General features: G+C 70.1%; 102 protein-coding genes and 2 pseudogenes. 33 read left to right on the plus strand and 71 right to left on the minus strand.

Annotated features, from left to right (window positions below; all coding sequences use genetic code 11):
* Together JWR33_RS09160 and treZ are read left to right on the plus strand one after the other, a co-directional pair.
* Nucleotides 1–548: pseudogene (locus tag JWR33_RS09160) on the plus strand (malto-oligosyltrehalose synthase); the annotation flags it as partial.
* The gene (treZ, locus tag JWR33_RS09165; protein WP_297411288.1) at nt 545–2,305 is read left to right on the plus strand and encodes a malto-oligosyltrehalose trehalohydrolase; all 1,761 of its coding nucleotides are present in this window, start codon (nt 545–547) and stop codon (nt 2,303–2,305) included. The pseudogene JWR33_RS09160 and the gene treZ, both read left to right, overlap by 4 nt.
* Before the next feature lie 360 nt (nt 2,306–2,665).
* On the opposite strand, the gene JWR33_RS09170 is transcribed toward treZ, so the two are convergent.
* The 5 genes from JWR33_RS09170 to JWR33_RS09190 form a co-directional block, all read right to left on the minus strand.
* On the minus strand, nt 2,666–3,922 hold the full coding sequence (locus JWR33_RS09170; protein WP_297411290.1) for a DNA polymerase IV: 1,257 nt from the start codon (nt 3,920–3,922) through the stop codon (nt 2,666–2,668).
* A 73-nt stretch (nt 3,923–3,995) separates the two neighbouring features.
* A complete protein-coding gene (locus JWR33_RS09175) occupies nt 3,996–4,214 on the minus strand; it encodes a hypothetical protein (protein WP_297411292.1) in 219 nt (72 codons plus the stop codon).
* 132 nt (nt 4,215–4,346) lie between these two features.
* Nucleotides 4,347–5,369 (minus strand): FAD-dependent monooxygenase, encoded by a 1,023-nt coding sequence (locus tag JWR33_RS09180; protein WP_297411294.1) that lies wholly within the window; start codon nt 5,367–5,369, stop codon nt 4,347–4,349.
* On the minus strand, nt 5,369–5,914 hold the full coding sequence (locus JWR33_RS09185) for an isoprenylcysteine carboxylmethyltransferase family protein (protein WP_297411296.1): 546 nt from the start codon (nt 5,912–5,914) through the stop codon (nt 5,369–5,371). The genes JWR33_RS09180 and JWR33_RS09185 overlap by 1 nt, the downstream gene beginning before the upstream one ends.
* Nucleotides 5,911–7,002, minus strand: a complete 1,092-nt coding sequence (locus JWR33_RS09190; protein WP_297411298.1) for a 3-oxoacyl-[acyl-carrier-protein] synthase III C-terminal domain-containing protein — start codon at nt 7,000–7,002, stop codon at nt 5,911–5,913. The genes JWR33_RS09185 and JWR33_RS09190 overlap by 4 nt, the downstream gene beginning before the upstream one ends.
* Nucleotides 7,003–7,087: 85 nt before the next feature.
* Between JWR33_RS09190 and JWR33_RS09195 the strand changes: the two genes are divergently transcribed.
* Nucleotides 7,088–7,747, plus strand: coding sequence for an SDR family oxidoreductase (locus JWR33_RS09195; RefSeq protein ID WP_297411300.1), 660 nt, complete (start codon nt 7,088–7,090; stop codon nt 7,745–7,747).
* 80 nt (nt 7,748–7,827) lie between these two features.
* On the plus strand, nt 7,828–8,844 hold the full coding sequence (locus tag JWR33_RS09200; RefSeq protein WP_297411301.1) for a magnesium and cobalt transport protein CorA: 1,017 nt from the start codon (nt 7,828–7,830) through the stop codon (nt 8,842–8,844).
* Here JWR33_RS09200 and JWR33_RS09205 read toward each other — a convergent pair.
* Complete coding sequence (locus JWR33_RS09205) at nt 8,822–9,724, minus strand: oxygenase MpaB family protein (RefSeq protein ID WP_297411303.1); 903 nt, start codon at nt 9,722–9,724, stop codon at nt 8,822–8,824. The two genes, JWR33_RS09200 and JWR33_RS09205, sit on opposite strands and share 23 nt — an antisense overlap.
* A gap of 130 nt (nt 9,725–9,854) precedes the next feature.
* Nucleotides 9,855–10,565, minus strand: a complete 711-nt coding sequence (locus tag JWR33_RS09210) for a hypothetical protein (RefSeq protein WP_297411305.1) — start codon at nt 10,563–10,565, stop codon at nt 9,855–9,857.
* Nucleotides 10,566–10,653: 88 nt separating this feature from the next.
* Between JWR33_RS09210 and JWR33_RS09215 the strand changes: the two genes are divergently transcribed.
* The gene (locus tag JWR33_RS09215) at nt 10,654–11,877 is read left to right on the plus strand and encodes an acyltransferase (RefSeq protein ID WP_297411306.1); all 1,224 of its coding nucleotides are present in this window, start codon (nt 10,654–10,656) and stop codon (nt 11,875–11,877) included.
* On the opposite strand, the gene JWR33_RS09220 is transcribed toward JWR33_RS09215, so the two are convergent.
* Complete coding sequence (locus JWR33_RS09220) at nt 11,837–12,337, minus strand: methylated-DNA--[protein]-cysteine S-methyltransferase (RefSeq protein WP_297411308.1); 501 nt, start codon at nt 12,335–12,337, stop codon at nt 11,837–11,839. The genes JWR33_RS09215 and JWR33_RS09220 overlap by 41 nt on opposite strands.
* Nucleotides 12,334–13,788: an AlkA N-terminal domain-containing protein gene (locus JWR33_RS09225; protein WP_297411310.1), complete on the minus strand. Its 1,455-nt coding sequence runs from the start codon at nt 13,786–13,788 to the stop codon at nt 12,334–12,336. Before JWR33_RS09225 ends, JWR33_RS09220 begins: the two co-directional genes overlap by 4 nt.
* 157 nt (nt 13,789–13,945) lie before the next feature.
* Between JWR33_RS09225 and JWR33_RS09230 the strand changes: the two genes are divergently transcribed.
* Nucleotides 13,946–14,917, plus strand: coding sequence for an LLM class F420-dependent oxidoreductase (locus JWR33_RS09230; protein WP_297411312.1), 972 nt, complete (start codon nt 13,946–13,948; stop codon nt 14,915–14,917).
* On the opposite strand, the gene JWR33_RS09235 is transcribed toward JWR33_RS09230, so the two are convergent.
* Nucleotides 14,911–15,627, minus strand: a complete 717-nt coding sequence (locus JWR33_RS09235; RefSeq protein ID WP_297411314.1) for an HAD family hydrolase — start codon at nt 15,625–15,627, stop codon at nt 14,911–14,913. The two genes, JWR33_RS09230 and JWR33_RS09235, sit on opposite strands and share 7 nt — an antisense overlap.
* A gap of 69 nt (nt 15,628–15,696) precedes the next feature.
* Between JWR33_RS09235 and JWR33_RS09240 the strand changes: the two genes are divergently transcribed.
* A complete protein-coding gene (locus JWR33_RS09240; protein WP_297411315.1) occupies nt 15,697–16,221 on the plus strand; it encodes a metallophosphoesterase in 525 nt (174 codons plus the stop codon).
* Between the two features lie 10 nt (nt 16,222–16,231).
* Nucleotides 16,232–16,522 carry a hypothetical protein gene (locus tag JWR33_RS09245; protein WP_297411317.1) on the plus strand — a complete coding sequence of 97 codons (291 nt, stop codon included), beginning with the start codon at nt 16,232–16,234 and terminating at the stop codon, nt 16,520–16,522.
* Between the two features lie 29 nt (nt 16,523–16,551).
* Here the strand turns inward: JWR33_RS09245 and JWR33_RS09250 are convergent, their stop codons facing one another.
* The gene (locus tag JWR33_RS09250) at nt 16,552–17,349 is read right to left on the minus strand and encodes an SDR family oxidoreductase (RefSeq protein WP_297411319.1); all 798 of its coding nucleotides are present in this window, start codon (nt 17,347–17,349) and stop codon (nt 16,552–16,554) included.
* Nucleotides 17,350–17,444: 95 nt separating this feature from the next.
* Nucleotides 17,445–18,287, minus strand: coding sequence for a DUF3097 domain-containing protein (locus tag JWR33_RS09255; protein ID WP_297411321.1), 843 nt, complete (start codon nt 18,285–18,287; stop codon nt 17,445–17,447).
* Between the two features lie 137 nt (nt 18,288–18,424).
* Here JWR33_RS09255 and JWR33_RS09260 point away from each other — a divergent pair, with 137 nt between their 5' ends.
* On the plus strand, nt 18,425–18,682 hold the full coding sequence (locus tag JWR33_RS09260; RefSeq protein WP_297411323.1) for a hypothetical protein: 258 nt from the start codon (nt 18,425–18,427) through the stop codon (nt 18,680–18,682).
* Here JWR33_RS09260 and JWR33_RS09265 read toward each other — a convergent pair.
* A complete protein-coding gene (locus JWR33_RS09265) occupies nt 18,679–20,193 on the minus strand; it encodes a methyltransferase (protein WP_297411324.1) in 1,515 nt (504 codons plus the stop codon). The genes JWR33_RS09260 and JWR33_RS09265 overlap by 4 nt on opposite strands.
* 161 nt (nt 20,194–20,354) lie before the next feature.
* On the opposite strand from JWR33_RS09265, the gene JWR33_RS09270 reads away from it, so the two are divergent.
* A complete protein-coding gene (locus JWR33_RS09270) occupies nt 20,355–20,846 on the plus strand; it encodes an FBP domain-containing protein (protein ID WP_297411326.1) in 492 nt (163 codons plus the stop codon).
* Nucleotides 20,847–20,851: 5 nt separating this feature from the next.
* Here JWR33_RS09270 and JWR33_RS09275 read toward each other — a convergent pair whose 3' ends face one another.
* From JWR33_RS09275 to JWR33_RS09285, 3 genes are read right to left on the minus strand one after another with little or no spacing between them, the layout of a single operon-like run.
* The gene (locus tag JWR33_RS09275) at nt 20,852–21,301 is read right to left on the minus strand and encodes an SRPBCC family protein (RefSeq protein WP_297411328.1); all 450 of its coding nucleotides are present in this window, start codon (nt 21,299–21,301) and stop codon (nt 20,852–20,854) included.
* A gap of 2 nt (nt 21,302–21,303) precedes the next feature.
* On the minus strand, nt 21,304–22,761 hold the full coding sequence (locus JWR33_RS09280; protein ID WP_297411330.1) for an NAD(P)/FAD-dependent oxidoreductase: 1,458 nt from the start codon (nt 22,759–22,761) through the stop codon (nt 21,304–21,306).
* Between the two features lie 51 nt (nt 22,762–22,812).
* Nucleotides 22,813–23,196 (minus strand): VOC family protein, encoded by a 384-nt coding sequence (locus JWR33_RS09285; RefSeq protein WP_297411332.1) that lies wholly within the window; start codon nt 23,194–23,196, stop codon nt 22,813–22,815.
* Nucleotides 23,197–23,301: 105 nt separating this feature from the next.
* Here JWR33_RS09285 and JWR33_RS09290 point away from each other — a divergent pair, with 105 nt between their 5' ends.
* Nucleotides 23,302–23,928 carry a TetR/AcrR family transcriptional regulator gene (locus JWR33_RS09290; protein WP_297411334.1) on the plus strand — a complete coding sequence of 209 codons (627 nt, stop codon included), beginning with the start codon at nt 23,302–23,304 and terminating at the stop codon, nt 23,926–23,928.
* A 3-nt stretch (nt 23,929–23,931) separates the two neighbouring features.
* Here JWR33_RS09290 and JWR33_RS09295 read toward each other — a convergent pair whose 3' ends face one another.
* From JWR33_RS09295 to JWR33_RS09350, 12 genes are all read right to left on the minus strand, one after another.
* On the minus strand, nt 23,932–25,317 hold the full coding sequence (locus tag JWR33_RS09295) for an MFS transporter (RefSeq protein ID WP_297411336.1): 1,386 nt from the start codon (nt 25,315–25,317) through the stop codon (nt 23,932–23,934).
* Nucleotides 25,318–25,389: 72 nt separating this feature from the next.
* Nucleotides 25,390–25,896 (minus strand): MarR family winged helix-turn-helix transcriptional regulator, encoded by a 507-nt coding sequence (locus JWR33_RS09300; protein WP_297411338.1) that lies wholly within the window; start codon nt 25,894–25,896, stop codon nt 25,390–25,392.
* A complete protein-coding gene (locus tag JWR33_RS09305) occupies nt 25,893–27,575 on the minus strand; it encodes an MDR family MFS transporter (protein ID WP_297411472.1) in 1,683 nt (560 codons plus the stop codon). The genes JWR33_RS09300 and JWR33_RS09305 overlap by 4 nt, the downstream gene beginning before the upstream one ends.
* A gap of 100 nt (nt 27,576–27,675) precedes the next feature.
* The gene (locus tag JWR33_RS09310) at nt 27,676–28,137 is read right to left on the minus strand and encodes a nucleoside deaminase (RefSeq protein WP_297411340.1); all 462 of its coding nucleotides are present in this window, start codon (nt 28,135–28,137) and stop codon (nt 27,676–27,678) included.
* Nucleotides 28,134–29,570: a cytosine permease gene (locus JWR33_RS09315; protein ID WP_297411342.1), complete on the minus strand. Its 1,437-nt coding sequence runs from the start codon at nt 29,568–29,570 to the stop codon at nt 28,134–28,136. Before JWR33_RS09315 ends, JWR33_RS09310 begins: the two co-directional genes overlap by 4 nt.
* Nucleotides 29,571–29,691: 121 nt before the next feature.
* Nucleotides 29,692–31,197 carry an Asp-tRNA(Asn)/Glu-tRNA(Gln) amidotransferase subunit GatB gene (gene gatB, locus JWR33_RS09320; RefSeq protein WP_297411344.1) on the minus strand — a complete coding sequence of 502 codons (1,506 nt, stop codon included), beginning with the start codon at nt 31,195–31,197 and terminating at the stop codon, nt 29,692–29,694.
* Nucleotides 31,197–32,783, minus strand: coding sequence for an Asp-tRNA(Asn)/Glu-tRNA(Gln) amidotransferase subunit GatA (gene gatA / locus JWR33_RS09325; RefSeq protein WP_297411346.1), 1,587 nt, complete (start codon nt 32,781–32,783; stop codon nt 31,197–31,199). Before gatA ends, gatB begins: the two co-directional genes overlap by 1 nt.
* Nucleotides 32,780–33,088, minus strand: coding sequence for an Asp-tRNA(Asn)/Glu-tRNA(Gln) amidotransferase subunit GatC (gatC, locus tag JWR33_RS09330; RefSeq protein ID WP_297411348.1), 309 nt, complete (start codon nt 33,086–33,088; stop codon nt 32,780–32,782). The genes gatA and gatC overlap by 4 nt, the downstream gene beginning before the upstream one ends.
* A 62-nt stretch (nt 33,089–33,150) precedes the next feature.
* Nucleotides 33,151–34,479, minus strand: a complete 1,329-nt coding sequence (locus JWR33_RS09335) for an alpha/beta hydrolase (RefSeq protein ID WP_297411350.1) — start codon at nt 34,477–34,479, stop codon at nt 33,151–33,153.
* A gap of 401 nt (nt 34,480–34,880) precedes the next feature.
* Nucleotides 34,881–37,103 (minus strand): NAD-dependent DNA ligase LigA, encoded by a 2,223-nt coding sequence (gene ligA, locus JWR33_RS09340; RefSeq protein ID WP_297411352.1) that lies wholly within the window; start codon nt 37,101–37,103, stop codon nt 34,881–34,883.
* A 4-nt stretch (nt 37,104–37,107) separates the two neighbouring features.
* Nucleotides 37,108–38,214: a tRNA 2-thiouridine(34) synthase MnmA gene (gene mnmA / locus JWR33_RS09345; protein ID WP_297411353.1), complete on the minus strand. Its 1,107-nt coding sequence runs from the start codon at nt 38,212–38,214 to the stop codon at nt 37,108–37,110.
* Nucleotides 38,215–38,246: 32 nt separating this feature from the next.
* Nucleotides 38,247–39,437, minus strand: a complete 1,191-nt coding sequence (locus JWR33_RS09350; protein WP_297411355.1) for a cysteine desulfurase family protein — start codon at nt 39,435–39,437, stop codon at nt 38,247–38,249.
* Nucleotides 39,438–39,455: 18 nt separating this feature from the next.
* Here JWR33_RS09350 and glgX point away from each other — a divergent pair, with 18 nt between their 5' ends.
* A complete protein-coding gene (gene glgX / locus JWR33_RS09355) occupies nt 39,456–41,522 on the plus strand; it encodes a glycogen debranching protein GlgX (protein ID WP_297411357.1) in 2,067 nt (688 codons plus the stop codon).
* Nucleotides 41,523–41,605: 83 nt separating this feature from the next.
* Here glgX and glgP read toward each other — a convergent pair whose 3' ends face one another.
* Nucleotides 41,606–44,197 carry an alpha-glucan family phosphorylase gene (glgP, locus tag JWR33_RS09360; protein WP_297411359.1) on the minus strand — a complete coding sequence of 864 codons (2,592 nt, stop codon included), beginning with the start codon at nt 44,195–44,197 and terminating at the stop codon, nt 41,606–41,608.
* 361 nt (nt 44,198–44,558) lie between these two features.
* Here glgP and JWR33_RS09365 point away from each other — a divergent pair, with 361 nt between their 5' ends.
* The 3 genes from JWR33_RS09365 (at nt 44,559) to JWR33_RS09375 (ending at nt 50,814) form a co-directional block, all read left to right on the plus strand.
* The gene (locus tag JWR33_RS09365; protein ID WP_297411474.1) at nt 44,559–46,556 is read left to right on the plus strand and encodes an alpha-1,4-glucan--maltose-1-phosphate maltosyltransferase; all 1,998 of its coding nucleotides are present in this window, start codon (nt 44,559–44,561) and stop codon (nt 46,554–46,556) included.
* A gap of 46 nt (nt 46,557–46,602) precedes the next feature.
* Complete coding sequence (gene glgB / locus JWR33_RS09370; protein WP_297411361.1) at nt 46,603–48,912, plus strand: 1,4-alpha-glucan branching protein GlgB; 2,310 nt, start codon at nt 46,603–46,605, stop codon at nt 48,910–48,912.
* 411 nt (nt 48,913–49,323) lie between these two features.
* The gene (locus tag JWR33_RS09375; RefSeq protein WP_297411363.1) at nt 49,324–50,814 is read left to right on the plus strand and encodes a sugar transferase; all 1,491 of its coding nucleotides are present in this window, start codon (nt 49,324–49,326) and stop codon (nt 50,812–50,814) included.
* Between the two features lie 157 nt (nt 50,815–50,971).
* On the opposite strand, the gene JWR33_RS09380 is transcribed toward JWR33_RS09375, so the two are convergent.
* The gene (locus tag JWR33_RS09380; protein WP_297411364.1) at nt 50,972–51,928 is read right to left on the minus strand and encodes a tetratricopeptide repeat protein; all 957 of its coding nucleotides are present in this window, start codon (nt 51,926–51,928) and stop codon (nt 50,972–50,974) included.
* 3 nt (nt 51,929–51,931) lie between these two features.
* A complete protein-coding gene (locus tag JWR33_RS09385; protein ID WP_297411367.1) occupies nt 51,932–53,731 on the minus strand; it encodes a hypothetical protein in 1,800 nt (599 codons plus the stop codon).
* Between the two features lie 328 nt (nt 53,732–54,059).
* On the opposite strand from JWR33_RS09385, the gene JWR33_RS09390 reads away from it, so the two are divergent.
* Both JWR33_RS09390 and JWR33_RS09395 read left to right on the plus strand, forming a co-directional pair.
* Nucleotides 54,060–55,550 carry a DivIVA domain-containing protein gene (locus JWR33_RS09390; protein WP_297411369.1) on the plus strand — a complete coding sequence of 497 codons (1,491 nt, stop codon included), beginning with the start codon at nt 54,060–54,062 and terminating at the stop codon, nt 55,548–55,550.
* Between the two features lie 22 nt (nt 55,551–55,572).
* On the plus strand, nt 55,573–56,622 hold the full coding sequence (locus JWR33_RS09395; protein WP_297411371.1) for an AI-2E family transporter: 1,050 nt from the start codon (nt 55,573–55,575) through the stop codon (nt 56,620–56,622).
* A gap of 15 nt (nt 56,623–56,637) precedes the next feature.
* On the opposite strand, the gene JWR33_RS09400 is transcribed toward JWR33_RS09395, so the two are convergent.
* From JWR33_RS09400 to JWR33_RS09455, 12 genes are all read right to left on the minus strand, one after another.
* A complete protein-coding gene (locus tag JWR33_RS09400) occupies nt 56,638–57,351 on the minus strand; it encodes an alpha/beta fold hydrolase (protein WP_297411373.1) in 714 nt (237 codons plus the stop codon).
* A complete protein-coding gene (locus tag JWR33_RS09405; RefSeq protein WP_297411375.1) occupies nt 57,348–57,641 on the minus strand; it encodes a hypothetical protein in 294 nt (97 codons plus the stop codon). The genes JWR33_RS09400 and JWR33_RS09405 overlap by 4 nt, the downstream gene beginning before the upstream one ends.
* A gap of 49 nt (nt 57,642–57,690) precedes the next feature.
* A complete protein-coding gene (locus tag JWR33_RS09410; protein WP_297411377.1) occupies nt 57,691–58,299 on the minus strand; it encodes a lytic transglycosylase domain-containing protein in 609 nt (202 codons plus the stop codon).
* A 160-nt stretch (nt 58,300–58,459) separates the two neighbouring features.
* On the minus strand, nt 58,460–59,011 hold the full coding sequence (locus tag JWR33_RS09415; RefSeq protein WP_297411379.1) for a DivIVA domain-containing protein: 552 nt from the start codon (nt 59,009–59,011) through the stop codon (nt 58,460–58,462).
* A gap of 42 nt (nt 59,012–59,053) precedes the next feature.
* A complete protein-coding gene (locus JWR33_RS09420) occupies nt 59,054–60,010 on the minus strand; it encodes a phosphatidate cytidylyltransferase (RefSeq protein WP_297411381.1) in 957 nt (318 codons plus the stop codon).
* A 21-nt stretch (nt 60,011–60,031) separates the two neighbouring features.
* Nucleotides 60,032–60,586 carry a ribosome recycling factor gene (frr, locus tag JWR33_RS09425; RefSeq protein WP_297411383.1) on the minus strand — a complete coding sequence of 185 codons (555 nt, stop codon included), beginning with the start codon at nt 60,584–60,586 and terminating at the stop codon, nt 60,032–60,034.
* 74 nt (nt 60,587–60,660) lie between these two features.
* On the minus strand, nt 60,661–61,392 hold the full coding sequence (pyrH, locus tag JWR33_RS09430; protein WP_297411385.1) for a UMP kinase: 732 nt from the start codon (nt 61,390–61,392) through the stop codon (nt 60,661–60,663).
* A 140-nt stretch (nt 61,393–61,532) separates the two neighbouring features.
* Complete coding sequence (locus JWR33_RS09435; RefSeq protein ID WP_297411387.1) at nt 61,533–61,988, minus strand: nuclear transport factor 2 family protein; 456 nt, start codon at nt 61,986–61,988, stop codon at nt 61,533–61,535.
* A gap of 20 nt (nt 61,989–62,008) precedes the next feature.
* On the minus strand, nt 62,009–62,731 hold the full coding sequence (locus JWR33_RS09440; RefSeq protein WP_297411389.1) for an SDR family oxidoreductase: 723 nt from the start codon (nt 62,729–62,731) through the stop codon (nt 62,009–62,011).
* Nucleotides 62,728–63,594 (minus strand): ABC transporter permease, encoded by an 867-nt coding sequence (locus JWR33_RS09445; protein ID WP_297411391.1) that lies wholly within the window; start codon nt 63,592–63,594, stop codon nt 62,728–62,730. Before JWR33_RS09445 ends, JWR33_RS09440 begins: the two co-directional genes overlap by 4 nt.
* Nucleotides 63,591–64,553 carry an ABC transporter permease gene (locus tag JWR33_RS09450; protein ID WP_297411393.1) on the minus strand — a complete coding sequence of 321 codons (963 nt, stop codon included), beginning with the start codon at nt 64,551–64,553 and terminating at the stop codon, nt 63,591–63,593. Before JWR33_RS09450 ends, JWR33_RS09445 begins: the two co-directional genes overlap by 4 nt.
* A complete protein-coding gene (locus JWR33_RS09455) occupies nt 64,550–66,151 on the minus strand; it encodes an ABC transporter substrate-binding protein (protein WP_297411395.1) in 1,602 nt (533 codons plus the stop codon). The genes JWR33_RS09450 and JWR33_RS09455 overlap by 4 nt, the downstream gene beginning before the upstream one ends.
* Nucleotides 66,152–66,350: 199 nt before the next feature.
* Between JWR33_RS09455 and JWR33_RS09460 the strand changes: the two genes are divergently transcribed.
* From JWR33_RS09460 to JWR33_RS09470, 3 genes are read left to right on the plus strand one after another with little or no spacing between them, the layout of a single operon-like run.
* Nucleotides 66,351–67,367 (plus strand): ABC transporter ATP-binding protein, encoded by a 1,017-nt coding sequence (locus tag JWR33_RS09460; protein ID WP_297411397.1) that lies wholly within the window; start codon nt 66,351–66,353, stop codon nt 67,365–67,367.
* Entirely contained in the window at nt 67,364–68,113 is a 750-nt protein-coding gene (locus JWR33_RS09465) for an ATP-binding cassette domain-containing protein (protein WP_297411398.1), read from the plus strand. Before JWR33_RS09460 ends, JWR33_RS09465 begins: the two co-directional genes overlap by 4 nt.
* On the plus strand, nt 68,113–68,847 hold the full coding sequence (locus tag JWR33_RS09470; RefSeq protein WP_297411401.1) for an SDR family oxidoreductase: 735 nt from the start codon (nt 68,113–68,115) through the stop codon (nt 68,845–68,847). The genes JWR33_RS09465 and JWR33_RS09470 overlap by 1 nt, the downstream gene beginning before the upstream one ends.
* 122 nt (nt 68,848–68,969) lie before the next feature.
* Here the strand turns inward: JWR33_RS09470 and tsf are convergent, their stop codons facing one another.
* The 3 genes from tsf to JWR33_RS09485 all read right to left on the minus strand — a co-directional run bounded on the left by tsf (nt 68,970) and on the right by JWR33_RS09485 (nt 72,735).
* A complete protein-coding gene (gene tsf, locus JWR33_RS09475; protein ID WP_297411403.1) occupies nt 68,970–69,797 on the minus strand; it encodes a translation elongation factor Ts in 828 nt (275 codons plus the stop codon).
* A 93-nt stretch (nt 69,798–69,890) separates the two neighbouring features.
* Nucleotides 69,891–71,021: a 30S ribosomal protein S2 gene (gene rpsB / locus JWR33_RS09480; RefSeq protein ID WP_297411405.1), complete on the minus strand. Its 1,131-nt coding sequence runs from the start codon at nt 71,019–71,021 to the stop codon at nt 69,891–69,893.
* 259 nt (nt 71,022–71,280) lie between these two features.
* A complete protein-coding gene (locus tag JWR33_RS09485; protein WP_297411406.1) occupies nt 71,281–72,735 on the minus strand; it encodes a sugar porter family MFS transporter in 1,455 nt (484 codons plus the stop codon).
* Between the two features lie 164 nt (nt 72,736–72,899).
* Here JWR33_RS09485 and JWR33_RS09490 point away from each other — a divergent pair, with 164 nt between their 5' ends.
* Nucleotides 72,900–73,505 (plus strand): M23 family metallopeptidase, encoded by a 606-nt coding sequence (locus tag JWR33_RS09490; RefSeq protein ID WP_297411408.1) that lies wholly within the window; start codon nt 72,900–72,902, stop codon nt 73,503–73,505.
* On the opposite strand, the gene JWR33_RS09495 is transcribed toward JWR33_RS09490, so the two are convergent.
* Entirely contained in the window at nt 73,490–74,392 is a 903-nt protein-coding gene (locus JWR33_RS09495; protein ID WP_297411410.1) for a tyrosine recombinase XerC, read from the minus strand. The genes JWR33_RS09490 and JWR33_RS09495 overlap by 16 nt on opposite strands.
* 49 nt (nt 74,393–74,441) lie before the next feature.
* Entirely contained in the window at nt 74,442–75,272 is an 831-nt protein-coding gene (locus JWR33_RS09500; protein ID WP_297411412.1) for a phosphodiesterase, read from the minus strand.
* A gap of 43 nt (nt 75,273–75,315) precedes the next feature.
* On the opposite strand from JWR33_RS09500, the gene JWR33_RS09505 reads away from it, so the two are divergent.
* Complete coding sequence (locus tag JWR33_RS09505; RefSeq protein WP_297411414.1) at nt 75,316–75,864, plus strand: MOSC domain-containing protein; 549 nt, start codon at nt 75,316–75,318, stop codon at nt 75,862–75,864.
* A gap of 33 nt (nt 75,865–75,897) precedes the next feature.
* Here JWR33_RS09505 and JWR33_RS09510 read toward each other — a convergent pair whose 3' ends face one another.
* Nucleotides 75,898–76,206 carry a metal-sensitive transcriptional regulator gene (locus tag JWR33_RS09510; RefSeq protein WP_297411416.1) on the minus strand — a complete coding sequence of 103 codons (309 nt, stop codon included), beginning with the start codon at nt 76,204–76,206 and terminating at the stop codon, nt 75,898–75,900.
* Between the two features lie 757 nt (nt 76,207–76,963).
* On the opposite strand from JWR33_RS09510, the gene JWR33_RS09515 reads away from it, so the two are divergent.
* Nucleotides 76,964–77,140: a hypothetical protein gene (locus tag JWR33_RS09515; RefSeq protein WP_297411478.1), complete on the plus strand. Its 177-nt coding sequence runs from the start codon at nt 76,964–76,966 to the stop codon at nt 77,138–77,140.
* Nucleotides 77,080–79,083: pseudogene (locus JWR33_RS09520) on the plus strand (heavy metal translocating P-type ATPase); the annotation flags it as partial. The gene JWR33_RS09515 and the pseudogene JWR33_RS09520, both read left to right, overlap by 61 nt.
* A 289-nt stretch (nt 79,084–79,372) precedes the next feature.
* Here JWR33_RS09520 and JWR33_RS09525 read toward each other — a convergent pair.
* From JWR33_RS09525 to JWR33_RS09540, 4 genes are all read right to left on the minus strand, one after another.
* Nucleotides 79,373–80,563: a Gfo/Idh/MocA family oxidoreductase gene (locus JWR33_RS09525; protein ID WP_297411418.1), complete on the minus strand. Its 1,191-nt coding sequence runs from the start codon at nt 80,561–80,563 to the stop codon at nt 79,373–79,375.
* 244 nt (nt 80,564–80,807) lie between these two features.
* Entirely contained in the window at nt 80,808–82,544 is a 1,737-nt protein-coding gene (locus JWR33_RS09530; protein ID WP_297411420.1) for a GMC family oxidoreductase, read from the minus strand.
* Nucleotides 82,541–83,089, minus strand: coding sequence for a gluconate 2-dehydrogenase subunit 3 family protein (locus tag JWR33_RS09535; protein WP_297411422.1), 549 nt, complete (start codon nt 83,087–83,089; stop codon nt 82,541–82,543). The genes JWR33_RS09530 and JWR33_RS09535 overlap by 4 nt, the downstream gene beginning before the upstream one ends.
* 2 nt (nt 83,090–83,091) lie before the next feature.
* Entirely contained in the window at nt 83,092–83,958 is an 867-nt protein-coding gene (locus JWR33_RS09540; protein ID WP_297411424.1) for a sugar phosphate isomerase/epimerase family protein, read from the minus strand.
* A 459-nt stretch (nt 83,959–84,417) separates the two neighbouring features.
* Between JWR33_RS09540 and JWR33_RS09545 the strand changes: the two genes are divergently transcribed.
* Nucleotides 84,418–85,722 (plus strand): ROK family transcriptional regulator, encoded by a 1,305-nt coding sequence (locus JWR33_RS09545; protein ID WP_297411426.1) that lies wholly within the window; start codon nt 84,418–84,420, stop codon nt 85,720–85,722.
* 120 nt (nt 85,723–85,842) lie between these two features.
* On the opposite strand, the gene JWR33_RS09550 is transcribed toward JWR33_RS09545, so the two are convergent.
* The 7 genes from JWR33_RS09550 to mftR all read right to left on the minus strand — a co-directional run bounded on the left by JWR33_RS09550 (nt 85,843) and on the right by mftR (nt 94,309).
* On the minus strand, nt 85,843–86,742 hold the full coding sequence (locus JWR33_RS09550; RefSeq protein ID WP_297411428.1) for a mycofactocin-coupled SDR family oxidoreductase: 900 nt from the start codon (nt 86,740–86,742) through the stop codon (nt 85,843–85,845).
* Nucleotides 86,743–86,755: 13 nt separating this feature from the next.
* Nucleotides 86,756–87,877 carry an aldo/keto reductase gene (locus JWR33_RS09555; protein WP_297411430.1) on the minus strand — a complete coding sequence of 374 codons (1,122 nt, stop codon included), beginning with the start codon at nt 87,875–87,877 and terminating at the stop codon, nt 86,756–86,758.
* A 36-nt stretch (nt 87,878–87,913) separates the two neighbouring features.
* Nucleotides 87,914–89,110, minus strand: coding sequence for a hypothetical protein (locus JWR33_RS09560; RefSeq protein WP_297411432.1), 1,197 nt, complete (start codon nt 89,108–89,110; stop codon nt 87,914–87,916).
* Nucleotides 89,098–90,687, minus strand: a complete 1,590-nt coding sequence (locus JWR33_RS09565; protein ID WP_297411434.1) for a sugar ABC transporter ATP-binding protein — start codon at nt 90,685–90,687, stop codon at nt 89,098–89,100. The genes JWR33_RS09560 and JWR33_RS09565 overlap by 13 nt, the downstream gene beginning before the upstream one ends.
* A 37-nt stretch (nt 90,688–90,724) precedes the next feature.
* Nucleotides 90,725–91,789 (minus strand): substrate-binding domain-containing protein, encoded by a 1,065-nt coding sequence (locus JWR33_RS09570; RefSeq protein WP_297411436.1) that lies wholly within the window; start codon nt 91,787–91,789, stop codon nt 90,725–90,727.
* Between the two features lie 400 nt (nt 91,790–92,189).
* Entirely contained in the window at nt 92,190–93,782 is a 1,593-nt protein-coding gene (gene mftG / locus JWR33_RS09575) for a mycofactocin system GMC family oxidoreductase MftG (RefSeq protein WP_297411438.1), read from the minus strand.
* The gene (mftR, locus tag JWR33_RS09580; RefSeq protein WP_297411440.1) at nt 93,689–94,309 is read right to left on the minus strand and encodes a mycofactocin system transcriptional regulator; all 621 of its coding nucleotides are present in this window, start codon (nt 94,307–94,309) and stop codon (nt 93,689–93,691) included. The genes mftG and mftR overlap by 94 nt, the downstream gene beginning before the upstream one ends.
* Nucleotides 94,310–94,391: 82 nt before the next feature.
* On the opposite strand from mftR, the gene mftA reads away from it, so the two are divergent.
* From mftA to JWR33_RS09615, 7 genes are read left to right on the plus strand one after another with little or no spacing between them, the layout of a single operon-like run.
* Nucleotides 94,392–94,502 (plus strand): mycofactocin precursor MftA, encoded by a 111-nt coding sequence (mftA, locus tag JWR33_RS09585; protein WP_297411442.1) that lies wholly within the window; start codon nt 94,392–94,394, stop codon nt 94,500–94,502.
* Nucleotides 94,503–94,505: 3 nt separating this feature from the next.
* A complete protein-coding gene (gene mftB, locus JWR33_RS09590; protein ID WP_297411444.1) occupies nt 94,506–94,772 on the plus strand; it encodes a mycofactocin biosynthesis chaperone MftB in 267 nt (88 codons plus the stop codon).
* Nucleotides 94,769–96,058, plus strand: coding sequence for a mycofactocin radical SAM maturase (gene mftC, locus JWR33_RS09595; protein WP_297411446.1), 1,290 nt, complete (start codon nt 94,769–94,771; stop codon nt 96,056–96,058). Before mftB ends, mftC begins: the two co-directional genes overlap by 4 nt.
* 13 nt (nt 96,059–96,071) lie before the next feature.
* Nucleotides 96,072–97,265, plus strand: a complete 1,194-nt coding sequence (mftD, locus tag JWR33_RS09600; RefSeq protein WP_297411449.1) for a pre-mycofactocin synthase MftD — start codon at nt 96,072–96,074, stop codon at nt 97,263–97,265.
* A gap of 4 nt (nt 97,266–97,269) precedes the next feature.
* A complete protein-coding gene (gene mftE / locus JWR33_RS09605) occupies nt 97,270–97,953 on the plus strand; it encodes a mycofactocin biosynthesis peptidyl-dipeptidase MftE (protein WP_297411451.1) in 684 nt (227 codons plus the stop codon).
* Between the two features lie 14 nt (nt 97,954–97,967).
* Nucleotides 97,968–99,380: a mycofactocin biosynthesis glycosyltransferase MftF gene (gene mftF, locus JWR33_RS09610; protein ID WP_297411453.1), complete on the plus strand. Its 1,413-nt coding sequence runs from the start codon at nt 97,968–97,970 to the stop codon at nt 99,378–99,380.
* 59 nt (nt 99,381–99,439) lie between these two features.
* Nucleotides 99,440–99,532, plus strand: a complete 93-nt coding sequence (locus tag JWR33_RS09615) for a copper-transporting ATPase (protein WP_297411480.1) — start codon at nt 99,440–99,442, stop codon at nt 99,530–99,532.
* A gap of 6 nt (nt 99,533–99,538) precedes the next feature.
* Here the strand turns inward: JWR33_RS09615 and JWR33_RS09620 are convergent, their stop codons facing one another.
* From JWR33_RS09620 to JWR33_RS09665, 10 genes are all read right to left on the minus strand, one after another.
* Nucleotides 99,539–99,913 carry a hypothetical protein gene (locus JWR33_RS09620; protein WP_297411454.1) on the minus strand — a complete coding sequence of 125 codons (375 nt, stop codon included), beginning with the start codon at nt 99,911–99,913 and terminating at the stop codon, nt 99,539–99,541.
* Between the two features lie 56 nt (nt 99,914–99,969).
* Nucleotides 99,970–101,172 (minus strand): DNA-processing protein DprA, encoded by a 1,203-nt coding sequence (gene dprA, locus JWR33_RS09625; protein WP_297411456.1) that lies wholly within the window; start codon nt 101,170–101,172, stop codon nt 99,970–99,972.
* On the minus strand, nt 101,169–102,695 hold the full coding sequence (locus JWR33_RS09630) for a YifB family Mg chelatase-like AAA ATPase (RefSeq protein WP_297411457.1): 1,527 nt from the start codon (nt 102,693–102,695) through the stop codon (nt 101,169–101,171). Before JWR33_RS09630 ends, dprA begins: the two co-directional genes overlap by 4 nt.
* On the minus strand, nt 102,695–103,051 hold the full coding sequence (locus JWR33_RS09635; RefSeq protein ID WP_297411459.1) for a YraN family protein: 357 nt from the start codon (nt 103,049–103,051) through the stop codon (nt 102,695–102,697). Before JWR33_RS09635 ends, JWR33_RS09630 begins: the two co-directional genes overlap by 1 nt.
* 135 nt (nt 103,052–103,186) lie before the next feature.
* Complete coding sequence (locus JWR33_RS09640) at nt 103,187–103,513, minus strand: hypothetical protein (RefSeq protein WP_297411460.1); 327 nt, start codon at nt 103,511–103,513, stop codon at nt 103,187–103,189.
* Nucleotides 103,514–103,583: 70 nt separating this feature from the next.
* Nucleotides 103,584–103,907 carry a DUF2469 domain-containing protein gene (locus tag JWR33_RS09645; protein WP_297411462.1) on the minus strand — a complete coding sequence of 108 codons (324 nt, stop codon included), beginning with the start codon at nt 103,905–103,907 and terminating at the stop codon, nt 103,584–103,586.
* Nucleotides 103,908–103,938: 31 nt separating this feature from the next.
* Entirely contained in the window at nt 103,939–104,751 is an 813-nt protein-coding gene (locus tag JWR33_RS09650; RefSeq protein ID WP_297411464.1) for a ribonuclease HII, read from the minus strand.
* Complete coding sequence (gene lepB / locus JWR33_RS09655; protein ID WP_297411476.1) at nt 104,744–105,415, minus strand: signal peptidase I; 672 nt, start codon at nt 105,413–105,415, stop codon at nt 104,744–104,746. Before lepB ends, JWR33_RS09650 begins: the two co-directional genes overlap by 8 nt.
* A gap of 198 nt (nt 105,416–105,613) precedes the next feature.
* Nucleotides 105,614–105,964, minus strand: a complete 351-nt coding sequence (rplS, locus tag JWR33_RS09660; RefSeq protein WP_297411465.1) for a 50S ribosomal protein L19 — start codon at nt 105,962–105,964, stop codon at nt 105,614–105,616.
* A gap of 233 nt (nt 105,965–106,197) precedes the next feature.
* Nucleotides 106,198–106,692 carry a hypothetical protein gene (locus JWR33_RS09665; protein WP_297411466.1) on the minus strand — a complete coding sequence of 165 codons (495 nt, stop codon included), beginning with the start codon at nt 106,690–106,692 and terminating at the stop codon, nt 106,198–106,200.
* A 133-nt stretch (nt 106,693–106,825) separates the two neighbouring features.
* Between JWR33_RS09665 and map the strand changes: the two genes are divergently transcribed.
* A complete protein-coding gene (gene map / locus JWR33_RS09670) occupies nt 106,826–107,596 on the plus strand; it encodes a type I methionyl aminopeptidase (RefSeq protein ID WP_297411468.1) in 771 nt (256 codons plus the stop codon).
* A gap of 1 nt (nt 107,597) precedes the next feature.
* Here map and trmD read toward each other — a convergent pair whose 3' ends face one another.
* Entirely contained in the window at nt 107,598–108,305 is a 708-nt protein-coding gene (gene trmD, locus JWR33_RS09675) for a tRNA (guanosine(37)-N1)-methyltransferase TrmD (protein ID WP_297411470.1), read from the minus strand.
* Nucleotides 108,306–108,464: the final 159 nt, after the last annotated feature.

Below are 108,464 nucleotides of genomic sequence, written 5' to 3' on the forward strand. Positions count from 1 at the left end.
TCGTGGACTTCCTGGCACCGGCCTGGCGCCGGACCCTGCTGGCGCAGAAGCTGGTGCAGCTCACGATGCCCGGCGTCGCCGACACCTACCAGGGGACCGAGCTGGTCGACCTCTCGCTCGTCGACCCCGACAACCGGCGGCCGGTGGACTTCGGCCTCCGCCGGCGTCTGCTCGCCGACATCGATGCGGGCGCGAAGCCCCCCGTCGACGAGTCGGGAGCCGCCAAGCTTCTGGTGACCGCGACCGCGCTGCGCCTGCGCCGCGACCGCCCGGACCTGTTCACCGGCTACACCCCCCTGTCCGCGAGCGGCACCGCCGCGGATCATCTCGTCGCCTTCGATCGCGGCGGGGCGATCTCCCTCGCCACCCGGCTGCCCGTCGGACTCGCCGGCGCGGGCGGATGGGGCGACACCGCCCTCGACATCGGCTCCGCGCCGGTCGTCGACGTGCTGAGCGGCCGCCGCCATCCGGGCGGCGTGCTGCAGGTCCGGGACGTGCTCACCGACTACCCGGTGGCACTGCTCGTCGAAGAAGGAGGAAAGCCGTGAGCCCCAGCCCCTACGACGTGTGGGCGCCCCGCGCGAGGTCCGTGACGCTGCTCCTCGACGGGGAGAGGCACCCGATGACCGCCGCCGACGGCGGCTGGCACACCGTGGACATCCCGGCCGACGGCCAGGACCACGACTACGGCTACCTGCTCGGCGACGGCGACGCCCCGCGTCCCGACCCTCGCTCCCGGCGGCAGCCGGAGGGCGTGCACGGGCTGAGCCGCACCTTCGACCCCGGCGCCTACGCATGGGGCGACGCGGCGTGGACGGGCCGCCAGCTTCCCGGCGGCGTCGTCTACGAACTGCACATCGGCACCTTTACCCCCGAGGGCACCCTCGACTCGGCGATCGAGCGGCTCGACCACCTCGTCGGGCTCGGGATCGACCTGGTGGAGGTCCTGCCGGTCAACGGCTTCAACGGCACACACAACTGGGGCTACGACGGCGTGCTCTGGTACGCGGTCCAGGAGAGCTATGGCGGCCCGGCCGCCTACCAGCGCTTCGTGGACGCCTGCCACCAGCGCGGCCTCGGCGTGATCCAGGACGTCGTCTACAACCACCTCGGACCGAGCGGCAACTACCTGCCCGAGTTCGGCCCGTACCTGCAGGACCGGAGCGCCAACACCTGGGGATCCTCCGTCAACCTCGACGGGGAGGACTCCGACGAGGTCCGCGACTACATCATCTCCAACGCTCTGATGTGGCTCGACGACTACCACGTCGACGGGCTCCGCCTGGATGCGGTGCACGCCCTGGTCGATCACCGGGCTGTGCACATCCTCGAGCAGCTCGCCGAGGAGGTCGACGCCCTGTCGGCGCACCTGGGACGTCCGCTGACCCTCATCGCCGAGTCGGACATGAACGACCCCAAGATGATCCGGCCGCGCGAGGCGCTCGGCTACGGCATCACGGCTCAGTGGAGCGACGACTTCCATCACGCCCTGCACGTCAACCTCACCGGGGAGACCGCCGGCTACTACGAGGACTTCGACTCGGTCCGCGCCCTCGCGACGGTGCTCGAGGAGGGGTTCTTCCACGCGGGCACCCTCTCCACCTTCCGCGGGCGGGTGCACGGCCGGCCTCTCGACGTGGAGCGCACGCCGACCTGGCGGCTCGTGGTGTTCGCGCAGGACCACGACCAGATCGGCAATCGGGCGACGGGCGACCGGCTCACAGCGACCCTCGACGAGCGCGGCCTCGCGCTGGCCGCCGTCCTCACCCTCACGTCCCCCTTCACGCCCATGCTCTTCATGGGCGAGGAGTGGGGAGCGAGCACGCCGTGGCAGTTCTTCACGTCGCACCCCGAGCCGGAGCTCGGCGAGGCGACCGCGAAGGGCCGCGTCGAGGAGTTCGCGAAGATGGGCTGGGACCCCGCCGTGGTGCCCGATCCACAGGATCCGGAGACCTTCACGCGCTCCAAGCTCGATTGGTCGGAGCCGTACCCCGCGTCGGGCGAGGACGGGACGCACACCCGCATCCTCGACCTCTACCGCCGGCTGATCGCCCTGCGTCGCGAGGTGCCGGAGCTCACCGACCCGCGCTTCCGCGAGACGTTCGTGGACTACGACGAGGACGACCGCTGGCTCGTGATGGCCCGCGGCTCGGTGACCGTCGCGGTGAACTTCGCCGACACGGCGGTGGAGCTCGGCATCGAGGGCGAGCCTCTGCTCGTCACCGACCCCGGCGTGGCCATCGTTCCGGACGGCGCGGTGCTGCTGCCGCCGCGCTCGGCCGTCATCCTCGCCGCGACCGAGTAGCGGCGCTGCCTCGGCGCGACGAAGCAGCGCGGGCCATCCGCCGAATGCGCCTCGAAACGCCGAGCGCGCCCGGTATCCACGGTGCCCTCGGCGTCTGGGGGCGCATTCGGCGAGGCGGGCCCGGTCGAACTGAGAGCCCTGCGTCTTCTTCTCGACCCCCCTGCCCGAGGTCTCCCCCTGCGAGGTGTTCGAGGTGACCTTGTCGCCGACTGCCGAAGCCATCCCTCGGGCATAGAAGGTGAGCCGCTCGGTGCGTCGAGCGCCCCCTGTAACGCCGACGGCGCCCCAGGTCCACGGCGCGCTCGGCGTTTGAGGGCGCGCTCGGCGTTCGGGCGCGCGGTGCGCGGCCGGGCGGGGCGGTCAGGCGTCCGGGCGGATGGTGTGGCCCGGGAGGTCGCGGGTCTGCTTGCCGAGCAGGGTCGCCGGGCGGATGGCGCCCCTGCCGAAGCGCTCGACGGCGGCGTCCATCACCTGCTCCGCCTCGCGCCAGCCGTCATCCTCGCTCCACAGCGAGAGGCTGTCGCCTCCGGCCGGGGCGAGCTGCTCGGCACGCACGCCGATCAGGCGGATGCGGCGGCCGACCAGGTCCTGCTCCTCGAGCAGCTCCACCGCCTGCTCGTAGATGCGGCGGGCCACCGAGGTCGGCTCGGACAGGGTGCGGGACCGGGTGATGGTCGTGAAGTCGGCGAAGCGCAGCTTGAGGGCGATCGTCCGCGACACGTGGCCAGCCGCGCGGAGCCGCACGGCCACCCGCTCCGACTGGTCGAGCAGCTCGCGGCGCAGCAGCACGGGATCGCTCACGTCGGTGGCGAAGGTGTTCTCGTGACCCACGCTCTTCTCCACCGACTCCGGATCCACCGAGCGAGGATCGCGGCCCCAGGCGAGGTCGTACAGGCGTCCGCCGGCAGCCACGCCCACCCACTTCTGCAGCACGTCGCGGGGCGTGGCCGCCAGGTCGCCGACCGTTCGCATGCCCCGCTTGCCGAGCGACTCCGCGGTGGCCTTGCCGACGCCCCAGAGCGCCCCGACCGGCAGCGGATGCAGGAAGCCGAGCGTGTCCTCGGCAGGGATGATCAGCAGCCCGTCGGGCTTGGACCGAGTGGAGGCGAGCTTGGCCACGAACTTGGTGGACGCTGCGCCCACCGAGCAGGTGAGGCCGGTCTCCGCCAGCACGCGCTCGCGCAGGCCGCGCGCGATGATGCCGGGCGAGCCGAGCAGCCGGCGGGCACCGGCGACGTCGAGGAAGGCCTCGTCGATGCTCAGCGGCTCCACAAGCGGGGTGACGTCGCGGAAGATCGACATCACCCGGCGCGAGTAGTGCGCGTACTTCGCGCCGTGCGGCGGGATGATCACCGCTGCGGGGCACAGCCGCTTGGCCTGGGAGACCGGCATCGCGGACCGCACGCCGAACGCGCGCGCTTCATAGGTGGCGCTGGTGACGACGGAGCGTCCCGACTCCCCCGCGATGATCACCGGCTTGCCGCGCAGCTCGGGCCGGTCGAGCAGCTCGACGCTGGCGAAGAACGCGTCCATGTCGACGTGCAGGATCGTCGCGCTCGAGCTGTCGACGGATTCGGCGGAGACCTGCCGGTCGCCCTGTCCGCCCTTGACGCTCACAGGTCCATTGTCGTTCCCGCGGCCGGCGTCGGTCCGCGGCGCACAGGTCGACTCGACCCGGGTCCCGGAAGGCTCAGGCGGCGCCGGAGAGCGCGAGCACGCGGATGTCGACGATCTGAGGCATGGACCAGGCCAGCAGCATGCCCGACTCGTCCTCGATGGCCCAGGAGCCGCAGCGGCAGGAGACCACGCGGGCGCCGTCCCCGAAATCCAGGGACACGTCATCGACGGTGACCTCGGCGACCTCGTCTCCGGCCACGGAGCAGCTGTGTCCGATGTGCGGATCGATCATGATGGTCCCCCTTCGCTCTTCGTCCATGCTCCCCCGGCTCCTCCAACCGGGAGGATGCCACGCCGACAGGATGCAGGAGGCCTCCGACACTGGGGCCTCTCGGCGACCGGAATCGGGCGCGGCGGCGACCGTTCAGCGGGCGAGGCGCTCGATCAGGCTCCCGTAGAGGCCCGGCACGGCGACCGCGGTCGGCACGATCGCGCGGCGCAGCGGCGACGATGCCGCAGCGACCAGCGCCCCCGTGAGTGCGCGAAAGTCCCGCGTGCGGGCGGACCACTCGCGCTCGTAGGCGGCGGGATCACCGGCGATCACCGCGGCCACCGCCGCGTCGGCCTGGGCGAAGCCCACCCGCATCCCCTCGCCCGTGAGGGCGTCGACGTAGCCGGACGCGTCGCCGACGAGCAGCACCCGGCCGACCGAGCGGGCCCGGCTCGACTGCCGAAGCGGGCCCGCGCCGCGCACCGGGCCGTCCGGCTGGGCACCGATGAGGCGGGCCTCGAGCTCGGGGATCTGGGCGAGAGCCGCGTCGAACCCGGTGTGCCGGGGCCCGAGGACGGCGACACCCACCAGGCCGGGCCCGACCGGCGTCACATACAACTCCACGCTGCGACCCCAGTGCACCTCCACCAGATCGGTCCACGGCTCGAGCCGGAAGTGCCGACGCAGTCCGAAGCGCCGACCGGGGCGCCGGGAGCCGTCGAGTCCGACGGTCCGGCGCACCGGGGAGTGCAGCCCGTCACAGGCCAGGAGCCAGGAGGCGCGCACCTCCGCCGCCTCGACCGCGCCGCTCGTCTGCAGGACGGTCGTCGCCTTGCGGGTCACGGTGACCACGCCCAGCTCGGCCGCTCGGGCGGCCAGCGCCGCGTGCAGGGTGGTGCGGCGCACCCCGAGCCCCGCCCCGTGCCGGAGGCGGTGCTCGACGCTGCGGCGGCCGTCGGTGTAGCGGAAGCCGCGGATGGCCCTGCCCTCCGGATGCACGCCCAAGGCGGCGAGGGCGGCGACCGCGCCCGGCATCAGCCCCTCGCCGCACGCCTTGTCGATGGGACCGGTGCGCGGCTCCGCGACGACGACATCCAGGCCCGCCAGCCGCGCCTGGATGGCCGCAACCAGCCCGACGGGCCCGCCCCCGACGACGAGGAGATCCGCCTCCTGCATCAGGCCGCCCGGCCTGCCGCCCCTCGCAGGGCGCGCTCCTCGACGGGGATCCGGAAGGCGAGCAGCAGGACCGCGTTGAGCACGGTGAAGGCGAGCGCGGTGATCCATGCCGTGTGCACGAGCGGAAGCGCGATCCCCTCCGCGACGACGACCACGTAGTTGGGGTGGCGGAGGAAGCGGTAGGGGCCGCGGCTCACGAGCGAGAGCCCGGGCACCACGATGACGCGGGTGTTCCACTGCGGGCCGAGGGTGCTGATGCACCAGTAGCGCAGCACCTGGGCGGCGAGCGCGACCGCGAGCGCCGGCCAGCCGAGCAGCGGCAGGAACGGACGATGGGCCACGACGACCTCGAGGAGGCAGGCGAGCAGCAGCCCGGTGTGCAGCATCACCATCCACGGGAAGTGCCGCCGGCCGTACTCGACGCCGCCGCGGGCGAACGCCCAGCGCGCGTTGCGGGTGGAGACCACGAGCTCGAAGATCCGCTCGCCGCCGGTGGCGAGGAGAAGGGCGCCGAACCAGGCCACGCCGATCCCGTAGTCGGTCATGCCGCGGCCGGTGCGGCGGCCTCCGGCCAGCGCAGGAGCACCAGTTCGGCGCACACCCCGGGGCCGAGGGCGAACAGCAGCGCCGCGTCACCGGGATCGTGGCGCACCGAGGAGAGCGAGTCGGCCAGCACGTGCAGCACCGACGCGGACGAGAGGTTGCCCACGGCGGCCATCGACTGCCAGCTCAGTGCCAGGGCGTCGGCCGGGAGGTCGAGAGAGCGGGCGAACGCCTCGAGCACCCGGGGGCCGCCGGGATGGGCGAGCCAGTCGTCGATGTCCTCGACCGAGACGCCGTTGTCGGCGAGGAACGCCCGGACGTCGGGACCGAAGTGCTCGTCGACGACGTCCATGACGCCCGCAGTGAGCACGATGCGGAAGCCGGTGGATCCGGGGTTGAAGCCGAGCACGTGGCCGCTGTCCGGATAGAGCGCGCTGCGCGCATCGACGATGTCGGGGCCGGTGAGGCCGAGGCGTGCGGCACGCGCGTCCCCGACCGCTACCACGGCTGCCGCGCCGTCGCCGAAGAGCCCGCTGGCGACGAAATTCGCCATCGAGTCGTCGTCGCGCTGCACGGTGAGGGAGCAGAGCTCGACGGAGACCAGCACCGCGACCTCATCGGGGTGGCCGATCAGGTAGTCGTGCAGTCGTGCGATGCCGGCGGCTCCGGCCACGCAGCCGAGCCCGAACATCGGCACCCGCTTCACGTCGGGGCGGAGGCCGATCCTGGGCACGAGGAGCGCGTCCACCGACGGGGCGGAGATGCCGGTGACGGAGGTGAACATCACCAGATCGACGTCGGAGGGCACCAGTCCGGCGGTCGCGAGGGCGCGCAGGAGCGCCCGCTCCGCCAGGTCCGTCGCCGCCTCGATGAAGCGGTCGTTCGTCTCCGTGAAGGTCTGCGGATCGCGGTATTCCTCGAGCGGCATCACCAGATGACGGCGCTCCACGTGGGACCCCTCGTGCAGCCGCCGCATCACGGCCTGCTTGCCCGGATCGCTCGTGATCATCGGGGCCAGCATCGCGGTGATCTCCGACTGCGCATACGAGTGCTCCGGAAGCGCAGCGGCAACGGCGGCGATACGGGTCACGCCGTGACGGTATCACCGCTTACTGACCGCCGCCTGCCGCGCAGCGGAGGGCATCCGGCCGCCCGGCGAGGAGGAGGATGGGGGGATGACTCGAGTCGCCGTCGTCGGCGCGCACGGCCAGGTCGGCCAGCGCATCCTCAACCAGCTCTACGTCCGCGGCGACGAGGGGGTGGGCATCGTGCGCAACCCGGAGCACGGCGAGGATCTGCACCGCCTCGGCGCGGAGTCGGTCGTGCTCGACATCGAGTCGGCCACCGCGGACGAGCTCGCGGAGGCGCTGCGAGGCTGCGACGCCGTCGTGTTCGCGGCGGGGGCCGGCGCGGGTTCGGGAGCGGAGCGCAAACGCACGGTCGACTACGCCGGCTCCGTCCTCACCGCGGAAGCCGCACGCATCGCCGGGGTGCGGCGCTTCGTGCAGATCTCCGCGATCGGCGTGGACGCCCCGCTCGCCGAGGATGCCGAACCGGTGTGGGCCGCGTACGTTCAGGCGAAGCGGGACGCGGACGAGCGCCTGAGGGCCACCGATCTGGACTGGACGATCCTCCGTCCGGGCGGCCTCAGCAACGACGAGGGCACCGGCTCTGTCACGATCGGCGCGACGGTCGAGCGCGGGCCCATCTCCCGCGAGGACGTCGCGGCGCTCGTACTGGCCGTGCTCGATCGGCCGGCCACCGCACGTCGCCAGTGGGAGGTCGTCGGCGGCCCCACGCCGATCGCCGAGGCGCTTCCGGCGGCTCCGGCCTGACCCCGAGCGCGTCGCTCCCCTGCCACCGGGATCGGCGCGCCGGCGGGCGCTAGGGTGACGTTCGGTCCAGGGAGGTCCTCATGCCGATCATCGACAACGCGGTGTACGTCGCCGGCAAGCGCACCGCGAACCCGCCGAGCCTCGAGGAGACCTTCGAGACCCTCCGCGACCGCAAGGGCGTCGCGTGGATCGGCATGTACCGGCCCAGCCGGGAGGAGCTGCAGGCGGTCGCCAACGAGTTCGAGCTGCACCGACTTGCGGTGGAGGACGCCCTCAAGGGGCACCAGCGCGCCAAGCTCGAGCGCTTCGGCGACGTGCTGTTCCTCGTGCTGCGGCCCGCCCGCTACCTCGACGCGGCCGAGCGGGTGGAGTTCGGCGAGGTGCACGTCTTCATCGGCAGGGACTTCGCCATCACCATCCGGCACGCGGAGTCTCCCGATCTGGGCAGGGTCCGCAAGCGCCTCGAGGCGAATCCGGAGCTGCTCGCACTGGGACCGGATGCCATCCTCTACGCCGTGCTCGACCAGATCGTCGACGAGTACGAGCCGGTCATCGCCGGGCTGCAGAACGACATCGACGAGATCGAGGACCAGCTGTTCAGCGGCGAGCCCGCGGTGTCCAAGCGCATCTACGACCTCGCTCGCGAGGTGATGGAGTTCGAGCGCGCGGTCGCGCCGCTCGTCGACATGCTGAAGTCGTTGCAGCGGGGATTCGAGAAGTACGACGTGCACGTGGAGCTGCAGCGCAGCCTGCGGGACGTGCTCGACCACTCGATCCGCACTGCGGAGCGGGCGGAGTCCTTCCGGGCCCTCCTGCAGAACGCCCTCACCACGAACGCCACCCTCGTGACCGAGGTGCAGAACGCGCAGATGCAGCGCATCAGCGAGACGAGCCTGGCGCAGGGCGAGCAGGTGAAGAAGATCTCCTCGTATGCGGCGATCCTGTTCGCCCCGAGCCTCGTCAGCGGCATCTACGGGATGAACTTCCGGCACATGCCCGAGCTGGACTGGACGCTGGGCTATCCCCTCGCGGTGCTGCTGATGGCGGTGCTGAGCGGTGGGCTCTACTTCGCCTTCAAGCGGAACGGGTGGCTCTAGCCGCCTCCAGCCGGGCCCTCCTCCTGAGCGCCGCGGTCTCCGCGCCCGACCGCGTGCCGAGCACCCGACCGGTCGCCTTGAGCACGACGCGGGCGGCCGGCACCGTTCCGCGCGGCGCTCGCGGCAGGCGCAGGAGTTCGCGCAGGTCGTCGGGCAGGGAGGCGACCGCCCCCTGGAAGAGGAGCGGATAGGTCGGCCGCAGGAGCGGCGCAAGCGGGGGGCGGCGCAGGAAGCGCACGACATCAGCGACCCGGTCGTCGTAGTGCAGCACCGGCGCGTACGAGCGCAGCTGGTCCTGCAGCTCCTGCCTGGTGCGCGGCGGATCGGTCACCTGCATGAGGAGGCCGGCCGTGGCCCAGTCGTTCACGTAGGCGTCCGCGCCGCCCGGAATCGGGCGCCCCCACAATTCATGCGCGCTGAGGAATGCGTCGGTGAAGGCCAGATGCACCCAGCGGAGCAGCTCGGGATCGTTCGCCGCGTAGGCGATGGGGCCGTGCTCTCCGAGGTACTCGCCGCGCACCCGCTCATGCAGGCGGAGGACCCAGTCGGAGGCCGTCGCGGCATCAGCCGTGGAGCCGTAGGTGACCGTCATGATCCAGCGGATGGTGCCGGCCAGGCGGCCGAACGGGTCATCGCGGTAGCGGGAGTGGTCGTGCACACCCGCCATCGCTCCGGGATGGAGGGCCTGGGTCAGCAGGGCGCGGATCCCAGCCACCAGGGTGGGCAGGTCACCGTGGACCGCCCAGGCGGCGGAGCCCGGGCCGAAATGCCCCTCGTCCTCGCCGTCCTCGAGCGCGGTGATCCAGGCGGGGACGCCGGCCGGCTGACCGGAGAGGGTGGTCTGGAGGCGGGCCCTGATCGGCTCACTGATGCGCGACACCGCACCAGTGTGCGCGACGCCCCTGGGAGCGGCCCCGCCGATCCGATCAGGGTCCGCCTCCCTCCGGAGAGCGCGTTGTGCGCTCGGGATCGAGGCTAGAACGTGACGCAGCGTCAAGCTCAAGCGGCGATCAGAATCCGCCGAAGTCGCCCCCGCCGCCGAAGTCGCCCCCACCGCCGAAGTCTCCGCCACCGAAGCCGCCGCCGTCGAAGCCGCCGCCCACGTCGCTGCTGCCGCCGAAGTCGCCACCCGAGGAGTCACCCCAGCCTGGATCGGACCCCGAGCCGCCGCCGGACGCGTCGCCGGAGCCGTCGCCCGACCCGTCTCCGCTGCCGCCCGTGTCGTCTCCCGCGGCGTCCGCGTTCGCCTGGTCGCCGTTCCCGGCGTCGGGCAGAAAGGAGCTGACGATCGCCGAGCCGATGACGTAGCCCGCCACCGTGCCCAGCAGCGAACTGCCGAGCATCGAGCCGAAGCTCGGGCCCATCATGCCGCCGCCCATACCGCCGCCGCCGCCGCCGCCGAAGGATCGCTCGAGGGTGCCGGGCTGCCGGATCTCGCTGCGGGTCGCCGACCGCGCGAGGGAGGCGGGGTCCTCGCCGGCGGGCCGCTCGGGTCCCTTCGTGAGCTCGTCGTAGACGGCCCGGCGCTGCTCCGGCGTGAGCTTGGCGAACGCCTCGGCGTGCACCTGCTCGATCGTCTCCGGAGGAGCGGTGCGCAGCAGGTAGCGGTAGCGCTCGATGGCGATCTCGTCCTCGGAGCGGACAGGGGTCACGCGCTGCGGCTCGCGGCCGTACGGGTCGGAACCCTCATCGCGGCCGAACAGTCGATCGAGGAACCCCATGAGCAGTCCTTCCGTAGAGGACAACTCTATTGGCCATGGCTGGGCGAGCACTGGGGGGCGTCCCAGCCCTGCGGACTAGCGTGGAACGGTGAGCGGAGCCAGTGCGACCCCGGCGCCCGCGGAGAGGCCGGGCGGGCGGCTCTCCGCCCTCGACGGCCTGCGGGGGTGGGCGGCCGTGGTGGTGGTGCTGCATCACCTCCTGGAGATCGCCAAGCCGTACCTGTCGCCCGGCCCTGACCGGCCGGTCGTGCTCGGCAGCGCGTGGTGGTGGATCACCGAGACGCCCCTCAAGCTGCTCACGGCGGGCCATGAGGCGGTGGTCGTCTTCTTCGTGCTCAGCGGCCTCGTCGTCGCACTGCCCGCGCTTCGGGCATCCGGGCCCTACTCGTGGGGCGCGTTCCTCGCCTCGCGCTTCGTGCGCATCTATCTGCCCGTGTGGGGTGCACTGCTGCTCGCCACGGTGTTCATCAAGCTGCTTCCCCGCGACCGGTCGCAGGTGGTGCCGCACAGCTGGATGGCCGACTCCAACGCCACCTCGCTCAGTGCTCCGCTGCTCGTGGAGGAGGCGACCCTGTCCCGCTTCTCCTTCGACATCGTCAACACGCTCTGGTCCCTGCGCTGGGAGATGATCTTCGCGGTCCTGCTCCCCCTCTACATCGTGCTCGCCCGTGCCCTCCGAAGGCGCTGGGCGGTCACCGGGTCGCTCCTCGCGGTCGCCGCGGTCGGCGGCTTCGCCCTGGAGAACGGCACCCTGTCCTACCTGCCGGCGTTCTTCCTGGGCACCCTCGTGGCGGTGAACCTCGACGGCTTCCGCGGGTGGGCCGACCGGGCACGGCGATCTCGCGCTTTCGGGGCCATCGCGGGGGCCGGCATCGCGCTGTCCTGCCTGCTGCTGATCGTGAACTGGCTCGCCCGTCCCCTCGGCTCCGCGGCCCTGACCCTCGCTCTCACCGGGCTCAGCGTGCTCGGCGCGCTCGGGCTCGTCCTGCTCGCGATAGCGCCGACCCCGCTCGCCAGAGCGCTCCTCGCGCCGGCCTCCCGGTGGCTCGGCCGCATCTCGTTCAGCCTCTACCTGGTGCACGTCCCCGTGCTCGTCACTCTCGCGTTCCTGATCGGCGACGCGCGGTGGCCGCTCGTGGCCCTGCTCGGCGTCCCGGCCAGCCTGCTCGTCGGGTGGGGGTTCGAGCGCGTGGTGGAGGCGCCCGCGCACCGGCTCGCGAGGCGGGTGGGCGGCTGGGTGGGAGCGGCCGTTCCCGCGGCTCCTCGGTGGCTCACCGCGCCGCCGCCTCCCGCGCGAGAAGCGAGCGCTTGACCTCGACGCCCCACGCGAAGCCGCCGAGCGCCCCGTCGGTGCGGACCACGCGATGGCACGGCACGAACAGGGCCACGGCGTTGGTCGCGCAGGCGGAGGCCGCGGCTCGGACGGCTGCTGGCCGGCCGCTGGCGGCTGCGAATTCGGTGTAGGTGAGGGGTCGCCCGGGGGCAATGGCGCGGAGGGCGCGCCACGCCGTGATCCGGAACGGCCCGCCCGCCTGCTCGACCGCGATCGTGTCGATCACGGACGGATCGCCGTCGTAGAACGCCGCGACCGCGTCCGCGATGCGGGGCACGGCCGCTCGTCGGACACCCTCCGGGCGATGCGCGACCGGGATGCGAGCGAGGAGCGCCTCGGTGCTGTCCGTCCAGCCCGAGGCGAGCACGGTGCCGTCCTCGCGGGCGAGGGCGCCGAACGCGCCGTCCGCTGTGCGAACGAAGTCGACGAGCACGGTCATGAGGGAGGTCCCTTTCGAGGTCGTTCGGCGGCCCGCCAGAATCGCAGGCATGCGTAGGAGCGCCACGGGGCATAGCGGGCGGTGACGGCCGAGAGCGGACCCTCAACTCCCAGCCGCCGCGCGCCGGTTCGCACCGCCGCGTCGCCCGCGAGCAGCACGTCGGGGGCGCCGAGCACCCGCATGGCGGTGTACCCGGCGGTCCAGGGACCCACGCCGGGCAGCGCCTGCAGTCGGGCGTCGAGCTCGCCGCGGTCCATGCCCGAGTCGACGAGCACGCGCCCCTCCGCCAGTGCCAGCGCCGCACCGTGCAGGGCGGCGCCGCGGGCGGCGGGACCCCGGTAGACCCCCGGGAGATGCTCCGCGGCCTCGGCCGGTGTGGGGAAGAGACGCTCGACGCCATCGAACACCGGCGGCACCGCGTCGCCTGCATGCACGCTGAGCCGGTCCAGCAGGCTCTGCGCCGATGCGACCGTGACCTGCTGTCCCGCGATGGCGCGCAGGAGGATCTCGGGTCCGTCGACGGCGCCGGGCAGCCGGATGCCGGGGACCTCCGCCACCTGCGCGGCGAGGGGGCCGGTCCCGCCGAGCACCGCGTCGATGCCGACCGGGTCGGCGTCGAGGTCCAGCAGGCGGCGCACCCGGGACAGCAGCACGGGAAGGTCGCGCAGCTCGGGGACGGACGCCGCGAGCCGAAGCTCCCCGGCCTCCGTCCAGCGCACCTCGAACTGGGCGACGCCGTGCGGCAGCACGACCGCACGGGCGTACGAGGTCGCGGTGGCGGCCTCCACGCCCCGGACGGCCCGCACGGCGAGGAAGCGGAGGATGCCCGCCGCGTCGAACGGCTCGCGCACCGCGAGCCGCAGATCGAGGAGTCCCGACGGCGATGCGGCGCCCGTCGCCGGACGCGCCCGGAGTGCGCTCGGGGTCAGGCCGAAGACCTCCGCGATGGTCTCGTTGAACTGCCGGATGCTGGCGAAACCGGCGGCGTAGGCGACCTGGGTGACAGGGAGAGCTGTGGACACGAGGAGGGTGCGGGCGGTCTGCGCCCGGCTGGCCCGCGCGAGGGCGAGCGGGCCGGCCCCGAGCTCCTCGGTGAGCACGCGGGAGACATGCCGCGGCGTGTAGCCGAGCGCCGCGGCGAGCCCGTCGACGCCGGACCGCTCGACCACGCCGTCGGAGATGAGCCGCATGGCGCGTCCGGCCAGGCCGTCGCGGAGGTTCCACTCGGGGCTGCCCGGGACAGCCTCCGGCAGGCAGCGCTTGCAGGCACGGTAGCCGGCGGCGTGGGCCGCCGCGGAGGTGAGGAAGAAGGACACGTTCTGCGGCTTGGGCGTCCGGGCCGGGCAGGAGGGCCGGCAGTAGATGCCTGTGGTGCGCACCGCGGTGACGAACTGGCCGTCGAAGCGCACATCCCGGGAGGAGATGATCCGGTAGCGCTGGTCGAAGTCCACCCCTCGAGTGTGACATCCGCCCCGGAACCTCTGTAGCGGTTTTCGGACGCGGCTGCCGGTGCGGCTGCGCCGGCGCGCGCCTGCCGCAGATGCGCCGAGGGGGGTTGCACCGTGCGGTTCGCGGCGACGAGGGTGGAAGCACGATCGAGGAGGGCGAATGACGAACTTCGGCTACACGCTGATGACCGAGCAGAGCGGACCCCAGCAGCTGGTGTCCTATGCCGTGAAGGCCGAGCAGGTCGGCTTCGACTTCGAGGTGTCGAGCGACCACTACTCGCCGTGGCTGATGTCGCAGGGCCACGCTCCGTACGCGTGGACCGTGCTGGGTGCGGTCGCGCAGGCCACGAGCCGGGTTGAGCTCGCCACCTATGTCACCTGCCCGATCCAGCGCTACCACCCCGCGGTCGTCGCCCAGAAGGCGGCGACCCTCCAGCTGCTCTGCGACGGTCGCTTCATCCTGGGCCTCGGCTCGGGCGAGAACCTCAACGAGCACGTGACCGGTGAGGGGTGGCCGCCGATCGCGCAGCGCCAGGACATGCTCGAGGAGGCGGTGCAGATCATCCGCGCCCTGCACACCGGCGAGCTCGTGACGTGGGAGGGCGACTACTTCCGGGTGGACTCCGCCCGCATCTGGGACGTGCCCGATGGCGGAGTGCCGATCGGGATCGCCGTGTCCGGCGAGAAGTCCATCGAGCGCTTCTCGCCCCTCGCCGACCACTTCATCTCGACCGAGCCGGAGAAGGCCCTGATCGACGAGTGGGACGCCGCGACGGGAGGCAAGGGCCGCAAGATCGGCCAGATCCCGATCAGCTGGGCACCCGACCGCGACGACGCGATCGAGCGGGCTCACGACCAGTTCCGCTGGTTCGCGGGCGGCTGGGCGGTGAACGCGGACCTGCCCACGCCGGCCGGGTTCGCGGGCGCCAGCAAGTTCGTCCGCAAGGAGGACGTGGCGGAGCAGATCCCCTGCGGCCCCGACCTCGAGGCGATCGTGGAGTCGGTGCGTGCGTACTGGGAGGCCGGCTACACCGACATCGCACTCGTCCAGGTCGGCGACGACCTGCAGGAGCGCTTCCTGCAGGAGGCGGCGACCCCGCTGCTCGCCCTGCTGCGAGACGCCGCTCAGTAGGAGATGCCGGGGCCGGCCTCGCCCGTCCCGCCGCGACCCCGCCGCCCGATCAGGCTCTCGTTGAGCGCCTCGAGCAGGGCGGCGACGTCCTGGTAGACCTCCTCGGCCCCGGCGTCCCGCAGCTCGGCCTCGCTCACCCCGCCCGTCAGCACCCCGATCGCCGTCACGCCGGCCCGGCCCGCGGCCTGCACATCCCACACCGAGTCGCCGACCATGACCGCCTCGCCCGGCTGCACGCCGGCCTTGCCGAGCGCGACCTCGATGATGTCGGGCTCCGGCTTCGCCGTTCCCACATCGCCGGACGAGGTGACCTCCGAGACGGCGTCGTCGACGTCGAGGACGCCCCGGAGGATCGCGAGCTCGTCCTCGGGGGCGGAGGTCGCCAGAACCACTCGGATGCCCCGCGCGTCGATGGCCCGGATCAGCTCCTGAGCACCGTCGAACGGCCGCAGCCGGCCGGCCGCCTCCTTGTAGTAGTCGCTGTGCAGCTCCTTGGCGCGGCTCGTCGTCTCCTCCGGCACGCCGCCCGCGACAGCCTCGAGGAGCTTCTTCGAGTCCATGCCGATCGACCGGTGGATCTTCCACACCGGCGCGGGCGCGTCCACCTCGGCGAGCGCACGATCCCACGCGTCGATGTGCAGGTAATTGGAGTCAACGAGGGTGCCGTCGATGTCGAACAGCACGGCGCGGAGCGGAGATTCGGAGGCCATGCCGCCAGTCAATCAGGCGGCCTGCACCCCCGGCATGGGCTTGACGGGCGGCAGGGGACACAATGGGGCATGGCGACCCGCCTCCTGCTCTTGGCCGACACCCACCTGCCGACCCGCGCGAGGGATCTTCCCCCGGAGGTGTGGGACGCGGTCGGCGACGCCGATGTGGTGGTGCATGCCGGCGACTGGGTGGATGAGGCGACCCTCGACCTGCTGGACGCTCGCGCGTCCCGGCTGCTCGCCTGCTGGGGCAACAACGATGGGCCCGGGCTGCGGGAGCGGCTGCCTGAGCTGGCCCGCGCGGACATCGAGGGCGTGCGGGTCGGGGTCGTGCACGAGACGGGCTCCTCGTCGCGGCGCGAGCGCCGGATGGACGAGGCCTACCCCGACCTCGACCTCCTGGTCTTCGGTCACTCGCACATCCCCTGGGACTCCGTCACTCCGCGGGGACTCCGGCTGCTCAACCCGGGGTCGCCCACCGACCGGCGGCGCCGTCCTCGCTGCACGTACCTGACCGCGGTGCTCGAGGCCGGGGAGGTGCGATCTGTCGCACTCACCGAGTTGCCTCTCCGCAACGTCGGACGCTCGGCTTAGGATCGTCGGCGTGGAGTGGATCATCCTGGGGAGCGTCTCGGTCGCGGCCGTGCTGGCCCTGTCGATCGCGGCCCGTGGGTCCGCTCAGCGGTCGGCCCGGGGCTCCGGCTCGGTGGGCACAGGCATGATGGGCGCGTTCGACGAGATCTACGCGCCGAGTCGGCACGAGGCGATGCTCGAGTTCGAACGGCAGACCTCGCTGCCCGCCCCCGCTCCCGTCGCCGGCGATCCCGACCTCGGCGTGTACGAGGGGCGAATCCGCATCAAGCTCAGCGGCGGCCGCGACACCCGGATCGACTAGCGTCCGCAAGTCCGCGGAGGACGCGTCGTCTAGGCCTCGCGCCAGTCGTCGCTGACAAGGTGCGATCCGCCGTGCGGACCCATCAGGAGCATCCCGCCGTCGGCCACCCAGGACGCGCCCGTGACATACGAGGACGCGGAGGAGGCGAGGAAGGTGATGACGGCCGCCATCTCCCAGGCGTCGCCGGGCCGCCGCACCGGGATGCCGGGCCGCTCGATCGTGCGCGGGTCCACGTCGGTCTGATCGTTCATCGGCGTGGAGATCTCCCCCGGCGCCACCGCGTTGACGGTGATGCCGTGCTGGCCGAGCTCCAGGGCCATCGACTTGACCAGGCCGCCGAGCCCGTGCTTCGCCGACGTGTAGGCCGCCATGCCCACCCGCGGCTGGTGCTCGTGCACGCTCGTGACGGCGATGACGCGTCCTCCGCGCCCGCCGGCGACCATCCGCCGCGCAGCCCGCTGCATGCACACGAAGGCGCCGTCGAGGTCGGTCGCGACGGTGTGCCGCCACTGCTCGAGGGTGAGCTCGAGCAGGGGTGCTGTGTTCCCAGTGCCTGCGTTGTTGACGAAGACGTCGAGTCCACCGAGCGCGTCCGCCAGTCGGTCGACGGCGTCCCCGCACTCGTCGAGGCGCGTCGTGTCGAGCTGGCCGGTGTGCGCCACCCGTCCCGCCGCGCGCACCTCCTCGGCGGTCGCCTCCGCGCCGTCCTCGTCATCGAGCCAGGTGATGCCCACGTCCATGCCCGCCTGGGCGAGGGCGACGGCGGTGGCGCGGCCGATGCCCGAGTCGGAGCCGGTGACGATTGCGGTGCGCGGGGAGAAGTCCATGCACCCGATCCTGCGACGGCCGCACGGGAGCGGGCGAGGGGGTTGCTATTCGCGGGGAGCGATCTCCGGGGGAAGAGGCGGTCGCGAGCGGCAGGTCATTCGGCGGTGACGAAGTCGATGAGCTGCTCGACCCGGCCGAGCAGCTGCGGCTCGAGGTCTGCGTAGGTGTCGACGCGGGACAGGATCCGCTGCCAGGCGCGCGCGATGTCGGCCTGGTCCTCGTGGGGCCAGCCGAGGGCGGCGCAGATGCCGTGCTTCCACTCGGTCTGTCGCGGGATCGTCGGCCACGCGCGCAGGCCGAGCCGGCCGGGCTTCACCGACTGCCAGACGTCGACGTAGGGGTGGCCCACCACGAGGACGTGCTTCGAGTGCGGGCCGCGCGCGACCGCCTGCGCGATCCGGCTCTCCTTGGAGCCGGTCACCAGGTGATCGACGAGCACGCCCACGCGCTTGCGCGGGCCGGGGCCGAACTCGCCGAGGAGGCGCTCGAGGTGGTCCACTCCCTCGAGGTACTCCACCACCACGCCCTCGACGCGCAGGTCGTGTCCCCAGACCTTCTCCACGAGCTCCGCGTCGTGGCGGCCCTCGACGAAGATGCGGCTGGCCCGGGCGACCCGGGCCTTGGCGTCCGTCACCGCGATCGACCCGGACGCGCTGACCAGCTTGCCCCGCGAGGTGGTGAGGGTGGCGGGTGCGCGCAGCACGACGGGCTTGCCCTCGACGAGGAACCCGGGCCCGAGCGGGAACACCCGCACCTTGCCGCGCCGGTCCTCGAGCTTCACCATGCGACCCTCGACCCCGACGACGGCACCGCAGAAGCCGTTCTCCACGAGCTCGACGACGAGCCCCTGGCCGGCCTCGAGGATGGCAGGCGGCACCGTCTTCGGCTTCCGCCAGTCGGTCGCGAGCACGTCCCTGCCGTATCGGTCGTCGTTCACCGGTCGAGGGTAACCAGCGGACCGGTCGCTGCCGGGGCCGCCGCGCGGCACGGCGTCGAGCGGGGGCCCCTGAGAGTTGTCTCCACCGGGGGCGTCCCGCATGGACGAGGTCACCGTGCCGCGCCTAGCGTGGCCGCATGGTCCGCGACGCGAACGACGACATCGAACTGAAGGACACCGCCTACAGCCCTGCCACGGAGCGGGAGCAGGAGGTGCGGAACGCTCCAGGCGGCCAGGACAGCCAGGCCAAGGACGATCCCGACATCGACGCCGACGCGGTGCATCTGCTTCCCGGCACCGGCGGCCCCGACGACCAGGGCGACGTGCAGGTGGACGACTCCGAGTTCAGCCTGAACGGCCGCCCCTTCCCGGGGCATCCGGGCAGCGGGGACTAGGCAGGAAGAAGGAAGCCTGTCGCCACGAGCTCGCGCACCTGGGGCAGGAGCTCCGCGGCGAGCGCGGTCTCGTCCACCTCCAGCAGGGTCGCGAGGGCGCGAACGATGGCGCCCACCGAGAGCTCGCCGTCGCAGGTGCCGACGAGACCGGCGAGCGCCGGGTCGAGGGGCAGCTCCCGGGCGAAGCCGCCGCCCTGCTTGAGGCGCATGGCCGCCGGATGCTCGTCGCCGGGCCAGTAGTGCCGCTCTTCGGTCACGTCGGGAGCGGCGACGAGGTGCGCGGCGAGCACGGCGGCGTCGTCCCGGTCCGTCAGCCAGTCGACCGCGTCGAGGCAGGCGGCGAGATGCTCGCCCAGCCCGCCCGGGCTGACACCCGCGGGGCCGTGCAGCCGCTCCAGCCTGCGGAGGGCGGCACGGCCGCGCCGCGGCCGGCGGAGGGTCACGAAACCGAACCCGACCGCGTGCACTCCCCGGCCCAGGAAGTCGTCCAGCCAGGCGCGCAGGAGCACGTCGAAGTCCGGGGTCCCCGGCAGGATGCCGCCGTCGCGGATCCAGGTCTCGGCATACTGCACCGGATCCTGCACGTCTCGCTCGACCGCCCAGATCTCCACCCCCGCGGCGTCGGCCCAGCCGGCGACCCGGTCGATGCCGTCACGCTCGCGCCTGTCCTCCCAGTTGGCGAGGAGCTGCGCGACGCCGCCCGGCGCCAGGTGGCCGGCGGCTCCCCGCATCACCGCCTCGACGAGCGCGTCGCCCTCCAGCCCGCCGTCCCGGTACTCGTATGCGGGAATCCCGTCGTGCCGCGGGGTGATGACGAAGGGCGGGTTCGACACGATGCGGTCGAACCGCTCCCCCGCGACGGGCTCGAACAGGCTGCCGAGCCGGAAGTCGATCGTGCTCACACCATTCACGGCGGCGTTGAGCCTCGCGTAGCGGAGAGCACGCTCCGAGATGTCGGTGGCGACCACCCGATCCGCCCAGCGAGCCGCGCGGAGCGCCTGGATGCCGCATCCGGTGCCGAGATCGAGCACGGTGCGCACGCGCCGGGGCAGCTGCAGACCCAGCAGGGTGCGGGACGCGCCGCCGACGCCCAGCACGTGGTCCTCGCGCAGGGGCCGGCCGGTCATCGCCTCGCCGGGGTCGGAGACGATCCACCACTCCGTCACGCCGTCGGAGTCCATCAGCTCGTGCGGTCGCAGCTCCACCGCGCTCAGCACGGTGTCGCCCGGCGCCTCGACGAGCCCGAGCTCGACGGCGCCGGCGATGCCCAAGGTCGGAAGGGCGGCGGCGACCTCGGCGACCGGCAGCGGCCGGCCGAGCACGAACAGCGCGGCGAGCGCGGCCAGCGCCGTGCCCCGCCCGGAGCCCGCGTCGAGCGCCCGCGCTGCGGCGACCGTCGATCCTCGGCGAAGGGCGGCGTCGGGCGCGGGGCCCCACAGTCCCGGCAGTGCCGACGCCGTGTACCCCGCGGCCGTCAGGTCGGCACGGAGCGCACCGGCGAGCTCGATCACCGTCCGACTGTAGCCGGGCGGTGCCGCGGGCAGCGGCGCCGCCAGCGTTCTCGCTCGACACTGCTTCCACGACGGCCGCCCTGGTGCTCGCCCCGATCGAAGGGCCCGCTCGCTCGTCCGGAGGCGCCGTCGCCAGGGCGGCGGTTAGGCTTGACGGAGCCATGCAGCCGCTCACCGAGACCGAGATCCGCGAGTCCCTCGTCAACGCCACGGCAGGCGACGCAGCCAGGATGACCCTCCCGGGCCTGCACGAGATGCTCTGGGACCAGCGGGAGTACCTGGGCTGGCGGGACTCCCGTCAGCCGCATCGGGCCTACATCGTGCACTGGCGCGAGGGCCGGCCCGTCGGGATGATGCTGCGAGCAGCCGACAACCGGATGCGGCCCGGCATGAACGCGATGTGCTCGCTGTGCCAGACGCCTCGGCCGGCCGCGCAGGTGTCGATGTTCTCCGCGCCGAGGGCGGGAGAGCCGGGCCGGGACGGCGACACCGTCGGCACCTACATCTGCTCCGACCTGGCGTGCTCGATCACTATCCGCATCGCGCCGCCCGCGCACGAGATGCAGCCCGACCCCGTCGAGATCGTGGAACGCCGGATCGCGACGCTGCAGTCCCGGCTCGATGCGTTCACCGACAGGGTGCTCGCCGAGTAGTCAGATCAGGCGCGGGGACCGCCCGCGCCCCCCTCGGCCAGGTAGGCGAGCCGACGCAGCGTCTCCCTGTTGCGCAGGAAGATCAGGATCCTCCGCAGGATCCGGGGGATCAGCAGGCCCGGCCCCTCCACGGCGTCCTCGGTGATCCGCACCACGCAGCCTTCCGGCGAGGGGCGCACCTCGATCAGCACCTCGGCCTCGCCGATCGGCCAGCCGCGCGCGCGCAGGCGCGCCGAGGTCGGCGCCTGCCAGTCGAGCATCACGGTCTTGTCGTTGAGCATCACCGGCCAGATGCCGAAGGAGTGGTGGATCTCCGCCCCCGCCGCGGGCCAGTCCGCGGTCACATTGCGGGCGCGGGCGGCACCGACGACCCAGGTCGGATAGAGCCAGCCGTCGGAGAGCACCGAGAAGACGGCCTCGGGCGAGGCGGAGATGGTGCGGGCGTTCGTTGCCACAGTCAGTTCCTTTCGGGCGCGAGCGCCGGGGATTCCTTGATGCCGAACTCGGTGGAGAGGGCCGTCAGGGCCGCATGCCAGCCCGCCATGCCGTGCACTCCGGGGCCGGGCGCCGCGGACGCCGAGCAGAGGTAGATCCCCTTGCCCGCGGTGCGCCAGGGAGTGGGCGAGAGCGTGGGTCGGGCCACCAGCTGCGAGAAGTGCCCGCTGCCCGAGGCGATGTCGCCGCCGACGTAGTTGGGGTCGTACGCCTCCACCTGGACGGCCGTCCGGTGCGAGGAGGCGAGGATCACATCGCGGAAGCCGGGGGCGAACCGCTCGATCTGCCGGATGATCGTCTCCGTCTGGTCCGAGGTCGACCTGCGGGGGACGTGGGTATAGGCCCAGAGGGCGCCCTGCCCCTCCGGCGCCCGGGTGGCATCGAACTCGCTCGGCTGGGAGACGAGCACGTACGGCCGAGCCGCGTGCCGGCCGGCGGCGACCTCCCGCTCGGCGTAGGCCACCTCCTCCCGGCTCCCCCCGAGATGCACGGTGCCGGCGCGAGCCACCTCGGGATTCGCCCAGGGGACGGGGCCCGACAGGGCGAAGTCGGCCTTGGCGACCGCGTTGCCGTACCGCAGCCGGTTGAGCTTGCGCCGGTAGTCCTCGGGCAGCCGGCTGGCCGCGATGCGCGCGAGCGCCCGCGCGCTCGTGTCGAAGAGGACGGCCCTCGCCTGGGGCAGCTCGTCGATCGAGCCGATCGCGACGCCCGTCTCGATGCGCCCGCCGTGGGCGAGCAGGTCGGCCGCGAGAGCGTCCACGATCCGCTGGCTCCCGCCGAGAGGAATCGGCCAGCCCTGCGCGTGCCCCTGCACGGCGAGCGCGAGCCCGGCCGCGGCCGCGCCCAGGGAGGGCAGCGGCTGCACTCCGTGGGCCATCACCCCGGTGAGCAGCGCAGGGGCCAGATCCTCGCGCCAGCGCGCGTTCCAGGTCGGCAGGCCCTGCTCGAAGGTGCGCAGCCCGAAGCGCGCCATCGTCACCGGATGCCGCGGGATCCGCACGAGGGTGTCGCCGGTGAACTCCGCCACCGCGCGTGCGCGCCGCACGAGCGGCGCGAGCAGCTGCTTCCATGCTGCCCCATCGGCGCCCAGGCCCTCGGCGGTGCGGTCGAGGTCGCGGTAGGCGATGCCGGCGCGGCCGCCGTCGAGCGGATGTGCGAACGAGATGTCAGGGGTGACGAACCCGACGCGGTCGCGGAGCGCGAAGCGCGTGAAGAACGGGGAGGCGAAGGCCATCGGATGCACGGCCGAGCAGCCGTCGTGCAGGAAGCCGGGGAGGGTCGCCTCGCCGCTGCGGGCGCCGCCGCCGATCGTGGCGGCGCGCTCGTAGACCTGCACCGTGAGGCCGGCGCGGGCGAGCGTGACGGCGGCGGCGAGCCCGTTCGGGCCCGCCCCGACGATCACGGCGTCGACGGCTGGCATCCCCGCCAGTCTGTCACCCGGGGCCCGGACCGGACCCGCACCTTGACAGCCTCAGGACTCCGCGAGAACCGAGAGCACGTTGCCGGCCGGGTCCCGGAACCAGGCGATGTCCGGCCCGTAGCCGTCGCCCCGCGCGATCCCCCGCTCGTCGGTGCGGAACTCGTCGTCGGCGTAGATCTTGGTGACGACACCGCGGGCGTTGAGCTCCGCGACCGCTGCGTCGACGTCGGCGACGCGGAAGTTGAGCACCGTGAAGGTCGCCGGCTCGTGGTTCTCCTTGGGATAGACGAACACCTCGCCCCCACCGGCGAACTTGAGGCGGAACCCGCCCATCGCCTCCTCTGCCCGCAGCCCCAGGGTGTCGCGGTAGAACCGGAGGGACTCCTCGACCGCGTTGGACGAGAAGCCACTGAAGGTGTGCGCCGTGCCGAACATGATGCTCCGATCTTCCCGGCCACAGCCGAGGCGCGATGTGTACGGCGTCCACAATGGCATGCCGACGGAGTATCGTCGAGCCATGGGCGAGAAGCGGCCGACACGGTGACCGCGGTGCGAGAGACCTACCGCCACGGCGACCTGCGGCAGGCGCTGCTCACCGAGGGGCTGCTGCTCGCCCGCGAGGGCGGTCCGAGCGCGGTCGTCCTCCGTGAGGCCACCCGACGAGCCGGCGTCTCCCCCAACGCCGCCTATCGCCATTTCCGCGATCGCGCCGCACTCCTCGGTGCCGTCTCGGACGCGGCGCAGGGATGCGCGGCCGACCGCATCCAGCAGGAACTCGACGCCGTGCCGGTCGGCGACGACCGGGCCGCGCAGTCCCGCCTGGCCCTTCGCGCCGTCGGGACGGGGTACATCGCGTTCGCACAGGAGGAGCCGGGGCTGTTCCACGCCGCCTTCTCGGTGCCCGGCGACCTGTCCCAGGCCTTCAGTGCATCGAAGGCGGGGCGGAACGGGCTGAGCCCGTTCCAGCAGCTCGCCCAGGCCCTCGACGGAATGGCCTCGAGCGGCGCACTCGACCCGGCACGCCGCCCCGGCATGGAGTTCCTCGCCTGGTCGGCGGTGCACGGGCTGGCGATGCTCGTGATCGACGGCCCCCTCCGCGGCCTCACCGAGGAGATCATCCTCAGCACCCGGGAGCGCCTGCTGGACATGGTCGAGCGAGGAATCTGACTCTCAGTCGAGCGCCGCGTCGATCGGCGAGGCCACGGGAACGGGCGCGTCGCCGACGGGCCGCGGCTCCGCCGAGGCGCCGGCCGGTGCGCTCCCGTCAAGCGGGTGGGCGAGCTCGTCCCTGCCCATGCGGAAGATCAGAAGCGCGGCGAGCGCCAGCACGGGTGGGACCAGCCCGGCGACCAGGAACGGAACCGAGGTGCCGACGAGTTCCCCGACCGGGCCGGCGAGCGCCATCGATACGGGCATCAGGGCGAGAGAAACGAAGAAGTCGAGGCTCGACACCCGGCCGAGCAGTGCGGGCGGAACCCGGCGCTGGAGCAGCGTGCCCCAGAGCACCCCGCCGGCCTGGAACGTGAAGCCGACGGCGAACATCACGACCGCCATCAGCCAGAGCTGGTCGGTGAGTCCGATCAGTGCCATGGGCACGCAGCCCGCTCCCCAGAGCAGGTTCATCGCGGTGAGGTACCGCCGCGGAAGGGGAAGGGAGGCCACGACGATCGACCCGATCGCGCCGCCGACGCCGAACATCGCGAGCACCAGGGCGAAGGCGCCCGCTCCTCCCCCGGTCTGGTCCCGGACCGCGAACGGCAGCAGCACCTCGATGGGGCCCATGATCACGAGGATGAGCAGGCACGCGAAGAGCAGGGTGCCGAGCAGCCAGCTGGTGCGCAGCAGGTAGCGGAAGCCCTCCGCGATGTCGACGAGAGCCCCGCGCACCGCTCCTCCCCGCTCCACGTCTCGGCGCACGGGAGTGGCGCGGGTGAAGGCGAGGATGCCCGCAGCGAGCGTCTGCGCGGCCGCGATCACGAGCAGCGCCGTACCGGGCGATGACGCGGCGATGAGCGCGGCACCCAGGGCCGGCCCGCCCGCCTGCATCGCAGCCGGCCGGAGGACGCCCTCGACGCCGTTCGCGGCGAGGAGGTGCTCGGCCGGCAGCAGCGAGGGGAGCCAGGCGGAGTAGGCCGGATAGAAGCACCCCTCCGCGATGCCGTACGCGAGGGAGACGACGGCGAGATGCCAGACCTCCAGGCTGCCGGTCACGGCGAGGACGCCGGCGCTGCCGATCGCGAGCGCCTTGAGCACCTCGACCGCGAGCAGGATGCGCTTCTGCGGGACGCGGTCGGCGAGGACGCCGCCGAGCAGCACCGTGCCGAGCATGCCGACCGCGTTCGCCGCGGCGACCCCGGACAGCTCGGCAGGCCCGCCACCGAGGTCGATGACCTGCCAGACGAGGGCGACCAGCCAGATGCCGGAGCCGAGCAGCGACAGGGTCAGCGCGCCCACCAGGATCCGGTACTGAGGCGATGAGAAGGGCTGCAGGGCGCGCGGAACGGGACGCGATCGCGGCCCTTCCCGCTCCGGCACCACGCTCCCTTCGATGTGCACGCCGTACACATTCCATCAGTCGGCGGCGACGCCACGCCAGTGTCCGCCGGCGGCCGGACCGGCGTGCCGGGCTCAGCCCGAGCGATGCCCCGTCGCCCGGGGCCGCCACGGGTCGGCCGCGGTGAAGCGGGCGAGCAGCCTCTCGAACGTGGCGAGCTCCTCCTCGCTCCAGCCCTCGAAGGACTCCCTCAGCTGCGCGTTCCAGCCCGCGACGACCTCGCCAACCCGCCGCAGGCCCTCGTCGCTCGGTGACACGAGCACCGCCCGAGCATCGTCCGCGCCCTGCACCATGGTGACCAGCCCGCGTTCGCGGAGCTCCTTGAGCTGACGGCTGACCGCACTCTTGTCCATCCCGGTGGCGGTCGCGATCGCCCCCGCCTGAGTCGGGGCGTTGCGCATGACGTGCCGGAGCACGCCCCACGCCGCCGGCTGCAGGTCGGGCCCCAGCGACGCGGCCGCGTCGCGCAGGTTGCCCTTCACGAGCACGAAGAGGCGCGAGAAGGACTGCTCGATCGAGTCCACGATGTCGGACTGCTCGGTCCCGCCGTCGACGGCGGCGGCCACCTCGTCGGCGCTCACCGGACCCGGTCCGAAGCCGCGGGCGAGCGCTGGTCGTCAACCGCGTCGGTGGTCGAGCCGATCTCGTTCGCCGAGACCTCCGCGGCCCGCTTGCCGATCGAGGCGTTGCGCTCGTCGACCAGAGACGCCGTTCCGTCCTCCGCCTCCTGGCGGAGCTGCTCGGTGGTCTTCGTGCGCAGCGGAGTGTTGGGCAGCAGCGCCACCATCACGATCGTGATCACCGCCAGTGGGATGGCGAGGAGGAAGACGTCGCCCACGCCCTCGCCGTAGGCGGCCTCGATGACGGTCCGGATCGGGCCAGGGAGGGTGGACAGGTCAGGGATCGCACCGCTCGCCACGCCTCCCGTCGCACTGGCCGGCACGCCCAGCCTGTCGAGGCCCTGGGTGATCAGGTCGGGGATGCGGTGACCGAGGAAGGCGCCGAGCGCCGCGACGCCCGCCGTGCCGCCGAGGCTGCGGAAGAACGAGATCGACGAGCTGCCGGAGCCCATCTCGCTGTGGTGCAGGGAGTTCTGCGCGACGAGCACGAGGTTCTGCATGACCATGCCGATGCCCGCGCCCATGACCAGCATGTAGAGGGCCATCAGCACGTACGGGGTGTCGTAGCGGAGTGTGCCCATCAGCGAGATGCCGATGGTGAGCAGGACCGCGCCGAGGACCATGTAGCGCTTCCAGACGCCGGTACGGCTGATCACCTGGCCGACGACGATGGACGAGATCAGCAGGCCGGCGATCATCGGCAGGGTGAGCAGGCCCGACTCGGTGGGCGTGTTGCCGCGGGCGAGCTGCAGGTACTGGCTGAGGAACACCGAGGCGCCGAACATCGCGACACCGACCGACAGGCTGGCCAGGACCGCGAACACGAAGGTGCGGTTCTTGAACAGTGTCAGCGGGATGATCGGCTCCTTCGCCTTGAGCTCCACGAGCACGGCGAGGGCGAGCAGCGCGATCGAGCCGCCGAGCATCAGCCAGCTGGTTCCCGAGCTCCACTCGAACTGCCTGCCGCCGAGGCTCACCCAGATGAGGAGCAGGCTGACGCCAGAGGCGATGAAGACGATGCCGAGGTAGTCGATCGTCACCTTCCTGCTCCGCTTGGGCAGGTGCAGGGTGAACTGGATCAGCAGCAGCGCGACGACGGCGAACGGGAGCGCGATGTAGAAGTTCCACCGCCAGCCGATGCCGTCGGTGATGAATCCGCCGAGGAGGGGGCCGCCGACGGTGCCGACGGCCATCACCGCGCCGACGTAGCCCATGTAGCGGCCACGCTCGCGCGGGCTGATCAGGTCGGCCATGACCACCTGGACGAGTGCGGTGAGGCCGCCGGCTCCGAGGCCCTGCAGGACGCGGAAGAGGATGAGGGTGTTCGTGTCCTGCGAGAACCCGGCGAGGGCCGAACCGAGGACGAAGATGATCAGCGAGAGCTGCACGAGCAGCTTGCGGCTCATCAGATCCGCCAGCTTCCCCCAGATCGGCGTGGAGACGGTGGTGGCGAGCAGTGTCGCGGTGACGACCCAGGTGTAGGCGGTCTGGTCGCCCTTCAGGTCGGAGATGATGATCGGCAGCGACGTCGAGACGACAGTCCCCGCGAGGATGGACACGAACATGCCCATCAGCAGGCCGGACATCGCCTGCAGCACCTCGCGGTGGCGCCGCTTGTCGGCGGTCGCCTCGGGGGTCAGCTCGGCTTTCGGTGTTGCGGTGCGCGCCACGGGACTCCTCAGATAGTTGACTGCGATCAACTATAGATACTGGTTGACTCCCGTCAACTATCGCGGCGTGTCACTCCTCCCCGATGTCCTCGTTCCAGACCTCGGGGTTCGCGGCGATGTACTCGGCCATCATCTGGACCAGCCCAGGGTCCTCGAGCACGACGACCTCCGCGCCGTGCTCGGCCACCCACTCGTGGCCGCCGAAGAAGTTGCGCGCCTCCCCCACCAGCACCCGGCCGATGCCGAACTGGCGGGCGAGCCCGGAGCAGTACCAGCACGGCGACAGGGTCGTGACCATCGTGGTGTCGCGGTAGCTGCGCTGGCGACCGGCGTTCCGGAAGGCGTCCGTCTCGGCGTGGACCGAGGGATCGCCGTCCTGCACGCGACGGTTGTGGCCGCGTCCGAGCAGCCGCCCATCGGCGGCGAAGAGCGCAGCGCCGATCGGGACGCCGCCCTCGTCGGCCCCCTTCCGCGCCTCCTCGATCGCCACGGCGAGCTTGTCTGCATCGGTGGGATAGAGCCGCTCGGTCATCCGCGGCGCTCCGCCGCATCCACGCCCACCGGCGGTGCATCCACGTCGCCGGAGAGCGCGTGTCCCTTCGCCGGCTTCACGACCGCGAAGAGCACCGCGTAGATCCCGGCCGCCAGCACGAAGCCGACGAGCGCGGTCAGGTCGCCGATGTCGGGCGCCGCCTGCACCAGCACCCCGACGTAGACGGCCTGGTTGGAGAAGAGCCAGATCGACAGGAAGCCCGCAACGACGAGGGCGACGACGCCGGCGATGTTGACGTAGCGCGGACGCTCCGCCACGAGCTCCGCGATCGACGTGCCCCTGCGCAGGAAGCGGTCGGTGAGCACCACGCCGAGCCACGGGGCGACCCAATAGGCGATCACGAGCAGGAAGTTCTCGTAGCTGTGGGCGGCGTCCGGGAGGGCGGCCCAGGCGATGAGGAAGCCGACCACGCCGAAGCCCAGCGCGACGATCGCGCGCCGGAGGGCGAAGGGGATGCGGATCCCCGCGGCGAGGAACGACATCGCGCCCGAGTAGATGTTGAGCGCGTTGGCCGCGATTGCGCCGACCGCGATCGCCAGCAGGGTCAGCTCCCTCACCACAGGAGGCAGCGGGGCGGTGAACGAGTCGGTGGGCGAGCCCGGGTCGAAGCCGGCGAGCGTCGCCGCTCCGGCCCCTGCGGCCATCAGGAGGGTGCAGGAGACGAAGTTGCCGATGCCCGCTGCGGCGCCGACCTTGCGGCGGCTGGCCCGCGGCGACAGGTAGCGGGTGTAGTCGGAGGCGTACGGGTTCCAGCCGGCCGCGTAGCCGAACGCGGCGCCGGCGGCGAGGGTGAAGCCGGCGAAGGTGAAGCCGCCCCCGCCGGCAGTGCCGCCGCCGGCGGCCTGACCGAGCAGGATGACGGTGGCGACGAGGAAGATCACGCCGAGGACCAGGGCGGCGTAGCGCTCGAAGAGCTGCACGACGTCGTGGCCGATGAAGGCGACGGCAACCTCGACCACCACGACGATCAGCAGGCCCAGCAGCACCGGCATGCCGGTGAGGGTGGCGAGGGCGAATGCGCCGCTCACCGAGTTGACGGCGAACCAGCCGACGCCGGCCATCACGGTGTTGAGCGCGGACGGGACGACGTTGCCCCAGTAGCCGAAGGCGCTGCGCCCGAGGACCATCTGGGCGAGGCCCTCCCGCGGGCCCCAGGAGGACAGCACGGCGTGGGTGATCGAGCCGGCGAGGTTGCCGAGCACGAGTGCGGCCATCGCCTGCCAGAAGCCCAGGCCGAAGAACGCGACGGCGATCACGCCAACGAAGACGGTGGCGAACTCGAGGTTGGGGGCGCTCCACGTGGCGAGCAGCTGCCACGGAGAGCCGTGCCGCCGCTCCAGTGGGATGGCCTCGATGCCTCCGGGCTCGATCACAGGTGCGGCGGACGGACGGGAAGGCGCAGCGGTGGTCATCCCGGAATCCTATGAGCGACCGGGCGGGGAGTCGGCAACACGTAACGGACACGAAACACGGGAGCCGGAACCGCTACTGAGGCGCCTGGGCGCCCCCGTCGGGATGCCCTTCCCGGGCCCGTCAGCCGACCGACGTGGCGCGCTCCAGGACGAGCTCACGGACGCGAGCGGCGTCCGCCTGTCCTCTCATCGCCTTCATCACAGCGCCGATCACCGCACCTGCGGCCTGCACCTTGCCGTCACGGATCTTGGCGAGCACGTCCGGCTGGGTGGCGAGCGCCTCGTCGATCGCCGCCAGCAGCGCGGAGTCGTCGGAGACGACCGCGAGCCCGCGCGCCTTGACGACCTCGTCCGGCGAGCCCTCGCCCGCGATGACCCCTTCGAGCACCTGCCGGCCGAGGCGGTCGGTGAGCTGACCGGTCTCGACGAGCGCGATCAGCTCGCTCACGTGCAGCGGAGAGATCAGCGTGCCCGCCTCCACGCCCCGGGAGTTGGCGATGCGGAGGATCTCCCCCAGCCACCACTTGCGGGCCTGAGCGGGAGCGGCGCCGGCGCCGACCGTCTGCTCGAGCTCCACCAGCAGGTTCGCGTTGATGAGGTCGCGGAACTCGCTCTCGGTGAAGCCGTATTCGGTCTCCAGGCGGCGCCGGAAGACCGTCGGCGACTCGGGCAGCGCCGCACGCAGCTCCGCGATCAGCTCTCGCGAGGGGACGACCGGCAGCAGGTCGGGCTCGGGGAAGTAGCGGTAGTCGTCGGCGTCCGACTTGGGCCGTCCCGCGCTCGTGGTGCCGGTGTCCTCGTGCCAGTGCCGGGTCTCCTGCACGATCGTTCCGCCTGCGTCGAGGATCGCTGCCTGGCGCTGGATCTCGTAGCGGACGGCGCGCTCGACGCTGCGCAGGCTGTTCACGTTCTTCGTCTCGGTGCGGGTGCCCAGCTTCTCGGCGCCGTGCGGTCGCAGTGACACGTTCGCGTCGCAGCGCAGGTTGCCGCGCTCCATCCGAGCATCGGAGACGCCGAGAGAGCGCACGATGTCACGGATGGTGGCCACGTAGGCGCGCGCCAGCTCGGGCGCGCGCTCCGCCGCCCCGTAGATGGGGCGGGTCACGATCTCCACGAGGGGCACGCCCGCGCGGTTGTAGTCCACCAGGGAGTACTCGGCGCCCTGGATGCGACCGGTCGCTCCGCCCACGTGGGTGAGCTTGCCGGCGTCCTCCTCCATGTGGGCGCGCTCGATCGGGATCCGGTACACGGTGCCGTCGTCGAGCTCCACCTCGACCTCGCCGTCGAACGCGATCGGCTCGTCGTACTGGGAGATCTGGTAGTTCTTCGCGAGGTCCGGGTAGAAGTAGTTCTTGCGATGGAAGCGGCTGGTCTCGGCGATCGAGCAGCCGAGCGCGAGTCCGAGCGAGATGGAGTAGCGGACCGCCTGCTCGTTGACGACGGGCAGGGATCCGGGCAGCCCGAGGTCCACGGGTGCCACGAAGGTGTTGGGCGCCCCGCCGAAGGCGTTCGGCGCGGCGGAGAACATCTTGGTCTTCGTCGAGAGCTCGACGTGCACCTCGAAGCCGAGCACCGGCTCGTACTTGGCGAGGGCCTCCTCGAAGGAGAGCAGTTCCGCGGTCGCCATCAGTGCGTTCCTCCGTCGGGTTCGGTGCCGGGTCCCGGCAGCGGGACGATCCGGTCGGCGCCTGCCGGGTGCCGGCCGAAGTCCGCGGGCAGCAGGTCGAGCAGGGGGTGTCCCCAGTGGTCCTCGAGGAGGGCCTCGAGGGCAGCACCGACGCGGTAGAGCCGCGCGTCCTCGCGTGCGGGCGCCATCAGCTGGATGCCGACCGGCAGGCCGTCCTCGGGGGCGAGCCCGACGGGAAGCCCCATGCCGGGGATGCCGGCGAGGTTGGCGGGGATCGTGGTGATGTCGTTGAGGTACATCGCCATCGGGTCGTCCATCTTGGCGCCGAGCTTGAACGCGGTGGTGGGCGCGGACGGCGAGACGAGCACGTCCACCTGCCCGAAGGCGGCGTCGAAGTCGCGCTGGATGAGCGTGCGCACCTTCTGTGCGCTGCCGTAGTAGGCGTCGTAGTAGCCGGCGGACAGGGCATAGGTGCCGAGGATGATCCGCCGCTTCACCTCGGGACCGAAGCCCGCGCCGCGGCTGGCCGCCATCACCTGCTCGACGGTGCCGCCGCCTTCCGGCGTGACCCGCAGGCCGAAGCGGACCGAGTCGTACTTGGCGAGGTTGCTGGAGGCCTCGGCGGGCAGGATCAGGTAGTAGGCGGCGATCGCGTACTCGAAGTGCGGCGCGCTCACCTCCACGATCTCGGCGCCGGCCGAGGCCAGCAGCGCGAGGGCCTCGTCGAAGCGCTGCTGGACTCCGGTCTGGAAGCCCTCGCCGCTCAGCTCGCGGACGACTCCGACCCGGATCCCGCGAAGGTCGAGGTTCTCGGCACCGGCACGGGCGGCCTGCTCGAACGACGGCCAGAGCTGGTCGAGGGAGGTGGAGTCGTGCGGGTCGTGACCGCCGATCACGTCGTGCAGCAGGGCGGCGTCGAGCACCGTGCGGCTCACCGGTCCGACCTGGTCGAGCGAGGAGGCGAGGGCGATCGCGCCGTATCGGGAGACGCCGCCGTAGGTGGGCTTGACGCCGACCGTTCCGGTGACGGCCGCGGGCTGGCGGATCGATCCGCCGGTGTCGCTGCCGAGGGCGAAGGGCGCCTCGAAGGCGGCGACCGCCGCGGCGGATCCGCCGCCGGAGCCGCCAGGGATGCGGTCAAGGTCCCAGGGGTTGTGGGTGGGCCCGAACGCCGAGTGCTCGGTGGAGGAGCCCATCGCGAACTCGTCCATGTTGGTCTTGCCGAGCGGGATCAGGTTCGCGGAGCGGAGCCGGGCGACGACGGTGGCGTCGTAGGGCGGGATCCAGCCCTCGAGGATGCGCGACGCCGCCGTCGAGGGCATGTCCTTGGTGCAGAGCACGTCCTTGATGGCGACCGGCACACCGCCGAGGGGGCCCACGTCGGCGCCGTCGGCGCGCAGCCGGTCGACCTCGCCGGCGCGCCGGAGGGCGGCGTCGCCCGCGATGTGCAGGAATGCGTGCAGGTCGCCGTCCACCTGTTCGATGCGGTCCAGGTGCGCCCGGGTGGCCTCGACGGACGACACCTCGCCCGCGGCGAGGAGGCCGGCGAGGTGGGAGGCGGTCAGGCGGGTGAGGTCGTCGCTCACTGCTCCTCCCCCAGGATCGCGGAGACGCGGAAGCGGCCATCGTCGGCATCGGGAGCCCCGGACAGCGCCTGCTCGTTGGTGAGGATCTCGCCGATCACGTCGGGCCGGTAGACGTTCTGCAGCGGAATGGGGTGGCTCGTGGCCGGCACGTCGGGGGTCGCGACCTCGGTGACCTTGCGGACGTTGTCCACGATCGACCCGAGCTCGACGGCGAGGTGCTCGATCTCCTCGGGAGTGAGGGCGATGCGCGCGAGATCGGCGAGGTGCTGGACCTGCTCGGCGGTGATGGCGGTCGGGTCTGGCATGCCGTCAATCCTAGGACGGACGGCCGGTCCCCTCGGGTCGCGCCGGGGCGGGCGGAGGTCGCCTAGCCGCCCCTCGGCGGGTCGGCGAGCGACAGCGCCAGGGTCTTCTGCACGTCGCTGACGGAGCCGTCGGTGACCAGCTCGCCTCGGTCGATGCCGATGAGCGACAGGTTGCGCAGCGACTCGGTACCGGGCTCGAGGTACCAGTCGTGGCCGACCGACGCGGTGAGCACCTGGCCGGTCACCGGATCGACGGCGCCGTTCACGCCCATCGGGTGGGCGCCGAAGTCGGCTGAGCCGGGGTCCGTTCCGAAGAAGGCGGTGTCGACCACCGGATCCCAGGCGGCCTCCCCCACCCAGACACGGTCGGCGGGGATCCCGAGGTCGTCCGCCGACTGCGCGTCGCCGCCGGGTGAGCCGATCATCGCGAGGGCGTCGACGGCCATCTCACCGCGCTGGAGGGCGAGGGTGACGGCCGTTGCGCCGTAGGAGTGGGCGAAGACGGAGACGTAGGGCTCGTTCCCCTCGCGGAGGGCGCGCAGCCCGTTGACGGTGCCCGACATGAAGTCGGCGCCCTGCTCTGCCAGGTCGAGGCCGAAGACATTCGTCACGTCGGGAGTCTGGTAGCCGATCCAGGACACCGTGGCCACCGTCGAGTGCTCGCCGAGGAGCGTCTGCCAGCTGGTCTGCGAGTCGTAGATGTCGGCTGTGACCTTGGTCCACTCGGACATGTGCTCACGCACCGACAGCAGGGCGCCCGGCACGAGGAAGCTCACGTAGTCGGCGGAGTCGAGCTCTCCGAGGGAGACCGCGGCGCGGCCGGGCATCGCCGTGTCGAGCACGAGCAGCCGCCGGGTGGGCCCGTCCGCCGTCTGGTCGAGCGAGGACTCGACCTGCTCGAGCATCCGCAGCTGACTGACCGCCTCGAAGCCGGCCCCCTTGCCGATCCCCGCCGAGAGCCGGGAACGCAGGCCCGCGAGGGTTCCCTCGAGCAGGCGCCGGTTCGCACTGTCCCGCACGTCGTAGGGCACACCGTCCAGGTTGCCGACCAGTTCCGGTGCGACCGTCTCGAACTTCAGCCGTTCTCCGAAATCGAGCCCGGCCCACCAGGACCGCACGTCGCCGGGGGCGGGCTGATTCGCGATGAGGTCCTCAAGAACGTCATCGCCGGTCGCGACGAACTCCCTCAGGTCCTCGCGGGGCAGCCGCTCCAGCCCGCGCAGCAGCTGCTCGGGGCCGAGGGAGTCGATGAGCGCCGCATCCAGCACGGGAGACCCGCCTCGCGCATTGACCGAGATCAGCATCGGGGCGCAGAACGCGGACTCCGCGGGAGCGTCTGCGGCGACCGGCGACAGGGTGGCGAGGGCAAGCGCAGTCAGGACGCTGAGCATCGCGACACCTCCCCCCGGTACGCGGCGTGCACCTTCGGAAAGTACCGGCGGTCGGGCACCGACAGTGGCACGGGCGTGGCCCCCATAGTAGGGAGCCGGGACCAGGCGGAACAGTCCCCCGCGAGGCCCCGCGCCCCCGTCCTCCTCGGCCGTTCCGCGCCCGCCCGCGGAGTTGCGCGGCGGAGAACCTTCAACCGCCCCTCAAAGGTGTGAGTCACGCCCCCGGAGTGGGGCGGCGAAGGGGGTTGTTCGGGGGCGCGAGGAGGCGGCGCAGGGGGCGGTCGGCGTGTCGCGTGGGGTGGCCGCGCAGGCCTACGCAGCGAATGCGCCCCGAGCCGCCGAGCGCGACCCGTGCACGCGGCGCGCTCGGCGGCTGGGGGCGCACTCGGCGCTGCGCCGGCCTAGCGGACCGCGTCCGGTCCTTCCTCCAGCAGCCTGCGGAAGCCGTCCGCGTCCAGGATCGGGACCCCCAGCTCCTCCGCCTTGGTCAGCTTCGAGCCCGCGCCGGGGCCGGCGGCCACGAAGTCGGTCTTCTTGGAGACGCTGTTGCCCGCCTTGCCGCCTGCGGCGAGGATCGCCTCGACCGCGCCTTCGCGGCTGAAGCCCTCGAGTGCGCCGGTCGGCACCACGGTGATGCCCGACAGGATGCCGCCCTCCACCTGCGCCGCGCCGGGTCCCGGGTGGCCGGGCGTCTCGAACTGGACGCCTGCGGCCGCCCACCGGTCGAGGATCTCCTGGTGCCAGTCGACGACGAACCAGTCGAGGAGGGCGTCGGCGATGATGGGGCCGACCCCGGGCACGGAGGCGAGCTCGTCCCGGCCGGCAGCGCGGATGGCGTGCAGCGAGCCGAAGTGGGCGGCGAGGGCCCGGGCCGCGACCGGACCGACGTGCCGGATCGACAGCGCGACGAGGATCCGCCAGAGCAGCTGCGTCTTCGCCTTCTCGAGGTTGGCGAGCAGTTCGGTGGCGCCCTTCGTGGGCTCGCCGTTCTTCTTCTGGTACGGCGCCACCAGTTTGGTCTCACCGTCCACCACTCGGGGCATCCCGGTCTCGGGGTCGTGCACGCGGACCCGGATCGGGAGCAGGTCATCGAGGGTGAGCTCGAAGAGTCCCGCCTCGGTCTCCAGCGGCGCCTCCTCGGGCAGGTACGGCTGGGTGAGCGCCGCGGCCCCCACCTCGCCGAGCGCCTCGATGTCGAGGGCGCCGCGTGAACCGATGTGCTCCACGCGGCCGCGGACCTGCGCGGGGCAGGAGCGCGCGTTGGGGCAGCGGAGGTCGATGTCGTCCTCCTTGGCGGGTGCGAGCGGGGTGCCGCACTCGGGGCAGTCGGTCGGCATCACGAATTCCCGCTCGGTGCCGTCGCGGAGCTCGACCACGGGACCGAGCACCTCGGGGATCACGTCGCCCGCCTTGCGCAGCACGACCGTGTCGCCGATCAGGACGCCCTTCTGCTTGACCACCTGCTGGTTGTGCAGGGTCGCCTGCCGGACCGTCGAACCGGCCACGAGGGCCGGCGTCATCACCGCGAAGGGCGTGGCGCGCCCCGTCCTGCCGACCGACACCACGATGTTCTCGAGCTTGGTGTGCACCTCTTCGGGTGGGTACTTGTAGGCGATCGCCCAGCGCGGGGCGCGGCTGGTGGCACCCAGCTCGAGGTGCAGGTCCAGGTCGTCCACCTTGACGACGACGCCGTCGATCTGATGCTCGACGCCACCGCGGTTCTCGCCGTAGCGCCGGATGTACTCGGCGACCTCGTCGATCGACTCGAACACGCGGTAGTGCGACGAGGTCGGCAGTCCCCACTCCGACAGCAGCTCGTACACCTCGGACTGGGCCGTGACCGGAGTCTCGCGTTCGATCGCTCGGACCGGCCACGCCCCGATGCCGTGCACCAGCATGCGGAGCAGGCGAAGCCTTTCCTGCATCAGCGCGAGCCGCTCGGGGCTCTTGCCCTCCTCCTTCTGGCGGAGGGACCCACTGGCGGCGTTGCGGGGGTTGGCGAACACGCGCTCCCCGGCAGCCGCCTGCCTGGCGTTCAGGTCGTCGAAGGCCGCGACCGGGAAGAAGATCTCGCCGCGGATCTCGACCAGGTCCGGATGCCCGTTCCCCGTCAGCTGCGCGGGGATGGTGCCCATGGAGAGCACGTTCTGGGTGACGTCCTCGCCCACGACGCCGTCGCCGCGGGTGGCCGCGGTGATGAGGCGCCCGCGCTCGTAGCGGAGGTTGATGGCCAGTCCGTCGATCTTGAGCTCGGTGAGGTAGCGCACGTGGGCACGTCCTGCGTCGCGCTCCACCCGGGCCGCCCACGCCGCGAGCTCCTCGCGACTGAAGACGTTGTCCAGGCTGAGCATGCGCTCGGCGTGCTCGACCGGGGCGAACATGGTGGTCTCGGCGCGCCCGCCCACCGTCTGAGTCGGGCTGTCCTGCGTGCGCAGCTCGGGGTGCTGCTCCTCGAGCTGCTCGAGCCGGCGCACCATCGCGTCGTAGTCCTCGTCGGAGACGGTGGACGCGTTGTTCTCGTAGTACTCGTCGCGCAGCTGCACGATGCGCGCGATCAGCCGCTCGACCTCGTCGGCCGCGGCATCGAGGTCCGGGCGCGCCTCGGGCAGGGCTGCGTCGCTCATGGCGTCACACTCTCGCAGGTGCCGCGGACACGGTGCGATCGATGGTGCACTGCCCGAGGACCCGCGTGCCGACGTAGACGACGGCGGTCTGGCCGGGGGCCACCCCGAGCAGCGGCGATGAGGGCGTGAGAACGAGCTCGCCGTCCCGCAGCACGGCGACAGCCGGCTCCGGATCGGAGTGCGCTCGGATCTGCACGAAGCACTCGAACGGCGTCGCGGGGTCGGCGGGCGGGCGCCCCGCCCAGCTGAACCGGGAGCCGGCGAGCTCGGCGATCGCGAGCGCCTCCTTGGGACCCACGACGACCTCGTTGCTCACCGGCCGGATCTCGAGCACGAACCGGGGGCGACCGTCCGGCGCAGGCGTGCCCAGCCGCAGCCCGCGCCGCTGACCGACGGTGTACGCGAGAGCCCCCTCGTGCTCGCCCACCCGCGAACCGTCCGAGTCGACGATGGTGCCGGGCTTGAGCTCCACCCGCTCGGCGAGCCAGCCGCGGGTGTCGCCGTCGGAGATGAAGCAGATGTCGTGGCTGTCCGGCTTGCTGGCCACTGCGAGGCCGCGGGCCGCCGCCTCGTCGCGCACCTGGGCCTTGGACGGCGTCGAGCCGAGCGGGAACAGGGCATGCGCGAGCTGCTGCGCGGTGAGCACGCCGAGCACGTACGACTGGTCCTTCGCCTCGTCGGACGCGCGGTGCAGCTCCCGATTGCCGTCGGCGTCCAGCACGATGCTCGCGTAGTGCCCGGTGCAGACGGCGTCGAAGCCGAGGTCGAGCGCCTTCTCGAGCAGCGCGGCGAACTTGATCCGCTCGTTGCAGCGCATGCACGGGTTGGGCGTGCGACCGGAGGCGTACTCGGCGATGAAGTCGTCGACCACGTCGAGCTTGAACCGCTCCGAGAAGTCCCAGACGTAGAAGGGGATGCCGAGCCGGTCCGCCGCCCTGCGGGCGTCCATCGAGTCCTCGATGGTGCAGCACCCGCGGCTTCCGGTGCGGAGTGTGCCGGGCATCCGGCTGAGCGCGAGGTGCACCCCGACTACGTCGTGACCGGCGTCCACGGCACGGGCGGCGGCGACGGCGGAGTCCACTCCCCCGCTCATGGCAGCAAGGACGCGCATACGCCGAGTCTAGATCGGCTCGTTGCGCCGGCTCAGCGGAGGGCGGAAGGGACCCGATCGGCGTGACCTGCCCGCTGAGCGCGGGCGACCGCCTCCGGCAGGACCCGCAGCAGGGCCTCGATGTCCTCGCCGGAGGTGTCCTCGCCGAGGCTCACGCGCAGAGCGCCCCGCGCCTCCTGCTCGGGCACGCCCATCGCGAGGAGGACGTGGGACACGTCGGCGACTCCCGCCTGGCAGGCCGCGCCGGTGCTCACCGAGATGCCGGCCATGTCGAGCAGGAAGAGCAGGGAGTCGCCATCGCAGCCGGGGAAGGTGAAGTGGGCGTTGCCGGGCAGGCGGGAGGCGCCGGCGGGTGCCCCGCGCAGGACCGCGCCGGGCACGGCGTCCCGGATCCCGCCGATCAGCCGGTCGCGCAGGCCGGACAGGCGGGTTGCGCGCTCATCGAGCCCGCCGACGGCGAGCGTGGCGGCGGCGGCGAAGGCGACCGCGCCCGCCACATCCTGGGTGCCGGACCGGATGCCCCTCTGCTGCCCGCCGCCGTGCACGAGCGGCTGCGCTGTCGCGCTCCTGCCGAGCACGAGCGCGCCGACGCCGACCGGGCCCCCCACCTTGTGCGCGGAGACGCTCATCGCGGCGAGCCCGGAGCTGCGGAAGTCCACGGGCACGTACCCGAGGGCGGCCACGGCATCCGCGTGCACCGGCACGCCGGACTCGCCGGCGATCGCGGCGATGCGGACGACGTCCTGCACGGTGCCCACCTCGTTGTTGGCCCAGAGGAGGGTGACCAGGGCGGCGTCCTCGTCCTCGAGCGCGGCCCCCACCGACTCGGGCGCGAGCCGGGCCTCGTGGTCGATGGGCAGCTCCTCGATCCGCGCACCCTCGTGCGCCTCGAGCCAGGCGACCGTGTCCACCGTGGCGTGATGCTCGCCTCCCGGCAGCAGCACCCGGCGCCCGCCGACCGCCCCGGCGGTGCGCGCCCAGTAGATGCCCTTGACGGCGGTGTTGACGGCCTCGGTTCCCCCCGAGGTGAAGACGACCTCCACGGGGTCGCAGTTGAGGGCCTCGGCGAGCTGCTCGCGCGCCTCCTCGAGCACCCGCTTCGCGCTCTGCCCCTGCCCGTGGATGGACGACGGGTTCCCGGTCACCGACAGCGCCCGGGTGTACACCTCGAGGACCTCGGGCCGAAGGGGCGTTGTGGCGGCGTGATCCAGGTAGATCGCCATTCCCATACTCTAGGGACCATGACGCCGGAGGATCCTTTCGCCGGACTCGGCGTCCGGAGCACCGCCTCCGGCGGCGAGCTGAGGATCTGGAGCGGCACCGCCGACGCGGTCGAGCTCTGCTTCTTCGACAGCTCGGATCCGCACTGGATCACCTCCACCGTCCCGCTCGAGCGGGATGCGCACGGCGTGTGGAGCGGGCGCTCCCCGCTGCTCGTTCCGGGGCGCCGCTACGGAGTGCGCGTCTCGGGCCCCTCGGCCCCCGGCAATACCTTCAACCCCGCGACGGTGCTCCTCGACCCCTATGCCCGGGGCGTCTCCCGCGTCTCCCCCACGATGTGGCAGAGCGTCGTCCTCGACGGTGCCTTCGACTGGGGGGCCAGCAGCAAACCCGCGGTGCCGCTCGACCGGAGCGTCGTCTACGAGGCGCACGTCCGGGGCCTCACCAAGCTGAATCCCGCGCTGCCGGCCGCGCTCCGCGGCACCTACGCCGGTCTTGCCCACGAGAGCACGATCGACTACCTGCAGGACCTCGGGGTGACGGCGGTCGAGCTGCTTCCCGTGCACGCCTTCACGAGCGAGCGCCGGCTCGTCGCCCAGGGACGCAGCAACTACTGGGGCTACAACTCCCTCGCCTACTTCGCGCCGCACCCGTCCTATGCGTCGACCGCCGCCCAGCGGTCCGGGCCCGAAGCGGTCGTCGGCGAGTTCAAGGGGATGGTCAAGCAGCTGCACGAGGCCGGCATCGAGGTGCTCCTCGACGTGGTCTACAACCACACCGCGGAGGAGGGCATCGGCGGAAACCGCTTGAGCTTCCGGGGCATCGACAACTCGTCCTACTACCGTCAGGCCGCCGGCGGCGAGTACGTGGACATGACCGGCTGCGGGAACACCCTCGACTTCAGCAATGAGGCGGCCATCCGGCTCGTGCACGACTCGGTGCGGTACTGGGCGAACGAGCTGCAGGTCGACGGGTTCCGGTTCGATCTGGCAGTGACACTCGGTCGCGACGCGATGGGCGCCTTCGACCCCGAGCATCCGCTGCTGCTCTCCCTTCGCGACGATCCCGCGCTCGCGGGCGTCAAGCTGATCGCGGAGCCGTGGGACGTCGGGCCCGACGGCTGGCAGACCGGCCACTTCCCCCCGGGCTGGAGCGAGTGGAACGACCACTTCCGCAACGCGTCCCGCAGCTTCTGGCTGAGCGACACCGCGGCCGGGCGGCACGGGCACCATGCTGCGGGCAGCACAGGAAAGCTCGCAACGGCGCTGGCCGGCTCCGCGGACCTGTTCGCCAAGGAGCGCGGACCGCTCGCCTCCGTCAACTTCGTCACCGCCCACGACGGCTTCACCCTTGCCGACCTCACCGCATACGACGTCAAGCACAACCTCGCGAACGGCGAGGAGAACCGTGACGGAACCGACGACAACCGCTCGTTCAACTTCGGGGTGGAGGGTGAGACGCGGGACAGGAAGATCCTCGCCGACCGCCGCCGGGCGATGAGGAACCTGCTGGGCACCCTGCTGCTCTCGGCGGGCGTCCCCATGATCACGGCGGGCGACGAGTACGGCCGCACGCAGCGCGGCAACAACAACGCCTACTGCCAGGACAGCGAGCTCACCTGGCTCAGCTGGGAGCGGACCGCCTGGCAGCGGGACCTGCACGGCGTCGTGCGCACCCTGCTGAGGCTGCGCCGGGAGAATGCGGCGCTTCGCCCCTCCCGCTACGCGGTGCACCAGACGCCCACGCCGAACGCGTCCGAGATCACCTGGTACTCGCGCATCGGCGAGATGATGATCAGCCACGACTGGCACGATCCCGAGGCCCGGTGCATCCAGTACTTCGCGTCGTCGACCCCGGACGAGGAGACGCTCAATCAAGTGCTGCTGGTGGTCAGCGGCATCGAGGGGGCCTGCTCGGTGCGGCTCCCCCAGCACGAGGGCGTCGAGGGATTCGAGCTGCTCTGGACGAGCGAGGACGATGCGGCCAGGGGCACGCTGCACGATGCGGGAACCGAGGTGTCGCTCGACGGGCCGGCGCTGGTGCTCTTCCGCGCCGTCTCCACGCCGGCCCCGCCGCGCGAGCGCTAGCCGGCCGCTGGGACCGGCCGCTCCGGCTCGGCTTGCGGCGCGACGCGCGCAATCCGAGCCGGAACGTGCAGTCCGAGGGAGCCCTAGTGGGCGACCGTCACCAGACCGAGTTCGGCGGGGCTCGCGAGGTAGGGGCTCTTCGGGACGACGCGCACGTTGTAGCCGAACGAGCCGGGACGGGTGAGCGGCACCGTGCCGGCGAAGGTCGTGGACCCGTCGAGCGCGATCATCCCGGTGACCGTCGCCGCCGCGGGGCCGTCGTCCGTCAGGAGCGCCAGCTCCACGGTCGTGGTGTCCACCAGGATGTCGTCCTCCAGGCTCCGCCCGTAGACGACCTCGACCGAGACGTCCTGAGGCGACAGCGAGCCGAGCTGGACCTGCGCCCGCACATGCAGTTCGTCGCCGATCCGCGGGACCGCCGCGAGACCGCCCGATTCCACGTGCACCACGTGGACGCCGGCCCAGTTCTTCGACACGTCGCTCTTCCACGCGGCGAGCGCCCGACCGGCGGCGTAGTCGCCGGCGGCGATGACGGTGGCCGCCTTGCCCGCCGGCGTGTACAGCTTGGAGACGTACTCCTTGACCATGCGGTCCGCGCTGAGCGAGGGCGACAGGGTCGCGAGCGTGTGCCGGATCGACTTCACCCAGCGCTCGGGCACCCCGTCCTTGTTCCGGTCATAGAACCGGGGGGCGATCTGGTGCTCGATGAGGTCGTACATGGCGCCGGCCTCGAGCGCGTCGCGCTCGTCGGCGTCGCCTGCCGCGTCGGAGGACGGGATCGCCCAGCCGTTCTCGCCGTCGTAGAACTCGTTCCACCAGCCGTCGAGGATCGACAGGTTGAGCGCACCGTTGAGGGCGGCCTTCATGCCGGACGTTCCGCACGCCTCGAGCGGACGGAGCGGATTGTTGAGCCACACGTCGGTGCCCGGATAGAGGAGCTGCGCCATGCCGATGTCGTAGTTGGGCAGGAACACGATGCGCCGGCGCACCTCGGGATCCTGGGTGAAGTTGACGAGCTTCTGGATGAGGCGCTTGCCCTCATCGTCGGCCGGGTGCGACTTGCCTGCGATGATCAGCTGCACCGGCCGCTTCTTGCTCGTCAGCAGCTCGCGCAGGCGATGCTCGTCGTGCAGCATCAGCGTGAGGCGCTTGTAGGTGGGCACGCGGCGGGCGAAGCCGATGGTGAGGACGTCCGGGTCGAGCACGTCGTCGAGCCAGGTGGGGACCACCGAACCGGGGTTCTGCTCCGCCCATGACGCCTTCAGGCGCCGCCGGGCATCGCCGACCAGCTGCTCGCGCATCTGACCGCGGACATCCCAGAGCTCCTCGTCGCTGACCGACTTCGACGCCCAGTCGGCGGCGGTCGTGTCGGAGGTGCCCAGCTTCTTCTCGGCCAGCGCGAGCAGGCGCGGGTCCGTCCAGGTGGGGGCGTGCACGCCGTTGGTGACCGAGGTGATCGGCACGTCCGCCTGGTCGAATCCCGGCCAGAGCCCGGAGAACATGCCTCGGCTCACCTCGCCGTGCAGCTGCGAGACGCCGTTGGCGTGCTGGGCGAGCCGCAGCCCCATCACCGCCATGTTGAACATCGAGCCCGAGCCGCCCGCGTAGTCCTCGGCGCCGAGCGCGAGCACGTCCCGCGCGGCGACGCCGGGCAGCAGGTCGGTCGAGAAGTAGGCCTCGATCAGCGAGCGGTCGAACCGGTCGATTCCGGCGGGAACCGGAGTGTGCGTCGTGAACACCGTCCCGGCGCGGACCACCTCGAGTGCCTCCGCGAAGGAGAGCCCGCCGGCGACCAGGTCGCTGATGCGTTCGAGGCCCAGGAAGCCGGCATGGCCCTCGTTGGTGTGGAAGACCTGCGGAAATGGGGTGCGGGACAGGTCGCTGTAGAGCTTGATGGCGCGCACCCCGCCGATGCCGAGCAGCAGCTCCTGGAGCAGCCGGTGCTCGCCGCCGCCGCCGTAGAGGCGGTCGGTCACGCTGCGGAGGGACTCCTCGTTCTCGGGGATGTCGGTGTCGAGGAGCAGCAGCTTGACCCGGCCGACGTCCGCCTGCCACACGCGAGCGAAGAGGGTGCGGCCGCCGGGAAGGGCGAGGGCGACCTGGGCCGGCGCACCGTCGATGCCGCGGAGGACGGACAGTGGGAGGCCGTCGGGATCGAGGACCGGGTAGGTCTCCTGCTGCCAGCCGTCGGGCGAGATGGCCTGACGGAAGTAGCCCGAGCGATAGAAGAGGCCCACGGCGAGCAGCGGCACACCGAGATCGGATGCGCTCTTCAGGTGATCGCCGGCGAGGATGCCCAGACCACCCGAGTACTGGGGAAGGGCCGCCGCGATGCCGAACTCGGGCGAGAAGTAGGCAATCGACTCGGGCGCGTCGGTGCGCGTCTGGTACCAGCGCGGCTCCGTGATGTAGGTGCGCAGGCCATCGCGCAGCGCATTCGCCCTCTGCACGTAGGCGGTGTCGGCGGCGAGCTCCTCCACCCGCTCGGGCGTCACCCCACCGAGCAGCGACACCGGGTCGTGCTGGCTGGCAGCCCACAGGTCGGGGTCGATGTACTCGAACAGCTCCCGGGTGGGCTCGTGCCACGACCACCGGAGGTTGCCGGAGAGCTCGTCGAGCGCGGAGAGACTCTCCGGCAGGACGGTGCGGACGGTGAAACGACGGATGGCCTTCATAGATCGATCCCATCAGCAAACAGGCGAATGGAGCCCACCCTAGGACAGTCCTGTCGGGTCTCGGCGACACCTCGGGGCCGCTGAGGGCGTGCCAGGGTCGATGGGGGCGCTTGACAGGCCGAGCGGGGGCGCGTCAAGGGGGCGGCCTCCGGGGGCGCGGCCCCTGAAGGGTGCGGGCTAGAGTGAAATCGTGGCGACTCCCCCGAAGAGCGAAGAGCCCCAGCCGGCGCGCCCGGCCACTCGCAAGGCCCCGACGGCGCGCCGGACGGCCCCCGCGAAGGCCGCTCCCGCTGCCGCGGATCGGGCGGCGAAGCCCGCGCCGACCGCGGTTCAGCCGGCGGCCGGCGCATGGGCGCCCGTCCTGGGCAGGATTCCGATTCTCGAGCTCTCGCCGCAGCAGCCGGACGACCTCTGGCCCGCCAAGGCGTACGTGGGCGAGGTGGTCCCCTTCGGAGCGACGGTGTTCCGGGAAGGCCACGACCTGCTCGGCGCCGACGTGCTGCTCACCGACCCCGAGGGCCGCACGACGGAGCACCGCATGTCCCTGCGCTCGGCGGGCACCGACCGCTGGAGCGCACACGCGCTCGTCGATCGCCCGGGCTTCTGGACCTTCCGGATCCGGGCATGGTCGGACGACTACGGCACCTGGCGGCACAACGCCGAGGTGAAGGTGCCGGCCGGGATGGACGTCGAGGTGATGTTCGCCCTCGGCGCTCGGCTGTTCACCCGGGCTGCCGGCGAGGACAGCCGCACCGAGGAGGAGCGGCGCCTGCTCCGCGATTCCGCCGCGAGCCTGGGCCTGACCTCGCTCTCTCCGGAGCAGCGGCTGGCGATCGCCTCCGACTCCCGGCTCGTCCAGGCCGTGCAGCGGGTGCCGATCGCGAGCCTGGAGAGCCTCTCCCCGCAGCGCACTCTCCGCGTCGAGCGCGAGCGGGCAGGGCGCGGAGCCTGGTACGAGTTCTTCCCCCGCTCCGAGGGTGCGGTGCGGCGCGAGGACGGCTCCTGGCAGTCCGGAACCTTCCGGACCGCAGCGGAGCGGCTCCCCGCGATCGCGCGGATGAACTTCGACGTCGTCTACATCCCCCCGGTGCATCCCATCGGGACGACCAACCGCAAGGGCCCGAACAACACCCTCACCGCGGGCCCGCACGACCCGGGCTCGCCGTACGGGATCGGCGCCGCCGAGGGCGGGCACGACGCGATCCATCCCGACCTCGGCACCGAGGACGACTTCCGCTTCTTCGTGGCCGCCGTCGCCGAGGCGGGCATGGAGCTCGCGATCGACATCGCCCTGCAGGCCTCGCCCGATCATCCCTGGGTGAGCGAGCATCCCGAGTTCTTCACAACGCTGCCGGACGGGTCGATCGCCTACGCCGAGAACCCGCCGAAGAAGTATCAGGACATCTACCCCCTGAACTTCGACAACGATCCCGAGGGCGTGTACCAGGAGATGCTCCGGCTCTTCCTGCACTGGATCGACCTGGGCGTCAAGATCTTCCGCGTCGACAACCCGCACACCAAGCCGCTGGCGTTCTGGGAGCGCCTGCTGCACGAGGTGAACACCGCCCATCCTGAGGCGATCTTCCTGTCGGAGGCCTTCACCCGGCCCGCCATGATGCGTGGTCTCGCGAAGGTCGGCTTCCAGCAGAGCTACACCTACTTCACCTGGCGGAACAGCAAGGAGGAGCTCGCGGAGTACTTCCTCGAGCTCGCCACCGAGACCGCGGACTACCTGCGGCCCAACTTCTTCGTCAACACGCACGACATCCTCACCGCCTACCTGCAGTTCGGGGGCCCTGCGGCCTACAAGACCCGGGCGGCACTTGCGGCGACCGCGTCGCCGAGCTGGGGGGTCTACTCCGGCTACGAGCTGATGGAGAACGTCGCCCGGCCGGGGTCCGAGGAGAACATCGACAACGAGAAGTACGAGTTCAAGCCCCGGGACTACGCCGGGGCCGAGGAGCGCGGCGAGTCGCTGGCGCCGTACCTGAGGATGCTCAACGCTATTCGTCGCGAGCACCCGTCCCTCGGGCAGCTGCGCAACATCGCCGTGCACTGGAGCGACGAGCCGGAGATCCTCGTCTACAGCAAGCACATCGACGGGCGCTTCACCCCGTCGGGAGCCTCCGACACGATTCTCGTCGTGGTCAATCTCGACCCGCATTCCGTGCGGGAGACGATCGTGCATCTCGACCCCACGCAGTTCGGTCTCAAGGAGGACGCCGCGTTCCTGGTGCGCGACCTCATCAGTGGCGCCGTCTGGACCTGGGGCCAGCACAACTACGTGCGGCTCGACCCGTTCACCGAACCGGTCCACATCCTGCACGTCGTCTCCCCCGTTGCCGAGCAGTACTACTGAGTTGACGGAGGCCCAGCGCCTCCCCCGTACCCGAGAGAAGGCCCTGATGGCCAGCGTCCCCGCATCGACCGAGTCCGAGTCCTCCGCCGAGAAGCCCACCCCGGGCACCCAGACGCCGACCGGCCAGGCCGAATCCGCGCAGGCGACCCCGCAGCCTCCGGCCCCCGGCCTCGAGCTCCCGCCCGTGCCCGAGGCGGATCTCGTGCGCATCGCGCACGGGGTGCACTCGGGTCCGCACTCGGTGCTCGGCAACCACCCTCTCTCGGGTGAGGGCGAGAGCGCGACGGTCGTCATCCGCGCCTTCCGGCCCCTCGCCGAGACGGTCGCCGCGATCCTCGCCGACGGCTCCCGGGTGGAGCTGACGCACCTGGACAGCGGCGTCTGGCACGGCCTGAGCCAGTCGGGCCTGCAGGACTATCTCCTGGAGGCCCGGTACTCCGACGGCAGCGAGTGGACCGTCGACGACCCCTACCGCTATCTGCCCTCCATCGGCGAGCTCGACCTGCACCTGTTCGGTCAGGGCCGGCACGAGAAGCTCTGGGACGTCCTCGGCGCGCACCACCGCGAGCACTGGGGCGTGAGCCGTCCCGTCCCGGGGGTCTCCTTCACGGTCTGGGCACCGCATGCGCAGGCGGTGCAGGTCATCGGCGACTTCAACGGCTGGGACGGGTCGCTGCACATCATGCGCCGGCTGGACTCCAACGGGATCTGGGAGCTCTTCGTGCCCGGGGTCGAGCCGGGCGGCTCCTACAAGTACCGCATCCTGACCGCGGGCGGCTCCTGGATCGAGAAGGCAGACCCGATGGCGCAGTACACGGAGGTGCCGCCGGCCACCGCTTCGATCGTGGGAGTGAGCGGCTACCGCTGGGGCGACGACGCGTGGCTCACCGCCCGTGCCGCCACGGACCCGCACCAGGGGCCCATGAGCGTCTACGAGATGCACCTCGGCTCGTGGCGGCCGGGGCTCGGCTACCGCGACGCCGCCGATCAGCTCATCGACTACCTCGCCGAGACCGGCTTCACCCACGTGGAGTTCATGCCGCTCGCCGAGCATCCCTTCGGCGGCTCGTGGGGCTACCAGGTGACCGGCTACTACGCGCCGACCGCCCGCTACGGGCACCCGGATGACCTGCGCTACCTGATCGACCGGCTGCACCAGGCGGGCGTCGGCGTGATCATCGACTGGGTGCCCGCCCACTTCCCCAAGGACGCCTTCGCCCTTGCCCAGTTCGACGGCCAGCCGCTCTACGAGCACACCGACCCGAGGCGCGGCGAGCAGCAGGACTGGGGCACGCTCGTCTTCGACTTCGGCGAGTCGCACGTGCGCAACTTCCTCGTGGCCAACGCACTCTACTGGTTCGAGGAGTTCCACATCGACGGCCTGCGGGTCGACGCCGTCGCATCGATGCTCTACCTCGACTACTCCCGCAAGGAGGGCGAGTGGGAGCCGAACGAGCACGGCGGACGCGAGAACCTCGAGGCGATCAGCTTCCTGCAGGAGGTCAACGCCACCGCATACAAGCTCTACCCCGGCATCGTGATGATCGCCGAGGAGTCCACCAGCTGGGGCGGCATCACCCACCCGACCTCCACGGGCGGTCTCGGCTTCGGGCTGAAGTGGAACATGGGCTGGATGAACGACTCGCTGCGGTACATGAGCGAGGACCCGATGTACCGCTCCTACCACCACAACGAGCTCACCTTCTCGTTCGTCTACGCCTTCAGCGAGAACTTCCTCCTGCCGATCAGCCACGACGAGGTCGTGCACGGCAAGGGATCCCTGATCGGCAAGATGCCGGGCGATCACTGGCAGAAGCTCGCGAACGTCCGCGTGTTCCTCGCCTACCAGTGGGCGCATCCCGGCAAGCAGCTGCTGTTCATGGGACAGGAGTTCGGCCAGCTGTCCGAGTGGAGCGAGGAGCGCGGCCTGGACTGGTGGATCCTCGACCAGCCGGCGCACCGCGGCCTTCAGCACTTCGTGGCCTCCCTCAACCGGCTCTACCGGGACACTCCGGCCCTCTGGGAGCAGGACGGCAGCGATGCCGGCTTCACCTGGATCGACGGCAGCGACACCGCGAACAGCGTGGTCTCCTTCCTCCGCTGGGACCGCTCGGGCAGGCCGATCGCGGCCGTCTTCAACTTCAGCGGAAGGACGGTGGGCCCCTACCGCGTCGGCCTGCCGTTCGCCGGGGTCTGGGACGAGGTGCTCAACAGCGACGCGGGAGAATTCGGCGGTTCCGGCGCGGGCAACTACGGTGCCGTGACGGCCGACCAGGCGGGGCATCAGGGGCAGCCGGCGTCGGTCGAACTGACCCTCCCACCGCTCGGCGCGCTGTACCTCCGGCCCCGGGGCTGAGGATCGCCCCCAATTCGGGGGTGCGGGGGGTGAAGTAGCGCGGATTTCCTTGCCGCGGCTTTGCTCCCCCAGTACATTGAACCCGTCGGCGACGAGCCGCTGGTTACCCGAAAATGACCGGCGTTCCCCGCCCCGACCCGCGTCTTTACCCGAAGACGCCGAGTGCCCCTCATCGTCGAACTCCGGTCCCCCGCCGGTGTCGATGCGTACCCGGAATGAGCCTGCCCATGCTCGCATACCCCACCCGACACCCCGCACCTCCTCGAAAGAGCGCTCTGCTCGGCTAGTCCGACCTCTGTCCGCCGCGCGCGGACTCCCGGATCGGCCGCCGTGCGCGCTGCCGGTCCACCCAGACCGCTCTTTCGGAGTACCCGCTCCGATCCTGCTTCACACCCGAATGGAACAGGTTCTGTGACCACCACCGTCCGTGTCGACGCCCCATCGGCGCCACCTCTCGCCTTCGCGGCGCGCACCCCCATCGACTGGGTCAAGCGCTACGCCATCCGAGTCGCCTTCGGCGACACCATCGCCGTGCTCGCCAGCATCGCCGGCGCCCACCTGATCGCCTTCGGCACGGTCAACACGGCGATCTCCTCGCGCAACATGCTCGACGGGGTGGTCACCCCGCTGCACATGGGGCTCGTGCTCACCGTGCTGTGGTCGCTCGCCTTGCAGATGATGGACACCCGGGCAGGGCGCATCATCGGCTCGGGCGCCACCGAGTACAAGCGCGTGGTCCACTCCTCCATCCTCACCTTCGGGCTCTTCCTCTTCGGGGCGTTCTTCCTCGACCTCGACATCTCGCGGTCCTACGCGATCGCCGTCTTCCCCCTCGGGATCGCCGCGATCCTCACCAACCGGTGGCTCTGCCGGCAGTGGCTCCTGGCCCGCCGCGCCCACGGCGAGTACAGCTCGCGGGTGGTGCTGATCGGCTCGCAGCGCTCGGTGCTCGAAACCGCCCGCGACCTCGGCCGCAACCCTGCAGTCGGCTACAAGGTGGTCGGCGTCGGCCTGACCGACGGGCCCGACGAGGGCACCCTGCTCGGGACCGATCTGCCCATCCTCGGCGCGATCGACGACATTCCGCACCGCCTGGACGCGTACGGCGCCGACACCCTGATCGCGACCAACTCCGATCACCTGCCCGCCGAGCGGGTGCGGGAGATCAGCTGGAACCTGCACCCTCAGCGGCACCAGCTGGTGCTGGCGCCGAGCATCACCGACATCGCCGGCAGCCGGGTGCACCTGCGACCTGTCGCCGGCCTGCCCCTGCTGCACGTCGAGACTCCGCAGTACGAGGGCCCCCAGCGGGTGGCCAAGCGCATCTTCGACGTGGTCGTCTCCGGCGCGATCCTCGCCGTCCTGCTGCCGCTCTTCCTCGCAGTGGCCGTGCTCATCAAGCGGGCCGATCGCGGACCGGTGTTCTACTCGCAGGAGCGTGTGGGACGCGACGGGGAGTCGTTCCGGATCCTCAAGTTCCGCTCCATGTACGTCGACGCGGACGCCCGCCGGGCCGACCTGCTGGCCGAGATCTCGGGCGAGCGCCGGCTGTTCAAGATGAAGGACGACCCCCGCGTCACCCCGATCGGCCGCATCCTCCGCCGCTACTCCATCGACGAGCTGCCCCAGCTGATCAACGTGCTGCGCGGCGACATGAGCCTGGTCGGCCCGCGGCCCGCACTGCCCGAGGAGGTCTCCGACTACAGCTCGAAAGAGCGCCGCCGCCTCGCCGTCATGCCGGGCATGAGCGGCCTCTGGCAGGTCAGCGGTCGATCCAACCTCGGGTGGGACGACGGCATCCGGCTCGACCTCTACTACGCCGACAACTGGTCCATGACGGGCGACCTCATCATCCTCTGGCGCACCGCCAAGACCGTGCTGTTCCCGGACGGCGCCTACTGAGACTTCCGCTGGCCGGAGACCTTCTCCCCACCCCTGGGCCGCTCGTTTACCCGGACGAGTCGGACGCACCAGCGAGTTCCCCCACTCGGCGTCCTCGGCCCCGGTCCCCGGCCAGCGGAGCACTTCCCGCCGCGCCCGGTGCGGACGCGCGGCGACCTCAGTACAGCAGGTTGGTGAGGCGGCGGCGTGCCGCGATCACACGGGGATCGTCGGCCCCGGCGATCTCGAAGTACTCGAGCATGCGGGCGCGCACCGCGTTCTTGCCCGGCTGGTCCAGCTTCGGGAAGAGCGTGAGCAGCCGGTCGAAGGCGTCCTCGAGGTGTCCGCCGGACAGGTCGAGGTCGGCAACATCCAACTGCGCGTCCACGTCGTCGGGCTTCGCGGCGGCGGCCGCCCGCGTGCCATCCAGTGTCTTGCCGACGAGCCGGGCGAGCAGGCTCACCTGGGCGAGCCCCGCCACCGCGAGCGCGTCGCGAGGGTCCTGGGCGATGGCGGTGCGGTACTCCGCGATCGCCGTCTCGTAGTCGCCGCGCTCGATGGCCGCGTAGGCCTCGGCATGATGCGGCGGCAGCGGCTCCTCGCCGGCATCCTGCTGCACGGCCGGTGCCCCGTCGACAGGCACCGAGCCGGTGACGCCGTTCTGGGCCGCGAGTTCGAGCAGCTGCTCGAGCACGTCCCGGATCTGCGCCTCGGGCAGCACGCCCGCGAACAGGGCGAGCGGGCGGCCTCCCAGCACGGCGGCGACGGTGGGCAGCGACTGGGCCTGGAACGCCTGCGCGAGCTGAGGGTTGGCCTCGACATCGACCGTCACGAGCACGATGCGGCCCGCGTACCCGGTGACGAGCCGCTCGAGCACCGGCGAGAGCTCCTTGCACGGCGGGCTCCACTCGGCCCACAGGTCGACGAGGACCGGCACCTCGCGGGACAGCTCCAGCACCTGGCCGAAGTTCGCGTCGGTGCCCTCGAGCACCAGGCCCGGGAGCGCCGGGCTGGGGCCAGGTCCGCCGGCGGGTGCCGTGCCCGGCCCACCCGGCGGGGGGGCGGTCCTGCGGTTCACCAGCGGCGAGAGGTCGATCGCCCCTCTGAGGTTGCCCGGCGGCACGGTCGAACTCACGAATCACAGCTCCTTCACGCCGATGAGTGCCTGAGCGTAGCCGAGGAGCAGGACCTTGCCCTCATCGATGCTCGGCGGCACGTAGAACATGAGCTGGAAGCCGTAGGTGGACCGCACCCCTGTCTCGGTGGACTTGATGCCGGACAGCGCCTCGGCCTGCCCCTCCAGGTTCACCGTGGCGCCGTCCGCGGTCGGCTTCGCGGTCTCCTGCTCGATGATGCTCGTCACCACGATGGCGCCGGAGTCGTTGCTCGCGAAGGCGAGGATCGGCCCCGAGCCCGTGTCGTTGCCGAACTTGAGGGACGCCGTCTCCGGGAAGTCCTTCTTCTTCTTCGCCTTGTACTCGGCTCCGACCTGTGAGCGAAGCCCGTCGGGCTCCGCCTCGAAGACGTCGAAGAACTTGCTGTCCTTGCCCTTCAGCAGGATGTCCGCGTACTCGGCCCCCACCTGGTCCGGCTGGACCGAGAGGAGCTTGACGTCGTTCTGCAGCACGGCCGCCCCGATCTCGGGCGGCGCCACCGCCGGGAAGGGCGCGTTGGCCTGCAGCTTCATGGAGTAGTTGACGAGATAGTTGTCCCGAGGCGTGTCCTGAACGAGGACGAGTGCCAGTGGGGCGACCTGCGGGTCGTCGCCGCCCACCACCGCCATCACCGTGCGCGGCCAGGTGTCGGTCGCCTCCGGCAGGTCCAGTTTGATGGGGGTGGCCGGGATCGGATCGACCGGGTCGAACTTGTCGTTCTTGCCGCGGATCTTGTAGTTGGCCTTGCGCTCCTGATAGGCGGGCCCCGTCATCCTCGTCTTCAGCAGATCGGTGTCGCTGTCCTTGTCCGCCTTGGCAACGGTGGTGGAGACGCGCCCGATGATCCGGGCGAGCTGCCCCTCGGTCACCGCGACGGGCACGACCTCTTCGACGGGCGCGCCGGTCACGGTGGACGTGGGCACCGGGGCCTCGTCGCCCTGCAGCAGTGTGTCGAGCTCCGGGCTGGAGCAGCCCGAGAGCAGCAGTCCGGACACGAGGGTGAGACCGCCGGCGGCGATCATGCTGCGGCGCGACGAGCGGCGACCCTTCGCGGTGGTTGCCGGCTCGAGCACCGCAGCCCGCTGGGCGCGTGGCCGCGGCGCCTGCGGGAGCTTGCGCTGCTTGGGCCCCGACTTGCGGCGAGGGCCGCGGGTCTTGCGCATGTGCACGAGTCCCCAGATATAGAGGAACAGGCCGACCAGGAGCAGCACCCCTCCGCCGATGATCAGCGGGCCAGCCCACGGGGTGGAGTGGGACAGCGGCCAGCTGAGGCGCACCTCGGAGGGTGCGGGGAGCGTCCCGTCGCTGGCGATGAGGACGGACACGTCGTCGGGGACGTTGACCGTCCAGGCCAGCGTGCCGGCGCTCTGCCGCTCCTCGAGCCACAGGTCGGATCCCAGCGGACTCGGTCCCGTCGCGGAGTCCCCGGCGGGGGCGTCCCCGGCCGCTGCGCCGGCGGGAGGGTCGACCCGCTCGGCGACGAGGTCCGCGGCCTTCGGGTCGAAGGAGACCGCGTTGTACGACTCGGAGCCCAGCCAGGCCATCACGTCGGTCGTGCGCCCGTACGCCACGAAGATCTGCTCGGCACCGTTCACGACGAGCCGCTGCTGTCCTGCGTTGCTGTTCAGCACGGAGCCGTCGATCACGGTGAACGCGGCGTCACCCTCGGCGACTGCCGAGGTGGTGAGCCGGTCGGGCGGTGCCAGCACCGTGCGCTGCGCGATCCCGAATGCGATCATGGCAGCGGCGACGACGAAGGCGACGATGGCGGAGAGGAACCGCACGTCACATCACTCCTTCCGAACTGCCGCGGCGCGAACCGGCGCTTCGGGACGGGCCCGCCCGCTATGGATACGGGGCCCCGATCATCGTAGGTCGACTGGGGGGCACAGGCCCGAGAGGCGCTCCCACAATCAGGAAGTCGCCGGGGCGGCAGAAAAACGTGCACAAGGATAGCCGACCCTGCCGGAAGGCGCTCACAGGTTCGCTCTGCGGCGAGCAGACAGGGCCCTCCGGCTTCCGTTCCGTGCGCCGGACCGCGGTCTAAGCTGGGCGACGGTGGCGGGCGCTAGCGCCGCTTCGCGACACCGACGACGCAAGGCAGGAGTGATCGTGGCTACGGACGACGCACAGTTCAACCCGGCGATGCGCGGCTACAACCGCGAAGAGGTGGACAAGGCCCTCAAGGATCTGCGCCGGGACCTCATCAAGGCGAACGGCAACTACACCGAGGCCCAGAAGGAGATCAAGCGGCTCAGCGCGCAGGTCGAGGACCTGAGCGCCGAGCTCGATGAGGTCGGCAGCCCGACCTACTCCGGCCTCGGCCACAAGCTGGAGAACACCCTCCGCATCGCGGAGGAGCAGTCGACGCGACTCATCGCTCAGGCCGACATCGACGCGGAGCGCCTGCGCACGGGCGTGCAGGCGGACATCGACCGGCTCAAGCTGGAAGCCGCCGAGCACGCCGAGCGCACCCTCCAGGACGCGAGGTCCCGCGCTGCCGCGATCCTGGAGTCGGCTCGCGCCGAAGCGGACGACATGACCATGCGCGCCCAGGACACCGCCGAGCAGGCGCTGCAGGATGCGTCCCGCGAGGCGGCCGCGATCCGCGGCAGCGTGGCCACCGAGGCCGCCGAGACGCGCGGCACCGTCAAGCGGGAGGTCGCCGCGATCCGCGCGACCGCCGAGCGCGAGGCCGCCGAGCTGCGTGCGGTGGCCGACCGGGAGACCGCCGCGGCGCGCGAAGACGCCGGGCGCCTGGCGCGCGAGACGGACCTCGCCCGAGCGGCGGTGGAGCGCGAGCTCGACGAGGCACGCACGGAACTGGACCAGGAGATCGCCGCGGCACGCGAGGACTCCGACCGCGAGCTCACCGCTGCGCGGGCGGAGCTCGCCCGCGAACTCGCGACCGCACGTGCGGGCCTGGCCCGCGAGACCGACCTGGCCCGCGCGGAACTCGCGGCGGAGCTGGACGCCTCCCGCGCGGCTCTCGCCGGCGACAACGAGCGCACCCGCTCCCTCGTCGCCTCGGAGACCGCGAAGGCCCGAGGCGACCTCGAGCGCGAGCTGGACAAGCGGCGGGCCGACTTCGCCCGCGAGATCGAGGAGGCCCGCGCGGAGCTGGCCGGCGAGGTCGCCGACACTCGGGCGGCGCTCGCCCGGGAGACGGAGCAGGCACGGCTCGACCTCGACGTCGAGCTGAAGGCCCGGCGGGACGAGGCCGAGAAGGAGTACCTGCAGCGTCACCAGGAGGCGGTGGCACAGACGCAGAAGTATCTCGACGAGGCCAACCTGCAGCTGGCCGACGCGGTGCGCCGTGCCGGCGACAAGCGCCTCGAGGCCGACACCCTGGAGATCGCCGCCGAGCGGGACAGCCGGGTGAAGCGCGAAGCGGCAGCGGAGGCTGCCGCGACGATGCTGACCGAGGCCGAGGACCGTGCGCACGCCATCGTGTCCGAGGCGGATGAGCGCTCCCGCTCCCTCGTCCGCGACGCCGAGGAGCGGCTCGCCGCGATCCGGCAGGAGCGCGACGAGGTCGCCGCGTACTTCGAGAACCTGCGCGGTGTGCTGCAGCACGCCGAGAAGGTCAGCGCCGACAGCTGAGCTGTCGCGCAGAAGCACCTGAGTGAAGATCCTCAACCCGTTCCGGGTCGGCCTGCTGGCGGGACTCGGCGTGCTCGTCGCCATCGCGATCGGCACGATGATCGGGCAGCTCTCGACCATCCTCACCTACGTCGGCGCGGCGCTCTTCCTGGCGCTGGGCCTCGATCCGCTGGTCTCGCTGCTGGAGCGCCGCGGGATGCGGCGCTGGCTGTCGGTGATCATCGTGCTGGCCGTCGTGCTCGGCGCGATGGTGGGCATCCTGTTCGTGATCGTGCCGGTGATCGTCACCCAGGCGAGCGCCCTGGTGGAGCAGATCACCGCATACTCGGGGAGCGTCAGCTACACCGGTTTCCTCGACGACCTGCAGAGGCTCGTGGGCGACGGCATCGACGTCAAGGACCTCAACGACCAGATCCTGACCTACCTGCAGCGCAACGTCGGCACGATCGGCGGCAACGTGCTCGCCATCGGCTTCGCCATCACCGGCGGCGTGTTCGGCGTGATCATCGTCCTGATCCTCACCATCTACTTCACCGCATCTCTCGACTCGCTGAAGGCGGGCCTCTACCAGCTCGTGCCGGCCACCAAGCGGGCAAGGTTCGCGGACCTGGCCGAGCAGATCAGCACATCCGTCGGACGGTATGTGATGGGCCAGTTCGCGCTGGCGCTCTGCAACGGGATCCTGTCGCTCGTCTACCTCAGCATCATCGGAGCGCAGCTGCCCGTGGTGTTCGCGTTCCTCGCCTTCGTCTTCTCGCTGGTCCCGCTGGTCGGAACACTCAGCGGTTCCGTCGTGATCGTGCTGGCTCAGATCGTGCTGCTCCCCAACTCCCCAGGCACCTGGATCGCGGCCGCCATCTACTACCTGATCTACATGCAGGTGGAGGCGTATCTGCTGAGCCCGATCATCATGCGGCGGGCGGTGAAGGTGCCGGGGGCCATCGTGGTGATCGCCGCCCTCACCGGCGGGACGCTGCTGGGCGTGCTCGGCGCCCTGATCGCGATCCCCGTCGCGGCATCGATCCTGCTGATCTTCCGCCAGGTCGTGATCCCCCGCCAGAACGACCTCTGAACTGCTCTCGAGGGATCAGTCCCAGACCGTGGGCAGAGGCAGAGCCGCCGGATTGAGGAGACCGACGATCCGAGAGAGGACGATGCGCGTGTAGGTCTCCCCGACCCAGAGATGCTTCGCCCCCTCCACGGCCTCCACCTCGATGTTGGGCGCGACGGCGAACCTCTCGCGTGCCTGGTCGGGCCGCAGGAAGTCGTCGAACTCCGGGATGAGCGCGAGCACCGGCCGGGGGTCGTCGCGCCAGGCGGCCACGTCGGCCTGGGTGGCCCGATGCAGCGGCGGGGACAGCAGGATCACCCCGTCGACGGGCTGGTCGCGGCCCCATTTGAGGGCGAGCTCGGTGCCGAAGGACCAGCCCAGCAGCCACAGCGGACCGAGCCGGCGCTGCCGGGCGTAGGCCACCGCCGCGCGCACGTCCGCCTGCTCACCGATGCCGTCGCCGAACGCGCCGCCGCTCGTCCCTCGAGGGGACGTGGTGCCTCGGGAGTTGAAGCGGAGCACGCCGATGCCGGCGAGGGCGGGCAGTCGGGCGGCCGCCTTGCGGAGCAGGTGGGAGTCCATGAATCCCCCCGCGGTGGGCAGGGGGTGCAGGGTGACGAGCGTCGCCACCGGGGCGGTCGCCTCAGGCAGAGCCAGCTCCCCGACGAGGCTGAGTCCGTCATCCGTGTGCAGGGTGATATCTTCCCGGCGTGCGGGCAGCTCGACGCCGCCCCGGACCTCGATGCTCATGACAGCCTCCAGCACGCGCTGTGCCAGTGCCTCCGGTCGGCGAGGTCCCGAGCGTCCCCGAGGACGCCGTCGGCGCGCCAGGTCACCACGTGGGCAACGCCGGGTTCGATCGCCTTGCCGCAGCCTGGGCAGGCGTATTCCTTCGTGGCCTGGGTCTCGCCGATCGGCTGGACGTTCCAGGAACCCCCGCGGCGCACTTCCGTCCGGCGCCAGCCGGTGAGGAGGCGGGTGAGGTCGTCGTCCTCCTCCGCGCTGCGCCCCGAGCCTCTGGGTCGGTTGCTGCGCGGCATGCCTCGATCCTACGGAACAGGTTCCGACGGACCGGCGCTGGGGCGGAGGTCAGTACCAGCCGCGGTCTTCGGAGGACTGCCAGGCGCCGCACGGGCTGCCGTAGCTGCCGGCGATGTAGCCGAGGCCCCACTCGATCTGGGTGGCCGCGTTGGTCGCCCAGTCGCCGCCGGCCGAGGCCATCTTGTTTCCGGGAAGTGCCTGCGGGATGCCGTAGGCGCCGCTGGAGGGGTTCTCGGCGTACACGTTCCAGCCGGACTCCCGGTTCCAGAGAGCGACGAGGCAGTCGAACTGCTCCGAGCCCCACCCGCGCGCCGCGACCTTGTCTGCTGCGATGGCCTGTGCCGAGCCGGGGCTGGCGACGGCGACCGGTGCCGTGTACGAGGACCCGGAATCGGAGCTCGAGCTGGAGCTCGGGGGCGGGACGACCACCGGCTTGGGCTTGGGCTTCTCGGTCACCGTGTAGTCGTCGCGCTGGATGTCGGCGGCCTTGTACTCCGCCGTGGCGACGAGGATCTGCTGCTCGGCGGTGAGCGGGGCGCCCGCTGCCTGGTAGTACGGCGAGGCCGTGGCGCCCGCGTACGGGTCGGTCACGTTGACGAGGAGGAAGGCGAATGCGGCGAGGAATCCGAACAGCGAGAGGGCGATGCGACTGTGCATCGGGGCCTTCTGAACGGGTCTCGAGGAGGGTCGCCGAACGACTGGCCCGAGGGCCCGGATGGCGACAGCCGAACTCGCATGCTTTCCCACGATGCCTCCATGGTAGCAAACGCCCTGCCGAGACCCCCGGAAGCGGCGCACTTGCGGGTGTCGCGGTGGTTCAGCGGACGGCGAGCATCACGTCGACCACCGCGTCGAGGAGCAGGTCGACCTGCCACTCGAGGTAGCCGCGCCGCGCCGGACGGAAGGCGATGGTGCGCACATCGTCGACCGAGATGGGCAGCCCGTCCTTGAAGTAGCGCTCGAGTCGAGCGCAGAATTCGTCGACGTCGCGGGGCGCGTAGCCCTGCGTGAGGAAGCCTGCCCGATCGAACTTGTCGCCGGCGGGCCGGGCCAGCCGGTCGAGGATCTCCTGCGCGGCCGACCGGGCCTCGCCGAACCAGGCCTTGTCCCCCATCGTCTTCACGGCATGCTCCCGCTCCCGCAGGGCGAACGCGTCCTCGAGGCGCTCCAGCGCGGCGTCGACGTGCACCGTCGAGTAGCCGCCCTTCTCCATGGGGAAGGCGGTGCGCCGGATGGTCTTGGCGTCCACCGTCGCGGTGCCGCCGATCGGCAGCTCGTACGCGCGCCGCGCCGCCTGCAGGAAGGCGTCGACGTCTTCCATCCGGTAGCCGAGCTTGGAGGGGCGGCTGCGCGGAAACGTGGTCGCCATGGCACTCATTGTGCCGTACCGGCTCCGCGCACCCGGGAAGGCTCAGCCGAAAACGAGATACAGGGCGAGGGCTGCGGCGGCCGACGGGAGGATCGAGTCGAGCCGGTCCAGGAAGCCGCCGTGACCCGGCAGCAGTGAGCTGATGTCCTTGATGCCCAGGTCGCGCTTGATGAGCGACTCGGTGAGGTCCCCCATGGTGGCGGTGGCGACGATCACGAGCCCGAAGAGGATGCCGAAATACCACGGCAGGTGAAGCAGGAAGACGGACATCGGCACGGCGGCGAGGATGGCGGCGACAACCGATCCGGCGAAGCCCTCCCACGTCTTCTTGGGGCTGATCTTCGGCGCCATCTGGTGCTTGCCGAAGGCCAGTCCGCTGCCGTACGCGCCGATGTCGATCGCCACGACGACGACCAGGAACGACATGGTCCACCACTGGCCGTCCTCGCCCGCGGTCAGCACGACCGCACAGGACGCGAGCAGGGTGAGGTAGAGCTGGATGAACGTGCCGGCTCCCAGGTCCCGCAGCAGCTCGCGGGCGTCGGGCCGATTGCGGCTGACGGCGACCTCGACGAGGCGCCACACGCTGACGAAGGCGATCGCGCCGAGGAGGGCGGGCCACTGGGCACCGGGGATCCAGTACGCGACCGGCAGGGCACCGACCGACGCGATGACGGAGGCGGTGCGCGGCACGTCCCGCCCCGCGTACCGCAGGGCACCGGCGAGCTCGGCGGCGCCGAAGCCCACGAGGACGCCTGCGACGATGAGGAAGAGCGCCTTCAGGTAGATGAGGCTGAAGATCATCGCGAACCCCAGCACCAGGCCGACCACCACGGCGAAGAGCAGGTTGCGCCCGGTTCGGGCGTTGATCCGCTCCTGCGCCTCGTCGAACTGCTCGCGAGCGGCGCGCACCTGAGCCTGGAGCTCGGCGACCTCGGCCTGCAGATCGTTCTTGTTGCGCGGCGCCCGCCATCGGCGGGGCGGCTTGGGTGCACTCACCTCGGCTGCTTCGCGGCGCCTCTAGACCTCGAGGAGTTCCGCTTCTTTCCGCTTCAGCGCCTCGTCGATCGCGTCGATGTGCGCCTTGGTGACCTGCTCGAGCTCCTTCTCGCCGCGAGCCAGGTCATCGTCGCCCACCTCGCCCTTCAGCGCCTCCAGATCGTCCTTGGCGCGGCGGCGGATGTTGCGGATGGACACCTTCGCGTCCTCGCCCTTGCCGCGCACGATCTTGACGAACTCCTTGCGGCGGTCCTCGGTGAGCTCGGGCAGCGTGACCCGGATGATGTTGCCGTCGTTCGACGGGTTCGCCCCGAGGTTCGGCATGGTCGCGATGGCCCGCTCGATCTCCTTCAGCGCGCTCTTGTCGTAAGGCGTGACGATGAGCACCCGCGCCTCGGGGTTCTGCAGGGAGGCCAGCTGGGCGAGCGGCGTCGGCGATCCGTAGTAGTCGACCGGGATCTTCTGGAAGAGCGCCGGGTTGGCGCGTCCCGTTCGGACGGTGGAGAAGTCCTCCTTGGCGACATCGACGGCCTTCTTCATCCGGTCGGTCGCCTCTGCCAGCACATCCGGGATCACGGCGCACTCCTTCGGTTCGTAGCTGTCTCATCCTAAGCGGGTCGCCGCCCCCGCCCCCGACTCCCCCGCAGTGCTCAGGCGGTGACGAGGGTGCCGATCGGCGCCTTGCCGAGGATGGCGCTCGTGACGTTGCCGGGACCGTCGATGCCGAAGACGACCATGTCCATCCCGTTGTCCATGCAGAGGCTGAAGGCGGTGGAGTCCACCACCTTGAGCCCGTTCTGCAGGGCGTGCTGGTAGGTGACATGGTCGAGCTTGACCGCGCCGGAGTCGAGGCGGGGATCCGCCGTGTAGACGCCGTCCACGCCGTTCTTGGCGACCAGCACAACGTCCGCGCGGATCTCGAGAGCGCGCTGCGCGGAGACGGTGTCGGTGGAGAAGTAGGGCAGGCCTGCGCCGGCACCGAAGATGACCACGCGGCCCTTCTCGAGGTGCCGGATCGCCCGGCGGGGGATGTACGGCTCGGCCACCTGGGTCATCGCGATCGCGGACTGGACCCGCGTCTCGGCGCCCGCCTGCTCGAGGAAGTCCTGCAGCGCGAGGGCGTTCATCACGGTGCCGAGCATTCCCATGTAGTCGGCGCGGCCGCGCTCCATGCCGCCCTGCTGGAGCTGCGCACCCCGGAAGAAGTTGCCACCGCCGACCACGATCGCGATCTCGACCGACTTGGACGCCGCCGCGATCTCGCGTGCCAGCGCGCTGACGACCTCAGGATCGACGCCGAGAGCCCCGTTGCCGAAGGCCTCCCCCGAGAGCTTCAGAAGAACCCGTCGTCTGCCGGTCGCCGTCATGGTGTCCTCTCTCATGGCCCGGCCCAGACTATCGGGGCCTGACCGGCGTCGAACGATGCGGCTGCACCGTCTCAGCAGGCCGGGCGAGGGGACCGACCCCAGGACCCGGGCCTGCTTCGCACCGCCCCTGGTCATCGGTGGGGTCGGCGCCGACTCTAGGCACTGCCGAAGCGCGTTCCGTTCGCCTGCAACGGCGGCGTCACCGGAAGCGCCGGTGTGAGGCCCGGCATGCCGTGCAGCCGCTGACGGAACCACCCGTCTCCATACCACGATGACTCGTGGACGATCAGTCCGTTCTCCACGTGGAATACGTCGATCGCGTGCAGCTCCAGAATCTGTCCACTCGGCGCGACGCCGTCGAACTCCCCCACCACCGGAGAGGTCTGGCACCACTCGACCACTGCATCGAGGCCGTCGACGAGCATCCGGATGGGGACGTACCGCACCTCAGGGAGGGCGGCGAAATACCAGTTCAGGTAGGGTCGCAGTTCGGACTTGCCGGTGAACGCCCGGCCGATCGTGACGTCCTCGAGGACGCCGTCGTCGGCCCACCAGCGCAACACGGCGTCAACGTCCCCCGCCTCGGCGTCCGCGAAGATCGCCTCAATCACCTCGCGAGTCGATCGCTCAGTCACCACGGTGCCACTCCTCCGTCCACGCTGATCGCATGGCCGGTCATGGCCTCGGCGGGGCCGCGTGTCAGGTACCGCACCAGTCCCGCGATTTCCTCCGGCTCCACGAAGCGGCCGATCCGGGACGGGGCGAGCCACCCAGCCAGCAGTGCCTCCGCGTCGACGCCGTCCCGCTCGGCTGTCCAGTCCAGACACTGACGGAACAGGGCCGTATCAACAGCGCCCGGGCATACCGAGTAGGCCTGGACACCGAAGGCGGCCAGCTCCAGCGCCATGACGCGGGTGAGCATGATCACCGCCGCCTTCGAGGCGCAGTAGTGGGCCTGGTCGGCAAGCGGCACCTTGCCGGCGGACGAGGAGATATTCACGATCCGTCCGGAGCCGCGCTCCGCCATGCGCTTGCCGAAAACCTGGCTGGCGACGGCCGTGCCGGTCACATTCACGGAGAACACCTCGTCGAAGTCGTTCTCGGTGAGGTCGAAGAAGGAGCCCATGGTCAAGACTCCCGCGTTGTTCACGAGCGCCCCGATCTGCCCTCCGTCCGCAGTGATGTCAGAGGCCACCCGCTCAAGTGCTGCTCGATCCCTGATGTCGGCCGCGATGATGCCGGGGCCGGACGATCGATCGATGCCCAGCACCTGGAAATCCTCCGAGAGCGCCGCCACGATGGCCCGCCCGATCGTGCCGGTCGCCCCGGTAACGACCGCGAACTGCTTGGTCATCGGAATCCCTTCAATCCTTTGGATGAGCGGTCGGACACCGCGTCACTGATCAGGCTCACTGCGGTAACGACCACGACAAGCAGGAGACCGGGGGCGAGCACCAGCCAGGGGGCACTGGAGAAGTACGCCTGACCTTCCCGGATCATGTTTCCCCAGGTGGCAGTAGGCGGCTGGATGCCGAGACCGAGAAAGCTCAGCGTCGCCTCCAGCAGGATCGTGTACGAGATGCCGGTCGTGAACAGCACCATCACCTGCGGGGAGATGTTCGGCAGCAGGTGTCGAAGCAGGACACGCCACCGGGGAACGCCGAGCGTCCTCAGCGCCGCCACGTAGTCGAGGCTCGACTCTGCGCGCACCTGCGCGGTGACGACGCGGGCAGCATTCACCCAGGAGACCGCACCCACGACGAGCAGGAGGTTGCCGATGCCTGGCCCGAGCACCGACTGCAGGGCGGCGGCGAGCAGCAGGTACGGAAAGGCCATGAAGATGTCGGTGAAGCGCATCAGTCCGTTCGAGAGCCAGCCGACGGTCGATCCCGCGAGGAGCCCGACGAGGCTGCCGATCGCGGTCGCTACAAGACTTCCCACGACGCCGATCAGCAGCGACAGGCGCCCACCCACGATCGCCCGGCTCAGCTCGTCACGGCCGAGCGGGTCGGTGCCGAAGGGGTGAGTCCAGCCGGGAGCCAAGGGGAAGCCGATGGGGCTGAGGCCATCGGCCAGCTGCTCATTCGGGTCGTAAGGGGTCGGCAGCACGTAGAAGAGCACAACCAGGAGCGCTAACGCCACACCGCCGACCAGCGGGCGGCGGCTGGCGCGTGGAGGGGCCAGTGCGACGAGAGGGCCCTGCATGAGGGCGGTCATCGATGAGCCATCCGCGGATCGAGGAGAGGGTAGACCAGGTCGATGATCAGATTGACGGTCACGATTGCGACCGCGGAAACCAGCACTGTGCCGACGATCATCGGGGTGTCGTAATCGGTGATGGCCCGGTAGGCCAGGGTGCCGATCCCCGGCCACGCGAAGATGGCCTCGACTGCGATGACACCGGACAGGAAATAACCCAGGTCCATGCCCATCCAGGTGAGGACCGGGAGGAAGGAGTTGCGCAGCGTGTGCCGCACGAACACCGCGCTCTCGCGCATGCCCCGGGAACGACTCGCTCGGACGAAGTCAGCGTCCATCACCTCGACGAGCCTGCCGCGCAGGAGCCTCGCGTAGTAGGCGCCACCGGTGAGTCCGATGGTGAGTGCCGGCAGCACGAGGTGGGCGGCGCTGCCATAGCCGCTCACCGGGAACACCGGTAGCAGATACGCGAAGACGAACACGAGAACGAGACCCATCAGGAAGGGCGGTACGCCCATACCGAGGACCACCGTGCCCATGGCCGCCCGGTCCTTCCAGGTGCCCCGCATCAGCGCCGCGAAGACGCCGGTGCCCACTCCGATCAGGAGACTGAGCAGCAGCCCCGCGACGGCCAGAGCCGCGGTTGCGCCGGCCCGCGCGGCGATGGCCTGCCCGACGTCCTGCTGAGTCGCGAAGCTGAACCCCAGGTCGCCCCGGAACAGTCCGCCCCAGAACCGAAGGTACTGCTGCCAGATCGGAAGATCGAAGCCGTATCGCGCTTTGATCGCCTCGATCTGGTCGGCCTGGATCCGGCCCCCGAGCACCGCCGACACCGGATCCGCGGGGATGACGTAAATCAGCACGAACGTCGCCGAGACGACGACCACCACGGCGGCGAGCAGCCAGACCAGGCGGCCGGCGAGGAATCGGGGGAAGCCGGAGGCCGGGACGACTGCGCGAGGTCGGGTGAGGGTCACTCCCCTGAGATCCAGTAGTCAGCGAAGCGCCAGAGATGCACAGGATGGATGTAGTACGAGACATCCGACTGGCGCACATTCTGGGTGATCGAGTGATACAGGTAGACGAAGGGCGCGGTGGCCGTCACCTCCGCGTCGAGCGCCTGGATCGCTTCCGCCCGACCCTCGGTAAGACTCGACAACTCGCGAATCTTGGCCTCGACATCCGGGTTCGAGTAGTAGAACATGTTCGATCCGCCGGCGTTCTCGGGCAGCAGCAAGCTGGCGAAGAAGTCGTAGGCGTCGGGGTAGTAGTTGAGCCAGTAGGTGAAGAACATCGGCGCCTGGTCCTCGGCGCCCACGGTCGCATAGAAGGTGCTCTGGTCCACTGCATTGATCGTCACATCCACGCCCACCTTGGCAAGGTCGGCCGAGATGGATTGGACGACGCGCATGCTCTGCTCGTCGTTCACCGTGAGGATCTCGCTGCTGAAGCCGTCCGCGTACCCTGCCTGGGCGAGCAGGTCCTTGGCCTTCTTCACGTCGTGCTCGTACCCCTTCGCGTCGGGGTCGAAGCCGGGCAGCGGCGGCGGCGTGAGCTGGCTGGCCACCGTTCCGCGCCCGTTCAGAAGCTGAACGAGGCGATCCTTGTCGACCGCGTAGTTCAGGGCTTGCCGCACCTCCGCGCTATCGAACGGCGCCTGGTTGTTCTTCATGCCGAGGAAGTAGGTGGTCGCGTCCTCGTTCTGCACCACGTACGGGGCGAAGTCCTTGCCCTGGACGAGTTCCTGGTACGCCGCGGCAGGGACGTCGGTGATGCTCAGGTCCCCGCGCTGGAACTCCAGGACGCGGGTCTGGTCGCTCACGTTCAGATCGACCTGAACCTTGTCAAGGTAGGGCTTCCCCGGGATGAAGTACGCGGGATTGCGTGCAAGCACCAGCTCCTGCCCCGGAGTCAGGCTCTCCACCGTGAAGGGCCCTGAACCGAGGGCGTGCTGCGAGATGTCCTCCGGGTACTTCTTCACCTGGGCCTCGCTCATGATGCGCGCATACGGCATCGCGAGGATGTTGGCGAAGTATGGCTGCGGCTCGACGAGCTCGATGACGACGTTGGACTTGTCGGGCGCGGTGATGCCGCTGATGCTGTCAGCGCTCCCGTCCATGTAGTCCGCCGCCCCGGCGATGTTCGAGAAGAGATAGGAGCCGGGCGACGCGGTGTCCGGATCGAGGAGCCGGTTGAAGCTGAACAGGATGTCGTCGGTGGTCAGCGGGCTGCCGTCCGAGAAGTTCAGCCCGTCTCGCAACTGGAAAGCGTAGGTCAGTCCGTCCTCGCTGACAGTCCAGGTCTCCGCGAGGTCGCCTGTGACGCCAAGGCCCTCGTCGTAGTCGACGAGAGACGAGAACACCGCAACGACCATCGACCACGAGGTGGCGTCATATCCGGCCTGGGCCGGGTCAAGCGTCGGCAGGTCACTGGCAAGCGCCATGTGGAATGTGCCGCCGGTGACGGGTGGCCCCGTGAGGACCGGCGCCGACGGCGCCTGCGCAGGGGCGCAGCCCGTCAGGAGGGCGACCGAGGTGAGGAGGAGTGCAGCGGCAGTGACGGTCTTGCGGAGCATGTTTCAGCTTTCTGGCAGTGCATCAGGGCGTGGCTGGGGTCGGGACGGAACTCCGGAGGCCTCCGCTGATTCCGACAATACGGGCCCCTTCATGGGCGGACAGGCCCGTGCTCCTGATCGGTACTTGTTCGCAACAGGTGCGAAACGACCCCGAAATGTGCGCTCCGCACTGGCGAATCCGCTGAGCTATGGTGACGTCGTGGTTCTCCCCGTGCCCCTCGCCGAGCCGGTAGGCGAACTCGACGTCCGCGGACTGGTCGTCGAGGTCCGACGATCGGGCACTTGGGTTCCCGCGGTCCGCGACGTCTCCTTCCGGGTCGGCCGAGGGGAGCGCGTCGCCCTCATCGGAGAGTCAGGCAGCGGCAAATCCCTGACGGCGATGGCCATCGCGCGCCTGCTCCCCGATGGCGCGAGGATCGCAGACGGCGCCGTGCACCTCGATGGTGTGGATCTGACGAGAGCCGACGAGGCGACGCTCCGGGCCATTCGCGGGCGGCGGATCGGTTACATCTTCCAGAATCCGATGGCCTCCATGGATCCTCTCGTGCGGGTCGGCATCCAGGCCGAGGAGGCCCTGCTCGCGCACGGGCTGGGAGATGCGACCGCCCGGCGGGAGCGGGTCGTCCAACTGCTCGAGCGTGTCGGGATCCGCGACGCAGCGACGCGAGCGCGCGACTTCCCGCACCAGTTCTCCGGGGGAATGCGCCAGCGGGCGATGATCGCTGCGGCCCTCGCGGCCAGCCCCTCACTCCTCATCGCCGATGAGCCGACGACTGCGCTCGATGTGACCGTGCAGGCGAGGGTGCTTGATCTTGTGCGGGAACTGTCGACCGAGTCCGGTTTGTCGGTGCTCATGATCACCCACGATCTCGCGGTGGCCTCGCAGCTTGCCGACCGCCTGGTCGTGATGTACGCGGGCCGCGTGCTGGAGACCGTCGACGTGAAAATCGCGGTCGGGCGCCCGCACCACCCGTACACGCAAGCCCTCCTTCAGTTGGTCCCGGACATGCGGTCGCCCGCGGCCCTGCCGGAACCGATTCCGGGGGCGGCCGTGCCCCCGTGGCAGGCCGGCGACGGCTGCCCCTTCGCCTCCCGCTGCCGCTTCGCGGTGCCGGAGTGCCGCGAGACGCCGTACACGATGCGGGATGTGGGCGCCGGTCATGGTTCCGCCTGTATCCGGGAGCTCGCTGCCCGTGTGCCCGAGGCGGTCCGGTGAGCGGCCTCGTGGTGGACGCCGTTTCGGTGGAGTACGTCCGCCGGGGCGCGTCCATCACCGCTCTTGACGAGGTTTCCCTCACCGTCGCGGAGGGGGAGATCGTTGCCCTGGTCGGCGAATCGGGCAGCGGCAAGTCGACGCTGGCGAGGGCGGTCGCCGGCCTCGTGGAGACTGCCGCCGGGACGATCCTGTTCGACGGCGTCGCCATTCCCACCCGCGGTCGCAAGCCGGTCGCCATGGTCTTCCAAGACCCGCTCGGCAGTCTGGACCCTCGACTGACCGTCGCGGCGGCAATCACCGAGATCCTGCGCGTTCACCGGCTGCGCCCCCGAGCCGGGGAGCGGGCAAGAACTGCTGAGCTTCTCGAGCTGGTGGGTCTCCCGCCCGAAGTTGCCGGCGTGCGCCCTCGCTACCTCAGCGGCGGCCAGCAGCAGCGGGTGGCAATAGCCCGCGCGCTCGCCAGCGAGCCGCGGATCCTGCTGCTGGACGAGGCCCTGAGCGCCCTCGATGCGAGCGTGCGGGCACAAATGCTGCGGCTGATCATGGAGCTCCGCAGCCGCCTGGGGATCGGCGCGCTCTTCATCGGGCACGACCTCGCGTTGGTGCGCCAGCTGGCGGATCGGGTCGCGGTCCTGCAGCTCGGCAGACTCGTCGAAGTGAGCTCCGCGGAGGAGTTCTTCCTCTCGCCGCAGCACCCGTACTCACGTGAGCTGCTCGCCGCAGTACCCGTGCTGAGGCGGACCTGATGCCGGGAGCTGTGGTCACCGGCGGGTCACGTGGGATCGGGGCGGCCATCGTACGAGCCCTCGCGAAGATCGACTACCGCGTCCTCTTCACCTACTCGGGTGATGAGTCGGGAGCAGCTGAGGTCCTTGCAACAGTGCCTGGATCGTCGGCACTGCGCGTGGACGGGCGTCAACCTGACGCCGCTGAGCGTCTCATCGACGCCGCAGTCGAGACCCTCGCCACGATCGACGTCCTCGTGAACTCGGCCGGCATCTACCCCCACGCCGATCTCCGCAGTCTTTCCCGGGAGGAGCTGATGGACGTGTTCCGAGTGAACGTCCACGCACCGATCGAACTGGTCCAGAGAGTCGCCCTCCCCATGGCTGCGGCCGGGGGCGGAGCCATCGTCAACATCACCTCCGTCAACGCCTTTGCACCCGAGAGCGGGATGGCGGCCTATGACGCATCGAAAGCTGCCCTTGCGCAGTTCACCCGCACCGCCGCCCTCGAGCTCGGTCGGCACGCGATCCGCGTCAACGCCGTCGCACCCGGCCTCGTGGCGAGCCCCGGGATCGAGGAGATTGTGCCTGAACGGGTGGACGCATTCGTGCGCGCGGCTCCGCTCGGACGGCTGGTTTCGCCCGACGAGGTCGCCCAGGCGGTCGTGTTCCTCGCGACACCCGCCAGCTCAGCAATCACCGGGCAGACCCTCGTCGTCGATGCCGGTGTGACCTTGGCCGGGTATATGGGCTGAACGCGGGCACGCTCGGTAGCCGTAAGTCCCGGTCGTGCCTCCGATGCCACGACCCACCGCGCAGGAAACGAGAACGGGAGCCACCCCGAGGGGCGACTCCCGTTCCCGTCAGGCCTGAGCGGTCAGGCGCCGACCTTGAAGCGGGCGAAGCCCGTCACGGTCAGGCCCGCGTCTGCCAGCACCTTGCCGACGGTCAGCTTGTTGTCGCGCGCGTAGTCCTGCTCGAGGAGCACGACCTGCTTGAAGAATGCGCCGAGGCGGCCCTGGATGATCTTCGGGAGCGCAGCCTCGGGCTTGCCCTCGTTGCGGCTGATCTCCTCGACGATGCGGCGCTCGTTCTCGACGTCGGACTCGGGCACCTCGTCCTTGGCGAGGTAGGCGGGAGCGGCGAACGAGATGTGCTGGGCGACGCTGCGCGCGGTCGCCGCGTCCTCACCCGTGTAGGCGACGACGACGCCGACCTGCGGGGGCAGGTCCTGGTTGGTCTTGTGCAGGTACACGGCGAACTTCTCGCCCGTGACACGGGCGACCCGGCGGAGCTCCACCTTCTCGCCGATGATCGCGGCGTCATCCGCGATCGTGTCGGCGACGGTCCTGCCCTCGAGCGTCGCCGCGAGCGCGCCGTCCAGCGTGTCCGCGCCGGAGGCGGCGACCGCCTGAAGGACCTTGTCGCCGAGGGCGAGGAATCGCTCGTTCTTCGCCACGAAGTCGGTCTCGCAGGCGAGCTCGATCAGGGTGACCGCGCCGGCGTCCTCCTTGGCTGCCACGAGGCCTTCGCTCGTCGAGCGGTCCGCACGCTTCGCGTTGCCCTTCGCGCCCTTGAGGCGGAGGATCTCGACAGCCTTCTCGATGTCGCCCTCGGCCTCGACGAGCGCGTTCTTGGTGTCGACCATTCCGGTCCCGAGACGCTCACGGAGCGTCTTGACGTCCTGCAGGCTCACGTTGGCCATGCGTTCCTCCTTCTGCTTGCTGATGATGCTGATCTGCGCGAGAACGGTGGAATCCGCTCGGATCCCACCGCCCTCGCAACTACTTGGGGAAGATCACTCCGCCGAGGCGGTCTCCGCCTTCTCGGCCTTGGCCTTCGCCGCGGACGGAGCGCGCTTGGTGGCGGGCTTCTTCTCGGCCGGGGTGGCCTCGGCTTCGATCCTCGCCTCGGCATGCTCGTCGGTCTCCGGCGCGTGCTCGGCGACGACCGTCTCATCCGCGTTGGCGGTGAGGTCGGCGTCGGCCTGGGCGTCGGCGTCGTTCTCGTAGGCGGGAGCGTCGCCGGCGGGCTCCTCGGTCGGCGCCTCAGAGGCGGCTTCCGGGGCGGGTGCCTCTTCCGCAGGCTCCTCGGGCGCGGCACCCTCGGCGGGCGCAGCCTCCTCGGCGGGCGCAGCGTCGTCGGCGGGCGCCTCGGGAGCGTCGGAGGCGGGGCCGGCCTGCAGGAGCTCGCGCTCCCACTCGGCGAGAGGCTCAGCCACTTCACCGTCACCGGGCTTCTGGTGGCGCTGGATCAGACCCTCGGCCGCCGCGTCCGCGATGATGCGGGTGAGCAGTGCCACGGAGCGGATCGCGTCGTCGTTGCCCGGGATCGGGTAGGCGATCTCGTCGGGGTCCGCGTTCGTGTCGAGGATGCCGATCACCGGGATGCCGAGCTTCTTGGCCTCGTTCACCGCAAGGTGCTCGCGCTTGGAGTCGACGACCCAGATCGCGGAGGGCGTGCGGGCAAGGTTGCGGATGCCGCCCAGCGTCTTCTCCAGCTTGTCGCGCTCGCGGCGCTGGATCAGCAGCTCCTTCTTGGTGTAGCCGCGGGTCGTGTCGTCGAAGTCGACGAGGTCGAGCTCCTTGAGCCGGTTGAGGCGCTTGTGCACGGTCTGGAAGTTGGTGAGCAGACCGCCGAGCCAGCGCTGGTTGACGTAGGGCTGGCCCACGCGGGTCGCCTGCTCGGCGATGGCCTCCTGCGCCTGCTTCTTGGTTCCGACGAAGAGGATGGTGCCGCCGTGGGCGACGGTCTCCTTGACGAAGTCGTACGCAGTGTCGATGAAGGCAAGCGACTGCTGCAGGTCGATGATGTGGATGCCGCTGCGCTCGGTGAGGATGAAGCGCTTGACTTTCGGGTTCCACCGGCGGGTCTGGTGCCCGAAGTGCACGCCGCTGTCGAGCAGCTGGCGAATGGTGACGACGGCCATGGCCGTGCTCCTGTTCCCGGCGCACGACGGCACAGCAGGACGCTGCCCGGCGGGACGCCGATTCGGTTTGCTTATCGCGGCCGGACGGCCGCGAATCCTGGTGCCCGGCGCGCATCCGCCCCGACGAACGGGGACCGGTGGATGCGGAGGCCTGGTGGGCACGCGAAGTCACCCCGCTGCGCGGGATGCGGCAACCATGTTACAGGACCGCACCCTCCCCCGGGCTGGGCGTTTCTCCCGGGTCTCGGCGGCTGCCGCATCAGGCGCGCACGGCGGCCTTCCCGGCCCGGCCGAAGACGAGACCGCCGGCATCCTCGAGCTTGACGCCCTTCGTCTCGGGCACGAAGAAGAAGACGAAGAGCAGCGAGAGGAACGAGGAGACGGCGTAGAGGCCGTAGGTGAAGGCCAGCGAGAACTCGGAGAAGATCGGGAAGCTGACCGTCACGAGGAAGTTGGCGATCCACTGGGCCGCTGCGGCCACGCCGAGCGCCTTCGCCCGGATGCGGTTCGGGAAGATCTCGCCGAGCAGCACCCACACGAGCGGCCCCCACGTCGCGCCGAACGAGACGACGAACAGGTTGGCCGCGATCAGCGCGACGATGCCCCACGGCTGCGGAAGGCTGAGCTTGTTCTCGACGACCTGCGCTTGGCTGAAGGCGATCGACATCGCCCCCAGGGTGACCGCCATGCCGATCGAGCCGGCGAGCAGCATCGGCCGTCGGCCGACCCTGTCCACGATGGCGATGGCGACGAAGGTGACCGCCACGTTGACGACGGAGGAGATGACCGAGATCAGGAACGCGTCCGTGAAGCCCACCGCGCTCCACAGAGTGGTGGAGTAGTAGAAGATCACGTTGATCCCCACGAACTGCTGGAACACCGACAGGGCCAGACCGACCCAGACGACCGGCGCGAGACCGAGCGCCGGGCCCCGAAGGGACGACTTCTTCTCGTTCTCCCGGTCCTCCTCGATGGTGTCGAGGATGCGGCCGACCTCCTCGTCCACCTCGGCCTGCGGCTGCACGGTCCGGAGCACTGCGCGAGCGCCATCCTCGTCGCCCGTGGCAAGGAGGTAGCGCGGCGACTCCGGAAGGCGGAGGGCGAAGTAGCCGTAGACGACGGAGGGCGCGACACCGACGAGGAACATCCACCGCCAGGCCGGCAGGCCGAAGAGCAGCTCCCGGGTCGGGTCCTCGTTGCCGACGCCGGCGAGGAGTGCGTCGGAGAGCAGGGCGGCGAAGATGCCCAGGGTGATGGCGAGCTGCTGCAGGGAGGCGAGGCGCCCGCGGACGGCCGCTGGGACGATCTCCGCGATGTAGGTGGGCGCGATCACCGAGGCGACGCCGATGCCGAAGCCGCCGATCAGGCGCCAGACCATGAAGTCGAGAACCCCGAAGGCGAGACCGGCGCCGATGGAGCTCACGAAGAACAGCACGGCGCCGATCAGCATGACCCGCAACCGGCCCAACCGGTCGGCGAGCGCGCCGGCCGCATAGGCGCCGGCGGCGCAGCCGAGGAGTGCGATGGCGACCGCGAAGCCCTGGACCGCGGCGCCGAGCCCGAACTCCTCGCCGATCGCGTCGACGGCCCCGTTGATCACCGACGAGTCGAAGCCGAAGAGGAAGCCACCCACCGCCGCAGCGAGCGCGAGCCCGGTGACCCGGCGTCGAAGCTGCGGGTCGATCTGTGCCTGCTCGGTGCGGGATCTTGTCATCGTGCTCCTCCACCGGCAATCCTTCCACGCGTGCGCCCCCGTCGGCGCCCCCGGGTTCTCCCCTTGCAGTGCGCCCTTCCTCCCCCGGGCAGCCTCACGCCGTCGTGTCCACCGCTTGAGGGAGACACCCCCGGGTCCCGACGAGGACGAGCGAGTCTGACGCCATGGATCGAGATTCGGGGAGGACCGCCTGGCGGCTGCGGCGGGCGGGGTCTGCGGTTCTGCTGCTCGTGGCGCTGACCACGATCGGCGGAACGCCCTCCGCGGCGGCCGCTCCGGCGTCTGCTGCCGGTGCCACTGCTGTCCCTCCTGATGCCGCTGCTGTCAGGGGAGCACCGCCGGAATGGACCTGGCCGATCGAGGTGCCCCGACCGATCCTGCGCGGCTACTCCGGCCCGGCCACCAGGTATGCCTCCGGTCACCGGGGCATCGACATCGCGGCCCCGGTCGGGAGCGCGGTGCACTCACCTGCCGACGGCATCGTGTCGTTCGCCGGCACGGTCGTGGACCGGCCGGTGCTGTCGATCCGCCACGGCGACGGCCTGGTCTCCAGCTTCGAACCGATCAGCGCGGGAGCAGCCGTCGGAACCTCCGTCGTCGCGGGCCAGGTGGTCGGCACCGTCGCCCCCTCGTCAGGCCACTGCCCGCCCGGCTGCGTGCACTTCGGGGTCCGCCGCGACGGGGAGTACCTGTCGCCGCTGATGCTGCTCGGCGGCGTGCCCCGGGCGATCCTGCTGCCCCTCGACGAGAGTCCTCAGGCCCGCGGATGAGCCTGCTCGTAGGCCCGCTTCAGCCGCTCAGATGACACGTGCGTGTAGATCTGCGTGGTGCCGAGGCTTGCGTGACCCAGCATCTCCTGCACCGCCCGCAGGTCGGCGCCGCCGTCGAGCAGATGGGTTGCCGCGGTGTGCCGCAAGGTGTGCGGCCCGGCCGGTCCGGAGCCGGGCACCTCCTGCAGCAGTCCCGCGACGAGCCGATGCACCGATCGCACGCCGAGCCGTCCGCCCCGCTCCCCGAGGAAGAGCGCGGGCGTGTGCTCGAGGACGAGAGCGTGCCGCCCGGACTGGAGATACCGATCGAGGGCCCGCGCGGCGGGAACCCCGAACGGCACCACCCGCTGCTTGTTGCCCTTGCCCGTCACGGTGACCGTCAGCCGCTCGCGGTCGAGGTCGTCGACGTCCAGGCCGCACAGTTCGGACACGCGGAGCGCGGACGCGTAGAGCAGCTCCACCACCGCGAGATCGCGCAGCGGGGCCGGCGCGCCCTCGGCGGCTCGCTCCTCGAGGCCACGGAGGATGCTGTCGAGCCCGGTGGCCGGGATCACGCGGGGCAGGGTGCCGTGCGACTTCGGGGCACGGAGCCGGAGCGCGGGATCGATGGGGAGGCTCCCCTGGCGGGCGAGCCAGCCGCTGAATGCCCGCACTGCCGCGGTCCGACGCGCGAGCGTCGCCCGGGCAAGCCCCTTCTCCGAGGAGTGCCAGAGCCAATCGCGCAGCAGGTCGAGCGTGATCGCGGAGACGTCGTCGTCGCCACGCCGCCGCGCGAAGCCTTCGAGGTCGGCGAGGTCCGTGGCGTAGCCGCGCACCGTGTTGGCCGAGAACCCGCGCTCCGACGTCAGGTGGGAGGCGAACTCCCCCGCGGCGTCGGCGATCTGCACTCCCCCAGGGTGGCCTGCCCTGCGCGCGCGGGCGGCAGCGACACTGCTCCTACTCGAAGAAGCCATCCGGAAGGGTGACGACGGCAGGGCTGTCGGCCAGCGGCAGCAGCACGTGGACCACCCGCTCCGGGTAGACCACCGCGAGGGCGATGGACTGCGAGCCGTTCACTCCGGTGAGTCCCAGATGCGGGGCGTCGATGCGGATCGTGTAGCTCGTGGCCGGCACGACGGACACCGGAACCCCCGCCAGCGTGCCGTTGAGGGAGTAGTGCAGGTGGCCGCTGAGGATCGCCCGGACGTCGGAGCCCTCCACGGCGGCGGCGAGCGCGTCTGCCGATCGCAGCTGGAACGGGTCGAGCACCCGGACGGTGGTGGGCAGGGGCGGATGGTGCAGGGTGAGGATCGTGCCGTGCGGGGCGGGCTGCGAGAGCACTCGGCGCAGCCAGGTGAGCTGCTCGTCGTCGACGTCGCCGTGCCCCTGGTCCGGCACCGACGTGTCGAGCGCGACGATCCGCAGGCCGTTCACCTCGATGACCGAATCGAGGGGGCTCGTCGTCGGCTCCTCGCCGAGGAGACCCTCCCGGAGCGGGCCGCGGGAGTCGTGGTTCCCGGCGACCCAGACGATCGGGCAGCCGAGCCGCTCGGCGGCGGGCTCCATGATCTCCCGCACTCGGAGATAGGCGTCCAGCTCGCCGCGATCCGCGATGTCCCCGCTGTGCACGATCGCGTCGAGCCGCATCTGCGAGTCCTCGAGACGGCGCATCGCCTGCTGCAGGAGCGAGACGGTGTCGACGACGCCGTGCAGCGGCTCCCCGCCGGCCAGCAGGTGGGTGTCGCTGAGATGGGCGATCACGTGGGTCGGAGGGGAATCGATCGGCACGAGGCAACGCTACCGACCCGGAGCGACACCGTAGACTCCCGCGATGGCCTCCCTCCTCGCCGCGTGCGTCGTCTCCCAGCTCCGGCCCGACTCCGGCAGCGAGGGGACCACCGCCATCGACAAGCGGTCGGTCGCCGGTCCGGTCAGGGTCGGCCGGTTCGGGCTGCGCTCCGACGTGCAGGTGAGCCGCAAGCACCACGGCGGGCTGGAGCAGGCGGTGTACGCGTACTCGGAGGAGGACGCGGAGTACTGGGAGGGCGAGCTCGGTCGCGCCCTCTGGCCGGGCTGGTTCGGCGAGAACCTCAGGGTCGAGGGCCTGCCCACGACCGGGGCACGCGCGGGAGAGCGCTGGAGAATCGGCAGCGTGGTGCTCGAGGCGACCGTTCCCCGCACGCCCTGCATGACCTTCGCCCGCTGGGTGGGAGGCCCCGAAGCGAAGGGCTGGGTCAAGCGCTTCAGCGACGCTGGGCGCCTCGGCGCCTACTTCCGGGTGCTCAAGACCGGGTCGATCGAGGCGGGATCCGCCATCGAGGTGACTGCAGCGCCTGCGGGCGCACCCTCGATGCTCGAGATCTACCGCTCCAACCCGTAGGCGCTCAGGCGAGCGCCGCGCAATTGCCGCCGGTCAGGAGCGGACGAGCCGCGCGATCGCCTGCGATGCCTCGCGGAGCTTCTCATCGGCCACCGCGCCTCCGCCGACCGCCGCCTCGACGACGCAGTGGTTCAGGTGGTCATCGAGGAGCCCGAGCGCGACGGACTGCAGCGCCTTCGTCATCGCGGACACCTGCGTGAGGATGTCGATGCAGTACTTCTCGTCGTCGACCATCTTCTGCAGGCCCCGAGCCTGGCCCTCGATCCGGCGCAGCCGCGCCAGGTAGTCGTCCTTGTTGGAGATGTAGCCGTGCGCGGATGCGTCGACTGCCTCGTGATCCACGTGGATCTCCTTCCGCCGGGTGCGGCCGTCCGATCCGCACCGCTTGCACTATACCCCCAGGGGGTATAGTGACGGAACGGGCATGTTCGGCGAGCACGGGAGACGGCAGTGGACGAGACGCGGCGCGAGTCGACGCACGGCGACATCCGATCGGCGGAGGCGTCCGGCACCGAGGGCATGGGCGCCGACGGCGGGCATGAGCACGGCAGGCCGGCTCCTTCGCGTACCGCCGAGGGCACCTTCGAGGCGCGCGAGGCACTGCGGGCGAAGCACCGCCGCGATCGCGCCGCCGATCGAGCACGGCACGGCTCCCGACTGCAGCCGGATTTCTCCTCCGCGGGTTCCGCTTCGGTCAGCGATGACGCGGCGCTGGAGGAGCGACCCGGCGCCGAGCCGACGTCGTCGGACCGGGGGGACGACCGTGCACAGCTCGCAGAGGCGGCTTCGGCCGGTCAGGCCGACGCTCAGCGGTCCGGGACTCCGGGCGCGCCCCATGGGCACGCTCCCGCGTCGGGTCGTCGCGCCGGCCGCGACCTCCATGCCGGCCACTCGGGATCCCGGGCGGCCGCGTCCGCTCGCCCAGAGGCGTCTGCCCTCCACTCCGGACACGACGGCCCAACGCGTCACTCCGGGCACGGGGACGTTCCTGCGCGTCCCAACCACGCCCCCAGCCATGACCTGGCATCTCGCGCAGCAGACGCGCAGGCCGTCCGCGCCCCCCATGCCGGGCACTCGGCCCCCGCAGATGATTCCGGCCATGAGGGACACGCGGACCACCCCGGGCACGGTGACCAGGAGAACCATGCGGGGCATGCAGGCCATGCCGGGCACGGTGACCACGAGAACCATGCGGGGCATGCAGGCCATGCCGGGCATGCCGGGCATGGAGGCCACGGCGACCATGCGGCGATGTTCCGCAACCGGTTCCGGCTGAGCCTCGTCCTCGCGGTGCCGGTGGTGTTCTTCAGCCCGATGTTCTCGGACATCCTCGGCTACGCCCGGCCGTCCTTCGCCGGGGCGGAGTGGATCTCCCCGCTCCTCGGCACGGTGATCTTCTTCTACGGCGGCTGGCCGTTCCTCACCGGGCTGGTCGCCGAGGTCCGGCTGCGCCAGCCCGGCATGATGACGCTGATCGCCATGGCGATCACTGTGGCGTTCGTCGCGAGTTGGATCACCTCCCTCCGGCTCTTCGGGCTCGAGCTGGACTTCTGGTGGGAGCTGGCGCTCCTCATCGTGATCATGCTGCTCGGGCACTGGCTCGAGATGCGGGCACTCGGCGCCGCCTCAGGAGCCCTCGACGCGCTCGCCGCGCTGCTCCCCGACCGAGCGGTGCGGGTTGACGGGGACGACCTCACCGAGGTGCCCTTGGCGGACCTCGCGGTCGGCGACGTCGTGCTGGTGCGTCCCGGCGCCCGAGTGCCGGCGGACGGCACCGTCATCGACGGCACGGCCGAGATCGACGAGTCGATGATCACCGGCGAATCGCGGCCGGTGGCGCGGTCGGTGGGGGCCTCGGTCGTCGCGGGCACAATCGCCACGGACAGTGCGGTGCGCGTGCGGGTGACCGCCCTCGGTGACGACACCGCGCTCGCCGGGATCCAGCGCCTCGTCGCGCAGGCGCAGGCCTCGTCGTCCCGCGCGCAGGCGCTGGCGGACCGTGCCGCGGCGCTGCTGTTCTACTTCGCGGCCGGGTCCGGCGTTCTCACGTTCGGCGTCTGGCTGCTCCTCGGCAGTCCGGGCGACGCGATCACCCGCACGGTGACCGTGCTCGTCATCGCCTGCCCGCACGCGCTCGGCCTCGCGATCCCGCTCGTCATCGCCCTCTCCACCGAGCGGGCGGCCCGAGCCGGCGTGCTGGTCACCAGCAGGCTCGCGCTCGAGCGGATGCGGACCGTCGACACCGTGCTGTTCGACAAGACCGGCACCCTCACCCGTGGTGAGCCGGGCGTCACGGGCATCGCCCTGGCACCGGGGGAGGACCGCGGCGCCGTCCTCGGCCTCGCGGCGGCGCTCGAACGGTCGAGCGAGCACCCGGTCGCGCGGGCGGTCGTGCGGGCCGCCGACGAGGCCGACGGCGTTCCCCCGGTGCCGGTCGTCGACTTCCGGGCGCTTCCCTCGCTGGGCGTGGAGGGCCGCGTCGATGGGCGACTGGTGGCGGTGGGCGGTCCCCGCCTGCTTCGCGAGCGCGCTGCGACGGCACCGGCAGATCTCTCGACGGCCGCGGCCGCCTGGGAGGCGGAGGGCGCCGCCGTGCTCTACCTTCTCGACGGCGGCGCGGTGCGGGCGGCCTTCGCCGTCCGGGACGAGGTCCGCCCGGAGTCCCGGGAGGCGGTCGCGGCCCTGCAGCGCCGCGGCATCAGGGTGGCGATGATCACCGGCGACTCCCGCTCGGTCGCCGAGTCGGTCGGCGCGCAGCTGGGGCTCGACGAGGTGTTCGCGGAGGTCCGGCCTCAGGACAAGGACGCCAAGGTGGCGGAGCTCCAGCAGCGCGGCCGCAAGGTGGCCATGGTGGGCGATGGAGTGAACGACGCCCCCGCCCTCGCCCGAGCCGATGTCGGCATCGCGATCGGCGCGGGAACGGACGTCGCGATCGAGTCGGCGGGTGTCGTGCTCGCGGGCAGCGATCCGCGGGCGGTGCTCTCGGTGATCGAGCTGTCCCGGGCGAGCTACCGCAAGATGGTGCAGAACCTGGCCTGGGCCACCGGCTACAACCTGCTCTCGGTGCCGCTCGCAGCGGGGATCCTGGCGGGCGTCGGCTTCGTCCTCTCCCCCGCCGCCGGTGCGGTGCTCATGTCGCTGTCCACGATCGTGGTCGCGCTGAACGCCCAGCTGCTGCGCCGGATCCGCCTCGACCCGGAGGAGCTGGCGCGCGCCTGAGGGCGATCAACCGAGGGCCAGGACCAGTGCGAGACCCGCGAGGGCCACCGACACCGGCCACCGACACCGGCACCATCATGATGCGCTCGCGCCTGCTGCGCGACAGCGCGTTCAGAGCGATGCCGAGGACCAGGTACCCGGCGATGACCCACATCGATCAAAAGGGATCAGGATCGCCGCGCACACCAGCACGGTGCGGGCGTTCGCTCGCCGAGTTCTGATCGGCCCGCTGTGAGAGGCCGCTCAGAGCAAGTGATGGTCCGGTCGGCCGTCCGTGTCGCCCGCCTTCTCAGAGCGGGCTCGTCTCGTTCGCCCAGGCGGGCTCGATCTGCTGGTTCAGCGGAATCTCGAGGGGATCCTGGTCCGACAGCGTCCACTCCGGGAGGTGCATCTTCTCGCCGCCACTGAGGGCTGATCGGTGGGAGAGGATACCTGCGCTGGTGATGTTCGCCGCTTGCACTGCGTTGGGAAATGCCTCCTCCTCCCCCAGCACTGCCATCAGCAGCCGGTGCGCGAGGTGCGGGTGGGATCCCCCGTGCCCGCCCCCCTGGACGAACGAGCGGTGCTCCGACTCTCCTTCCTGGGAGTAGACGCCGGCGCGCGTGAAGGATCGAATCTCCTCCGGCAGTCGGTTTGCGAAGTCCGGCACCTCGATCGCGTTGGCCTGCTCGCCGAGGTAGACAACATGCTGTGCGGCCTCGGTCTGGGACCACTCGAAGGAGCGGATCGAGCCGTATACGTCGAAACTCTCCCGATATTCGCGGGCGACCGCCCACAGGTGGCGGGTCACCTCGGCCCCCACGTCGGCGCCGAGGAATTTGATGTGCGTTGACTCGATGGCGAAGGGCGAGCCGTAGTTGTCCTTCATCCTGTCGAAAACGGAACCCGAGCCCAGGGCCTGCACGTACTCTGCCTGATGATGGGCGAGGCCAAGGGTGGGGCCAATAGCATGCGTCGCGTTGTACATCGGAGGCATGCCGTCCCAATAAGAGGGCCAGCCCGTCATGTCCTGGTGGTGCGAGGCGCGCAGAAACTGCAGCTTGCCGAGCTTGCCGCTGCGGTAGAGGTCTTGGATGAACAGGAACTCGCGGCTGTAGACCGTGGTCTCCATCATCATGTAGGTCAATCCGGTGCGGCGCTGCGCGTCGACGATGCGCTTGCAGTCCTCGACGGACGTCGCCATGGGGATGGTGCAGCCAACATGCTTTCCCGCCTCCAGCGCAGCCACGACTTGGTCCGCGTGCAGTTGAAGGGGTGTGTTGATGTGGATCAAATCGATGCTCGGGTCCGCGAGCATGTCGTCGTAATCCGTGTAGCGGACCTCGATGCCGAACCGGTCGCCGACCTCGTTCAGCCGCGATTCCGTGCGCTGGCAGATCGCGTACATCTCGGCGTTCGGGTGCCGCTGATAAATGGGAATGAACTCCGCGCCGAACTCCAGCCCGACGATGCCAACCTTCAGTGTCTTCTGCGAACTCACGTTGTCGTTCCTTTCTTCAGGGAGGTGCGGCGCAGGCGCGCCGGTCTCGTGCGGGTTTTCCCCGCGTCGACAGTCATATCGAGGCAGGTCAGGGACCAGGTTTCATCCGGCAGCAACGAGGCGGCGGCAGGTGGGAAACCTGCGATGGCCGCGTACTCCGGACCGGCTGCCGATCACCGCGGTGCAGCGGGCCTCCCGTGGACCGGGCTCGCTGGCGAGCGCGGCGACGAGAGGAACGGGCGGCTCAGGTGGCATTGACGCCCCGGCGGAAGGTGCCGAGCGCCCCATGCTGGGAAAGCAGTTGTTCCGAGCTGAAGTACGCGAGCGCCTGGATCGTCTGGTTCGGGTTGTAGCCGCCGTAGCTGACGAACTGTCCGCCCCCGATCGCGTAGAGCCCGCGGCACTCGTGCACTTCACCGTAGATGTCCGTGACTGAGGTTGCAGGGTCCTCCCCCATGCGGTGGACGCCGACGTCGTGGGTGGACAGGTGGTAGGGCGGGCGAGGCGAGTCCGTCCAATAGCTCTTCGCGCCCATCTCTCGGGCGATGAGCTCCTTGTACCGCCCCATCAGGGTCACCGAGTCGGCGTCGTGGTCTTCCCAGTCGTGAGTTATTCGAAGTGCGGGCTGCCCCCAGCGGTCCTTCACAACCGGGTCGAGATCGCAGTAGTGGCGCCGGTACGGGAAGTTCGTCGTCTGGGAGTACATACGGTGCATGTGCAGGTAGTTGTCGCGCATCCAGTGCTTCAGGTCGAGCCCGAATTTGGGGACGCGAGGGTCCATGTTGTGGTACGCCTCGATCGGCTGGAGGTCGCCCGTCACACTGATGATCGGCGATCCCCACAAGACCCCGAGATCGTTGTCCGGCACACGCTCCGACGTGAAATCATCGATCGCGCTTGAGGCGTTGAAGGTGCCGATGAACGGGTTCGTCGCCTCGGGAAGGATGGAGGTGAACCAGCCGAAGTTGTGGGTCATGAAGTGTTGGCCGACTTCCCCGTTCGCGTTGATGCCCGATACGAGCATCAACCGCACGTTCTCCAGCGCATACGCGGTGAGGATGACGATGGGCGCCTCGACGTCGTGGGGCACGTCGTGCGCGTCCACGTACGTCACGCCCCGCACCTCGCGACCGTCGGCGGAGCGATTGATCCGCAGCACGCGGCTCTGTGAGCGCAAGTCGAGGTTGCCCGTCGCCTTTGCCTCCGGAACCGAAGTGACCTGGGTGGTGGACTTGGCCTTCACGTGGCAGGGGAAGCCGTGGCAGAACCCGCAGTTCACGCAGGCGGAGCGTCCCTTGTATTCGACTGAATTGAGAGCCAGGGGCTGACGGAATGGGTGCATGCCGAGCCGCTTCGTCGCCTCGACGAAGGGAACGTCGCCCGGGCCTTGGGTGATCGGCGGCATCGGGTAATCGTTTCGCCGGGGAGGGTCGAAGGGGTTGGTGCCCTCCGCGAGCACGCCCCGGACGTTCCCCGCTCGACCCGAGATGCCTTGCTCGTGCTCCACCATCTCGTAGTAGGGCTCGAGGTCGTCGTAGCTGATCGGCCAGTCGGCCACGGTCGACCCTTCGGGCAGCGCCTGCTCCCCGAATCTCTCGGCGATGGCTGACTTCATGCGGAAGTCGGCCTCCCTGAAGCGATACGCGGCGCATCCCCAGTGAAGGGTGCCCCCGCCTGTTCCGATCGACGGGAGCCCGTACAAGGGTTCGTCGATGCCGAGGGCGCCGGCTGACCATGGGAGAACCCGCGCCCGTGCGTTCTCGTCGGGACGCCAGGTGACCGGGTCGACGTTCACGCCCGCGACGATCGCTCCGCGCTGGTAGTAGCGCAGCTCGTCGTGCTTGATCTCGAAGTCGTCCTGCGTGTAGTCGGGCCCCTTCTCCAGCCCGAGCACCTTGGCCCCTGCCTTTGTGAGCTGCTCGGCAAGGATGCCGCCGGCCGAACCCATTCCGACGATGATCGCGTCATACCGGTCGGTCACCGCGTGCCTCCGATGCGCGTGTAGAGGTCCTTCACGGTCAGGATCGGGATGCTCTTGGCATCCACCCCGGGCCGCATCTGCTCTGGGCTGTACCCCCACTGGGCGCCGGGGAAGCCGACGAGCTTCCAGCCCACCACGCCCCGGTTTCCTCCATAGGCGGGGTCACCGAAGAAGCCCTGGACGGTGTGCTCCCTCACGATCCGGTAGAACTGGCCGAGAAAGTCCGACGGGTCCGCGCGAGACACCTGGTCGAGGGATGCCACAACGTCCCGCTGCTGTTCCTCGCTCAGCTGCACGAACCCCACGCTGTAGCGACCAGCGACGAGGTCCGCCAACTCCCTCAGCCCAGTCCGGTACACCGACTGCAGGTCTCTCATGAAACCGGCAAGGGAGCGGTCGATGTAGCTGGTAACTGCAGCTTCGCGCGCTCCGGGCGATCCCGCCTCTGACGGGATGATCTGCGCGGTGAACGCGTCGATCATCGCCGCCTGGGCGGGGTTGAGGAAGAGCAGTGCGTCGTCGAGGGCGTAAGCGGACCCCATCATCGTCATTCCTTCTTGCTCGCTTTCGCGTGCTCCGCGAGCTTCGATTCCACGAGCGGACGGAGGTACTCGATCGAGGTACGGGCGTCCTCGTCGGGTTCTATCCCCCGGCGATGGAAGCCCGTCTCCATAGTGAGGTAACCGTCGAAGCCGGTGTCGATGAGAGCGTCGATCAGGGAGGGGAAGTCCCCGACACCAGAGCCGGGAGGCAGCCGGTCGTTGTCGGAGATGTGGACGTGCTTCAGGTTCTCGCCCATCCTGTAGACATAGTCGCTCATGACTTCCCTGCTATAGAGAGCGTGGAAGGTATCGAACATGAGCTTCACGTTCGGCTTGTTCACATCTTCCATGAGCTCGATGGCGTCGTCCGCGTGCATGCAGAGGTTGGTGTCGTGAGACGTCGGCTCGATGACCAGTGTCACCCCAGTGTGGGCGATCCGGTCTGCCACTTCAGTGAGCACCTCCCGGCTCCACTTCCAAGCCTGCCGACGGGACGTGCCGAAGATGATCCAGCCGGGTAGGTAGATCAGGGTCTTGCCGCCCCATTCGGCCGTGAGCTCGGCGAGGTCCACGTAGTGCTCGACTGTGGCGCGGCGCTCCTCGATGTTGGGCGAGGCGGGGTTGTTGCCGGGACCGCCGGACGGGGCGGGCAGCATGCTCGAGAGCGAAATGCCATGCTCGTCGAGCAGCTCGCGGACCCGCCTGCGCCGGTCCTTGCTGAGGTGGGGAGGGTAGGCGTGCGGCGCCGCCGCCCCGATCTCTATTCCGTCGTACCCCATCCCAGCGATGCGCTTGATCGTCTCATCGAGGGTGTAGGCGGGCACCCACACGTAGAAGCTGGAGTAGGCCCAGGTGTTGTAGGAGATTTTCATCGGTTCCCTTTCGTTTCAGGCTCGTTCGCTGGGCTGCGCGGCCGCCGTTGTCGTGCACGCGATGCCGAGGCGTTCGGCGGCCGCTGGTCCCTCGGTTCTCGCAGACTCGCCGTCGATGAGGACCTCGCCAGTCATTGGGTGATGGGCGCCGGACAGGTTTCGAGTGAGGGGGACTTGCCTGCGCCGTTGTCCCGATGAGCGCCAGGACCTTGCCGGGATGCACGGACAAGTCAGACCGTGCCGGGCCTGCATGCCCGGAAAGTGCTTCGCCACTTCGCTGACGTGAAGTCGAGACGTCACCGTTGACCCCGTTTTCCGGTTGTTTACCACTCTCGACCCAGCTAGCGGGTCTTCGGGTACTGTATGAGCGACCAGCACGACGAAAAAGTGCCCGATTAATGTTCTTTTGGGCATATATCCGTCGAAATGGAATCCGAACGACAAGCCCGGAGGGTAGCGATGGGGTCACTGTGGACCGAGGTGCAACTCCTCAAGCCGGACCAGAACCTTGCACCCGACGCGCACGCCGCGCGCAGTGTCATCGCGCGGATGATCGCCGACTCTCCCGCGGTGAGCAGGCGGGACATAGTGGAGGTTACGGGGCTCGCGCGCTCCACGATCGACGGCCACCTCCAGGTGCTCTTCGACGCAGGACTGATCGAGGACGCTGGCCTCGGCGGCAGTCCGACGCGGGGGCGGCCCGCGCAGGTGTTCCGAATCGGCACCGCGCGCGGGGTCGTTCTCGTCGCCGATGTCGCGGTAGAGACGACCCGGCTCGCGATCGCGACGTTGGACAAGAACATGGTGGACAGCACCGAAGTCGCCATACGGGTCGATGTCGGCCCAGACGAGCTGCTCCGCGCTCTGGCTGGTGAGTTCACGGCTCTCCTCGAGAGGAACGGGCTCGGCCTCGGAGATTGCCTGGCGCTCTCGGTCGGCCTGCCCGGGCCAGTCGACTCTCATCTGGGCTTCGCGGTGCGCCCGCCGCTGATGCCGGGATGGGACGGCTACGGAGTGTGCGCATTCATGGCGCAGGCGTTCGGGTGCGACGTGATCGTCGACAACGACGTCAATCTCATGGCCCTCGGCGAGGCGCGCGCACTGGGTGGAGAACACCTCCCGCTCCTCATGATGCATCTGGGGACGGGAGTCGGCGCTGGTTTCGTCGGCGAGGACGGGCGCCTCTTGCATGGGGCAGACGGCGCGGCCGCCGATGTCGGTCACATCCAGGTGCGCGGCACGGCGGAGCAGAAGAATGTCCTGTGCAGCTGCGGCAACCGCGGCTGCATAGAGGCAGTAGCGTCGGTTCCCGCCATGGCGGCACGGGTCTCAGCTGCGTCGTCCTCCCCGGTGAATTCCGAACAGCTGCTGGAGCGACTCGTTCGGGGGGACGCCACCACGGTGAGCACGGTCCGCGAGACGGCTGCGCTTCTCGGCCGCACCATCGCCGATCTCGTGAACTTCTGCAATCCGGCGCGAATCGTGCTCAACGGCGCAGTGACTGACTGCACGGAAGACGTGCTGGCACAGGTCAGGAGCGTGGTCTACCAGCAGGCCCAGCCACTCGCGACTCGAAATCTCTCCGTCGTTCACAGCCGCCTCGGCTCAGAAGCCGGTCTCATCGGCGGAATGATATCGGGGATCGAGCAGGTCCTCTCGCCTCGGGGAATTCAGTACCACACGCGCTCGACCTCCTCGAACATGCTTCCGCTTGGGCTCGATCCCATGGCACAGCTCAAGGTCTCGGCCCGCGCCAGCCGTTAGCCGGCCATCCGCCGAGGGTCGCCTGCACCGGTGCTGATCTCAGCCCGGCAGCCGCGATGCAGTAAGGGTGTTGCGATCAGCGTCCTGATGGGTCCGTGACCAGATGCCGGCGTGAGCCGATCACCGAATCCCATGGTCGAAGTCACTCTTCACGCTCATGATGGACTCGTCGTTGATAGGGCTCATGTTCATCCCCGGCAGCAGACCGTGCCCGGCGTCGACCTTCAATTCGAGTCCGGTGATGTGCTCGGCCTGATCCGAAGCAAGCCATACGACGGCATTGGCGATGGCGTCGGGCGGAAGCATCGTGCGGCCCCTGAGCGCGTTCCAGCCGAGCACCGCAGAGAGCACGTCCTCCCGCGATGCGTCAGGGCGACCGCCGATGATGCCACGGCTGACCTGATTGTTGTGCATCGGGCTGTCGACCGGTCCCGGGAGGACGGCGTTGACCCGTATGTTGAAGGGTGCAAGCTCCAGCGCAGCTGATCGCATAATCCCCAGAACACCGTGCTTGGCCGCCGCATAGTGCAAGAAGTTGGTCGCACCCTCGACTGCATTGATCGAAGCGGAATAGATGACCACTCCCGTCAATCGTTCCATCATGTGCGGGGCGACTGCCTTCGTGGTCTGCCATGCCCCCGTCAGGTTGATGGCGATCATCTCGTCCCACTCTGCCTGTGAGATGTCCCAGAACGACTTCGCGGCGTACACGCCAGCATTGGCGACGACTATATCGATGTGGCCGAGTTCAGCGATCGCGTTCCGCACCACACGTGCCATGTCCTCCTCGTTGCGAACGTCGGCGACTTCGGCGACGCAGCGCCGCCCCAATGCACGAACCAACGCGGCCGTTTCATGCAGATCCTTCTCCGATCCCATGCCGTAGGGGATCGTCTCCACGTCGTGCGCCACGTCACTGATGACGACGTCCGCGCCCTCAGCCGCGAAGCGCTTGGCCATGGCTCTGCCCTGGCCACGTGCGCCTCCGGTGATCCAGACAACTTTTCCTTGGAATTGCATTCTTGATCTCCAGTCAGAGTCGGTGGTTGTCGAGGAGGTGGTGCTTGCCGCTCGTCTTGAAGGACCGAATGAGCTGCGAGTTGATCATGTCCAGCGGGAATCCCAGCTCGATCTCGCTGACCCGGTCGAGTTCCTCCATCTGATCTGCGTCGAGCCGGATCCCCAACGACGCGATGTTCTCGTCGAGCTGAGCAGCAGTCCGCGCACCGAGGATGGGGACGACGACACCGAAGCGATCCGCCTGTTGGCGCACCCATGCGAGCGCTACCTGCGCATTCTTGGCGCCGATCGACTCGGCTACACGAGAGACCACCGTGGCGATCTCGGTGTAACGCTGAGCCGTTTCCTCAGGGATCGCGCTGCGGTCAAGGCCACGGCTTCCGACAACCGGCACCATGCTCGTGTCCGTGGTCCGGCGCGGGTCGGAGATGAGAGCACCTCCGCCGAGAGGGGCCCATGACACCACCGCTAGGTCCAGCGCACGCGCCATCGGAAGTACCTCCCGCTCAGATGTCCTCTGCACCAGGCTGTACTCGACCTGCACCGCGACAACCGGAGCCCACCCGCGCAACTGCGCCAACGTGCTCGCTTGCGCTGTGACCCAGGCCGGGGTGTCGGAGAGAGCGATGTATCGCACCTTGCCCGCGCTTACCAGGTCGTCGAGGGACCGCATCACCTCATCGACCGGCGTTGTCTCATCCCAGAAGTGCAAGTAGAAGAGATCGATGAAATCGGTGCCCAGGCGCTTGAGGCTCTCCTCGACGGACCTGATCATGTTCTTGCGACTGTTTCCGCTGCGGCTGATATCTCCCGAAGCAGTCGGATTTGCTCGCGCCTTCCCCTCCGGCGCGCCGGTCGAACGGGAGTACCCGCCGACTTCGCCCGAGTACTTGGTCGCCAGCACGAAGTGGTCCCGATCCGACCCCATGAACTCCTTGAGCATCCGCTCGGAGTTGCCGTCCTGATAGATGTTCGCGGTGTCGAGGAAAGTTCCCCCCGCCTCTGCGAAGGAGTCGAAAACCTCTTTCGCTTCCGCTTGCGCGCTCCCCCATCCCCAATCGGTGCCGAAGGTCATGGTTCCGAGCGCGACCTCTGAAACCCGCAATCCCGAACGACCGAGCAATTTATACCGCACGACTCTGTTCCTCTCTGATCCGATGATCCGTTTGGATCAGATTCGCGTGAGCGAGCGACGGTTGACGAAGGCATCGACCGCCAGGGCGAGGAGGAGCACTGCACCCTTGACGACCGTCTGAGCGAATGACGAGACATTCATCAGACCCATGCCATTGTCTATGGTGGAAAGGAGCAATGCTCCCGCGATCGCGCCGATGACCGTGCCCTTTCCTCCGGAAAGGGACGTGCCGCCGATAACCGCGGCTGCGATCGCTGTCAGCTCGAGATTGATCCCCATGTTAGCCGGAGCGCTCCCGAGCCTCGCGGTAAGCAGAACTGCTCCCACCCCGTATATGGCCCCCATGAGAACGAACGAGTAGAACGTCAACTTCCGCACGGGGATTCCTGAGAATCGAGCAGCCTCGCGGTTGGAACCGATGAGGTAGGAGTTCCTCCCGAACCGCGTCTTCTGCATCACGACTGTAAGGACGAGTCCGATCGCAGCCGCCCAGACGACTGCAGCCGGGACGCCGAGGAATCCTGACGAAATCCAGACAAGGAAGACGAATGGCACAGTGAGCCCGGCTATGCGCCCGATCAACTTGACGGTGTCAACGGGGAGCCCGTACTTGCGATCGCCCTGGGCTGACACCACCATCGCGACGAGTGAGACGACGTAGATCACCGTCAGGGCGATCACCGACAGCCCGGTCGGGGTGAAGGATTCACTCAGGCCGATGAAGTCCTCGCTCACCGGCGCGACGGTCTCTGCGTTGGTCCACAGCCAGCCCACCCCCCTGAACATCAGGAGGCCGGCAAGGGTGACGACGAAGGATGGAACCGCTAGTTTGACCACCCAAAACCCCTGCCAGGCCCCCAACACGCATCCAGCGGCGATACCCGCGATGACCAGCACGTAGATGGGAAGGTCCGAATTGATGTCGAGCTGGGCGACGAACACACCAACGAGGTAAACCGCAGCGCCGATCGACAGGTCGATTTGACCCATGATCATGAGCACGGACACGCCCGCCGCGAGAACCGCCACCACAGATCCTTGGCGTAGCAGAAGCGAGAGGTTGCGAGGCGTGAAGAAGACGCCACTGGTACCGATCTGGAAGAGCACCGCCAGCACGATGAACGCGATTCCCAGCGCGATGAACTGCGGGTCGATCGGCAAGGTGCGCAGGCTGAATCCGCGGCGCACGGATTCGCCCTCCGTGCGCTCCTGGTCACTGGTCACAATCGCCATTGAGTGTCCTTTCCTGTGGCAGCAAGCATTACTTCGTGTCTCGGCGAGTTGGGCGGAAGCTCCGCGTTGATCCGCCCCTTATACATGACCAGGATTTTGTCCGCTTGGGTGACGATCTCCTCAAGGTCACTCGAGATGAGGAGCACCGCTCGCCCTTCTTGGGCTTGTTTTCGGATGAGGTCGAATACCTCGAGACGTGCGCCGACATCGAGTCCGATGGTCGGCTCGTCGAGGATCAGGATTCGCGGGTTGGTCGCGAGCCAACGCGCGAGCAGGACCTTCTGCTGGTTGCCCCCGCTGAGCGTCTCGACCGCGGCCCGCAGGTTGAGCGGCCGGACGCCGAGGTCGCGCGCAAGTCCCTGGTTGCGACGGTATTCTGCTGCCCGACTGATGATCGTCCCCGGGCTTACCGCCCGGATGCTGGCTGAACTGATGTTCGCGTTGACGCTCTGCCCTTGCAGGATCCCGGTGCTCTTCCGGTCCTCCGTAAGCATGGCCACGCCCGACGCGAGTGCGTCGGCCGGACCTCTCGCGCGCCATGGGCTGCCGTACAGTCTCACGTCCCCGCTGACCTCGCCCGCCCATGAGCCGAAGATCGCACGCGCGAGCTCGGTTCGCCCCGCACCAACGAGCCCGAACAGCCCGAGCACCTCCCCGGCGCGGAGTTGAAGGCTGACGTCCTTCACTCGGAACTTGTCGCGGTTGTCCGGATCGCGGACGCTCAGGTTCGAGAGCGAAAGTACAACTTCTCGCTCGTTCGCCGGTGCTGGGGTCGTGTGGCGCGTCCGAAGTTTAGCCACATCCGAGCCGATCATTGCGCGAACTATCGCGCGCCGCTTGCCGACCGGACTTTCGAAGGTCTCGGCAACCCGCCCATCCCGCATCGCCACAACACGATCTGCGATCACCTCGAGTTCGTCGAGGCGATGGGTCACGTGGATCCACGCGACTCCCTGCTCGCGAAGGCGGCGCACATGCGCGAAGAGTGTCGCCGTCTCGTCATCGGTAAGCGCAGCCGTCGGTTCGTCCAGGATCACGAGGCTGGCCCGCTTGCTCAACCGTGCAGCCATCATCACGAGGCGTTGCTCGGAAACAGTCAGAGTGCTGAGCGTGGCGAGCGGATCCGCCGTGATGTTGAAGAATCTCAATTGTTCGATCGTGGCGCGGAAGAGCTCCCGCCGGTTCACGACGCCGCCTCGCGCCGCCAGAGATCCGGCGAACATGTTCTCGGCGATCGTGAGATGAGGTGCCGTTTGCAATTCCTGCGGAATCATTACGATTCCCGCTGCTTCGGCCTCACGGACATTCTTGAACTTCCTACGGCGGCCGTCGAATTCGATGGTTCCACTGTCGCTGGCGAGATAGCCGGCCACGATCTTCGACAGGGTGGACTTGCCGGCGCCGTTCTCGCCGACAAGGCCCACCACCTCACCCCTGCGGACCTGAATACTGACGTCCCGGAGAACCGGGACGCCTGAATACCGCTTATTGATTCCGGAGACCTCGAGCAGGACTTCTTGCTCGATTTTCTCGTCGGTGCGGTTGCCCTCTTCGGCGGGGGTGAGATAGTGGACCATTGCGGCTCCCAGGCAGTTGCTTTTCGAACTGATCGAACTAATCGCAGAGCGTCGGGTTGCCCTTCAGCACTGTCTCCTTGTCCGCCCAGCCCTCTGGGAACTTCCCATTGAGCCACTCGCAGAGGTTGTCCTGGGTGATCGCCACCGGTGACACGAGGGCCGTGGGTACAGCGCCATTGCCGAAATCTTCCGTCGATTGCGACTTCGGCTTCTCGCCAGCGGCAAGGGCGTGAGCCGCATCCGCCGCAAGGACCCCCTGCTCATCGAGCGGCGTCCATATCGTCACGCTCTGGCGCCCGTCGGCGATCAGCGCGAGCGCAGACTCGTCGGCGTCCAGTCCAGAAAGGAAGACCTTCCCGGTCAGATGGCGACCTGCGATTGCTTGGGCGACGCCCGATGCCATCCCATCGTTGAGGACGAGGAAAGCTGCTACGTCGTCATTCTGAGCGGAGAGGACATTTTCGGCGTTCGCCTGGGCAGCAGCGATATCGAACCCCGGGATGAACTGGTCCGAGACAACCTTGATCTTCGCATTGCCCTTGAGCCCCAGGTCCCACTGACCGCTGATGATCTTCACGACGCCAGTGCCGGCGTCTCCCCGCAGGAAGGCGTAATTGCCCTCGGGGGCTGCCGCCACGGCGGCTTCCATCTGCAGCTTGCCCGCAAGCGGGTTATCGCGCTGGACGAAGAAGTCGATCGGGGCATCCTTGACCCCGATGTCGTAGGCGATCACCGGGATCTGGGCCTGATTGGCCGACTTCACGGCCTGCGCGGCAGCCGCGTCATCGACGGGAGTGATGATCAGCGCATCGATACCCTTGGTGATCAGATTCTCGATACCGGCGTTCTGCGTTACCTGGTCGTCGTTGGAATACTCGATGAGGACAGTGTCGCCGAGCGCTTCGAGCCGCGCCTTCATTGCCGCAACATCGAATTCCCAACGGCGCTGAGTCTGGTTCTTGACGGAAATTCCGATCACGAAACTTTCGCCATCGGGGGCACCACCCCCGGAGGCCGCGTCGCCGTTGTCGCCTGTGGCGCAGGCGGCAAGCCCCGTCATGAGCATACCCGTCGTCACGGCCATCACCCCGGCGCGCATCATGCGGCTAGATGTGCTGTGTCTTTTCTCCAATGAAAACCTCCAACAATCAAAAAAGGTGCGGCCCTGCGCTCCGGGCGGCCAGCGACACGGGCAGGGACGGTCGTACAACTGCGGCCGATTCGCACCATATAGTTCGCTGGTTCACGACAAAAGGGCCCGAATTATGTTGATCTCGACACATGTCAGGCGCCGCAGCGCCAGGGTGAACCCGGCGTTCGCTGGCGTCCGGTTCACCCGGTCATGGACGCACGAACCACGCCGCACCCCCTCGACGGGGACTTCCCGGCGGAGCGATTCCCGCGGCGGGCAACCAGGCGAGGCGCCCGGCGCGAGCGGCAGGGCCGACAACCGGATCCGCGCTCACGCTGCGGTCGCCCGCTTCCGCACGATGAGGTCACAGCTAGTCGCCCCGCGCGATGAAATCGGCGACGCGCTCGCCGATCAGCACTGCGGTCGCAGCGGGTCCCCGCATGGGGACCGTCGGCAGGATCGAGAGGTCCGCCACCCGCAGCCCGCGCAGCCCTTCCACGCGACCGAACTGGTCGACGACGCTCCCCATCGGTGCGGTGCCGCTCAAGTGCTGGGCGGTGCCGAGATGGTCGGCGATCCACCTGTCGAGCGCCGCGTCGTCCGGGCGCGTAGGCAAGTCGACGAATCCCGCGAAGATCGCAGCGAAGGCATCCGTGCAGAGCACGGTAGCGGCGGCGCGAACGCCTTCGCGCATCGCTGCGCGGTCCTCCTTGTCGGCGAGGTAGTTGAAATTGATCGTCGGGGCCACGCCGGGGTCAGCAGATTCGAGCCGAACCGTCCCGCGCGAGCGGTTCGCCTGCAGCGAAACGAGCACGTCGAGCGGGCCGGCGACATCCTCACCGCGCAGGAGATAGGCAACAGGCTTGAGCAGGGGAAGCAGCTCTACATCGCCCGCCACGGCAGAACCGCTCGAGGTGAAGTGCAGCACGCTGGCCATCGCGGGCCCGTCCCGTAACTGAGCGGCCGCACCCTTGGGATGCCAGGCAAGGGACACTTGCGGATGGTCGCTGAACCCCACGCCCACCGGGAGGTCGGCGGCTACATCAATCCCGATCCGGGCGAGGTCAGCGGCTGGCCCGACCCCCGAGAGGAGCAGGGTGTGCGAGGTCGCGACCGCCCCTGCGCAGAGCACGATGTGCTCGCCCTCGAGAACCGCGCCGCCGGGCGCGACGGCTACACCAACCGCGCGGCCCGAGTCGAAGATCACGCGCTCGACGACGGTCGATCCGAGAATTCTGAGATTCGGTCGATTCCACGCGGGCGCCAGGTAGGCGAGCCCGGCGTTCCACAGCACCCCGTCACGCACGTTCATCGGCAGCGGACCGTACCCCGGAGCGCCCCAGTCGTTCTTGTCCGGCTCGCACGCGTAGCCGAGCTGTTGCGCCGCCGCCGCGAACGCGGCAGTGACAGGATGCCCCTGCGCTGGCCGTGCGACCGGCATAGGGCCCGCGCCGCCGTGCACAGCGGCTGAGCCATAGTCGGCGTCGCTCTCGAGCTCTCGCAGGAACGGAAGGCTCCTCTCAAGCGTCCATTCCCGCCGCCCGGCGGCTGACCAACCGGCGAAATCGTCCTCCCGCGCACGAACGAAGTAGCCTCCGTTCGTCGCGGTCGATCCACCCAGCACGCGCCCACGCGGCAAGACGTAATCGGTTCGAGCATTGAGCCTCGCGAAGTACCCCCAGTGGTTCCGATGCCCGGGATCGGCCCCCCGCATGGACCCCGCATCGAGCAGCTCCGCAGCGTATCCGGAAGGCGTCTCGGGCACCGGCCCCGCTTCGACAAGCAGAACAGACCTCCTGGGGTCTTCGCTCAGGCGTGCGGCGAGCGTGGCCCCGGCTCCCCCACCGCCGACAACGATAACGTCGCTTCTCAAGCCGGGTACCGCGACCCGAACGAGGTGCTGAGCATTGCGTATGCAGTGTCGAGCAACTCGATGAGGTCCGAGTTCTCGTCGGCGAGCCACTGCTCGTACGCCGAGAGCGAGACGCCAAGGAGCGCCCACGCCATAGCTTGTGGTTCGAGGCTGCTGGCAGGCACCCCGAGCCGTCGCCCCACGAACTCCGCGACGACCTGTCGCCAGGCGGCGTAGCGCAGGGTCGAGTGCGCGACGAGGCTCGGCACTGTCAGGAGGAGGCGCATCCGGCGACGGTGGTACGGCACCTCAGCGGTGGGGAAGCGGTTGAACCTGATGACTGCCGCATGCAGTGCCTCGACTAGGGGCACGGTCTCTGGCAGATCGTTGAGGAATTCGCGCATGGCGGCGAGCAAGCTGTCGAAGTCGCCCCAGGGCAAGTCGTTCTTCGAGGAGAAGTAGCGGAAGAACGTGCGTCGGCTGATGCCGGCGGCCGCGGCGATGTCGCCGACCGTTGTCTCCTCGAATCCCCGCTCAACGAAGAGTTCGAGTGCGATGTGACTCAGTTCGGCGGGCGAGGTGGACGGCTGCCTGCCGAGCCGCCCACGGACGGCCTCGCTGCCAGACGACACGCTCATCGAATCCGCAATTCCTATTTGGCACTCGGTGTCATTAGTATCAACCCAATCGTCCGAGTCGTCGCATCCTAAGGAGCATCCCATGACCTCAGCCCCGCAGGCGATCCCTGCCGCCGACGAGCCCGCCGCTCTGGCTGGAGCAGATCTTCTTGTGGAGGAGATCTCGATCGACGGAATGTGTGGGGTCTACTAGCGCATGGATATCGAGCGCGCCTGGGACGTGCACCCGCAGGTCTCGTTGCGGCCCGAGCCGTTCGGAGCAATGCTCTACCACTTCGGTACGCGCAAGCTCTCCTTCTTGAAAGACCGCACGCTTCTGTCCATCGTCGAGACGCTAGCGGTGTCGCCGTCGGTGCACGCGGCGTGCAAGACGGTCGGGGTGAGCGACGAAGACCTCCCCCGATTCACGGCAGCTCTGGAGATTCTTGAGCGCTCGGCAATGCTGATCGAAAGGGCATCATGACGCTGCTCGAAGCGAAACCTCTGGCTCCCGCGCAGCCACCATCGCCCGGCCGACTCGTCGACCTCTTCGAGTACGGGCTGGATGCCCCCATCTGCCTCACCTGGGAGCTCACCTACGCGTGCAACCTGTCCTGCGTGCACTGCCTCTCGAGTTCCGGGCGGCGGGATCCGCGCGAACTGAGTACGGACGAGTGCAAGGCCGTCATCGATGAGCTCGAGCGCATGCAGGTCTTCTACGTCAACATCGGCGGCGGCGAGCCGACCGTCCGGCCGGACTTCTGGGAGCTCGTCGACTACGCGACCGCCCACAAGGTCGGCGTGAAATTCTCCACCAACGGCATCAAGATCACCCCGGAGGTCGCCCGGCGGCTCGCGGCGAGCGACTACGTCGACGTGCAGATCTCGCTCGACGGAGCCACCGCAGAGGTCAACGACCATGTCCGCGGTCCAGGGTCTTACGCGACGGCGATGCGCGCGATGCAGAACTTGGCGGATGCCGGCTTCACCGGGTTCAAGATCTCCGTCGTCTGCACCCGTCAGAACATTCCGCAGCTCGACGACTTCAAGGCAATCGCCGATCGGCTCAATGCACAATTGCGCCTCACTCGTCTGCGCCCCTCGGGCAGGGGCGCAGATGTATGGGACGAACTGCACCCGACCGCAGCCCAGCAGCGCGAGCTCTACGACTGGCTTGTCGCCAATGGCGACAACGTCCTCACCGGGGACTCGTTCTTCCACCTCTCCGCATATGGTGCGGCACTGCCCGGCCTCAACCTCTGCGGCGCAGGACGGGTTGTGTGCCTCATCGATCCGATCGGAGACGTCTACGCGTGCCCGTTCGCCATCCATGAGGAGTTCCTCGCCGGCAACGTCCGCTCAGAAGGCGGCTTCAAGAAGGTGTGGCGCGACTCGGAGCTCTTCACCCGCCTGCGCAAGCCGCAAAGTGGCGGAGCGTGCTCGTCGTGCCCGTTCTTCAGCACCTGCAAGGGCGGCTGCATGGCGGCCAAGTTCTTCACCGGCCTCCCGCTCGACGGTCCGGACCCCGAGTGCGTGCGCGGGTTCGGCGAGGAGCTCCTGAGCCAGCGGGACGCAGCGTCCTCGATTCCCAAGCCGGATGGCGACCACTCGCACCGCACCGAGCGCGCGCAGCGCAAATCCACAGGACCCATCGCACTGACCCTGTCGGTACGAGGCGTTGAGCGCCCGCCGGTGAGCGCGTGTGCCGAAGACCCACTCGCGGGGTTCAGCCCCGCCGGCCCCACCCACGGAGCGAACTGCTCTTGCTGAAAGGAAACAGCCCTTGGCCAACGCCTGGTTCGAGACGGTAGCCGAAGCACAGCGGCGCGCCAAGAAAAGACTTCCAAGCTCTGTGTACGGCGCGCTCCTCGCCGGATCGGAGAAGGGCACAACGTACGCGGACAACACCGCGGCGTTCGCTGAGCTCGGCTTCGCGCCCCACGTGGCCGGTCATCACGCGACGAGGGATTTGTCCACGACGGTACTCGGCATCCCCATCTCGATGCCGATCATGGTGTCGCCCACAGGCGTGCAGGCCGTGCACCCGGACGGCGAAGTCGCTGTCGCCCGTGCGGCGGCGAACCGCGGGCTCATCATGGGACTGAGCTCCTTCGCCTCCAAGCCCGTCGAAGAGGTTGCCGCCGCAAACGCCAACACGTTCTACCAGATGTACTGGTCGGGCACGCGCGACTCGATGGCCCAGCGGATGGACCGCGCTCGCGCCGCCGGTGCCAAAGCGCTCATCGCCACGCTCGACTGGTCGTTCTCGCACGGGCGGGACTGGGGCAGCCCCACGATTCCGGAGAGAATGACTCTCGGAACGATGATCAAGTTCGCCCCGGACGTGCTGCCGCACCCGAGGTGGCTGTGGGCGTTCGCGAAGGCGCGTCGCATCCCGGACCTCACGGCACCGAACCTCGCGCCACCGGGGCAACCCGCCCCCACCTTCTTCGGCGCCTACTACGAGTGGATGCAGACTCCGCCGCCCTCGTGGGAGGACGTCGAGTGGATGCGCGAGCAGTGGGCCGGACCGTTCCTGCTCAAGGGCGTCACGCGCGTCGACGACGCGGAACGCGCGATCGACGCAGGGGTGGACGCGATCTCGGTGTCCAACCACGGCGGCAACAACCTCGACGGCACGCCCGCTGCGATCCGAGTGCTCCCGTCGATCGTCGAGACCGTCAACGACCGGATCGAGATCGTGCTCGACGGCGGCATCCGGCGGGGCAGTGACGTCGCAAAGGCTCTGGCCCTCGGCGCGCGCGCCGTGATGATCGGGCGCGCCTACCTTTGGGGCCTGGCGGCCAACGGCCAGGCGGGCGTCGAGAATGTCTTCGACATCCTCCGGGGCGGCCTCGACTCCGCGGTGCTGGGCCTCGGGCACTCGTCGGTGCACCAGCTCAGTCCTCGGGACCTCGTGATTCCCGACGGCTTCCCCAGGACGCTCGGTGCTGACATCCCCGACTCGCTGAGCTAGTCGGGTGGGGGCGCACCTGAGGGATTATCGATGGCCGGAGATCACCGGGGCACCGGTCGTGCTCCTGCCAGTGGGATCGACGGAGCAGCACGGTCACCATCTGCCGCTCGACACCGATGCGGTCGTGGCGACCGCCGTGGCAGAGGGCATGAGAAGCCGCCTGGGCCCAGGCGTGCTCGTGGCGCCGACCGTCCCCTACGGCGCCAGTGGTGAGCACCAGCACTTTCCGGGAACAGTCTCCATCGGCAGCGAGGCCCTGGGGCTGCTGCTTCTCGAGTTCGTGCGCTCGGTCAGTAGTTGGGCGGCAGAGGTGATCATCGTCAACGGACACGGCGGGAACGCTTCGACCATCGCCTCTGTCGTGCGCCAAGCACGAACGGAAGGGCACCGGTTGAGCTGGGTTCCGTGCGCCGTTCCGGACAGCGACGCCCACGCAGGATTGACCGAAACGTCGTTGATGCTCCACCTTGCCCCGCAGCGTGTGATGCTCGCCAAGGCCACGCTCGGAAACACTCGGCCCTTAACCGAGCTGTTGCCTGCACTGAAGATCAATGGAGTGCGCAGCGTCTCGCCAACGGGCGTCCTGGGCGATCCAACGGGTGCAAGCGCCGAGCATGGGAAGTCGATCCTCCAGGCCATGATCGACGGCGCCACCGGTGCCCTCCAGTCCGCTCGACGCGCGCCATGAAGTCGAGGGCAGCGTTGACCGAGGACTGGCCGCTCCCCGAAGGCTTCATCGTGAGCCTGAACCATCGAACGCGAAGAAGAGACGGGGGGCGCACCCTCATCGGGGGAGCTCCCACACGGGTTCTCTACCTCAGTCCGGCGGGAGCAGGCCTGCTGCGGGAGGGCACCCTCCGCGTTACGGACCGCGAGACTGCCTTCCTGGCGGACCGGCTATTGGAGTCCGGCATCGCTGATCCAGTTGTCGGCGCATTGCCGGAGATCGATCCGGCGGACCTCACCTACGTGATCCCCGTGCGGGACCGTCCCGAGCCGCTCAACCGCCTGCTGGCCAGCATCGGCCGTCGAGGGCGGGTGATTGTGGTGGATGACGCGTCGCGCGACGCTGAGGCGACACGCGCGGTTGCGGCGCGGCATGGCGCTGAAATCATCCTGCTTCCCCACAACCTCGGGGTCGGCGGCGCTCGAAACGAGGGCTTGAGCAGGGTCACGACGCCCTACGTTGCCTTCGTGGACTCAGATGTCGTACTGCCTCCCGACGCGATGCCGACCATGCTGCGTCATTTCGCCGACCCTCGCGTGGCAGTAGTGGCACCACGAGTAGTGGGACTTACGGGAACGGCCAGCGGGACCTGGATCACCCGGTACGAAGATGCCCTTTCCTCGCTCGACCTGGGGCGCCATCCGGCAACGGTGCGCCCCAGGGCTGTGGTCTCCTGGGTTTCCGGCACCACCCTCGTGGCCCGTGCCAACGCCATTGGCGCGGGATTCACCAGCACAACACGCGCCGGTGAGGACGTCGACTTTGTCTGGAGGCTCGCCAAGGAGGGTTTCCGAATCAGGTACGAGCCCTCGGCCCTCGTGGAGCATGAACACCGCTCCTCGGTGCATGAATGGATCAGTCGAAAAGCGTTCTACGGCACGGGCGCATCCTGGCTCGCTCAGCGACACCCGGAGAGCATCGCCCCTGCAATTCTCAGTCCTTGGGGAACTGCTCTTGTACTCGCGCTGGCAGTGCAGCGCCGCTGGTCCATTCCGCTCGCGGTCGTGATATTCGCCGCAACCGCTGCGCGCATCAGCCGGAAGCTGTCTCGGAGCGAACGGCCGGTTGTGACCGCACTGGAGTTGACGGCCAGCGGAGCTCTCGCCGCAATCACGCAGGCCACGTCGTTGCTCCTGCGGCACTGGTGGCCAGTCGTTGCGATCGTGGCCCCCTGCTCCCGTCGGCTGAGGCGGGCGGTAGTCCTGGCGCACTTCGTGGATAGCGCCACACAACACCTGCGGACCCGTCCGCAGCTTGACCCCGTCCGATTCGCGCTCGCGCGCCGCCTCGATGATCTCGCCTACGGCGCAGGCGTTTGGTTCAGCGCGCTCAGAAGCCGCTCGTTGCGTGCGCTGATCCCAGACCTTCGGGCTCGATCAAAGGTCTGAACTGTGAGCAGGGCGTCCTGGCGGGCGTCGGCTTCGCCCTCTCCCCCGCCGCAGGTGCGGTGCTCATGTCGCTGTCCACGATCGTGGTCGCGCTGAACGCCCAGCTGCTGCGCCGGATCCGCCTCGACCCGGAGGAGCTGGCGCGCTCCTGAGGGCGATCAACTGAGGGCCAGGACCAGTGCGAGACCCGCGAGGGCCACCGACACCGGCACCATCATGATGCGCTCGCGCCTGCTGCGCGACAGCGCGTTCAGAGCGATGCCGAGGACCAGGTACCCGGCGATGACCCACATCGCGATCGACACGATCGCCGGCTCATCCCCGCCGGCATACCGCTCCTTCTCGAGCGCCAGGTAGGCGAACAGCGCGTAGAGCACGATCGAGACGACGCTGCCCAGCCGCTTGTTCCGCGGGAGCACGACATCCTGCCCGCCCCACGCGAATTGACCCAGTGGGGCGCCCGCGATCAGTGCGACCTGGAAGAGGGCGAGCGCGGCCAGCAGGCTGCAGAAGACGAGGGCGACGACGATCATGGCGTGCCACAGTCTGGCGGAACCCGGTGGACCTCGCGGGCACCGGCGCATTCCGCTCATGCCCGACGCCAGCCGGTGGCGGTCTCCCGAGCGAGGGCCTCGAGTTCGAGAAGCCCGAGCGCGGACCGCACCGAGGCGACCGAGAGGCCGGCCGAACGAGCGACGTCGTCGACGGGCCGCCCGCGAGTGCTCAGCGCGTCGAGCACTCGGCCGGCCTCGGCCGGGAGGCGTGGCCCCGCCTCCGTGGGAGCTCCGGCAACCGTCGGCACGACCAGTTCCGCCATCTCGGCCGCGTCGGTGACGCAGACCGCGTCGAACTCGCGCAGCAGCCGATGGCAGCCCGCGGATGCCGACGAGGTGACGGGTCCCGGCACCGCGCCGAGCGGCCGGGCGAGGGCGGCGGCGTGCCCGGCGGTGTTCAGCGATCCGGAGCGGGTGCCTGCCTCGATCACGACCGTCGCCCGGCTCGCCGCCGCAATCAAGCGGTTGCGCTGCAGGAAGCGCCATTTGGTCGGCGATGCACCGCACGGCAGCTCGGATACGACCGCTCCCGAGTCGACGATCCGACGCAGGAGGGCGTCGTGACCGCTCGGGTAGAAGCGGTCAACTCCCCCGGCGAGGTAGGCGATCGTCGTTCCCCCGCTGGCGAGCGCCGCGCGATGCGCCATGCCGTCGATGCCATAGGCGGCTCCCGAGACGATCGAGAACCCGCGATCGACGAGGCCGGAGGCGGCTTCGGCGGCGACGTGCTCGCCGTAGCCGGTGGCGGCCCTGGCGCCCACCAGAGCGATCGGCAGCGGCGAGCCGAGTACCGACGGGTTGCCGCGGCACCACAGCGCCGTGGGCGCGTGGCGGCCGAGGTCACCGAGGCCCGTCGGCCACTCCTCGTCGCCGGGAGCCACGAGGCGAACGCCGAGCACCGCCGCCGACTTGAGCGCGTGCAGGACGCCCGCTGCGAGAAGGCGCGGCTGCCAGCGCTCGAGCGCGGCACTGAGCTCGGGGACCTCGGGCGCGTCCGGGCCGGCGGCGCCGGCCTCGGTGGCCAGCCGCACGGGAGACCGCCCCTCGAGGACAGCGGCGAGGGCGCCCGCAGGCCCGAGAGCGGCGACCAGCGCTCCTGCGGTGCCGTCGCCCGGCTCCGCGACCATCGTCCAGGCGGCCCGCGCGAACAGCTCGGTCGCCTCCGCCAGGGAAACGTCCTGGTCGCGCAGGTCGCGGACGGCGACGCGGAGCACGGTCTCCTTCAGTCCGAGGATCATGGGACGGGCCTCCTCAAGAGCAGGGCGCGACCGATCTGGTCGGCGCCGGGGCGATCCGCTTCGTCCAGGTCGGCGAGCGTCCAGGCGATGCGGAGAATGCGGTCGTAGCCGCGCATGGTGATTCCGCCCCGCTCGAGGGCGCGGTCGACCGGAGCGAGCACCTCGCGGGGCAGCGCGAGAGGACCGCGCAGGGCGGATCCCGGCACGGCGGCGTTCGTGGTCCACGCCGTGCCGGCCAGGCGCTCGCGGGCGCGTCTGCGAGCGCGGATCACCCGGTTCCGAGCCTGCGCGGAGGTCGAGGTGGGCCGGTCCTCGCGCATGCGGAGCTGGACGGCGGTGACGCGGGATACGCGCACCCGGATGTCGATCCGGTCGAGGAGCGGTCCCGAGAGACGCTTGAGGTAGCGCAGGCGCACGGCGGAGGGGCAGGTGCACTCCCGGTCTCGGGAGCCCCACTCCCCGCAGGGGCAGGGATTGGCGGCGAGCACGAGTTGGAACCGGCCGGGGAAGCTGGCCATGGCTGCGGCCCGGGCGATGCGGATCTCCCCGCTCTCGAGCGGTTGGCGAAGCGTCTCGAGCGTCGCGGACGAGAACTCGGGCGCCTCGTCGAGGAAAAGCACGCCGTGCGAGGCGCGCGCCGCCGCACCCGGGCGGATGATGGCGCTGCCGCCGCCGACCATGGCGGCCGGAGTGGCGGTGTGGTGCGGACTCTCGAAGGGCGGGCGAGCCGTGAGGGCGCCCCCGACCGGCACGCCGCAGAGGGAGCGCAGGGATGCGACCTCGAGTGCGGCGTCCTCGTCGAGCGGCGGAAGCAAGGTCGGCATGCGCGACGCGAGCATCGTCTTCCCTGCCCCGGGCGGCCCGACCAGGAGCAGGTGGTGACCGCCCGCCGCGGCGGTGATCACCGCCTCGACCGCCTCGGCGTTCCCGACGATGTCGGCCAGGTCCCCCTCCGGCTCCGCGTCACCGGGCGGGTTCGGCGCCAGCAGGGCGTCGACCGGCAGCTCCTCCAGCTCCGCGCCGTGCCAGATCGCGGCATCCCGCAGGCTCGCGACCCCGACGGCGCGGATGCCGGGCACGAGCGCCGCCTCGTCCTGGTTCGCTGCGGGGACGAGGACGGTGGAGACGCCCGACCGCGCCGCGGCGAGCACGGCCGGCAGGACTCCGCGCATCGGACGCAGGCGTCCGTCGAGGGCGAGCTCGCCCAGGTGCGCCACCCGTCCCGTCTCGCCCGGAAGCTGCCCCGAGGTCGCGAGAGCGGCCACCGCGATGGCCAGGTCGAAGCCGGACCCCTGCTTGGGCAGGTCAGCCGGAGACAGGTTGACGGTGAGCTTGCGCTTGGGCCACTCCAGGCCGGAGTTGCCGATGGCGGCGCGCACCCGCTGCTCGGCCTCCCTCAAGGCGGAGTCCGGCAGCCCGATCAGCTTGAATCCTGGGCTCTGGTTCGACAGCTCGGCTTCCACGTCGACCAGGGCCCCGCTGAGCCCGAGGAGCGCGACGGATCGGGCGCGTCCCACCGCCATCAGAAGACGTCCCGCATCAGCTCGATCTGCGGAGCGCCGGCCGGATCCCGCACCACGCCGACCACATCGACGCGGACGTTGCCGTGCCGGCCGGGGTGGGCGCGACACCACGCCATGGCGAGGCCGTGCAACCGGGCCAGCTTGCGGCTGGTGATCGCCTCGAACGGGTGGCCGAATGCCAAGCTCGATCGCGTCTTGACCTCGACCACCGCGGTCGACGCTCCATCACGGGCGACGATGTCGATCTCGCCCTGGCCGCAGCGCCAGTTCCGATCGAGCACGAGATAGCCGAGCGACGTCAGGTGATCCGCCGCCACCTGCTCGCCCCACCTGCCCAGATCGTCCTTGCTCGCCATCCGCGCCTCCTGCGGTCCACCCTGGACAGCGGCGCATGCGTCCAGGGCAACGGACGCGAAAGCGTGCACTCGGCGGCCCTGCTCCGCGTTGGGGAGGAGTGCAGGCTCCGGTGCGGCCGTGGCAGCGGTGACCCCTCAGAGCTCCATGCCCGACGCTGCGTCCGGCTTCCCACGGCCACCGCTCGCCCGCATCACCGGTCTCCTCGCCGACTGCCACCTGTCGCCAGCGGAACCGCCCGACAGCGACGCGGGCCGACGCGTGCCCGCGTCTCGGCCCCGGATCAGGTGCGGCGCGATCCAGAAGAGCGCGACCACGCCGAGCACCACGCGCAGGGCCGTGAAGGCGAGGAGGTACCAGCCGGCGGCCTCACCGTCGAGGACCAGCAGGACCGCCAGTGCGACGAACGCGGCGTCCACCAGAAAGGACAGCCGCAGCCAGAACAGCAGACGGGCCTCGCCCACGCGCGGCGGGGCGGAGGTCAGGACGGCGATCGGTCCGTGCGGGCGGGCATGGCTCCCGTCGGCACCTCGACTACTCGTCGAGCGCCAGTTCCTGCGGGAGCTCGAGCTCCTTGGCGGAGAGCTCCTCCACGTTGACGTCCTTGAACGTCAGCACGCGCACGCTCTTGACGAACCGGTCGGAGCGGTAGACGTCCCAGACCCACACGTCGTTCATGGTGAGCTCGAAGTAGAAGTCGTGCTCCGTGTCGCGGCGGACCAGCTCGACCTCGTTGGCCAGGTAGAAGCGCCGCTCCGTCTCCACGACGTACTTGAACTGACCGACGATGTCGCGGTATTCGCGGTACAGCGCCAGCTCGACCTCGCGGTCGTAGTCCTCGAACTCGTCCTCATCCATCGGCTTCATCCTACGTCCGCCGGCGGGCTGCTCAGGCGAGGAGCGACTGGTCCTCGGACTCCGGCTGGCCCGACGACTCGGCGAACCCCTGCTCCGGGTACCGTCGCTCGTCGTCCTCGGCACCGTCGAGGTCGAAGAGCGACGGCGTGCGAAGCCAGGTGTGCCGGTGCAGGGGCGTCGGGCCCCACTCGTCGATCGCTGACCAGTGCGAGCTGGATCCGTACCCCTTGTTGCTCACCCAGCCGTAGCGCGGGTGCTCCTCGTGCGAGTCGATCATCAGCCGGTCCCGGCGCACCTTGGCGAGCACGGATGCGCCGCTGACCGAGGCGCAGGTGAGGTCGGCCTTGATCCGCATCGAGACGCGAGGGCCTCGGGTGAGGCCGATGCGCGTGAAGCCGGCCGCCAGGTAGTCGTGCTTGCCGTCGAGCAGGATGACCGAGTCCGCCGCCTCGTCCTCGCCGAAGCCGGCGTCGAAGAGGCCGAGCACCGCCCGGGCACCGGCCAGGCCCAGGGCGGCGGTCAGGCCGAGAGCATCGACCTCGTCGTTGGTCGCCATGCCGACGGCCGAGAACACGGCCCATCGGTCGACGAGCGGTTCGAGCTCCTCACGGCGCTTCTCGGGCAGCAGCTTGGAGTCGCGGAGCCCGCGCGGCACCCGGCGGGCCAGGTCCACGACGCAGGCGCCGACCGCGACGGGTCCGGCGATCGCGCCGCGGCCCACCTCGTCGCAGCCGATCACCCAGCGGGCCCCCTCCTCGACCAGGGCCCGCTCGCGGCGGAGGTTGGGCGCGGCCGACGACTTGGGCCGGGCCTGGGGCGGCGCCGCTGCCGCGCGTTCAGCCACCCGGCTGCTCCACCCCTCGGAACGTGTCGGGATAGTCGTCCAGCCAGGCCCAGCGGCTGATCGGCCAGCTGACCACGAGCGCCCGCCCCACGACGTTGCCGATCGGCACGAACCCGCCGCCCGGCTTGTCGGTGTTGTAGCGGGAGTCGCGCGAGTTGTAGCGATTGTCGCCCATCACCCACAGGTAGCCCTCGGGCACGGTCACATCGAAGTCGAGATCGCTGACCTTGGCGACACCGCTCGGCACCTTGATGTACGGCTCCGTGAGCGGCACATCGTTCACCGACATCTGACCGAGCGCGTTGCAGCAGGAGACTTCGTCGCCCGGCAGACCGATGACACGCTTGATCAGGTGATCGTTGCTGTCGGGGGCGGAGAGTCCGACGATCGAGAGGAGCCAGTCGACGGCCGCGGCGACCGGGCTCTGCTGGACGGCCTCCTGCGGCGGCAGCCAGCCGCCCGGATCCCGGAACACGACCACATCGCCGTGCGTGAGCGGGATCAGATCGGGCGAGAGCTGGTTGACGATGATCCGGTCGTCCACCTCGAGCGTGTTCTCCATCGACGCGGACGGGATGTAGAACGAGCGGATCAGGAACGTCTTGATGAGGAACGAGGCCAGCACGGCCACCACGAGGATGACCAGCACGTCGCGCAGGAACAGCGCGGTGCCGCGCCCCTTGCGCCGGGCCGCCCGGCGCGTCTCGCCTCGGCCCGGATCGGGCACCGTGGGAGCGGTGCTCTCGGTCACATCGCCCACCCGTCGTCAGCCTGTGTCGACGCCTCGAGGAATGCGCGACCGCAGAAGGAAACCCCCGCGACAGTGTATGTCGCGGGGGTCGCTTTCGCTGGTCAGCGGACGTCAGGCGTCGCGCTTCTCCTTGATCTTGGCCTTCTTGCCGCGAAGGTTGCGGAGGTAGTAGAGCTTGGCCCGGCGGACGTCGCCGCGGGTCACGACCTCGATGTGGTCGATCACCGGGGAGTGCACCGGGAAGGTGCGCTCCACGCCGACCTGGAAGCTGATCTTGCGGACGCAGAAGGTCTCACCCACACCCTTGCCCTGGCGGCCGATGACGACGCCCTGGAAGATCTGGATGCGGCTGCGGGTGCCTTCAACGATGTTGACGTGGACCTTGACGGTGTCACCCGGCCGGAATTCGGGAATGTCCGAACGGAGGGAGGCCGCGTCGACCTGGTCGAGGAGACTGCTCATGGGAATGCTCTTCCTGTACTCGCCGCAGGTCGGTTACTCGTAGCCGGGACGACGCGACGACGTGTCGCGATCGGCACCGGGAGAATTGTTGGATGTCCGCGGAAGAAGCTGGCTCCCCTGCGGCAGAACCGGCCGCGGCACGGTCGACCATTCTGTCACAGCCCTGGGGCCCCTGCAATCGGCTGCGGCCCTCCGACGGCCGGACTGCCCGTGTCTGCGACCCTCCCTGCGGGCTAGCGGGAGGGCGGGGGCGTCTGGGAGGGCGGGAGCACGATGTACTCGCCCCGGTTGACGGGAGCCTGGGCGCCCGGAGAGCCCGGCGGGCGGGCGGCCCTCTCCAGCGATGCGAAGACGCTGCGGACCCGCTTCCGGGTCTCGGCCACGAGCTGCCAGGCCGTGCTCCAGAAGGCGACGATGCCGACGGCCACCGAGAGCGCAGCGAAGATGCTGCTCCACGGTCCGAAGAAGCCCAGTGCGATCACCAGGACGTGCCAGGCGCCGGCGACGCCCAAGTCCAGCCAGGAGACCGCGCGGGCGTCGCGGACCGACCGCCGCGCAACGGTGAACCCGGCGACCGCCAGCAGCGCGAGCACGAGGAACGGCGTGGCGAGGGCGATGCCGGCGAAGGAGCCGGAGGACCCCCAGAGCGCCCAGCCGAGCAGGAGCCAGGCGGGCAGCACTGCGGCTGCGGCGAACTGCCAGTAGAAGAACGCCCTGCGTGCGAGCATGTTCCGAGCATAGGCGCGCCTCCCTCCCGACCAGCAGGGTGTTCGCGGTGAGCGTCTCAGGATGCCCGTCGGAGTCCGGGCGCTTTCCGCCCGCGCGTTAGGGTCGGGGAGGAAGAAGGACGCGAGGAACATCATGATCGAGCTGAGGACCCCCGCCGAGATCGAGGCGATGCGGCCCGCCGGCGCATTCGTCGCCAGCGTGCTGGCGCGGCTGCGGGACGAGATCGCCGTCGGCGTGAACCTGCTGGAGCTGGACGCGATCGCGCACCGGATGATCCGTGAGCGTGGCGCCGAGAGCTGCTACATCGACTACCACCCGTCGTTCGGGGCGATGCCATTCGGCAAGGTGCTGTGCACGTCGGTGAACGACGCGGTGCTGCACGGGCTCCCCTTCGACTACCCGATCCGCGAGGGCGATGTCGTGAGCGTCGACTTCGCCGCGGCCGTTGACGGCTGGGTCGCCGACTCGGCGCTCACCGTGGTCGCGGGCAAGGCGCTCGAGCCGGACCTGCGGCTCATCGCCACCACCGAGCGCGCGCTCGAGGCCGGGATCGCGCAGGCGGTCGCCGGCAACAAGCTCGGCGACATCTCAGCCGCGATCGGCGAGGTCTGTGAGGCCGCGGGCTACTCGGTCAACCTCGACTTCGGCGGCCACGGCGTCGGCCGCACCATGCACGGCGACCCGCACGTGCCGAACAACGGCCGAGCCGGCCGTGGCATGAAGCTGCGCCCCGGACTCGTCATCGCCATCGAGCCGTGGCTGCTGGCGACCACCGACAAGCTCTACACGGACGAGGACGGCTGGACCCTGCGCAGCGCGGACGGCTCGCACGGGGCTCACAGCGAGCACACCGTGGCCATCACGGAGGACGGCCCGCTGATCCTCACCCAGCGCGCCGCGTAGCTCAGTCCTCGGGGAGCAGATCGGGGCGGACCCGGCGGGTGCGCGCCTCCTGCTGGGCACGACGCCAGCGGGCGATCTCCCCGTGGTTGCCGCTGAGCAGCACGGGAGGGACATCCAGCCCCCGCCAGGAGGCGGGCTTGGTGTAGCTGGGGTACTCGAGCAGACCGCCGGTGTGGCTCTCCTCGTCGAGGCTCGCCGGGTTGCCGATCACGCCCGGAACGAGGCGCGCGATCGCCTCGATCATCGCGAGGGCCGCCACCTCTCCGCCGTTGAGCACGTAGTCGCCCAGGCTGAGCTCGCGCACCCGCCCGTGGTTGGCGGCGAAGTCGACGACCCGCTGGTCGATGCCCTCGTAGCGCCCGCAGGCGAACACCAGATGCTCCTCGGTGGCGAGCTCGTGCGCGAGAGCCTGGTCGAAGCGCTCACCGGCGGGCGACGGAAAGATGACCACCGGCCCGGAGGGGTCCGGAGGCGACGAGTCCGCGAGAAGGACGGCGTCGAGCGCCTTCCCCCATGGCTCGGGGCGCATCACCATCCCTGCTCCGCCACCGTAGGGCGTGTCGTCCACGGTGCGATGCCGGTCCTGGGTGAAGTCCCGGAGGTCGTGCGTGCGCACGTCGAGGAGACCCTGAGCGCGGGCCTTGCCGAGCAGCGAGACGTCGAGGACGTCGAAGTAGCCCGGAAAGATCGTGACGATGTCGACGCGCACGAGCGGGCCGTCAGCCCCGGGCGGGAGCGTCCGCAGGCGAGTCCGCGGACGCATCGCCGATGGTCGGCTCGCCGTTCGCGGCGTCGCCATCGCCCGCATCCGCCGCGGCAGTCGCCGGCGCGGTCTCGTCCGCCGCGGCGACCGCCGGTGCAGGCGGCG

Source organism: Naasia sp. (genome assembly GCF_025465545.1).
Lineage (GTDB): Bacteria > Actinomycetota > Actinomycetes > Actinomycetales > Microbacteriaceae > Naasia.

Excerpts from the sequence above, each read along its gene's own strand:
- JWR33_RS09175 (WP_297411292.1), bottom strand. The coding sequence starts at position 4,214 with ATGATCGATCCGCACATCGGACACAGCTGCTCCGTGGCCGGAGACGAG.
- JWR33_RS09180 (WP_297411294.1), bottom strand. The coding sequence starts at position 5,369 with ATGCAGGAGGCGGATCTCCTCGTCGTCGGGGGCGGGCCCGTCGGGCTG.
- JWR33_RS09185 (WP_297411296.1), bottom strand. The coding sequence starts at position 5,914 with ATGACCGACTACGGGATCGGCGTGGCCTGGTTCGGCGCCCTTCTCCTC.
- JWR33_RS09195 (WP_297411300.1), top strand. The coding sequence starts at position 7,088 with ATGACTCGAGTCGCCGTCGTCGGCGCGCACGGCCAGGTCGGCCAGCGC.
- JWR33_RS09200 (WP_297411301.1), top strand. The coding sequence starts at position 7,828 with ATGCCGATCATCGACAACGCGGTGTACGTCGCCGGCAAGCGCACCGCG.
- JWR33_RS09210 (WP_297411305.1), bottom strand. The coding sequence starts at position 10,565 with ATGGGGTTCCTCGATCGACTGTTCGGCCGCGATGAGGGTTCCGACCCG.
- JWR33_RS09220 (WP_297411308.1), bottom strand. The coding sequence starts at position 12,337 with ATGACCGTGCTCGTCGACTTCGTTCGCACAGCGGACGGCGCGTTCGGC.
- JWR33_RS09230 (WP_297411312.1), top strand. The coding sequence starts at position 13,946 with ATGACGAACTTCGGCTACACGCTGATGACCGAGCAGAGCGGACCCCAG.
- JWR33_RS09235 (WP_297411314.1), bottom strand. The coding sequence starts at position 15,627 with ATGGCCTCCGAATCTCCGCTCCGCGCCGTGCTGTTCGACATCGACGGC.
- JWR33_RS09240 (WP_297411315.1), top strand. The coding sequence starts at position 15,697 with ATGGCGACCCGCCTCCTGCTCTTGGCCGACACCCACCTGCCGACCCGC.
- JWR33_RS09250 (WP_297411319.1), bottom strand. The coding sequence starts at position 17,349 with ATGGACTTCTCCCCGCGCACCGCAATCGTCACCGGCTCCGACTCGGGC.
- JWR33_RS09260 (WP_297411323.1), top strand. The coding sequence starts at position 18,425 with ATGGTCCGCGACGCGAACGACGACATCGAACTGAAGGACACCGCCTAC.
- JWR33_RS09270 (WP_297411326.1), top strand. The coding sequence starts at position 20,355 with ATGCAGCCGCTCACCGAGACCGAGATCCGCGAGTCCCTCGTCAACGCC.
- JWR33_RS09280 (WP_297411330.1), bottom strand. The coding sequence starts at position 22,761 with ATGCCAGCCGTCGACGCCGTGATCGTCGGGGCGGGCCCGAACGGGCTC.
- JWR33_RS09285 (WP_297411332.1), bottom strand. The coding sequence starts at position 23,196 with ATGTTCGGCACGGCGCACACCTTCAGTGGCTTCTCGTCCAACGCGGTC.
- JWR33_RS09310 (WP_297411340.1), bottom strand. The coding sequence starts at position 28,137 with ATGACCGAGCGGCTCTATCCCACCGATGCAGACAAGCTCGCCGTGGCG.
- JWR33_RS09315 (WP_297411342.1), bottom strand. The coding sequence starts at position 29,570 with ATGACCACCGCTGCGCCTTCCCGTCCGTCCGCCGCACCTGTGATCGAG.
- gatB (WP_297411344.1), bottom strand. The coding sequence starts at position 31,197 with ATGGCGACCGCGGAACTGCTCTCCTTCGAGGAGGCCCTCGCCAAGTAC.
- gatC (WP_297411348.1), bottom strand. The coding sequence starts at position 33,088 with ATGCCAGACCCGACCGCCATCACCGCCGAGCAGGTCCAGCACCTCGCC.
- JWR33_RS09335 (WP_297411350.1), bottom strand. The coding sequence starts at position 34,479 with ATGCTCAGCGTCCTGACTGCGCTTGCCCTCGCCACCCTGTCGCCGGTC.
- ligA (WP_297411352.1), bottom strand. The coding sequence starts at position 37,103 with ATGAGCGACGCAGCCCTGCCCGAGGCGCGCCCGGACCTCGATGCCGCG.
- mnmA (WP_297411353.1), bottom strand. The coding sequence starts at position 38,214 with ATGCGCGTCCTTGCTGCCATGAGCGGGGGAGTGGACTCCGCCGTCGCC.
- JWR33_RS09350 (WP_297411355.1), bottom strand. The coding sequence starts at position 39,437 with ATGGCGATCTACCTGGATCACGCCGCCACAACGCCCCTTCGGCCCGAG.
- glgX (WP_297411357.1), top strand. The coding sequence starts at position 39,456 with ATGACGCCGGAGGATCCTTTCGCCGGACTCGGCGTCCGGAGCACCGCC.
- glgP (WP_297411359.1), bottom strand. The coding sequence starts at position 44,197 with ATGAAGGCCATCCGTCGTTTCACCGTCCGCACCGTCCTGCCGGAGAGT.
- glgB (WP_297411361.1), top strand. The coding sequence starts at position 46,603 with ATGGCCAGCGTCCCCGCATCGACCGAGTCCGAGTCCTCCGCCGAGAAG.
- JWR33_RS09400 (WP_297411373.1), bottom strand. The coding sequence starts at position 57,351 with ATGAGCATCGAGGTCCGGGGCGGCGTCGAGCTGCCCGCACGCCGGGAA.
- JWR33_RS09405 (WP_297411375.1), bottom strand. The coding sequence starts at position 57,641 with ATGCCGCGCAGCAACCGACCCAGAGGCTCGGGGCGCAGCGCGGAGGAG.
- JWR33_RS09410 (WP_297411377.1), bottom strand. The coding sequence starts at position 58,299 with ATGCACAGTCGCATCGCCCTCTCGCTGTTCGGATTCCTCGCCGCATTC.
- JWR33_RS09415 (WP_297411379.1), bottom strand. The coding sequence starts at position 59,011 with ATGGCGACCACGTTTCCGCGCAGCCGCCCCTCCAAGCTCGGCTACCGG.
- pyrH (WP_297411385.1), bottom strand. The coding sequence starts at position 61,392 with ATGAGAGAGGACACCATGACGGCGACCGGCAGACGACGGGTTCTTCTG.
- JWR33_RS09440 (WP_297411389.1), bottom strand. The coding sequence starts at position 62,731 with ATGACCAAGCAGTTCGCGGTCGTTACCGGGGCGACCGGCACGATCGGG.
- JWR33_RS09445 (WP_297411391.1), bottom strand. The coding sequence starts at position 63,594 with ATGACCGCCCTCATGCAGGGCCCTCTCGTCGCACTGGCCCCTCCACGC.
- JWR33_RS09455 (WP_297411395.1), bottom strand. The coding sequence starts at position 66,151 with ATGCTCCGCAAGACCGTCACTGCCGCTGCACTCCTCCTCACCTCGGTC.
- JWR33_RS09470 (WP_297411401.1), top strand. The coding sequence starts at position 68,113 with ATGCCGGGAGCTGTGGTCACCGGCGGGTCACGTGGGATCGGGGCGGCC.
- tsf (WP_297411403.1), bottom strand. The coding sequence starts at position 69,797 with ATGGCCAACGTGAGCCTGCAGGACGTCAAGACGCTCCGTGAGCGTCTC.
- rpsB (WP_297411405.1), bottom strand. The coding sequence starts at position 71,021 with ATGGCCGTCGTCACCATTCGCCAGCTGCTCGACAGCGGCGTGCACTTC.
- JWR33_RS09485 (WP_297411406.1), bottom strand. The coding sequence starts at position 72,735 with ATGACAAGATCCCGCACCGAGCAGGCACAGATCGACCCGCAGCTTCGA.
- JWR33_RS09490 (WP_297411408.1), top strand. The coding sequence starts at position 72,900 with ATGGATCGAGATTCGGGGAGGACCGCCTGGCGGCTGCGGCGGGCGGGG.
- JWR33_RS09505 (WP_297411414.1), top strand. The coding sequence starts at position 75,316 with ATGGCCTCCCTCCTCGCCGCGTGCGTCGTCTCCCAGCTCCGGCCCGAC.
- JWR33_RS09515 (WP_297411478.1), top strand. The coding sequence starts at position 76,964 with ATGAGGGACACGCGGACCACCCCGGGCACGGTGACCAGGAGAACCATG.
- JWR33_RS09535 (WP_297411422.1), bottom strand. The coding sequence starts at position 83,089 with ATGATGGGGTCCGCTTACGCCCTCGACGACGCACTGCTCTTCCTCAAC.
- JWR33_RS09540 (WP_297411424.1), bottom strand. The coding sequence starts at position 83,958 with ATGAAAATCTCCTACAACACCTGGGCCTACTCCAGCTTCTACGTGTGG.
- JWR33_RS09545 (WP_297411426.1), top strand. The coding sequence starts at position 84,418 with ATGGGGTCACTGTGGACCGAGGTGCAACTCCTCAAGCCGGACCAGAAC.
- JWR33_RS09550 (WP_297411428.1), bottom strand. The coding sequence starts at position 86,742 with ATGCAATTCCAAGGAAAAGTTGTCTGGATCACCGGAGGCGCACGTGGC.
- JWR33_RS09560 (WP_297411432.1), bottom strand. The coding sequence starts at position 89,110 with ATGGCGATTGTGACCAGTGACCAGGAGCGCACGGAGGGCGAATCCGTG.
- JWR33_RS09565 (WP_297411434.1), bottom strand. The coding sequence starts at position 90,687 with ATGGTCCACTATCTCACCCCCGCCGAAGAGGGCAACCGCACCGACGAG.
- JWR33_RS09570 (WP_297411436.1), bottom strand. The coding sequence starts at position 91,789 with ATGATGCGCGCCGGGGTGATGGCCGTGACGACGGGTATGCTCATGACG.
- mftR (WP_297411440.1), bottom strand. The coding sequence starts at position 94,309 with ATGAGCGTGTCGTCTGGCAGCGAGGCCGTCCGTGGGCGGCTCGGCAGG.
- mftA (WP_297411442.1), top strand. The coding sequence starts at position 94,392 with ATGACCTCAGCCCCGCAGGCGATCCCTGCCGCCGACGAGCCCGCCGCT.
- mftB (WP_297411444.1), top strand. The coding sequence starts at position 94,506 with ATGGATATCGAGCGCGCCTGGGACGTGCACCCGCAGGTCTCGTTGCGG.
- mftC (WP_297411446.1), top strand. The coding sequence starts at position 94,769 with ATGACGCTGCTCGAAGCGAAACCTCTGGCTCCCGCGCAGCCACCATCG.
- JWR33_RS09620 (WP_297411454.1), bottom strand. The coding sequence starts at position 99,913 with ATGATCGTCGTCGCCCTCGTCTTCTGCAGCCTGCTGGCCGCGCTCGCC.
- dprA (WP_297411456.1), bottom strand. The coding sequence starts at position 101,172 with ATGATCCTCGGACTGAAGGAGACCGTGCTCCGCGTCGCCGTCCGCGAC.
- JWR33_RS09630 (WP_297411457.1), bottom strand. The coding sequence starts at position 102,695 with ATGGCGGTGGGACGCGCCCGATCCGTCGCGCTCCTCGGGCTCAGCGGG.
- JWR33_RS09635 (WP_297411459.1), bottom strand. The coding sequence starts at position 103,051 with ATGGCGAGCAAGGACGATCTGGGCAGGTGGGGCGAGCAGGTGGCGGCG.
- JWR33_RS09645 (WP_297411462.1), bottom strand. The coding sequence starts at position 103,907 with ATGGATGAGGACGAGTTCGAGGACTACGACCGCGAGGTCGAGCTGGCG.
- rplS (WP_297411465.1), bottom strand. The coding sequence starts at position 105,964 with ATGAGCAGTCTCCTCGACCAGGTCGACGCGGCCTCCCTCCGTTCGGAC.
- JWR33_RS09665 (WP_297411466.1), bottom strand. The coding sequence starts at position 106,692 with ATGCTCGCACGCAGGGCGTTCTTCTACTGGCAGTTCGCCGCAGCCGCA.
- map (WP_297411468.1), top strand. The coding sequence starts at position 106,826 with ATGATCGAGCTGAGGACCCCCGCCGAGATCGAGGCGATGCGGCCCGCC.